Origin of the sequence: Ruegeria atlantica, from assembly GCF_013032005.1 — a bacterium.
GTDB lineage: Bacteria > Pseudomonadota > Alphaproteobacteria > Rhodobacterales > Rhodobacteraceae > Ruegeria > Ruegeria atlantica_A.
This window is the reverse complement of sequence record NZ_WQBE01000009.1, coordinates 53,288-157,729: the sequence shown is the minus strand read 5'-3', so window position 1 is coordinate 157,729 and position 104,442 is coordinate 53,288. Positions and strand designations below refer to the sequence as shown.

Genomic DNA, 104,442 nt, shown 5'->3' with positions numbered 1-104,442 from the left:
CGGCTTCTTGTTCGCCTCACGGGCGATTTCGATGTCGGATTTGTAGCTCATTGGGTGCTGGGCTCCGTGCAAAGTAGGTTTAACGAACTCAAACCCGTCCGCAACTGCGACCGGGGAGGAATCGAATACTTTCTTTACGGTAAATAATTTTTCCCTTGGGTCAACCTTGGAAATACGAGGACATGACCGAAAGGGCATTTGTTACCCACTGGGGTCACGGATCACGCGTAACGTTTGCGCACCGCGCTAAGCCCCAACAACCAATCCTCAACGATGCGTAATTCCGGGAATGCTTTTTGCGTTGGGCTTTTAAGAAGATAATATCCAGACTGTGTTCGCACCGAGACGTCCTGAATTGGTCTGACCAACGCGCCGCTTTCAAGCAGTGGGTCGACAAGATGGGCCCAACCCAATGCGACCCCCAATCCATCGACTGCAGCTTGTATAGAGAGAGGATAGGTGTTGAAGGCCACAGCGCGTTCCATCAATGAGGTCGAAATATCATTGCCGTTGAACCACGTGTGCCATGTCATCCATTCCGCGTGACTACTTGTCACCTCAATCAGATCCAACTCTGGCAAAGCAGTTAAATCTGTCACCGTCGGATTACTATTGAGATACTCCGGGCTGCAGACCGGGAAAACAGTTTCCCCAAATAACAGTTGAGCATCATATCCAGGCCATTCCCCATCCCCGCGTAATATCGTCAAATCCATCGAATCTGACAGGCACTCTGCATCACTGTCGGAAGACACCAACGAAATACGAATGCGATCATTAGATTTGTTGAATTTTCTTAGCTGTGGCATCAACCAGAGTGACGCAACCGAGTTGGTCGCAGAGATCGAGACTGTGTTGGCCTGATGTTTAGCCAGCATGTCACGGCTAACATCCCGCATCAGGTCCAGCGACTTTTCCACAGTTGCCAACAAAATCGCACCTTGCTGCGTCAGCGAGACCGAGCGATGACCTCTGACAAACAGCGGAACATCATAATGTTGTTCCAACAGTCGCACCTTGCGGCTGATTGCCGTTTCCGAAATGTTGAGCACCTTGCTGGCCTGCGCAAAACTCTGCGCCTTCGCAGCCGCTTCAAATGCCAAAAGGTAATCGAGCGGTGGAAGGACCTTCCCGGTAATTGGCGCTTTCTTTGGCATCTGAAGGCGGTTTCCCAATCTGAAGATGATCGCAATCAAAAACATTTGCCCGTTTCGACTGGAAACCGATCAGGCAACTGACTGTTAAAATAGTGAAAAGTCAGATTTGCCTCAAGAATTTATAGGCAATGCCTCTCAAATTTCTGTTCTGCGTCTCGTGAAAACTTAGGCAGAATGAGAAAATTCGGGGCCGGAAGAGTCCGCAGATAAGAAATGTACGTCACTCAGGGAGCAAACATGAAACTCACAAACCTATTTTCTGCTGCAACCTTGGCAGCGGTAGCGGGCACCGGAGCGTTCGCCGAAGACAGCAGCGATCCGATCGTCATTCCAATTCACAACTGGTCCAGTCAGATCGTGATGTCTTACGTTACAGGTCAACTACTAGAAGAGATCGGTGACAACGTCGAATACGTCACAACAGACAGTCAGGCGGTCTACGAGTCGGTACGCTTGGGCGATGTCACACTTGAGATGGAAGTCTGGGAAGGTGCATTTGGCGCATCCTTCCGCGCCGCGCTGGAAAAGGGTGGTCTGCATGATGCAGGCGATCATGATGCAGTCACGCGCGAGGATTGGTGGTATCCGATGTGGACTAAGGAATCCTGCCCTGGCCTGCCTGATTGGCAAGCTTTAAACGACTGCGCGCATCTTTTCGCAACAGCGGAAACCGGGGACAAAGGCCGGTATCTGGATGGACCCGTCGACTGGTTGAAGCACGGTAAGGAACGTGCCGAAGCGCTTGATTTGAATTTCACGGTTATCAATGCGGGTTCGGCTGCAGCCCTTTGGGCCGAGATCGGAGCCGCAGAGGCGGATAAGAAACCTGTTCTGGTCTTCAACTGGACACCCAACTTTGCCGAAGCTGTCTGGCCCGGTGAGTTTGTTGAATTTCCGGCCTGGGAAGATGGTTGCGACAAAGATCCATCCAAAGGTCCGAATCCCGATGCGTTGTATGATTGCGGAAACCCAGCCAGCGGTTACCTGAAAAAAGCCGCGTGGGATGGCATGAAAGACAAGTGGCCGGCTGCCTACTGCGTATTGACTGAAATTTCGTTCACCAACCCGCAAATCGCGGAAATGGCCAAGCTGGTCGATACAGACGAGCTGGAACCGGAAGACGCAGCAGCCGAATGGCTGGACGCTAACCGCGCTGTTGTTGACCCCTGGATCAGCGCCTGCAGTTGATAAACCGGTCATTCGCGACGAAACTGGCGCGGCCTTGCCGATCTCGGTGAAGCAAGGCCGCGCCTAACAAGAAAGTAGGCAGCCATGTCCGCCACAGCGCCCGTCATCTCAGCCAAAAACGTCTGGAAACTGTTTGGAGCCTCTCCTGAGACCTATCTGAAATCTATGCCCGCGGGTCGCAGTTTCGACGAGATACGTGCGGACGGTTACATCGCCGGGGTCAAAGACGTCTCGATTGAAGTTGGCCGGGGTGAAATGCTGGTCATCATGGGGCTGTCCGGATCAGGCAAGTCTACTCTGGTACGGTGCTTTTCACGTCTTCATGACATTACCGGTGGCACGATTGAGGTTGACGGTCAGAACATCATGAGCCTGAGCGAGCGCGACCTGATCGAGTTGCGACGCAACAAGATGGGCATGGTGTTCCAGTCCTTCGGTCTGCTGCCGCATCGTACGGTTCTGGATAACGTGGCCTTCCCGCTGGAAATGCGCGGTCAGGATCGCCATGACCGACGCGAACGCGCATTGGAAGTAATCAAGCTGGTGGGCCTTGAGGGTCGTGAAGAATATTTCCCGCGCGAACTCAGCGGCGGGCAACAGCAACGGGTCGGCATCGCCCGGTCCCTGGCGATTGAGCCGGATATTTGGTTCCTGGATGAACCGTTCTCCGCCCTTGACCCTTTGATCCGACGTGAAATGCAGGATGAATTCCTACGGCTTCAAGAGATGCTGGGTAAAACCATCGTCTTTATTACTCATGATTTTGACGAAGCGCTGCGTTTGGCAGATCGGATCGCGATCATGCGCAATGGCGCGGTTGAACAGTGTGACACACCCGATCAAATCGTCATGAATCCTGCCACTGAATATGTGGCGAAATTTACCGAGGACATCGACAAAGCCCGCGTGGTGCATGCGAAAGGGCTGGCGAAACCGGTCAACGGGCACGCCTTGGAAGGAGCTCCGATCAATGGTGGCGCAACGATCCACGAACTTGCGCGAGTTCTGGTCAATGACAACCGCATCCTTTTGCCGGTTGCAGATGACAAAGGCGTTATCACCGGTGTCCTGGAACGCGACACCGCTCTGAATGTTCTGCTCGGAGCCGAATAATGGCGACGCTGTCCACTGATCTGACGGAGACATCGGACAAGCCGTGGGGACGTACACGGGTACTTACCGCGCTGCTTGCAGTGGCGTTTGCACTGATCCTTGCCAAAGCCGCTGGTATTCTGCCTGAATGGCTGAACCGCATCCCCGAAGCGGCGATCCCACCCACCGCACAAGTTCTGGATGCGATCTTCAACTTCATCCAGAATGACCTGGGCCTGATATACGTCACCCGCTTCATCGCGGAAGGTCCGCTTGAATTCCTGCTGGATACATCGGCCAACCTTTTGGAAGGCAAGCGTCGCTGGCCCTATCTGGGACCGATCCCATGGTCTGCGATTGCCGCCGTTGCCGCGGTTGTGGGTTATGCTGTCGGTGGATGGAAGTTGGCCGCTTTGGGCGCGGGCACCTTTATCTGGACCGCAGCAATCGGCCAGTGGAAGATCGCCATGCAAACAATGTCGGTGATCGTGGTTGCAGCACCCCTGGCGTTCCTGCTGGGGCTGGCTTTGGGTATTGCCGCATGGAAATACGGTTGGTTCGAGCGGGTCCTGAAGCCCATCCTGTCCATATTGCAAACCCTGCCCTTCTTTACCTACCTGCTGCCTGCGGTGATTTTCTTCAAGGTGGGTCCAACCGCCGGGGCCGTTGCAACGATTACGTTCGCAATCCCGCCGATGATCCTGATGACAACGCTGGGGCTCAAGAAGGTTAGCCCCGAAGTGATCGAAGCGGGTCAGATGTCCGGCTGTACTCGCTGGCAGATGCTGCGCCATGTATACATTCCGGCAGCGCGCACCGAAATTCTGGTTGGCGTCAATCAGGTGATCATGCTGTGTCTGGCAATGGTCGTTCTGACCGCCTTTATCGGAATGCCGGGTCTTGGCGCTAAACTGTTGGCGATGATGGGAAGTTTCAAGCTCGGACGATCCTTCGAGATTGGCATCACTATCGTCCTTTTGGCCGTGACTTTGGACCGGATGTCCAAGGCCTGGGTGGTCAAGCAACCAGTTCACTTTGAACGCAACACGCCCTGGTGGAAGCGGCATCAAATCTCGCTGGTCGCACTGGGTCTGTTCATCGGGTTTATCCTGCTATCGCAGGTATTCCCGATCCTGGCTGAAGTTGGCCGCAAACAGCACCTGAGCCAAGGCAAGGAAATTGACGTGGTGATCAAGTCGTTCCTGGCGATCGACGCCATCAAGGGAACAACTGAATGGTTGCGCTGGTTCCTGAACGTCAAGGTTCTGATCCCGTTCCGGGACACGCTGCTGGCGATCCCGACCCCCGCCTTCATCCTAATAGTCGTTGCCTTTGCCTATTGGGTCGGCGGACGCCGCCCAGGTATCTATGCGGCAGTGTTTTTTACCATCGTCGCATTCTCGGGTTGGTGGGACCGGTCGGTGATCACTCTGTATACAGTTATCTCGGCTGTTGCGCTGGCCACACTGATCGGAATACCGCTGGGCGTAATCGCTGCCCGGTCCGAACGCTGGTCGAAAAGCATCCTTCTGGCCTGCGACACCGCGCAGACCTTCCCCAGCTTTATTTATCTTATCCCAGCGATCATGTTGTTCGGTGTCAATGACGTGGCGGTTGTGTTCTCGATCCTGATCTTCGCCGCCGTACCGCTGATCCGGTACACTATTATTGGCCTCAGCAGCGTCCCGCCGGAAATGACCGAAGCCGCCGACATGTCCGGCTCAACCCGTCGCCAAAAGCTGATGTCGGTACAGTTCCCACTGGCTCTGCCAACTATGGCGGTCGGGTTCAATCAGGCCATCATGTTCGCCTTTTTCATGGTCATCATCGCAGCCTTTATCGGCACGCAGGACCTTGGGCAAGAACTTCAGCGAACGCTGGCCGGAACCGAGTTGGGCAAAAACTTTGTCCTCGGCCTGAACGTGTCGCTGATGGCGCTGACCTTTGACATGGCGATCAGCAGCTGGGCGGAACAGCGTAAAAAGCGACTGGGGCTCGATTAAGATGGCACAACAGCAAAACATGCGTACTGTCGCCCGGTTCGACGATACCGGCTTTGTTAGAATGCACATGGACGGTCTGCTCGACGAACAGGTCTGGTGGAAGAATGTCAGCTTTGACGAAGTCACCGGGCAAGGGAGTTATCTGATGAAGATGGCCCCGGGAACGCGCTCGAATCCGCATATTCATCATGGTGCGGAAGAGTTCTTTGTCCTCGAAGGCGATCTGACTGATCACGACGGTTTCAGCTATCGCAGCGGTGACTTCGTCAGTTTGGCCGCCGGTTCCAGCCATTTTTCGCGCACCGAGGCGGGATGCCTTTTGGTGGTCACGCACCGCGGTGCAACCGAGTCCATTCAGGAAGGTGCATTATGAATGTGAAACCGGTTTTCGAAGTGCCTTACGAACGTAGCGGGGTTCTGGCCCCCGGTCTTCCGATTCTACCGCATGGAACGGAACGTCATCCCGTCCCTGGCGCAGGGTCGCGGGCGGTTTCGGTGTCCAAAGGCGACACGATCACATTGCTGGATCGCGATGGGATGCAACCCGCCGAGATGGTGTTCTTTGCCCCCGATCGAAGCTCGGACGCTGCCATGCTTGGCGCGCAGGGGCACGGTCGACCAGAGGGGCTGATTGCGACTCTGGCGAATGGCTCGGTTTCGGGCAAGAAAGTGCTACGCGCGTTAGAGGTTGCAGGTTTCGATATCGGACGCGGGGATGCGATCCGGGCTTTCTCGGATGGATCACGGCCCGGCGACATGGCGCATTTTGTGGCGGAATGCGACGGTCTTCTGATCGTCTCTGCTCCCGGCGAAGCGATGCGACCCGAAGACAACAACCCGCCGACCGACATTATCCTGTACATTCAACGTGCCGCTCCTGGCTTGGAAAAACCCAACGTGGGCCCGCCCGATCCTCTGGCCGACCCACTCAAGGATATCAACATTCAGCCTGGCAATGCCAAATCTTATGAGGTCAAAGCCGGGGAGTTCATCCAGATCGTGGATGTCAGGGGCCGCGAATGTTCAGACTTTCAGGCGTTCAGCCGACGTGCACTGGATCAGGGGATCGAACGCGAGATTGATCCCACCACGACACGTAGCCTGATGGGCAGTTTGTATCCGCAACCAGGCATATTCTCAAAGTACTGGTCGGTGGATCAAGAACCCCTGGTCGAGATCGTGCAGGATACGTGCGGCCGCCACGACACGTTCGGGCTGGCCTGCACAGCTCGGTATTATGAAGACTTGGGCTATCCTGGCCATGTCAATTGCTCGGAAAATATCAACAAAGATCTGGACCAGTATGGCATCCGGCCCCGCGCAGGTTGGCCTGCGATCAACTTCTTTTTCAACACGATGCTGGATGATGACAATGCCATCGGCATGGATGATCCGTGGTCGCGACCCGGAGATTTCGTGCTGCTGCGCGCGCTGACAGATCTTGTCTGCGTCAGTACCGGCTGCCCCTGCGACATTGACCCGGCCAATGGTTGGAATCCAACCGACATTCAGGTGCGAACTTACAGAGCGACCGAAGATTTCAAACGGTCCTACGGCTACAGAAAATCTGCGGAGGCGGATGTGGAAGAAACCAAGAAAACAGCATTTCACGACTGCTTTGCACGTCATACCCGTGATTTTGTCGAATACAACGGGTATTGGCTGCCCAATACGATGACCAATCATGGCGCGATCGCAGAATATTGGGCCTGTCGGGACAAAGTCGCCGTAATGGATCTGAGCCCACTTCGCAAATACGAGGTTGTTGGCCCGGATGCCGAAGAGCTGATGCAGCTTTGCGTGACCCGCAACATGAAGAAGCTGAGCGTCGGTCAAGTTGTCTATACGGCAATGTGCTATGAACATGGCGGCATGATCGACGATGGCACTGTCTATCGGCTGGGAGAGACCAACTTCCGATGGATCGGCGGCAACGACACCAGTGGTTTGTGGCTGCAGGAACAAGCGCGCAAGCGCAATATGAATGTCTGGGTGCGAAACTCTACAGATCAGTTGCACAATATCGCGGTACAGGGGCGGCACAGCCGCGACATCCTCTCGCAGATATTCTGGACGCCACCCCAGCAGCCAACAATTGAAGAATTGCCTTGGTTCCGGCTTACCGTAGCCCGGGTCGGGGATGTGCGCGGAACCTCGGTCGTGATTTCCCGAACCGGATATTCCGGCGAGTTGGGATATGAAATCTTCTGCCACCCCAATGATGCTGTCGAGATTTTCGACCGTGTATGGGAAGTTGGTCAGGATTATGGAATTGCCCCGCTTGGTCTTGCCGCCCTCGACATGTTGAGGATCGAAGGCGGCTTGATCTTTGCCGGGTCCGAATTTGACGACCAGACCGATCCGTTCGAGGCCGGGGTCGGTTTTACCGTCCCATTGAAGTCTAAGACCGATGATTTCATCGGGCGCAGCGCAATTGAGGAACGCAAGGCTCACCCTCACCGCAAGCTGGTCGGGTTTGATATAGAAGGTGGAACAGTGCCTTCTCCGGGCGATTGTGTACGTATCGGAAAAGCGCAGGTCGGCGAAATCACCAGCGCGATGAAGTCACCCATCTTAGGCAAGGTCATCGCCCTTGGGCGTGTTGCATCAACCCATGCGCTGGAGGGGCACGACATTGAGATCGGTCAACTGGATGGGCAGCAAAAGCGCCTTAAGGCAAAAATTGTTCCGTTCCCGCATTTTGATCCAACTAAAGAACGCGTGAAAGGTGTTTACCCCAGTAAAAATGTCCCGGATGCGGCCGAATGAAAACTTGACCGCCAAACAAACGGCCAATGTTGTGGCCGTTTGTTTTCTGGAGCTTGTCATCGCAACTTCACCAACAACTGGTTTCGCGGACAAATGTGACCGGGTTTCCGCGCTTGAAAACTATAATACCACGGGCGTCTCACCGAATGGAGCGATGTGCAAAACGTTTGTCGGCCTGGACAATGTCCAAGGCGTTTCATGCCGATGGGAGTTTCCATTCCGGGACTCTGATGCCATTCGCGCGTTTAACGACCTCTGGACTGAAGTAACACTTTGCAAAGAGGGAACTTGGACGCAAGACGACGGATCAGTCAACCACCCTGATAGTTACGTGCTGAGGGAGCTTTTCACTTCAGAAGGCTTTTTTCGCGTTGCCCAAAAAGATAAGGGCCAAATCAATCGTACATTGGTGTTTTTGAGTCTCGAACATCACAATTGATGCAGTCGGTGTACATCGCCCACCAGCCCCGGAAACCATCATCCCAATGGGTCAGAGGCCAACAATGCACTAACAATCAAACTGGACCAGTCAGATGAGGCTGCTCAGAAATCCACGCATTGAGCCACTCATTCTCTCAGCCGTCGCCGCTTAAGACTTGGTTGGGATAACCACCCGACCACCTAACCCTCCTAACGCGGCAGATTTTCCCAGGTCGAAGTGCGCACCGTATGCATTGAGAAGATCAACCGCGATTGCCAGCCCCAGCCCGCTGCCTCTTACCGAAGTGTCAAGCCGTCCACCAGAGCGTAGCGCTTCGCGTATTGCGTCCTCTGGGATACCTGGGCCGTCATCTTCGATACAGATCTCGACACAGTCTTCGTGACGTTTTGCGGTCAGTTTTACTTTGCCACGACACCATTTGACTGCGTTATCCAGTAAGTTCCCAAGAACCTCTTCTATATCCTGCGTATCCATGCGCACCCAAAGCTCAGGATCGCTTTTGACTTCCAGTATTTTACCCTCTCTCTCAGCGATCGTAGTAAACAACCGTGCGAGACGTTCGACTGAGTGTGAAACGTCCGTACGCGAATGGGTCAACTCAGCCGTGTTTAGAGCCCGGATTCGCGCGAGTGACCGACCGAGTTGAGAGTCGATCCGATCTAAAGCTTCGTCCGCGATACCTGTGTCAACACCGGCCTGTGACATAGCCTGTAGTTCATTTCTCAGAATAGTGGCTGGCGTTTTCAGAGCATGTGCCAGATCAGCGGCTTGCCTGCGTGAGCCGGATACAATGTCCCGATTGCGATGCAAAAGCTGATTCAGATCATCGACCAAAGGGGCCACTTCGTCAGGGTAGTCCGTGGGTGTCAGATTGTCATCCGTGTCCCAACGATGGGCGACATCCGCACGCAATTTACGAAGAGGGCCCAGGATTGCGGACATCAGCATCAATGAACTTGCAACTCCAATCAAGCCAACCAACCCAAACACCGGTAGAAGACTGCGCTGTGCCGCCCGTCTTTCATTGACCAACTGCGCCTGGCTTTCCGCGACACTAATTCCCCAGACAGTTCCATCTTCGAAAGAAATTTTTTGGTATGCGCTGCGCAACGCTTCCCCCTCGGGGCCGGAAGTGTTCCAAAGGGTTGCATCTTCAGAGATGTCAGGTGGTTCAGCGATTGTTTCGTCAAACAAAGACGCCGACGTGTAAACCTCGCCGTTGCCGGTGGTAACTTGCCAGTATCTGCCGGAATATGGCGCGCTGTATGCCGGATCAAACATGAGATCACGCAGGGCATCCGGGTCTTGTGTCGTAACGCTCAACCCAACGACAAGCTGGGTGTGGCGATCTCGAAGCGTAGCGTCGAACCTGTTTGAAATTCGGGCATCGATAAACGAAAAAACAGCCAGAGTGCCCACGCCAACGGACAATGCCCCAGATGCAATCCCTCCAAGCAGTGCCCGTTGACGCAGCGACAACATCAAACTGAATCGATCATATATCCGCGACCCCGGACCGTTGTTATCAGGTCAGGTCCCAATTTGTTGCGCAGCCGGTTTATGAAAACCGCAATGGTATTCGAATCTCGGTCACCGTTATATTCGTAGATATGTTCCGAAAGTTCGGATCTGGGGATCAGGCGACCGGCGTTGTGGGCCAGGTAAGTAAGAACGGCTATCTCCTGGGCTGTTAAGTCGATCGGAACGCCATCAACAGTCACCCGCCCATTGCGTGTATCAAGAACGACATTGCCCATCTCGATAACAGGATTCAGCTGCCCACTCTGACGGCGCAAGATGGCGCGGACACGCGCGGCCAGCTCGGGCAAATGGAATGGTTTGGTCATGTAATCATCTGCACCGGCATCCAACCCATCGACCCGTTCGCTCCAACCATCGCGTGCCGTCAGGATCAGAACCGGAGTTTTTATACCCGCGCTGCGCCAGTCGCGCAAAACCGAGATGCCATCTCGTTCCGGAAGCCCGAGATCGAGGATGATCATGTCATATGGTTCGGTAGTTCCCAGATGCTGAGCATCAACTCCGTTGTGGACAATATCGACCACGCGGCCTTCAGCATTCAGCAGCTTTTTTATCTGTTCGCAAAGGTGCGGTTCGTCTTCTGCGAGTAATACTCTCATACTTTGTTTCTATAGGCCTGCTAATAATTGTTTAACCACTATTTTCTGCCACCGCCATTACCGCCGGAGTTGCCATTACCGTTGCCGCCAGAGTTGCCGTTGCCGCCAGAGTTGCCATTACCGTTACCACCGGAGTTACCGTTGCCGCCTGAGTTGCCATTACCGTTGCCACCGGAGTTACCGTTGCCACCGGAGTTGCCGTTGCCGCCTGAGTTGCCGTTGCCGCCTGAGTTGCCGTTGCCGTTGCCACCTGAGTTGCCATTACCGTTGCCACCGGAGTTGCCGTTACCGTTGCCGCCGCTATTGTTGCTCTGATTGCCCTTACTGCTGGTCTGTCCTTGCGAGTTGGATTTGGCAGAATTGCCTGATGTGGACTTGGCTGCATTTGAAATCTGGCGTCCGATATTTGAACGATTGGGCACAACGACACCGGTTTGAGCATTCACAATAACACTTATGATCTTCCCATTGGGTTTCTTTACGAGGATCCGATAGTAGACCTTGTCAGTCTGGAACGCGCGCGCATCAACCGGCGTTCCACCAAAGACTTTTTCAACGCCTTTTAGAACCCTCTTTAACCTGATGGTGCTGCCCGTCGTTGTCACTTTGCGCAATTCGGATTGCTTTAGTTCGCGCACAGCAGCATGCCCTTCCCCAACCTGGAGAAAGGCGAACAGACAAGCGATGATAAAAAGCTTTCTCATACTCAGTACTCAATATCGCGTAACCGCGCCTCAATTCTACAGATATTAAGATGAACTGGCGATGAACGGTCGGTTCGTCGCAGGTTCAACGATAATAGGCTTAAATTTGTCAGTTAGTTCCCGATTCCGACACGCGCACTCGTGCTGTCATGTTTCCACGCATTTCATCGTGTGTGGAACTTCGCATTCAACAAACGAGGACCGTCATGAAGATCAATACGACCAGCCTAATGAAAGCCTCTGCAATCGCAATCGCCTTGCTGGGATCGACGGCAATTGTTGGCGCATTCACGTTCCCTGATGCCGCCTATGCCAAGCAAGGCAAAGGAAACGGCGGTGGCAACGGTAATGGTGGTGGCAATGGCGGCAATGGAAATGGGGGCGACAAGGGCAACAGCGGTGGTAAAGGCAATGGCAACAGTGCGAGTAGCGGCAAAGATAAAAACAATGGTAACGGGTCAGCCGCATCCACGAACGGAGCAAGCAAAGCGGCCGGAAAATCTGGTCACAAGTCAAAAGGCTCCGCAGGGGTCAATTCGAGGTCTTCTAAGAAGGGTCAATTCTCTCTGAAAGGCTTGCTTGGCGGTAATAAAAAGCAAACTGCCAAAAAAACGCAAAGGAAGGGAATTGGTGGCCTGTTCAAAGGTAGCAAGCCAGTAACCACCGCAAAACAAACAAAGACTACTTCGGTCAAGCGGTCCTTGCGCCCGCCAAGCAGAAAAGCAACGATTCTGGAAGATAGTACGCTTGCGCTTGAACCGCACAATCTCGGCAAGCTAAACGGCGCCATTAACTCCAGCCCCAAAGCAAAGCTCGCGCATGTTGCAAACGGTCAGTATAAGAAAGGTACCGGGCCGGTCAGCCTTGCAGCAGGCCTTGCCGTTGCGGACACCGAATTCAATCACATCATGGGTGAAGACAACACGTTAAGCCCCAAAGACGTGAAAGAAATCAACGAAGCGCTGGATTACTTGGACGAAGCCCCCCTGTCATTGGAGGAAGCTGAGGATATCCTTGCCAATGAGGAAGCCAACCCTGGGACAACTGACCCTGAAGCTTTGGAAGACGCGCAAGCCGTTAAAGATGCACACGACTTAACCACGGATGAAGATGGTAATCCGATTGATCGACCTACGGAAGATCAGTTGGCGGCCGCAGAAGCCGTGCATCAGGCAGAAGACAACCTTTTGGATCACCACAAGGGCGGGTTTTCAGAAGATGACGCCATCGCAACGCAACAGCAGGACAATGTTCTCGACGCTGTACGAGCCTCTAATCCTGACGAGGAAGCCGTCAAAACCGCGCTTGGCAGTTCGTATGACGAAGACAAGTATGATGACGACGATCACGATGAGGATGAAGCCAATACAGATCCGGTCGATGACGGTCAGGCGCCTGAGGGAGAACAAGAGGAAGAACTCGTCAGCAACGGCTAAGTAATCTGCCAACGAGACTCCGGGCGACGCTTTCGCCTTGCATTCGTCTAACATGAACCAGAAAAAGTACCTTAATTCTGAACCTTAGCTTAACACAGCAAAAAAGCCCGCTCGGATTGGAGCGGGCTTTTGCATTTGTGTTTTCCCGGGCAGGACGTTTCCCGCGAAAACTGAGGACGTCAAGATGTAGGGTCAGACGTCCTTCTTGCTCTTTCAAGCTGCTCATTCCTTGCGATAGCTTTCAGAGCAATTTCGACAGGCGGGAAACGCCCGCTTCTGGATTTCGTGCTGTTAGACAAGTGTTTGCGCGCGGTGGAACGTGGCGGTTTCAAGTGTACAGGAACCTGATCCATAGCGCTTTCAGTGGCAGACTTAATCATGCAGTTCCCCTTCCAGGGAGCCAAGTACCCATAACTGTCTCGGCTCGGTGGAAGGAGTATGCGCGATGCCTGTTGAACACCACGAGAACACATTGTTCACCTTTGGTTAAAGTTGTCGCCGGAGCGTAAACAATGTATTGAATTGCTCTTCGCCGCTTGTAACCCAGCTATAAATTTGGGTTGCTCTAAATTTTATTCGAACAACATCAGCCATGCTTGGCTTTGTATCATAGCTTAGCCGTCGATCAGACCAAAAGGGTGTCTTGCTCGGTTTTATGGCTAACGAGGCGCGTTGCAGAACTGGCATTCCATTGCTGTCAACCGAAGTTAGCTGTTTCAGCGTCTCTGGACCTGCGGCCTGCTTGAAATTTTCGATTTAACAAGTGCAACAGTTCGACTTGATTAGAAGCACCCGTCTTCGAAAATACCGAGCTTAGGTGCGAACGCACAGTCGTTGGGCAGACAGTCAGGGCTTCTGAAACCTTTTTAACTGTCATTCCTTCCTTCAGCATAGCGCAAACCCGAAACTCGCACCGGCTAAGCCCTGCTGGATTTTGAGGGCCCAGGATTGGAACATGCTCGGTATCCGAAACTTCTTTCAAATTATGATTGCGACCCTTCTCCAAATACGAGGAGATTGAACCAGGCGTTCGCTTGCACCAACCTGACGCCAGTGTCGGCGCCAACATGGCTAGTAGGTCCAGCTCATATTGGGCAGGTTCATGCCTGAAATGCAGCTCGATGTGATCCACATGCCCGCCGGTTGTATCAAGCGGAACCACGATCACCTCGCCCAGCGCCTTTAAATTGCCCTCAAATTGACGAAGTGTTGCTGTGTTGCCCGCAACCAACGCGTCTGACAACGTCCAAATTGAGCCCACCCGAGCCGTCAGAAAACTTTCACCCAGAACCCGTTCCACCAGAGTTTGAGGTTGAGAGGGCCAAACCTTTCCTTCCTCGCTGCAACACCGGGCAATATATTTTACTTTTCGTTCCACCTTAAGTGTACGTGCAATTAATGCGGCATCCGCATTAACCAACTTTATTAGCTTATATAAAACCTGCGGAATGGAGTTTTTGCTCGTTAAAGCATGCGTCCATTCCATAACAAAATTGAAACTATTTTGCGCCTGGGCGCTCTTGGAGAAAATGATACTCATTACCCTACTAACCAAAACAACAAACGTTGCGAGGCAGAACTTTCTGCCGCGGCCCCACCGCAATTACAAACTTGTTCGGGGTTCATGGGTCCAGCAACTGATTTTAAGGCCATACCTATAGGGCAAAAAAGAGCGAGCAGCTTTCAATACTTGCATAACTATCTGTAATTATGACGTAAAACCTAGATACCGAAAAACAAATTCCCGACACTTGGATGACTTAAAGGAAAGATATAGCGACGAGTATTATTGAGTCTTCCAGCCACAGTTGCACATCGAATCGCCGCATTGTTTCCAGATTGACTGATTCGATTGAAGATTAAAGCCTTGTTAATGCAATGTTTATTTTAATCTCTTTTAAGAAGTTTAAGTGATAAATAAATCATCTATTACATGTATTTTTCCTACTTTTCGCGGAAGGCGGAAGTTTTCATCACCGCTACCGTTATTTCAGAGCCAATGCGAAATGCCTGGCTTGCGCTGTGACAAATGCAGCGTGGATTTCAATTTAACCTTTCGGGGGAAACATGACCAAATTTATGAAGAAGTTTGTCAAAGAAGAAAGCGGCGCGGCAATTGTTGAATATGGCCTTGCCCTTTTGGTTGTCGCGTCAATTGCGGTTGGTGCGTTCTCGTATCTTGGAACCACCACTAACACGAACGTAACGGGTGCTTGCGCAGCTCTGGGTAGCGCGACCTGCTGAACCATTGGTTCCTCGCGATTTGCAAACCACAACAACATTCTGCGCCGTCCCATCCGTGTAGCGGCGCAGAATACACCGCCGGGATTTTCGAAACCTAACCACTGACATTTCGAAATTTTTGAGCGTAACTTTTGGAGACAGAGATGCGTATCAGACCAGTTATTACCACATTATTTGGAATTGCGATTGCTTCAGGCTCTGTGTTCCTGGCGAAGGATTACATCCAATTTAACACGACTGCACCCAGTGCCACGACGAACGCCGATCTCGTTGAGATCTACGTTGCGCGCTCAGAAATCGCATTTGGTCAAACAATAGAAAATCATCACGTCACAACTCATCTCTGGCCACGCGAAGCGCTACCTGCCGGGGTTTTCACCGAGTTAGGCGTACTTGTTCCGGATAATCGCCAACAGCTGCGTCGCGCTAAGGGGCGGTTCTATCCCGGTGAAGTCATGCTTATTTCGAAAGTTTCGAATTTTGGCGAAAAGGTCACGCTGGTTCAAAAGCTGGGTGAAAACACGCGCGCCATGGCGATCGAAGTGGACGCCGTGACCGCGGTCGGCGGATTTGTCACTCCGGGTGATTGGGTAGACATCGTTTTGACACAAGGTGCGAAAATGGATTTGCGCGCTGTGACCATTTTACAGAATATCCGCGTTATTGGTGTGGATCAGCAATCCGAAGAACTGAGTGATCAGCCCGAAATTGCCCGTACGATCACAGTAGAAGTGACCCCTCAGCAAGGTCAGCGCCTGGCTTTGGCCCAAAAGGCCGGCACCCTGAGCCTCACACTCAGAACGTTGGACGGCGTCGAGGATGAACCGATGGAAATGGTCCGCCTGCGCGATCTTCTGCAAGAGGAAGGTCCGGTTGAAAAAGTCGAAGCGCAACCGACAATCATTGTAAACCGCGGCACCGAAACCGAAGTTGAAGTTATACAGAGAAGGTCTCGTGGAGCCGACGACGCGACAGAAGTGGAAGCCGTTCCAAATGCAGAGTCCCGCGATCAAACGGACGCCCAGTCGACACCGGCAGCCATCAACTCTGGCACCAAGCCGAAAGCCCGCTCGCTCAAAGTCAGCCAGAACACTGCACAGTAAGGCTGCGTCATGCGTCGGACAACGAACATATCATCCTTTGCACAGGACGAGCGCGGCACGGTCGCTATTCTCTGGGGTACAGCATTTGTCGCATTTCTCGGGTTCTTTGCAATCACGATGGATGTAGGCCGAATGAACTCGACCCATGCAGAGCTTCAGTCCTTCGCGGACCACGTAGCCTTGGCAGCCGCTGGTGAGTTGGACGGACAACCCGACGCCATCACCCGCGCAACCAATGCAGCGGCCAACTTGATCAGTGACAGCCAGACATTTGCCAATGGGTCCGCCACGCTTTCGGGTTCATCGGATTATACGCTTTCGTTTCATTCCGCCCTGCCGGTTTCGGACCTCACGCCGTTGGGCGCAGACGTCACGACCAACCCAAGAGAAGCCAAGTTTGCTCAGGTCGTGCTAACGCCCAAATCTCTCAGCATGAACCTTGCTTCAGCTTTGGACCGGATGCTTGGCGGAAGCGGCATATCGGCCAGCGTTTCGGCCGAGGCCGTCGCCGGTTACTCCAAAGCGGCCTGCGATATCTCACCTTTAATGTTCTGCTTACCGCCGGATTGGGAAAATACCCTGACCGTCGGTGATCAAATCTTACTGCGCAGCGGTGGCAACGGAACCGCCTGGGGACCGGGCAATTTCGGGTTTATCGACCTAGCAACATTTGAAGATGCCTCCGGCGTATGTGCGGATGAAGGCGGGAACAAACTCGCCTGCCTCATCGCGGCGCAAAGCCAGATCACGCAATGCGTCCTCACCAATGGTTTGGATACTGAACCGGGTCAGAAGGTCGGAATCACCAATGCGGCATTCAATGTCCGCTTTGATATTTTCCGCTCGGTACTAAACGGTGAGAAAAACAATCCGGACTTTGCACCGGCTCCGAACGTCATCAAAGGGATACAGAAAAAGGGTGGTGGTTCCTGCATTCAGGGAAACGAAGAAGTCACGCCTGATACGATCGCACTTGGTCGCGACACTTGCATGGCTGCGGGAACCTGCGGCGGGAACAACCGGTTTGGGGACGGTGTCTGGGATCGCGAGGGGTATCTTAACCGGAACCATGACCTTGCAGATGGTATCGCAGACGGAATTGGCAGCGATGCTCACCTCCCGGCTCTTAGCGTAACGGATAGCGTGTTTGCTGGCACAAGATACGGAATGTACCTGCGGGAAATCGCGTACGGCAATAGCAGCCCACATTCACCACCGAACGCAAATTCGATCCTGGACCCATCGCTTGCTGAAACCGGTCGCCCGATGTGTTCGAACCAAATGTCGACTAACCCAGCGCGTCGCGTCGTGACCGCAGCAGGCATTGATTGCGCTCAAAACCCGGTTTCCGGCTCGACTACAGGCGTTCCGGTCACAAAATTTGTTGCCGTCTTCCTGACCGAACCGGTGGGGGATGACGGTAGTTCACCGCCGAGTTTTGACATCCATGGCGAAATTGTCGGCTTTCCTGACGTTTCAGGTGTCGGCAGCGGCGGCAATGGGTTCGGCGGTATCTTTCGCGACCTCGTACAGTTGTACCGTTGAGGGGGCGCAGGATCATGAAAACTCGCCTCGCAGGTTCCCTCAAACGCTTTGTAAGAAAAGATGATGGCGCGATCCTTGTGGAATTTGGCCTGGTCATGCCACTCATGCTGTTGCTGCTGGCGGTCACGTTGGAATCTGCACGTATGATGTGGTCATACCAATCGGTCATAGCAGGTGTTCGCGACGCCAGTCGCTATCTGTCCAGAGTCACTCCGGCAGATATCTGCACCTCTGGTGGCTCTGTTGCGGGACTCACTACTACTTTGAAGGGCATCGTCGAAGACGACAAAAATGCCAACAGCCTGTTCCCGCCCAGCATAACGGTCAATTCGGTGACACCCAGCCTGTCCTGTGTGTCTGGAACCTATAGGGTCAACCCAGCCCCAGTAGGCACGGTCAGCGCAAACATCACTATCCAGTTTCCGATGGGCAACATCCTGTCCCTCTTTGGCAGCGGACTATCGTCCGTGACGACGGATGTCTCTGACACTTCACGGATTTTTGGTCAATGAAAGGTCTGCTTCATATCCACACGCGCTTGCTTCGCCGAGGGCAGAAAGTTCTTCAGGATCAAAGCGGCGGCGTACTTGTCGAGTTCGCCATAGTCGTTTCCCTGTTTCTGTTCCTCTTCATGGCGTTATTGGATTTCGGCCGCATGTCCTTTAGCGTTGCGAATGCTCAAAAAGCCTCGCAACTGGCAACGCGCATTGCAATCGTACGACCGCCTGCATGCCCCGGAGTGCCCACGACGCATCAGCGAGGCACATCTACTTCGTCACCGAGATTTGGTACGTCCTGCAGTGCCTCGGCCGGGGTTTGTGCGGATCCTCAAACCCCTTCGTGTTCGGGTGTCGCAACCAATGCTACGGCCTCGGAAATCTGGACCCGGATTAGCCCGCTTTTGCCCCCGGATGCCACAATAGACAACTTACAGTTTCATTATGACTTCAATCCCAATCTGGGTTTCCTGGGTGGCCCGTATACACCCATGGTCTCAGTCGAATTGAACCTTAACGATTTTCAATTCGTGTCACCGTTGGCCGCGCTGGCAAATGCCGCGGGCGCAACTAACAGCACAATATCTTCGACAGTCGGTTACTCAAACTTCAGCGTCTCGCTGCCTGCTGAAGACCTTGCATTAGGAGAGTCAGGATGAGAGATCAGAATGTTTTCACACCGAAATCACAGGCAATTATGCTTGTTTCGGAAAACGAAGAGATCGCGCAGCTGGTTGCGGATGTCTTTCCCGTAAATGAGGAAAATAAAGTCACCAGGAACGGGGCATCGTTTCAGATGTTGAATGGAACTGCCCTCGATCTTGCGTTCAAGCACGATCTGGTGATCTTTGAAATCGACCCTGATGACACAGGAGAGCTCCGCGCTATCGAGGCTGTCCTGACGCACCGCGACGATAACACCTTGTTTGTTGCGCTCACTCAGAATGACCTGTCGATCTCCAAGGCGCGTGAATTGTACAAGATCGGTATTGATGAGGTTTTGCCGCTGTCAATTGATGGCGAAGGTTTGAAAGCCGCAGTCAGTGAAAAACTAAATGCGCGTGCGGTTTCGCAAACCACTATTTCAGACGGTTCTTCGGCGTTGGGCAAGGTGATACCAGTCGCAAAGGCGCGCGGTGGAATCGGGGCTTCAACAGTTGCTGTCAACCTCGCGTGCTCGCTTGTCGGCGGGCGGGGATCTTTCTTCAGGAAGTCCGCAAAAAACCGAGTAGCCCTTTTGGATTTTGACCTTCAGTTCGGAAACTCGAATGTCTTTCTGGACATCGAGGACAACGGCGGATTCCTTCAGCTAATTGAAAATTCTGAAATCCCTGATGATCACCTTTTGTCTTCGATCCTGCAAGAGCATGGGCTTGGCGTTGACGTTCTGTGCGCGCCTACCCCGATGGTGCCGCTGCAATCGATGCGGCCTGATCTGATCGAAGGGATGCTGGACCTTCTGCAACAGCGCTATGATTATATAATCATCGACCTTCCCTGCGCCGTTGTTGAATGGGTTGAACCTATTTTCAAACGGGCCACCAAATTGGCTTTGGTTACCGATACTACTGTCCCTTGCGTACGCCAGGCGCGGCGGTTGATTGATTTCTACCGCGAGGCAAACGTCGGCCTTCCGGTGGAGTTCGTGGTCAACAGAGAGCGGAACACTTTGATCAAGCCTTCGCATGTCCGCGAAGCCGAGAAGGTATTGAAAACAAGCCTGAAACACTGGCTACCCGACAATTCGAAAGTTGCCAGAAATTCCGTAGATCTTGGACGGCCGATTGTGGACATGAAGCCGCAATCGGACCTTGGAAAAGCCTTGGCAAAACTGGCCGCTGCGGTCTCGGCTGAAACTCAGCCCGTGGCAACGAAGAAAGCGTAAAAGGAGATCAACGTGTTCAACGAATTTAGATCACGCAAGGTTGCTTCCAAGTCGAATGTGCTGACACTGGATCGCCCCATTGACATGCCCACCAAATCCAAGGCGACTCCTGACACAGTGGACGTCGACCTGCAGGCGCATCTGGAACTCAAAAGCCGCTTGCATGGTGAGCTTCTGGACCGGCTCAATCTTTCGGTCATCGACAAGGTTGAACGATCGGAATTGAAACGCCAGATCGCATCTTTGGTAACCGGCCTGATCGAGGCTGAAAACCTGCACATGCGGTCTGAGGCTTTCACTGCGCTGGTTGATGAGCTTATCCACGAAGTCATGGGCCTGGGGCCATTGGAACCGTTGCTGGAAGACCCGACTATCAACGATATTCTCGTAAACTCTTTTGATCAGGTGTACGTCGAACGCTTTGGTCTTCTGGAGCTTTCTACTGTTCGCTTCCGCGATGAACGTCACTTGCTACGGATTATCGACAAGATCGTCAGCAAAGTTGGTCGGCGTATCGATGAGTCTCAGCCCTGGGTTGATGCGCGTTTGGAAGACGGCAGCCGCGTTAACGCAATTATTCGGCCGTGTTCCGTCGATGGACCAGCTTTGTCAATTCGCAAGTTCTCCCGCAACCCTTTGACAATAAAAAAGCTTGTTGATCAGAACAGCATGAATGATCAGGCAGCCAAACTCCTTGAGGCACTTGTCGAAGCAAGGTTGAATATCCTCATCTCAGGCGGCACCGGCACGGGTAAAACAACCATGCTGAACGCTGTGTCGTCGTTTATCGATGGCAAACAGCGTATCGTTACCATCGAAGACGCTGCCGAACTTCAGCTTCAGCAAAGCCATGTTGTACGTCTTGAAACCCGCCCTCCAAATGCTGAAGGGCAAGGTGTAATCACCCAACGTGATCTGGTTCGCAATGCCCTGAGGATGCGGCCTGACCGCATCATCGTTGGAGAAGTTCGTGGATCAGAATGTTTTGACATGCTTCAAGCCATGAATACGGGCCATGACGGGTCTATGACCACCGTTCACGCAAACTCGGCGCGTGATTCACTAAGCCGGGTCGAGCAGATGGTGACAATGCTTGGCGCTGACTTGCCGATCAGAACCATCCGGTCGCAGATAGCTTCGGCCATTCAGATCGTACTCCAACTCAGCCGCCTTAGCGACGGCACCCGCAGAGTCGTCAGCATTTCCGAGATTACCGGCATGGAAGATGACACGATCACGATGCAGGATATCTTTGTTTTCAAACGTCGCGGCAAGTCGGAGGACGGACAGGTACTGGGAGAGTTCTTGCCTACCGGCATTCGTCCAAAATGCTTCGATCAGTTGGTTGCCGCAGGGATCGACGTAGACACCAACATGTTTATTCGTGGGGCTATGTCGTCATGATTGACCTGCAACCGAACACCCTGAACATTCTGTTCTACATTTCGATTTTCCTTGGAATTCTTCTTGCTTACGAAGGATTACAGCAGCTTTTCCTGCGCAAGGAATCTCTCAGCGAGGCCAGAAATCGGCGCATGAAGCTGATCCAGGGGGGCGCCTCAACCGATCAGGTTCTGCAATTGCTACGTGACCCTGCGATGACGGCTCCTGGCGAAAAGCCCAGTTTGATCGCCCGTTTTCGTCGTCTGCTTGTCCAGGCCGGGCTGACGATCAGCCCGATCTGGGTGGTCCTTGCAGCCACCTGTCTGGCCATGGCGGCCTTCGTCGCAATATCCCGATTCCTTGCCCCGGAAATTGCCGCAGCTCTGAGCGTCCTTCTGGCTGGCGTTCTGCCGCTGCTGGCACTGATCGCCATGAAGGATACCCGGGCCAAAAAACTGACGAAACAGTTACCGGATGCATTGGACCTTATGGCCCGTGGCCTGAAAGTCGGGCACCCCGTGGCTGTAACTGTCGGGAACGTGGCGACAGATCTTCCGGACCCGATAGGTAGTGAGTTTGGCATAATTCAGGACCAGATTAACTATGGCGACGACGTTGCAACGGCGTTTCAGGATTTTGCAAAACGTGTCGGAACAGAGGATGCGAACTATCTTGCCGTCAGCATCGGTATTCAGCACGGCACCGGCGGCAACCTTGCCCGTGTCCTAAGCATTCTATCCCAGGTCATCCGTGACCGGCAAACCATGCAAAAAAAGATCAAGGCCATCTCTGCCGAAGGGCGTCTTAGCAGCCTAATTCTCACGGTCCTGCCAGTGTTCATCTACTTCTCAATCGAGATGTCCACACCTTCGTTCTACGGCGATGTTCGAAACGATCCGCTGTTCCCATATTTTGCGAGTGCGATAGTCGGCCTGACGATTGCCCAAGGACTTATCCTGAAGCGGCTCGTCAAATTCAAATTCTGAATGGGAGCGAAAAAATGGAATTTATTCAAAATGTTCTAAACGGCCAAGACCTTCCCCTTCAGTATCTTGTGCTAGGTGGGATTGCCGTAAGTGTTTTCTTTGTAATCCTCGGAATCTCTGGCATGACCGCAACCGATGACACGGCCGCGCGCCGGATGCGGGTCGGATCAATTTCTCGGGGGCACGGAACAGATTTTGACCTCATACAGGGGGATGACAGCGACCCGCACGGACTGCTTAAGGCATTTGTGCCTTCGTCGAAACGCGAACGTTCCCGAATTGGCAGAATGCTTAAGCAGGCTGGTATTCAGCGCAAACATGCCGTCCGATCATTTTATCTGTTCCGTTTGGTGATGGGTTTTGTGCTTCCAGCCGTTTTCGTAGTGGCTTTGTCGTTGCCGCTTGAAACTCAAGTTCAGCTTGGGATTGCTGGCCTATTGCAAAGCATCACCTGGGTGAACGCATTACAGATTGTCACCGCTTTGATGGTAACAGGTTTCTACGGTCCAGCACTCTGGCTGCGGCACCGTATAAGAAAGCGCCGCCAGGCCATCGAACACAGCCTTCCAAATGCGCTGGACCTGTTACAGGTGGCGATTGAGGCCGGGCTCGGATTTGACGCCGCAATGGTGCGAGTGGCGAATGAGATGGCGCATGCGGCACCGGAGATTTCGCAAGAGTTCACGATACTCCAACTGGAACTGCAAGCTGGCAAAGAGCGTCAGGCCGCCTTTATGGACATGGCCGAACGCGTCGGCATTGACGAGGTCAGCTCTTTCGCGAACGCCTTCCTTCAATCCAATCAATACGGCACCAGCATTTCAGCTTCACTGCGCAGATTTGCCACTGATATGCGTATCGATCGCGAACTGCGCGCTCAGGAAAAGGCCAACCGGCTACCAGTTCAAATGTCAGCCGTAATGGCCATGTGCATGATGCCCGTTCTACTGCTGATCTGCCTGTCGCCGATGGTGATCCGATGGATCAATATGTTTGGGTGATGGTTGGGTGTTGTCTGAGAATTGAAGGAACAAAGAATCTTCTTTGAGCTGCAATGGATGACACGCTTTAGTTATCTGCTTTTAGCCATATTCTAATCCTAATACCTTGCTAACGCTGCATTTTGCTGGAGTAAAGCACCAGGTATCGGTCGTACTCCAGGCGGCGTCCACTAAGCGCGAACGAACCCAGCCTCACAGGGGATCGTCTCGATTTTTCTTCGGTCCCTCGCCCGAGCCAGATGAATCGCGGCAAATTCAAACTGCTCTGCCATTTGACCCAGTGTTACATAACGAGCCACAAACGCTTGCAGGCTTTGGGCAGCTATATAGCAACGGTAGTGCTGCGTGTCCGGGTTTCGCACCGTGACCTGATTTAGAAAGCCGCCATTCCGCAACCGCCGGATCGATATCACATTTATTTTCAAGCGTGCAGCCGCATCCAAGAGCGGCAGGTCGCCAGAAAATGCACGCTCCTGTCTTTCTAAGCCTTCAGCTTGATCGATCAGAAAACCAGCCAAACCTTCGACTTCTGGATCACGCGACACGCCGGTCAATCGACCTGCCGCCCAATCGGTGACAACGCGTGCCAAAGGAAACCGGTCATTCTCTGAGTGGTACGCAGATGGCGGTGATACGTTGTAGGAGTAACAATGGCGTCGAAATGGTCCCATGTTAGACTAAGAACTTAGGTTTGGCGTTTGTGAGATTGCAGATGATAGTCAAAATTTGGGTCAACTGCCCATCCGAGAAAGTCGCTGACCAGATCGCGGACAAGCTTCTTGAAGAGCGTTTGGTTTCCTCATCGAACCGCTACACTGCGACTAGCAGTAAATATCTCTGGAAGGGAAAAATCGTAACCGCACGGGAGGTCCCACTTCTGCTGAAGACCCGAAAGGAACTTTTTGGCGCAGTCGTTGAAGCGATCCGCAGGATGCACCCTTATGAGACGCCCAGTATTCTGTCGATTAATGTTGACCAAGCCAACGGTGAATATCTTGAGTGGATGATTGAAAGCACGCGCGAGATCTAACCAAAGCTCAAACTAACGGCCTATAGCCGCTGTATCTTTGGGCTCACTAACGACTTTCTCTGCGGCGAGTTCGGACAAGCAGATGAGCCCTGACCGGGCGTTGATCGTGATTCGGTTACTTGTTCGCTCAGCAAGTCGCGAACCCATACATACCAGACCTTCAGTGCTAGTAGGTTAAGCAGTAGGGAGACGTTGTCCGCCAGTTGTTTTGTGGTCACTTGAGGGCCCGCAGCGAAAGCCGCACTCAGATTGGTCAAAGCGAGGAACGTGGCAAGAAGCGTTAAGAGTCTCATTGCGTTTTTCCTTTCGGTTCAGATGTAGACGACGCCAAAGCGCTCTTCGATCAAGGCGAAATCTATTTCGCCGATCTCGTTCTGGCGCGAGGTTTCGGCCATAAACTCCTCAGCCCAATCACCGGGGAAGATGTAGCTGATCATCTTGGCGGTCGTATCACCGACGTTCTTCATGTAGTGGGACACGCCGCGTGGGCATTGGATGCTGGCCCCAGGCCCGGCCTTAAAAACTTCATCGCCGATTTTAACTTCCAGGTCGCCCTCAAGGATGTGGAAGGTCTGGTCTTCCCATTTGTGATAATGATCAGGAATGAACCCGCCCGGTGCTATTTCACCTGAGCCAAAGACATACTCGGATTGCGTATCGTCTTTGCCTGCGACAACCGAGGTGTACTCCTGATCCGCCATGAAATATTTGCGGCCTTCATGCCAACCGCTGACAACGGTCTTTTTAGCGGTCGCTTCTGTTTTCTTAGACATGTTGAGGTCCAATTCTGATTTCATTTGTGGGGAACGACCGGGCTGCCCCGCAACCCAGTCAGAGGTTCAGTGGCCGTGCCAAATGGCGTAAGCCATCCGTTCAACATGGGCTGGAAAGTTTTCCTTGTAGAACAGCCAATCTTCGAAACCAGGCAGTTTGACCGTATCCTTAAGTTCGTCGACCGATTTGCCGTTTTGTAGACCCTCCCAAACGGCAACGTACAGGGCTTCGACAAAGGCCAATTCTTCAGCGAGAAGCTCAGGCGACGAATGCTCCAGGTGGCCTGAAACCACGGTATCGTAGTCAAGCTCTGCGCTGACACGGCGCAGGGTGTTCAGAGCGCCCACATAATCATGCGTGTTCAAACGGGCGTTCGAGACCAGAAAACGCGGAAGATGCCAATCCACGCCCATTAAAACCTTGTCGTCGGGCATGTGGATCACGCTCTGGCACTGGCCGTCGCTGGACCCGAAGTACTTTAAGTCGATGATCTTATCGCCCAGGTCGATGCGATGCTCATCTGCATAGGTCACGTCAGGCAGCACCACCCGGTTTTCCAGATCGCGACTCATCAACTCAACGCACCCTTCATGGGCGATGAACTCCGCACCTTCGTCCTTGAAAATCTGGCCGCCCCGCGAATGGTCAAAGTGATCGTGCGAGTAAACAACCTTGACCACGGGTTGATCGGTCAGCTTGGCAATTTCAGCGCGCATCGCCTCGGACCGGAATTCGTGATTGGGGTCTACAACCAGAACGCCTTCATCCGTGATCACCACCAGGCTGGAATAATGCGCCATGTAGAACTGATAGACGCCGTCCTTCAGCTTGGTCATGGCCGGTGTTGTTTCATCACCTGCTGCAATGGCCGCGCTTGTAAAGGTGGTAGCGGCGGCGATGACCGTCAGAATGCGCTTCATGGCATGTGTCTCCTTTTGCGTTGGAAACAACATACTCTTGACCTAACATGAGATAATTGATGTCATTGACAATTTAAAAGATACAAAAAGTATTGAATGGACAAGCTGAAGAAAATGACCGTGTTTGCTCGCGTGGTCGAGCTGGGAAGCTTTGCCGCAGCCGCGGAAGATTTGAATGTTAGTCCGGCCATTATTGGGCGACATGTGGCCGATCTGGAAGCGATGCTTGATCTGCGCCTCATCAGCCGCACAACTCGTTCGATGGAAGTGACCGAAGCCGGAACTCGCTACTATCACGGGTGCAAGGCCACCCTGGAACAAGTGGATGCACTTGAGCAGGACGTGGTTGCACGAGAAGGGGGGCTGTTATCTGGAGTAATTCGCGTAGCTGCTCCGGAAGGGATCGGTACGCCACTTTTGCTGGATGCGGTGCAGAGCTTTCAGACGCTTCATCCCGAGGTGTTGTTTGATCTGGTGTTTGAAAATGAGCAGACTGACTTCATCAGCTCCAGGGTGGATTTGGCCATTCGGTTAGCGATCAAGCTGGACGATAGCAGTCTGATCGTTAGCAAGCTGGCTCAGACATCCCTCGGTTTGTTCGCGTCCCCCTCTTATCTACGCGCATATGGAACACCCACAACGGTTGCCGATCTAGACCAACATTACTGCCTCGTCTTTGGTGCTTCACGGTTCGGTGACAGTTGGCCGCTCGTGACAAATAAAGGGATGCAAAAGCTGCGCCTGCCCTGGAAACTTGTCATGAACCAAACCAATACTTATCGCGAAGCACTGGTGCGTGGGTTGGGGATCGGATTGCTTCCCGAAATCATGGCGACAGATTTGGTGGAAGCGGACCGACTTGAGTCAATCAATTTAACAGGGCAGTTCCCGGATGTTGGGGTGTTTGCAGTCTACTCCGAAAAAGCCTTCCAACCTCGTCGAGTTAGTCTATTTCTGAACCACCTTCGACAACAGATCAAACAACATCTGGCCTGACCGAAAAGGTGCCCCCGTGCTGACTTCAATTGCACAAGGCCGAACTTGAGATGTTTGCAAGGAACGGCGGCTCCGTCCCGTGTTGCGGTCATCGGCGACAGGGGCTCGAACGGCAGGCTTTCACAGCCACTGGATGATTTGTAGTGCCGTAACGAACCATGAACGTCGCCGAAGGGGTGTTATGTGAAGCGATCTCTGGTTTAGTGGTCAGCTCCCCTGCGGATCAAACGAACCATTACTAAATCGCCGGATAGCAGTCATTGATTCTGCGCGCGGAGAACGTCTGTTTCGAGCCCAAGGCGGTCATTGTGGTTTTGTGCGGCGCGCATACAGCTGGAGGATCTCTGCTGGTTTCGGTTCCAAGCCTCATCGCAGCTAACCTCATTGAATTGCCCGGCGCTCTTTTTCCGGCCAGAATTCATCAACCACGACATATGCGATGATTACAAAAAAAGCGGCGCTGGCAACTTGCAATACGCGAGTGATGCTCTTGACGTCAGCCTCGTCTGAAAACGGTGCAACCGAACCGCCATATACAATCAGAGCTGTTGTAATAGCGGAACCGGCGGCGGCGGCGAGCGGTACTTTTGACTTTCCAAGTGCTCCGAGTGTTAGGCAAAAGAAGAAACACAGCAGAATGGGGGTTATAATAACCGGAGCTATTACGTTTATTTCGTAGCATATGATGGATACTGCCGCCCCAAGAAGGTTTGCCGTCAGCATAGCTTTTGCAACTGTTTTGCCTGCAGCGGGCATTGCCGCAAGCTGCTGGCTCAGCAGGGCGACAAAAAACAGAACCAGTAGTGCAGATGCGCCGGAAACAAAAAACGCCAAGGCAAACGGCACTGTTACAAGCGACATCCTGACGATTCGGCGATGTGGGTCGAAGTTCGGCGACGATGCGGCCTTCTTTTGAGCGGGCGTTTGAGGTTCAGCGGGTATCAACACGAACATCAGCGTCGATACAAAGCCCGCAAACAGCAGGTTCAACGGTATCCAATACACGAGCACCAAAGCCAGATCCTGTGATTGCAAAACCAAGTTCGGGATCATCAGTGCACCCATCAGGGCAATGACGCCCGGTAAAACTCCGGCTCCGGAAACCGACCACATGAAAGACAGGATTATTCCTATGGCCACCAGAATGAGAAAAACAAGAGGATATGGTGAGAAGATTGACGACACCAAGAATGAAATGAACATCAATCCAATCGAAAAGACAAACAGCTTAGCAAATGCTGCCAGAGGCAATGCAGCGGGCGCCTGCAAAAACAGTGCGGTGAACACCGCCCCAACGACGGCGAGTGGCCAGCCAAGAAATAAGCCCAAGGAAAAGACGCCGGTAACACCAACCGCAAGCCGGGCGACAGAGCGTTGGTCCTCAGTACGCATAAGACAGAATTGAGACCAAGCGGATGTAGGTGCGGCCTACGAAGTTCAGTAACGAGTTGTCGCTTAGGTACATAATCACATCGGCCTGTCCGTTCAGCTGAAAGCGAAGATCATCTTCGGTGCTTCCGGCTTCATAGCCCGGCAAAACGATCCTGACTGGGAACCTTTCAGGCTCCCGCAAAAAACCTTTGGTACTTGGCGGGCTCGCCAATTGCCCGGGCTCATCACCGCCACTTAGGGAAACGGCCGCGCTAAAGCTCTCGATGACGCCCGGAACAATCTTACCGGGATGCATGTCCAACACTACATCAACCGGAGACCCTATCGAAGCTCTTCCTAGGTTGTTCTCGGTAAAATACGCCTCGATCCAGACGTCCGTTGCATCAAGAAACGTCAACAGGTCCTGGCCGGATCGCGCATACGTTCCGGGGGCTATCAGCAAATTAGTGATGACACCTGTCGCCGGAGCACGCAGTTCCGTCCATTCAAGGTTCAGTTCTGCATCCGCCAAGGCCGCCAACGCGCGCTGGATTTTCGGGTTTTCAATCCCGTCGTCACCAAGCCTTTGTTTTGCTTTTTCCAGATCCGCTTTTGCGTTCTCAAAGTTTGCCTCAGACTCTGCCAATTGCCCTCGTGCATCATCGGCCTTTGAGACGGCAATCAACCCTTTCTTTTCGAGCGCAAACACACGTTCGGTCTGAATGCGCATCGTATCCAGATCACTCTGCGCCCTTGCGAGTTTGGCCTGTGCTGCACTTACCTCTGCCGAAGACGCGCCTACCTCTTGGGTCGCCGCTTCAAGATCAGCTTCCGCCTTTGAACGCTCGATTTCGTAGGGCCTGGAATCTATTCGAACCAGAACATCACCTGCCGAAACAACCTGTCCGTTTTCCACCAAAACTTCCGTTACCGTTCCGGTCACCTGAGGCACGATTTGTGTGGCCACAGCTTTTACTCTGGCGTTCCCGGTAAATGGCGTTTTTCGATCAGCGACCAAATACCAGACAAGAAAAATCAGAATGACAGCCAGGGTTGTCCATATCGTCTTCCTCATTTCGCGGCACCTTCTGCAGCGGCCTCGGCTTCGGGCGAAGTATCAATCCAAACCTTGAACAGCTCATAGAACACAGCAAAGAGTACCGGCCCCATAAAGACGCCGATCAAACCGTACGCCATCATACCTCCGAGAACACCGATGAGGATGACCAACATGGGAGTCTCAAGGCCTTTTGAGATGAACACGGGTCTTAGGAAACTGTCCATTATCATGACTGGAACGGCCAATATGGTGAAGATCAAAGCTGTTCCGCCGGACATGGAACTCCATGCATAGATAATAACCGGTATAAGAACCAATCCGGGCCCGATTTGGATAATCGAGAGTATCAGGCAGATAAATGCCAGCGTGGCGGCCGAAGAAATCCCAAACAATGCCAACAGTATCCAAACGAAAACCGCCTGAATGGCTGCTACGCCAATCACGCCTTTTGTAACGTTCCGGATCGTTGCGCCCGCGAGTGTCACGAATTCACCACCGCGCGGTGCAAAGACACGGTTGGCAAAGCGCTGAAGACCCTGGACCAAATTTGGCCCGGGGCTGAACAATGCCCCCATAATCAACACGGACAGAGCTAAGCCAAGCAGGCCGATTCCGATGCCCAGCACCTTTCCGAAGAGCGATTTGGTGATCTCGAGGATTTGCGCGCCGTATTTTGCAAGCGCGCCGTCAAGATTGCGCTCAAACATCCCCCAGACGTCGGCAATTTTGTCTCCAACCAAGGGCAATTCCTTGAGACCCTCAGGCGCCGGTGGGACTTTCAACTCACCCTTGTCTGCCTGTTCCGCGAACTCAGACCCAAGTTCTGCGGCACCAGACACCGCGGTAGCGACTGGCCCGAGGGTCAGAACAAGGCCCAACAAAACCAAGATCGTCGTGGCAAGTTTTTTCCGCCCTCCCAGCTTGGACTGCAGCCAATCAAATGCCGGGTATAGCGCCACACAGAGGATCGTTGCCCAGATAACCACGCTCGCAAGCGGGGCCACCATGACTAGGGCGCTGTAGAGGAATAGTCCGAGAAAGAGCAATCGTATTGCCAGATCGACAATCTTTGCGTCCTGTGTCTTTTCCATTCCATCCCTCCATGTGTTTTTCGAATGTTACACTCAAAAAACATAATATGTATATTTTTTTGAATTTTAGTGATCATCTATCAGCTTGAAGACTCGAATGAATCCGGGCTACGGCTTGAGGTGCCCAGTCAAACCAATGCCTGGGCGTGAACTCGATTTGGCCAAATTGGGATAATCTACTTGTCCGCTTTTGTGTCGTCTTGGGACAAGATTGTATCTGCCACTGTCGTCGCTGCGGTTACGAAGACACCGAGACCCACGATGATGTATACCATTGTGAAGATCTTCCCTGCCGCGGTTTCAGGTGAGAAGTCACCAAACCCCACGGTCGAAATTGTCACGACAGAAAAGTAGATTGAGTCGAGCCAACTCCAACCTTCGACAAAGTGATAAAAGACCGAAGCCCATAAAATCATTCCAACTGTGAAGGCAAGAATGCCTTTCACTCTACCGTCCTTGAAAGCGACGCCAATTCCTCGTGTTATTCTGGTCAGTGAATTCATTGCACCCTCATCTTCGAATAATTGCATTTGTACCAGAGTTGAGGATTTACGGAAGGAACAATGCTGATTTACTGAAAGCTGTCCGATAAGAACATTCAACCAGAGTCCCAGATTCATCGATGCTACTCTGCGAGCGATGGTCCGACAGGTACAGATAAGCGGATCCCTTCATTCGAGTGATTTGGAAGCATGAACAGCCGTGGAGGTTCTATTTTGCAAGCTAGCAATCGAGCTGTTCGCCTATGCGCCAAGTATCTTGCTGCTAGGTCTTACGTCTCTAACGCGAATAGAAGCCATCACGAAGTTCTTGCCTTAGGCGCAGACGCTCCGGGTACTCTTTCAGGAATAGTTCGGGTGGTTTGCCCTCCCAAACTTGCGCATAAACTCGCATCTTGTTACCGCCATAAATCTTCGCAAGGTCCTCATTGGAATAACCCTTCGCCCAAAGGTCATCGGTAATCGCCGCAAGGATTTTGGCAAGTTCACCGTTGCCTGTGGCCCCTTTGTTGAACGCATCGATCATGTAGCCACCGTCGTCGTACATGCTCGCGTTTGCAGTTGCGAACTGTACGACTAGTTCAGTCGAGAACATGTCGTCCGTTGCAATCCCAACATGGTCGACCCCCACAAGTTGGACATAGTAGTCGATCATATCAGCAGCTTGCTCGGGTGAGATGTCCTCAGGCCAAACACCGTCCATCATCCATTCGGTGAAGGTCGGAGAAATATAGCCGCCCGATTTGGCCGCACGCAGCGCCTCGTCGTCGGGAATGGCCCGATAACAACCGCGTGTCGTGGCATTGGGTTCGTTCGCATAAAGCCCTGCTGGGACAGAATGCGTATAGACATATGGCACGCCGGGATAGTTTTCATCCATGTAGTCCATGGCGTCGTTGGCCGTTTTTGAACCCGTGTGGCTTAGGTCGAGCAAGATACCGAACCGCACCATTTCATCGATGACCGACTTCCCCCAAGGTGTCAGACCAATGTCGCGTCCGTTATAGGCCGCCAACTGCCCCGATCCGGTTCGGAAAATGTCATTGTAAGCCAGGATCATACTTTTGATCCCCATATCCTTTAGCAATGCCATTTTCTTAAGATCGCCGTTCAGGATTGTGGCGGTTTGGCTGTTCCAGATGACGGCCGTCTTGCCTTGTATATGGGCGGCTTCGATATCTCGGGTTTCATTGACGATCAGGTAGTTTTCCGGTTGCTGCGCCATGGCTGAGCGAAAGTGATAGTGCTGCTCTAGCAGGGTTTCAAACGACATATCCGCAGCAGCCAGCGTCATCTCGTGTCCCGTAATGCCGTTGTCCCGAGCGCGCGCGAAGTAAGTATGAAGCTGATCGTAGTCGGTCCAACCAGTGCCGTAGGGGCTGGCCAACATGCCGAGGACGATGGTGTCTTGTACGAATTGCTTCGCCTCTTCTGATGCACCCCAAGTCTTGCTTTCCTCGCTCGCGTGTAGTGCGCAACCTAGAGTGATCGCGATAGCGCTTACGGCCAACATGGTCTTCATGACATTACCTCATTAACTGCTTTGTTTTTACCGCCGCATTCGAACCCCTCAGAAAACGATCCGGGTTCTTAGACCGAACAGCGTAATGCTATCCTGATTGGGGTTCAGCAGCGGGTCAGAAATGAACTGCAGCGATGGCGTGATCTGCAGTCCGGGCGAGATTGAAAACCGGTAGAATGCTTCGAGCGTGAACTGGTCACCGTCTATGCCTCTTGCCTCGGCCCAGTTCAGGCCCAGCCCGGCCAAATCGGTATTGCGACCATAGTAGCCCAGACCTGCAGAGACGGACCGGTCATAAAGCGCTGCGGTACCCTTTGAGGCCCCAGCCCGAAAGAACGGCATCCACTTATTGTCAACAAACCATGCGGCAGAGAACGCAGCGCCGTAATCTTCCGCTCGACTGCCATCGTCAGCCGCATCCGCATGCCAGAGGGTCAAATGGATGTTGTCGAAGTAGATGCGATCAAAGCCGGAGGTGTAACCAAATTCGAGTGATTTGAAGAGATTGCCATCGCTAAACACATCAAAGTTTGGATCAGACGGGTCGGCGTTTGCGTCTGAGACGCTGGCAACAGCGTAAAAGTTTTCGCTCAGCTTTACCCCACCGGCAATGCCAAGGCCTTGATTGGGTGTGTTAATAGTCGGATTGGTATTGAAAGACAGGTTTTGGAAACCACTGTAGGGGCTGACCAACCCATAGATATCCACAAAGTCCGTTACATCAATCTGGCCAACTTGCAGCGTCCACGAACCGTTCTCGGCCCTTTGAGTCCAGAACAGATTGGTCAGCAGCAGACCATTATCGTTGAAGGCTGTTCCCGTGATTGAAAGGGCTCCGCCATCCAGCCCCAAAAACTGTGGGGCAACATCGGTGTAGCTGTGCCGATCTTCGATCTTGAATGTCAGAGAGCCGCGTTCAGTTGCCTGCCAACTACCGTAGAAACGCGCAATTCCGCTGGCCGCTTCGCCGGTTCCCAGATCAGCATTTGTGGATTGGCCCAATGCCAAGTAATCAATGTTGAAGCGAAACCCACCCACAGCCAATCGGTCTTTCCATTGAAACCAACCCGGTGCGATATTTCGCGGAAAATCGGAACGATATTGTGGGTCGGTTAGCCCATCTCCGGGCTCTAGATCAGCTTCGACCGAAGATGGCCCGGATAGTCCCTGAGCCGACGCTGTGCCAGCGAAGGCAATGCTCAATGCGGCAACCAGAAGTCTTATCATTCAGACGCCTTTGCCCCGCCGGTCTTGCGATTGCCTGCCGCGCGGATGCGATCAGCGGCACGCTGCTTCCATTCCAGCCTATCTGCCTTGGTTTCCAGAGTTTCGACACTTTCTGCTTCCAACTGGAAAGTCGCGCTCATGGGCATCTGGCCATCCACAACCATCATATTCTGAACAGACGGATCGATCGTTAGCGTGCCTGTCAGCCGAACGGGTTCATGAAAATAGCTGGGTGCCCAGCCCCCGTTCAACCGCACACGGATCATCTGGTTGGGCGGAGGTGGAGGCATGTGACTGCACATCCCTCGTTCTGGCACCAAGTATGCGACAGGCCGACCGTCTGGATCATTCGGAGCAGGAATGGCAAAGCCCGCGAGTGTTACTATTTGACCGTCGAATTGCAGATTTCCGTTCGTCCCAGCCTTTCTTCGACGTTCCGTTACAACCTCTCGCTGATCGAGTAGCCAGTCGACATCAATTCCATCAGCCGCCAAGGCATCCTCAGTCTCGGTCAGAAACCCTTGCCATTTCTGCCTCTCTTCTTCACTGCCACTATCCTGCTGCAGCCTGCCGCGCAGTCGTACGACGTAGAGGACATCGTCGAATTGTTCGGGGCTGAGATCTCGATAGGGGTCTTCAAAGACCTGCGCGGACGGGTCAGGTAAGTCAGACCAGTCCAACGCGGTTCCTGGCGTCGCCATGACAGGATGACCACACCAAACCAACCCTGCAAATACTAAGGAGCGAAACCAATGGTGCATAAATACTCTCCGGCTGTTTAGACAGGTCAATCCAGTGTGTTTTTGTAGATGACGCCGTCCTTCATGATCAGGCGGATCGTATCTGGGCTTTCAGGCCTCGGATCGGCACCGAACCACTGATTACCCGTGCCAACAACCGAGAAGTCTTCAAGCGGGTTGCCGTCAATGAGCAGAATGTCTGCATAGGCCCCCTCCTCAATCACACCCAATTTGCCTTCGGGATAGGGGTTCATAAACGGCCCCGACAAAGCGGCGATTTCACCGCCGGTGGACGTCATTGCGACCAATGAAGCGTGGGAGCCAAAGAACTCATTATTGAGATGTTTTTCATACGCAATTTGAATATTGCAGGCCGCTACAGAACCTACGCAATCCGTGTGAAACCCTCTTTTGGCTGGGCACTCATTCATGTTTTTTATGTAGTCGCCAAAAGCCTGCGTAGCGGACTGTGCCTTTCGTAAGCTGGCTGGGACATCTCGAATGGCAGGAATATCAAAGAGATTTGGATCAAATGCTGTGAGATTGGTTGTGATGTAGGCTCCTTTCTCTTCCATCAGCGCTGATATTTCACAATCAAACATGAACCCGTGTTCAATTGATCGCACACCAGCATTCAGTGCCGCCATGATCGTTTCCTTGCGGTAGGAATGGGCCATGACGTAGCTTTCGTATTCGTTTGCAACCTGCACGGCCGCTTCTAATTCTGCCGTCGATCCAGCCAACAACTGCCACGGGTCAAACGCTGAAACTACACCGCCTGATTGCATGTACTTCAGTTGTGTTGCTCCCATCCGGAAGTTGTTGCGAGCAAACTTGTACATTTCGGAGACACTGTCGACTTCTTGGGCCATATTCAGACGGCTGAAGTTTGAAGACTGGCCAACAGGCGCCGTAAAATTGGCGAAATCAGCATGGCCACCACGTGTACTTAGAAAAGCAGCCGCAGGGTAGAAACGCGGCCCGGCAATGGTCCCGCTGTCGATTGCGCGACGAAGACCTCCATTAGCGCCACCTGCATCTCTTACAGTGGTAAAGCCTTGCATTAAGTACATCTCAGCCATTTGAGTGCCGTGAATCGCGAGGTCTTCCCAAGTGCTGTTGGCTTCCATTGCGGGCAACGTGGGTCCGGGCAGCATCAGGTGTGCATGATTTTCAATAAAGCCGGGGGTCAGTGTCCTCCCTTCTCCGTCAATAACCGTAGCATTAGGGGCGTCAATCGCTTCAGTTGATACAGTCGTAATCAGGTTGCCCTCGACCAATACGCTGGCATTCTCGATACGCTGTTCATTCACGCCATCGAAGATATGCACGTTAGTAAACAGCGTCTGGAGTTCTTCTTGATCCTGAGCCTGCGCGGACGCTGAAAAACAAAGTCCTGCAGCGACAATTGCCGTCGAGCAAAGCGACATTCGTAGACCGGACATAAGCACTCCCTTCATATTCATGTTTTGCCAACTGTAACCCGGAAACCTTTGCCTCGGTTGCCAGTTTCGCATTAGGATGTTCGAATGTGACTGCAAAAATGGCCACATTGTAAGACTAATCCAAACGAGGGTGACGAGCTTGCCTTTCAACTCCACCTCACAAGAGCATAGCGAGGGCTTTATTCGCCTCTCCTTAGCTGCTCCGTTCCTGCAATATCTCACCGAACGTAAGATCAATCCGCAACCAGCACTGGATCAGGTCGGCTTGAAAGCCGAACTGTTGTCTGACCCATCCGTGTTCGTTCACTCAGAGTTGGTCTACGGTTTGGTGAATGCCTTCTCAGACGTGTCCGGGGATCGATACCTTGGACTGAACGTAGGGGAGACGTTTGACCTGCAAGAGTGGCCTCCGTTCGCTCAAGCCCTGCAATCTACAAAAACGCTGTTCGAGTTTTTTACTCGCTTTATTGGGCTTGTCCCGCAGGAGTCCAACTCTGTGCGGCACAACCTTGTCATTGAAGCAGACAAAGCGACTTATCGTATCGATAGGCAACAGGAATCAACTGTCCCACCCATTCAGGTGACCGGTTTTGGTGCCGCAATCTATGTACGTCTATTGCAGACCGTCGTCGGAGATTCTTGGGATTCTTCCCGTGTGCGATGGGAAAGTCGATACATCAATGGTCTGCCTATCAACTACAAGGGGATCGAGGTTGGCCTTGGAGCCGATCCCGGAATGCAAATTAGTTTTCCTGTGGAATGGTTGTATTTGCACCATGTCTCTGAGGGCTCTGCAAAACCCGTTGCTTCGCATCGACAAGATGAAGAAGTAACAGTGGTAGCTGCTTTGCGATCTGTATTACGCGACAAACTGGATGAAACCGATTTGGGGCCGGAGGCGATGGCGGGGTTACTGGGAATACAGCCGGAACGGTTTTTGAAAGCGCTTCAGCGGCAAGGCACAACGCTCCCACGCGAAGTCAAACGGCTGCGTGTCGATGTCGCCAAGGAGCACCTCAAAGAAGGCCAGATGACAATTGCGGAGATTGGTTTGATGCTCGGTTATTCCGACAAGTCGCACTTCACTCGCTTTTTTCGAAGCCAGACCGGAATGACACCGACTGCTTTCCGGAAAAAGTAGCGGCTCTGATGTTCCGAAAGGGAAATCAGATCAAACCAAACTGTCTGCGGGAGTATGAAATGGAGGCGGCGTGTTAGTTGATAACGCAAAGGTCAAATTCAACTGATGTCCAATGTTGGGGGCGCCTTCTGATGTCGAACGTTCACCTAGTTTCTGGTCCAACTGTGACGGTTGGGTCAGGTTCGTGTGACGTTCAACAAGAGATGTGGAACGTCAGTGATATTTGACTCAATCGACAGTCAAAACCTCAAGAAATGCTCAAATCACGTCACTCAATTTTGCCTCAAACGTCAAGCATTTCTGGCTTAAAGCGGTTAATGGCATTTCATCGGTGCTGGAGTTGATGTCTCATTTTTTACCTGCCCCACCCAGCGACTGACAAACGGGGATTTGACTGTCATGGAATTGAGAAGGTTAATAAGATCAAGGAAATTACGTCGCGACAGAACGCGCGTTGGGTGTCTTACCCTGAGCCTCCAAGCCTTGCCGATGTATCCTCCTTGGCATTGCCTTCAGCCATTCGACTAAAGGCTTGTCGCCAACCCTCAGCAAGTTCTTCCATCTGAGACAAAACCTCGGCATCATCCGGCAGAATGCGACGAGTCAACCGTGCGCGTGTAACAGCCAATACAGACCAATTGGGATTTGGCCTTTCAGACAAGGTGATCCGATCACCGGCGCCAACTTCGCCAGGTTCGAGTACACGATAGTACCATCCGGTTCGGCCCGTCTTCTGAAACTGGTTCGGCATTTCCTTTCGCCCGGTATGTAGTCCAAGTTTCCAGCACGGCTGCCGCCCTTGGCTAATTTGAACTACCGCCGTCCCGAGTGACAGGATGTCCCCGATGCAGAGGTTTTCCTCGGTCAGCCCCGTTGTTGAAATGTTCTCACCAAACGCCGCTGGTATTGTGCCGGGTGCCATTAGGCCCTCTGCTTGCCAGGCTGAATAGTGATCAAGTGCATAATGATGGATGGCTTTGTCTTTACCACCGTGTACGGTCAAATCCGCCTGCGCATCGCCTGCAAAACCGAGCGAGGTAACAACCTGCCGGCCGTCCACCCGATCTTTCTGAATGGCCGAAGACGGTTTGCCTTCCCAGCGATCTCTGATGGCTCCAAGGAAAATGCCGTCGATGTTTGCCGACAGTTCAGGATGGTTCATCTGGCTTCCTCGTGCTCAATGCAGATCTTGTCTTTTTCGCCGGGCTCCAATGAAACACCCAACAATTTGCAAAAACCGTTTTCCGTCGTGACATCATGATGGGCGCAGGATTTGCATTGTCCGAAGGATCGGCCTCCATTTACGGCCAAAGCCAGACTGAGGCCTTGCATCAGACCCTGCTCAAGCATGGCTTGGTTTTCTAAGGGCATATCTCCAATTGCCTGAGCAACAGGATTTGGCTGACCTACGATCTCGGCCCCTTCTTTTGTGAGTTCGTAGGATATCGACCGCTGATCGTGTTCTTTGCGGTGCTCTTCTACATAGCCTTTGCGTGCCAAAGCCTTGAGCGTCTGTGACATCGTTCCACGGGTTGTACCGATGTACTCTGCGACATGCGACGGCGAGCGCGAGAACATGTTCGCCTCAGCGAGGTACTCGAGCGCCATCCTCTGAGTCGGGTTCAAATCTCCCGCCCATCCTTCGGAAGCATCAATTCGGGCCAGACGGTTGATCAGTGTGCGTATGCGATGATCTGTGTTCATAACACTTTTAGTAGCGACTCGAAATTATAGTTGCAATGTATTTCTCATTATAGTAGCGACTCGCTATCTTTTAATTGGAGGCACCCATGAAACTTTCAACGCTCACTTCTACTTTGGCTCTGCTCATCGGCAGCACAGCTCTTGCTGATGGGAACCATGCCATTCATCAGGATGGCGCGATCATATCTTCTGCTGACGCCAGTAAAGTCGCGGATTTTGACATTCTGGCCGCGCACGCGCACCGCAATGGAAACACGGTCACTTTTCACATGACCACGAATGGATCGGCTGGTGCCTCGGTTCCGGCGGCAACTGGAGAGGTCGGTGGTTCAGACGTCTGGTCATATGTCTGGCCTACGTCTTTGGACCCTTCGGCCGTTGGGTTCGAAGGCGGCACAGGCATCCTTGCAATGGCCGCAACCAGTCATCCAGATTTTGATGACACACCGCTTTTTGACGAGAACGGTGACGGAGATCCGGCCAACGACGGCATCGAATGGCACAGCCACTGGGTTGTGTTGACCCCGACCGAAGCGTGCGGACCCGACGCGCTTGCCGTACGTGACATCCCCGAAGGCTCCACACCCAAGCTACCTGCGACATGGCCTGGGTTTCCGATCTTTCTGGACAGCCCTGGGTTTACACCGCTGTTCGACGGGCCCGAAATCTCGGTGAACGCAGGCTTCGCCAGCGACGTTGAACTGGATGGTGTCGCTTATGACGGCGTTACATCCGCCTTGAGGGTTAACGCGAATATCCATGCGCCCTTGCTTTGCGTCACAGATGTTTTCGACGTCGCATCTGGCGATCTGAGCCTGCCGGGCAAGATTCACTAACATTCCACTGAGCAGCCGCCAAACCTACGGCGGCTGCCTACTGCTGAGGACAAAGAAAATGCAAGCACCAGAGTTAGACGTCTCGGAATGGTTCAACACAGACACGTCCCTAACCCTAGATAACCTAAAAGGACGGGTTGTCGTCATTGAGGCCTTTCAAATGCTATGCCCAGGATGTGTCCTGCACGGTATTCCCTTGGCGCAGTCGATTCAGAGGACGTTTCCTGAAGAGAAGGTAGCCGTAATTGGCCTGCACACCGTGTTCGAGCATCACAACGCTATGACACCGGTGTCTTTGCAAGCTTTCCTGCATGAATACCGCATCACGTTCCCTGTCGGCGTGGACAAACAGGGCGCAGGACCGTTGCCAAACACGATGTCTCGCTTTGACATGCGCGGCACACCAAGCCTTGTCCTTTTAGATCAGGCGGGGCAGATCGTTGCGCATCACCTTGGTCAGGTTTCGGAACTTCAATTGGGGTCCGAGATTGGCAGTCTTCTGACACAGGAGGTCGTGTCGACAAAAGGCGGCACCGTCACTGTTGATCAAAGCGAATGCAAACCAGGTAGCTGCAATGTGTGATCGGGCCAAGGTGCCCACATATGGAAATAGTTTTTTCCAGGCGCCATCGCCAAACCGTAGTTTTGTCTTGCACGGCGACGAAAAGCCCAAATACACCAAACGGTGCTCGCTACCCAACAACCCACAGCGTCAGGCAAGTCCCAACAGATCGGGGACTTGCCAATTGTTTTTATGCCAGGTCTACACACTCGATGCTCAAACCAAGCGCGCTTGCCACACCGGCACCATAACCAGGATCGGCCTTGAGACAGTTCGATATGTGACGGATCTGAATTTCCTTCCTTGCAGCGCCAATCGCGCGGGCAGTGTTTGCGAACAACACTTTTTGCTGCTCCGGCGTCATCAGGCGGAACAAATCACCGGGTTGCGAGAAATAGTCATCATCCTCGCGGTGGTTCCAATGATCTGCAGCACCTTCGATGGACAAAGGTGGTTCAGAGAAATCCGGTTGCTCCGACCATTCGGCATGCATATTGGGTTCATAGCCAATCCGAGATCCGGCATTGCCGTCGATCCTCATCGCTCCATCACGATGGTAGGAATGATACGGGCAACGCGGCGCATTCACCGGGATCTGGGAATGGTTGACACCCAACCGATACCGCTGAGTGTCGCCATAGGAAAACAGACGTCCCTGCAGCATTTTGTCCGGCGAAAAGCTGATACCAGGTACAATTGTAGAAGGCGCAAAGGCCGCCTGTTCCACTTCGGCAAAGTAGTTCTCGGGGTTGCGGTTCAATTCCAGCTCGCCAACCTCAATCAGCGGATAGTCCCCATGCGGCCAAACCTTGGTCAGATCAAATGGGTTGAGGTGGTATGTACCCGCATCCTTCTCTGGCATGACTTGGACGTAGAGCGTCCATTTGGGAAAATCACCGTCTTCGATAGCATCATAAAGATCACGCTGATGGCTTTCACGGTCACCAGAGATGATTTGCGCGGCTTCTTCGTCGGTAAGGTTTTTGATCCCCTGCTGGGTTTTGAAATAGAATTTGACCCAGAACCGTTCGCTGTCCGAATTGATAAAGCTGAATGTGTGGCTGCCAAAGCCGTGCATGTGCCGGTAGGTTGCGGGAATGCCGCGATCAGACATAACAATCGTCACCTGGAGCAAAGCTTCGGGAAGGCTGGTCCAGAAGTCCCAGTTGTTATCCGCACTGCGCATGTTGGTCCGCGGATCGCGTTTGACCGCGTGGTTAAGATCGGGAAACTTCAATGGGTCGCGAAGGAAAAACACTGGAGTGTTATTGCCCACCAGATCCCAGTTGCCTTCCTCGGTGTAAAACTTGACTGCAAAGCCGCGAATGTCCCGTTCCGCGTCCGCCGCACCGCGTTCTCCTGCAACGGTCGAAAAGCGCAGGAAGAGATCCGTCATCTTGCCAACATCAGAGAACAATTTGGCGCGTGTATAGCGTGTGATGTCGTGGGTCACTGTGAACGTACCGTAAGCGCCGGACCCTTTGGCATGCATCCGGCGTTCGGGGATCACTTCGCGATCAAAATGAGCCATCTTCTCGAGAAACCAGACATCCTGAAGCAGCGCAGGACCACGCGGCCCCGCCGTCAGAGTGTTTTGGTTGTCGGGCACTGGTGCGCCAAATGCGGTGGTCAGTTTCGGTTTGCTGGTCATGTCAATCTCCTGAGTTGGTATTGGCAGGACAAAACCGAAAACCGCCAAAATACTCCAACTTATATAAATTATCCGATCGATAATCAGAGGTGATGCATGGCAAGAAGAACCTCGGTTGCCGGTCTTTCACTCAGAGATCTTGAGTACATTCAAAGCATTGCCGAAGAAGGTCATTTTGGCCGAGCAGCTGATATCTGTGGGGTTTCACAACCGGCAATCAGCCAACAGGTATTGAAGCTAGAGGCCCGAATTGGATTTTCGATTTTCGAACGTCAGGGCAGGCGTGTCTCTTTGACGCAAAATGGCCGGATAGTCCTGCAAAAAGCAGAAATCCTTCTGACCGAGGCCCGTGAGCTGTTGGAATTGTCGCTGAGCCTGAGTGACAATCTGGAAGGTGATTTGAAGTTTGGTGTACTTCCAACCCTTGGTCCTTACTTATTGCCGCTCATCCTCAAGTCACTCAAAGCCGCTTATCCCAAGTTAAGGCTGTCACTATTCGAAGAACCCACGCATGTTCTTGAAGAGATGCTCACCAACCGGGCGCTGGACGCTGCGCTGATCGCAACTAACCCGAAACAGCCTGCACTAAGTGCGCTTGAGCTGTTTCATGAACCATTTGTTTTTGCCTGTCCCAAGGATCTGGATCTCAAACCCAATGAAAAGGTTCGTTGGTCCAAGGTTTTGTCCTCACAGCTCGTTCTACTTTCTCAAGAACACTGTCTACGGGATCAGACCGTTGCGTTTTGCGACCGGATTGACCGACCAGGACAAAGAGTGGCCAGCAGTCTTGAGATGCTCCGGCAAATGGTCGCGCTGGGAGAGGGTTGCGCGCTTTTTCCGGCATTGTCTGTGAGTGGCCCCGACCGTTTCGGCGGCCTAGCAACAACACATCCCATTGCGGATGGGGTGTTTGGCCGTTCTATCAGGCTGGCATGGCGCGACAGTGACCCACGCACGGGATCGCTTGAACATTTCGGGACTTTCATTCAGACCCTTATGGCTGCCCCGGAAATGGCGCGGTATTTGAACGGAAAAGCTTAGAGCCTGACCAACCACGGAAAAGGCAATTTAGCGTTTCTTTGAGGGCAAGCGTGCAAGTCATCATCAAAGAAACGCCGTTGGTCTGTCACTGCAGGGCTTCCAGATAGGCCAGCAGGTCCGAGATTTGCTCCGGTTTCTTTATTCCGGGAAAGGACATCTTCGTGCCCGGCAGGTACTTTTTGGGAGACGCTAGGAACCCGGATAAGTGTTCTTCATCCCAAATAAATCCGGCTTCCCCCATCGCTGTTGAGTATTTGTAACCATCAACAGCGCCAGCTTCTCGGCCCCAAACACCAAGCATCGTTGGGCCCACTTTTTTCTTACCTTCGTCAACTGCATGACATGCGGCACATTTTTTGAAAACTTTTTCGCCTGCCGCCGCGTCGCCTTCTGCGGCAACGCTTTGAGCACCCGCCAGCGCTATTGTTACAGCCACAAGAATACCTCGCATGTGATCATCCCTTCCTTTTGATTGCAGATAGTTGAGAATTCAGGTTTGGACCGAAACTGCAGTCGGTCTTGCTTTTCGGAACAGGCTTCTCATTTCCCGAATGCCAGCCCAAAAAAGAAACCCGATCTTCAGAAATTCAGACGCGACGTAGAGCAGATGCAATGAACTGTCCTCGACTGGTTGAACCGCGATGATCAAATGCGTCCGCGCGTTCAGCAAAGGAAGGAGCCAAAGCCTTTGAAATCCGAACACGCAGAGCGCGACAATTAATGACAACGACGGTTTCTGCCGGAACGACAGAAGAAGAAGTGCAATCAGTAGCGTGCAAAACGCCTCGAATACGCCAATCCACAGGAATTGCATCCGCCCAACGTCCAAGGCGACCGGCAATGTCAATGACGGGGCTTGGAACTTGGCCGGAGCCGCTATCAAGTTACCGCTAACTGCGGCGCCCATCCAAACAGAGATAGTCGCAATCAGTGCAATGCGGGCGGCCTCAAAAAGAGGCTCGGCATGGGACAGTCGGTTTTTTGAGACAGAGATTTTGACAGGTTGTGTCACGCTCATGATCGCGCCCTCACTAGACAGGGTGTTTGGTTGACGCGTGTGTTGCGGCGCCCCTAACCGTGGGTTTAGAAGCCGCTCGCCAGTAGCCGTAGCCCATGATCCCGGCACCGGCGAATGCGTTGCCCAAGGTGACATACGTCAAATTGTGGGCGGCTCCGGCCAGGGTGATGCTGTCGGGGTGATCTGAGATCAGCGCCAGTGAAAACACGGTCATGTTCGCAACGCTGTGTTCAAACCCCGCAGCAATAAATGCATAAAGACACCAGAAGATGACGATGCATTTGGTAACGTCGTCTTTTGCGCGCGCCGAACACCACAAGGCAAGACAAACCAGCCAATTGCACAGGATCGCTTTGGCGAACAGCTCCAACTCGGTGCCGTGCATCTTCTTGATGGCCACCTTATAAAGAAAAGCCTCTTCGCCTGCCCCTAAGATAAGTCCACCACCGCCTGCGACGAACAGCAACGCCAGCAATATGGCCCCGATCAGATTTCCTGCCCAACTGACCAACCAGCAGCGCAGCACATCCCACCAAGCAATACTTTTGGCCAGCAATCCGTGCGTCATGTACATGGTGTGACCAGTGAACAGCTCGGCCCCTGCAAAAACCACAAGGGTCAAGGCGATACCGAAGCTGGCCCCCATGACGATGGGACGGATGGATGGATCCGCGCCCTGCCCAACAGAAAGGATCAGCAAGATACCGGCACCAACAAACGCCCCGGCTTTTAAGGCGAGGATCAGAAAGGCAATTGGATCTGCACGCAGGTTGACGCCTTTCTCTTGCGCCAGTTCTGCGAACCCAATGACTGTGTCAGCATAGGTCATTTCGTATTACACTCCACAGCTTGCGCAGCCGGTCGCGTTCGACCTTTGGCCACTTGGATTTCCAAACAGGATCGGGATAGCCCAGAGACAGGCCAAGCATGCAGCGAGGTAGAGAAAGGCCATGCCCAGATCCTTCTGAGCCGAGACCAGGTAGGAGTTGCAAATCCTGACCGGCGCATGCGTATACAGAAAACCCAGCACACCCAGCATCGACAGCGCATTCGCCTTCAGGAATCCGCGAAGCACCGGGCCCAGCCAGGGCCAGGACAACCTCAGCAGTGCCCCCAACAGCAAAGGCAAGCTCAGATATTTAGTAAGTTCCCCTGTCGGCGTCAGCGCCCAATCAACGTTTCTTGGCAGCATCCAGAACAGAAATACGGTCAAGGCCACAAGTAGCAACGGAACAGCCCATTCACGCCGGACCTGCCTGTTCCAAGCCAACAACACCCCGGCCAGAACCAACAATGGCATCTGCACCAGGACATGCTGGATCGGACTTTCAACAACCGCATAGCGAAGTGCAACGGCCTCGGCAGAAGCCAGGAAGGCCAAGCCAAGCAACTTCATGAGCTGCGCTCCTCTAAATGGGTCAGAATAGCGTCGATCGCATCGGTGTCATACACCGCCGAAAAGCGGCCCTCGCTGTCAATCACATGGATTGCGGCATTGTGCTGAAACCCGCCCCATTCATCGGGAATGACAGTCACGTCAAAAAGCTTCAACAATGCCGGCAACTCTTCTGGCCTCGGCCGCGCAACGGTCCACATTTTGCCGTCCGCCTCATGGGCTTCCCCGTAAATCGTCATCTGATCGGGCGTGTCTCGCTTAGGATCAAAACTGACCGAGATCATCCGGACGGGCTCTCCACGCTGTTCCAATTGATCTCGGATCTTGGCAAAGTCTGCGCCTGCAATCTGGCAGATGTCGCCGCACACGGTGTAGATGAACTCGACCAAAACCACCTCCTCCCCTTGCGGCAACAGGGGCATCAACTGACCTGACATGTCTTCCAGTTGCAGGGCTGGAACTGGACGCGGTGCGCGCACCACGTCCAATCTCCGAGCGGCTTCGCTGGTGAAAGCCTGCCCTCCATCTGTGGCATGCCAGAGAGTTCCCAAGCCGATGCTCGCGACCAGAACCGAGGGAAGAGCGCGCGCAATCATCAGCTGTCACTCCGCCCAAGACGCAGCACAAAGCGCAGAACAAAGAGCAATGTTCCCAACACGACCAGCACGCCGAACAAGGTGCCAATGCGGTCGTGGGTCAGCCATTCTTCGTAGTGCACCGCCCAGCGACGCGGGATCGAAGCCGCACCAGAGAAGAGAAACACCGTCACAAACCCAGCGGCGCCTGCGAGGTAGGTCACAAAAGCGACCCGGTCCAACCCGCTCATCTGGGCGATGTTTTTGCCTCGGACCAGCCAGGCCATGAACCCAAAGGCCATCGCCACTTCGCCCAGCAGCAGGTAGGTGTGGAAATGCCCCGGGACCCACATTGTATTGTGCATCACTTTGTTCACACTGATCATCCCGTCGATTGACGCGGGGATTGAGCCGACCGACCAGCCTGCCACGGACAGAACCAGCAGTGAGGACGTCAGATCCCAGGTCATTTTCGAACCTCGCACATAGAGGAACGTAGAGAATGCTGTGACCGCGATGAGGGGAATGCCGCTTAAGTATGAGACCAGTTGCCCGACCACCAGCATCCAGGGTGGCATCACCACATCCTGAAGCAGATGGTGCCAGTAAACAGCCATCACGAAGATCAGAACTGCATTCCAGGCAATCGCAAACAGACGGTTCGATTTCCACGGTTTGCCGGTGTATTCCGGCAGGATTTCATACACCGCAGTGACGGCCATGTAGATTGAGGCATTGATGAAAACGTGGCCAAAGAAATAGATCAGGTTCTTGGCCAACAGCGCGTTTACTTCAAAACCCGGCACCAGCAGGTGGACAAGGCTCGCCACCAACACCGCGGCACCTAGGATTATCCCGATCGAATTGAAAATAGTCACGGCCGCCGCCGCGATGATTGTTGGCGGCGGAGGATTTTTGTCCTCTCGCCCTAGGATCAGGTTCCAGCCCAGGGCGCGCAAAAGGCTGCCATAACGGGCATGAATCTGACGACCGAGCTCCAGATAATACAGCAGAAAGCCAACGCCGATCGAAACATATCCAAGCATGAACGCAGCAGCCGCGCCCGCTTCCCACGCTCCGCCTGACATCGCGGGCAAGGGAAACAGGAATGTCCATGCGCCGCCATATCCGCCGATGAAGATCGAGCCGAAGATCAGGACGACGCCCAGCAGAAACAAAGCAAGGAAAGCCCAAAAGATTCCAGCTGTCAGAACGATATGACGCCCGCAAAAATACCACATGATTGCGGCGCCAGACAGTGCAGCTGTACCAACCATTCCGGCGCCATGGGCCGTCAGCAACTGATAAAACAAAGCCGGATCCACTTCGATCCATTGGCCCTGCGCAGCACGCATGATCAGACCAAAGACCATCATCAAGGCAAAGACCGCGCCTGAGAGGATCATGGTAAGCTTGACTGCCTCAGCCTGGGGTTCAGTGACGACTGATTTTTCCGCGACAAGTTCAGATACAGCGCTCATTTATTCCTCCACCGCGACGACTTCGAATTCGTTGACCATGTCCTGATGCGCCACCCCGCAGAACTCCATGCACAGGACTTGGTAAGTGCCGGGTTCATCGAACGTGTAAGAAACTTCGGTTGTGTAACCGGGGATCACTTGGACCTGCGTCAGAAGGCGGAGGTCTGAAGTGTAAATGCCCAATCCGTGGGTAACATCTTCGGTCGTGGCGCTAAAATTGATGGGCGTTCCCACAGGGATCTCAACTGTGTCGATATCCCACCACCACTGCCCGCTGGTGATGGAAACGGTGATGGCATCATCTGTACTGGCCAAAGCGTGCGGCCATGGTCGCAATGAACCGACTGCCACGATTACTCCAACAATCGTCATTGCCCAGATCAAGCCCGCACGCTTCGAGTTGGCATTGGGTCCTGCTTCCGCCCCGTTCGAGGCGCGCGCGGCCTTCCAGAAGACAAGTGACAGCGCTGCCATCAGGATCAGCGAGATCAAAAGTACAACAGGCTGCATGAGCCACCTCCTTTATTAAGCATTTTAAATACCTATTATAAAGATCAGAAAAAGATGTCAACAAAATAGGCATTTTCAAAGCCTATTTTTTATGAGAGATATAACTATGCAAATTACCAAGTTTTCCGACTATGCCTTGCGCATCCTGATCCATCTTGCCACCCACGAAGAGGGGTTGATGTCGACCCGCGAGATTGCGGCGATGCAAAACTTGCCCTTCAATCACCTGGCCAAGATCTCCCAGTGGCTCACACACGAGGGCTACGTAGAATCCGTTCGTGGACGCAACGGAGGAATGCGAATGGCCTTGCCTCCCAATGCGATCTCGATTGGCGGCCTGCTGCGAAAATCCGAACGCGGCACCCCTTTGGTTGAGTGTATGAAAGAAGACGGCGGCTGTTGTGTGATGACGCCTGCCTGTGGGTTGCTACCAATCCTGACTGAAGCTCAGGAGGCGTTTTTTACTGCCTTGGACAGCAAGACATTGCAGGATGTTTTGGAAGGAAATCGCGGAATGAAAAACCTGATCCGAGCGCTAGAAGTTAGTCATGCGCTGGCTTCAGATCATTAATACGCAAATTGAAATCGTATAAAACCACGATTTTCATTTAGCTGCACCAGGCACGGCACCCTCAATCGCCTGCCCTTCCCAGGCCTCGAATGCCATCGACAGGTGCCATGCCTTGAACCCGATGTAGCCGGCCAACAGGACCATTATCATCAGGTACATTGCCCTTCGGAATCGTGGATTCTCTTCAGCTTGGTACATCTTCTGCATTCCAGAGTAAGTACAGTGTCAGCATTCGGATCTGAGCGTCACTCAAACGTCCGTCCCACGCCGGCATCACCCCCCGTCGGCCAAAATGGATGCTGTGATAGATGGCGTCCCGGTCGCCCCCATAGATCCAACTTTCATCGCCCAAATCTGGCGCGCCGATCTCGTAGCCCCCGCGGCCGTCATCTCCGTGGCAGGCCGCGCAGTTTTCTTCAAAAACCAATTTACCGGCTTCGGCCGCCGTCGCATCATGCTGCTGTCCAGAGAGGAACAAGACAAATTCCGTGACTTCCTCAACCTGTTGATTTTCGATCATGCCATCCGCACCAAAGGCAAGCATCTGTGCGATCCGTGTATCGTCATGCTGCGCATTGATTCCATATCGAATGGTCGCCTCTATCTCTTCCGGCGTGCCTGACCATAGCCAATGACGGTCCACCAGGTTGGGAAAGCCAACCTGCCCTTTCAGATCATTCCGGTGACAAGCCGCACAGTTGTCGGCGTAAAGCTTGGAAATCGACGCGCTATACCGCGCCTCAAGCGTCGGATCGGCGGCCAGCTTGTCTATATCCCCGGACGCGAAAGGCGCGAATGTCATTTCTCGGCTCGCATCCGCCTGTTGAAGTGCCGTCGCAACTTCTGCACGCGAGGAATAGCCGAGCATCCCCTTCGCGTAGTCACGCACACTCGGGAAAGATGGGTAAAACACCCAATACAGCGCTGCTATGATGATACTGATCCAAAGCGCCCATCTGGCAGCCCAGGGAACAGGTGTATCCAATTCTTTGATACCGTCCCATTCGTGGCCAGTCAGATCGGTGCCGGAAACGGGATCCTTTTCCTTCATCGACATGGCTGATCCTCCTGACGATCGAGTGGGGATTGGGCGGCATCGTCGTAAACCTTCCGGCGCGAGGGCCAATAGGTCCAAACAGCTGCAGCTAAAAAGACGGCCATCAGGTAGATTGCGCCCCAAGTCTTGGAGAAAACGAGAACCGTATCATGTGTCATCGCTGAACCTCCTCAAGGTTTAACGAATCCAGATCGGCCAATGTGCCAAGAACCTGAAGATAGGCTACAAGGGCATCCATTTCCGTCAGCCTGCCCGGTTGCCCGTCATAATCCCGAACCTGAACGTTTTCACCGTAACTTGCCTGCAACTCTCCTTCAAAGTACTGCTCAGCATCCGCCTGCCATGCGGCGTCCTTTTCGGCGTTTTCGATCTGGGTGTCCGTATAGGGCACACCAGCCCGGCTGAGGGCTTTCAGCGAGGCAGGTAAATGTCCAGTCGCAAGACGCGTCTCGGACAAAAACGCATAACCCGGCATGATTGACCCCTCGACGAGGTCTCGCGGCGCTTCCAAATGCGCCACATGCCATGCGTCAGAGTATTTGCCACCAATGCGCGCCAAGTCCGGCCCTGTACGTTTCGAGCCCCATTGAAACGGATGGTCATACATGCTTTCGGCAGCCAGACTGTAATGTCCATAGCGTTCGATGTCCGACCGCAGGGTGCGGATCATCTGGCTGTGGCAGGCATAGCACCCCTCGCGGACATAGATGTCACGCCCGGCAAGTTCCAGCGGCGTGTAGGGCCGCATACCTTCGACCTTTTCCACTGTGTTTTCGATCGTGAACAACGGCGCGATTTCGACAATTCCACCGATCGATGCAACCATCAGGATTGCCATTGCAAACCCAAGTGAATGGCGTTCGAGTTTTTGGTGCTGAGTACTCATTGGGACTTACTCCGCTGGCAGCTGGACCAATGGTCCGGCTTCCCGGGTTTGGGCTTTTTTCGGCCCACTTACAGTCATGTAAATATTGTATGCACCGATGCAGGCTCCGATCAGATACAACAGCCCCCCAATCGCGCGGGCGACATAGTAGGGATGCATCGCGATCACACTGTCGAGGAAGGAATAGAGGAAAGCGCCGTCCGCATCATAGGTCTGCCACATCAGCGATTGCGTGATGCCGCTGTTCCACATCGCGCCAACGTAAATCAGCGTTCCGCTCAGGGCGAGCCAGAAGTGCCAGGCCTCCAGTCGCAAGGAATATACGCCGTCCCGCTTCCATATCCAGGGCACCAGTTTGTACAAGGCACCAAAGGTGATGAAGGCGACCCAACCCAAGGCGCCGGCATGAACGTGCCCAACCGTCCAGTCGGTATAGTGGCTTAGCGAGTTTACCGGGCGGATCGCCATGAACGAACCTTCAAATGTCGACAGCCCATAGAACAGAATTGCGACCATCATGAACCGCACCGCCGGGTCCGTCCGGACTTTATCCCAAGCCCCGTTGATCGTAAGGATGCCGTTGAACACAGAGGCCCAGCTGGGAACCAGCAAAATGATCGACATGGTCATACCAAGGTACTGAACCCAATCAGGCAGGGCTGTATAATGCAGGTGATGCGATCCGGCCCAAAGGTAGAGAAAAGTGATCCCCCAGAACCCTACAATCGACATGCGGTATGAATAGATCGGCCGGTTCACAGCTTTAGGCAGGAAGTAATAGAGCATCCCCAGGAACCCTGCCGTAAGCAGGAAACCAACCGCGTTATGCCCGTACCACCACTGCGTCATGGCATCCTGCGTTCCCGAAAAAAGCGAGTAGCTTTTGGGGTAAGCGATGGAGACGGGGACCGAGAGGTTGTTCACCGTGTGCAGCATCGCGATGACGACGATGAATGCCAGATAGTACCAGTTGGCCACATAGATATGCGGCTCTGCCCGACGCGAAAGGGTCTTTAGGTAAAGCGCGAGGTACCCTACCCATACAACCAGCAACAAAAGATCCGCATACCATTCCGGTTCCGCATATTCCTTGGATTGGGTAATCCCCAAGGGGTAGCCGGTCGCCGCAAGGACCATGAAAAGGTTATAGCCCCAAAAGACCATCCAAGGCAGCGATTCACTGGCCAGTCTTGCCCGCGAGGTGCGCTGCACCACGTAGAACGAAGTTGCGATAAGGGCATTGCCGCCAAATCCGAAGATTACCGCAGACGTATGTACCGGACGCAACCGGCCAAAGTTCGACCAGAAAATATCCCCGTTCAATGCCGGAAAGGCCAGTTGCCAAGCTAGAATGTCTCCGACGGTAAAACCAACCAAGGCCCAAAATAGCGCAGCTATGACACCGAAACGCGTGACCTTGTCATTATACTCAAGCGGGATGTCCCGGATTTCTTCACTCATTCGGGTGATCATCCAGATCAACCCCCAACCGGCGAAGATGGCGATCATCCAGCCATGCAGCACATAGGCGAGAGGTACACCCCAACCAAGAATGGCCACTCCGCCGATCAGAACAATGACAAGAGCACACAGGACCAAAACGTTTTCGACAGTATTGTTATTCAGCATCTGGCCGCTCCTGCCGGTGGAAACGCACTTCCAATGCGACCTCTCCCATGGGGTTCACAGAGTGAGTTTCCTGGGGCGCAAAGACCGCCGTATCACCCGCAGCCAACACCAAGTCATCTTTGTTGTCCCGACGCAGCAAAAGCTGGCCAGATTGCACCGCCAATTGGCCCCAGACACCGGCTTTCGTGCTGTGATCCTTGCGCAATTTTTCTGGCAGAGTGTCGTGCGTGAATTGCGAAGTCGCATAGTGCACCACGCCTTCTGGAAGGGCTTCTGTCATTGTGCGTCTCCATGGAAAAGCTCTGCATAGGCATGCCAGGTTGAATATCCCAGCAAAGGGAAAACTACGGCCAGCCCTAGCAGGCCCGTTAAAATCCCCAACAAAGTCAGCGCGGTAATCGCACTTCCCCAACACAGGCAAAGTCGAAAATTATGAGTGGTGGCATTAAAACTCAGCGCCATGGCTGAGAAGCCATCGATCTTGCGGTCTACAAGCATCGGAAGCGAGAAGGCTGAGACAGCGAACCCCAACGATGCAAACAGTCCGCCGATCAAAGATCCAGAGATTAATAAAGCCCAGCCCGACGGTGTGCTGATCATCCGCAGCAGAGTGTCAGCGAAGCCAGAGAACGGGCGCAGACCATATACAATGGCGAACATGACTGTAGCGGCACGTATCCAAGTCAGGGCAAACACCATGAGGATCGCGCCGACCAGAGCAATCTGCCCTTTCGCGACAGCTGGTCCATAGCCACCGCTCGCAACCGAATACAAACCAACGGTTGCAATGGGACCAACAAGCACTCCACCAGCCAAAAGTGGCAGCAGAACCCAACCTTGACCGCTGAGCAAAAGACCCGCGACACACGCCCATCCCAACAGAACAAGCGCAATGCCGTAACATAGCGAATACTCAAGGTTCGCTCTAAAATCGCGCCATCCCGCTCGCAACCAACGTTTCACGACTTGGATTGGCGGCTCGGTAATGACCTGCGCTTTTGAATATACCGATATGGTCATGACAACACCGGCGGGGCACCCACCTCGCGACGAAAGTTCTCGATCCCAAAGGTCAAACCTTTACCGATCCGGTTGGTCAAATGAGTAAAAGCTTGAGCGGTATCTGGCTGCAGAACCTGATGTGCCGTTTCGCCAAACAGATCGAGCCACAAGGGAAAATGCTCGGGAAGGATGTCTGAATTTGCAAGATGAGCCTGCATTGGATTTCCGGAATACCCGGGCTCCCTCAGGATCGCGCCGCGCCAAAACGATGCGATCTTTTCTTCGTGGGCTTTCCAATCCTGAATGGCCTCATTGAACACGGGACCCAATACAGGATGCACCCTTATCTGCGCGTAAAACCGGCAAACCAATAACTCAATTTCCTCAGCGGAAATTTCAAACATCTGTGGTTTGGCAAGCATCCCAGCTGTCATCAGAATCTACTCCATTTCGGGCACCCGGTTTCTGCCCCCTTTAATAGGTATTGTCAATACCTATTAAAGGGGGCACTGGTACCCCACAGATACTCAACCCGCCTCTCAGACGGATCGTCTTGCCGCAGATTCCGCGTAAGCTCCACTTCGCAGGGAAAAAACATCATCCAGGGGTGCCCTAACTCCTTCAGGCATCCGGGTTGGGTCGAACACCTTTTTGGTGCTTTCAGAACGATCATCAGGTAGCTCAACCTGAATTGTCCCAAGATCAACCATGGTATGTGTCCCACTCCAAGGCACAGTCGGATCAGACACATTGTCAGCGGCGTTCGCGATCACCAACTTCAACGACCAACGGGCGGGACCATCGCAGAGCTTTTCCAGGAACCTGTCATGAAGGAAGTCATCCGAGAGGGTTTCCATCTCTTCCTTGCTCAATGCCAAACGCCCACCCTCCGGCTCCAGCAGAATTCGGGCAGAGATTTCCCTTCCACTCCAATCAAACCGATAAGCATGACCAGAGTGGTATTGTTCAGACGAATAACAACGGCACGGCACAACAGACTTCAGATATTGTTGGTGTGGCACCGTGTTGGGGTTTGCCTCATTAAAGGCTTCTACCAACTTCGGATCCGGGGCACCGGTGTCCGGATCAGGAATACGAGCGGCAAGAAAAGCCCGGAATTGTGCAGCAGAGTTGGCAAAGAAAATCGGGTTCGAAATTAACGTCAGAACCCAAGATTCTGATCCTTTTCCGATCTCCAGCCCAATCCCGCGCACCGAAGGGCTTTTGTCACTGATGCCCGGTTTTCCACCCCCAACGGAGAAGCGCGCCGTAACCTTGCATTCATTGTTCAACATCGGGATTTGAACTCTCGGCTCCTCCGCAGCAGGACAGAAACGCCCCTGTGCTGTAAACCCCTTTGCGTGTGACGCGCGATAGCCATTGTGACGGCCAAACGTTCCATTCAATGCGTCGATCAGTTTTACTGCCTGTGACATGACGTCCTCCTTGATCAGTTATCGAGCAGGCCGGGAAACCCTTTTTGAGATGGCTTTATTGCCCATGCATTTTGCTCATTGAGAATTCGTATTTCCGGCAGCGCAGAGCATCACAGGAAATCGATTGATCCGCTGATTCAGTGGATTCGAAGTTATTCTTTTTCAGACAGCCGTTTTCCCACACCATGTGCGTAGATCAACGATCGTGCTTTCAACATGGGATCATTGGATGGTGCAAAGCCGTCGCTCAAGATCAGCGGGTCAAAGTTGATCTCGTCACACTGCCCATCAGTCTCAGTCATCGCAGCATTCGCTGTGAAGCGCGCAGCAACGATTTCTGTGTGATCGCCGGTCCACTGAACAGAGGGATCTTCGACATTGTCATCAGCGTTAGCCAGAACGATAACCATGTCCCAGGACACGCCCCCGTTGGCGATATTGGCCTGCATGTTTTCAATGAAGAAGTCGGGGTGAGTGTCAACAACGATATCCTCCTGCCCCGATGGGCGGAAATAGAATCGCATCGCAGTTTCTTGACCCGCGTCATTTACAAGGAGGAAAGAATTCACGCTGTAGTAGGTTGTACCCTCATGGGGTCGAAGCGATTTATCCAACGCGCCATGATACTCGCTGTAGGTCTTCAATGAAGGATTGGCGGCTGCAAACGCCTTGGTTGCTTCCGCTCCAGCGGCCTTGGCACGCAATAGTTCGATGAACGCTTTGCTCGTCGGCACCGGAAAGAAGTGTTCGGTGTTCATGGCAATCACGTGCAGGTCTTCCTCCGGCGTCGTGATCTCCATCGATAGCCCAAGTAGCCCGTATTTGTCGTCTGCTGGATTTGCCTTACCACCCTTGTGGGACACCCGAGCAATAACCGAAGATTCACTAGTGAACAAAGTGCTGTTGGAGTACGTTTCAATCGTCTCGTCTAAGGGTGTAAGCGTGCCCTCAACGCAAAATCCTTTGGTGTGATTGCGGCGTTTACCTTCAGTCACACCAAACAAGTCTTCGAAGGCAGCGAAACCCTTCTCAAAGTCAAAGTCACCTTCTGCGACGGCAGGTGTCGCCCCCACAGAAATGCCAATAGCTATAATGCTGCGTCTGATCATTACATCCTCCATTTGCATTTATTTGCTAGCTAATATTTAGCTTCCTAATTATTTGCAAGTAAAAACTTCAGATGCTAAAAAGTGCCCGAGATCAAAAATGAAAGTCGCCATCGTGCCCAAGACGAAAAAGCCTGAGACCGACGAAGATGTTCGGCTAGACAATCAGTTGTGTTTTGCGGTCTACGCGGCCTCGCACAAGATAGAGCAGCTTTACCAGATACTTCTGAAGGCCCAGGGACTAACTTACACCCAGTATTTGGTCTTGATGGCATTGTCCGAAGAGGATGGTGTCTCCATTTCCACTTTGGCAAAACGGCTTGACGTATCCGGAGCGACAATGACGCCGTTGTTGCGGCGCCTTGAGGAAAAAGATCTGTTACGGCGTGAGACGCGGGACGGGAACGAGCGCCAGAAGATTGTCACTCTAACTGAAACAGGACGCAGCATCTGGATAAAAAGCTGCGGGATATCATCTGAAGTCTTTTCCCAAATTGGCCTTACTCAACATGAGGCAGACGACATCATCCGAATTTGCAAGAAGATCGCCAGCAAGTAATCCGTTATCGAAGTGCGAAAGACATCACAGATTTTCTCTAATATTCTCCAGGTATTTATCCAGGACTTCCAAGCCAGCATTCGCTCTTTGCCATGTTCGCCACTAGACTGATCGCTAGATCTTTAAGCTCACAGAACGATTGCGGACCTGCGATGAGCCCTTACCAGACCTTGATCACACCTCGGTCTTTCGCTCATGCAGCCGGTCGCGAACGCGTACAAAGTTGCCGTTCATTTGTCTTGACGATGTCAACCGCAGCATAGCGTGTTAGTTGTCAGCAATGAACCAACTAACCTCAGCCAAGCGGAACGCCATACCCTATGCCCTTGCGGTCGTTGGTGTGCTTTTTGCATCCATCTGTTTTGGCCTTGTACCCTATTTTAGCCGTGGGCTCACCGATCAGGGTCTCGCTCCCTATGCGGTTGCCTTTTATCGGTACATCTTGGCAGCTGTTGTCCTTTTGCCCGCACTTGTAATGCATCACTCAAAGTGGCGAGAAATCGTCTGGGGTATGGTTGCGGGCGCAGTGATGGGTCTTGGCTGGGTCGGCTATGTTACTGCTCTTGAGACTGTTCCTGCATCGACGGTTGGCGTACTCTACATGACCTATCCGGTGTTTACGATTGCCATCGCATGGGCGCTTTTTGGTGATCAACCAACGCGGCGCAGCTTTGTTGCGGCTGGATTGATCGTCGCTGCTGCGATATTCGCAGGTTCTCCGGCATCTGTGCCACCGGACCAAATTCCAATCCTTCTCGTCTCATTAGCGGCACCTTTCGGTTTTGGCTTCGGCATATGTGTTCTCGTGCACCGCCTGTCACGTATTGCGCCTTTAGCCAGAATGGCGTCAGTCTCGCTTGGGTCGGTCATTGGCCTTGCCCCTCTCATTCTTTCATCCGACGTCGGCGAAATTCTACCAGAAAGTGGGGACGACTGGGTTCTAGTTGTCGGGTTGGGCCTTGTGACGGCGCTAATTCCGCAACTGATTTACACGATCTGTTCGCCTATTATTGGGGCAGCGCGCACTGCTGTAGTCGGAAGTATTGAACTACCCACGATGTTTGCTGTTGGCGTTCTTGCATTCGGTGAAGTAATCACGGGTACACAGGCGCTGGCCTGCGCGCTGGTTTTGGGTGCGATAGCTCTCACTCAAAGTCGCTCAACTCGAACTGTGACGACCGTGATCAGCAAGGAGCCTGAGAGGTAACTTTGGTCTCGTTGCCGACTTTCTCTATGGCGAGTTTGGACAAGCAGATTGAGCCCTTAGCCGCCGTTCCCGATCATTTAATAGCCGTAGCCGCACTCGGCCGGTTTGGTCGGGAAGTTGCCGGTTCCAAGGAATTGTCAGTGCAATCTGGCACGCACCAGGTAGGCTTCAATTGTGTCACCACCGAGGGCGCGAATGGCCTCTAATCGGTGCAGACCTTCGATCAACACGAACCTCTTGCTGTCGGCGCGCAATTGGATCGGGGTCTTCTGACCGTTCTTCAATATATCTTCGGCAAGCGTCAGAACTTTATTCTGATCAAGTGTTTTTGCACGTTTTACAGGTACGTAGATCAATTCCAGCGGGTATGGTCTTTTCTCTAGCATAAACTACTTGTGCAACCTTTCGAGCTTTTGGTCAGATTCGGAATCCCGTTCGACAGCGGGCGCTGGCACGTACATCAAAGTTCCGAACGAACAGCGCCGCGCAGTTCCTCATGCATGATCCAAGTTGCTGGTTCATCGCCATTTTCAATATGAGAAAACGCCAGTATCTGAGCAGCGCCATCATTCTCTTCCGATCCGGTTTCGGGAAGATCGAGATCAAGGTATTCAGCGATTAACAGCCCCACTTTTTTGAAGGACTTGAGGGATGCCCCGCGCGATTTGTGGCCTGCTGCCTGAGAGAGCTGGCCAACAGTCAGACCTTCCTTTCCTGCGATTGACAGCGCCCTGAGCATCGCAACCTGCGCCGGTGTAAACCGGACTTGGCGCAATGCTTCTGTGTATTCTCTTTCGCTGGGAACATGAGTCCCGGAGTTTCCTTTCAGACGGCGTTGACCGCTGCGTTTCCGGTCACGTTCTTCAAGAATTTCCTTTAACGCCTCGATAGCCATTGCCGGTGTTTCGCCAACTGCGTCAGCAATCATGGTTTGTGTTTTAGCCGGTGGCTTGGGGAACGCCCGTGCAACGCTGTTGCCGCTTAGAAGGCCGGCTTTTATCAGGTATTTTCCGAACTCTTCTTCAATAACTCCGGATACGTCTGCATTTCGCGACTCTCGAACACTGCGGTCCTGAAATTCTCGCTGCTCCATACCAAGAACTGACGTCCTTGCGCTCTGAAGACTGACTTGAGGGGTTCGATTGCGCATCAGAAAAACACTACAAAGACAACCGCCGCTACAAAAAAACTGACGCGATAAAAAATTTGATGCCGTAAGTTAAGAGGCGAACCCTTTCAGCTTTGAGCCTTTTGCCCAGATTTTCGTCAATCGAGTCTAGAGTCACAGTTTGATCCTTCCTACTCTGTCAGGGCGACGGTGAATTTCAACAGCCCATTGTCACGGCAAGTTTTCAGCACATGTATCGTTCTGACGTTTAAAGGGTTGATTGCATTCCCACCCATCACTTCTTCGATTCAAATGAGCATTTGATGGGACGATGATTGCAATACACGTGTTTCGACTTGCGCGGAAACCACGCTCGCATTTCCACCCAGAATAGGTGTCAGACGCAAGATATGCGTGATCCGGAATGGCTACAGGCTCGCAACGACTCTCTACTGATCTAAATCCTCTGAGGCACACCCAGCCATCCTTGCTGTTTTTTGTCGGTTAGGTGGCCGTTTCGGGGGACATCTATTGTAACACAATCCAGGCCATCTTTGCGAAATCCCCAGTTGCAATGTGTTTCCTGCACGCCAAATCGGGTTTCAACGAATCCGTTTTCCGGCGCAATCACTTCTTCACATTCCTCTCCGAAACGCCGGAACAGCCGATTGCATTTCCAGCGGTCTCCCGTAGAAACGAGGTAGGCATTTTCAGGAACTTCTGTTTCCTCACAAATGCCCCCGACACCCCGGAAACCATGGTTGCACTCCCAGCCTTGGCCATAGGAGTTGCCTGTCGAATATGCGTTTTCAGGTACGTTGTCTTTTAGGCACGATCCGCCCCTGTTTTCGTAACCTTCGTCACAAACCGATCCGCCAGAATTTCCTGCCAATTGAGAGGTTGCAGGCGCGACCTGAGCTGAAAGCTGCGTTCCCGAAATCAACACGAAAAATGTCAAAATCAAACACGAAACATCGCGCGTACGTTTGATTGAAGTCAGGTTAAAGCGGTGCCTGGGGTCGGGCCTATCGGGCATCAGACACGCAGTTTATGAGCCAAGTATTGTTCATGTTTTGCCTTCTTTCATGTGTCGTTCGTCGTCTGAAAAATATCAGGAAACAACTGCGAACGTTTGCGAGTAACGAGTTCGTTTCGAACACCCCAGCGGAACCCGTTCCTAAGCTGGGGTACATGCTACAGCTACTATGAAGGCCATTGGATCGTCGAAGTCGGCAGCATTGCGACGACGAGTGAATTTCACCAATGCACTCTTGTGGTTCTTACCCAGCATAGAGTCAAGGAAGTTCCCTGTGCCACAAAGCCCGCTGATGCGCACAAAGCGGACGCAGATTGATGTCTAGGCTGCAAACGCGGCGAATGGCAGCAAAGTGGCCACAATTACTTTATGAAGTTTGACAGAAGGTTTCGATCGCAAATAGCGGTAAGCCCTCTTTCCCATCACCTCCCTTTCGTGGGCCAGCGGGATTTGGACAAGCCAAACGCCCTTGGCCGTCAGGGTGAGGGCGCGGCCCTCCCCCTCGGGCAACGCTATTAGACAGGACCGTGTCCTCGGCTATGCCTGCGGGCCGCACCACCCCTATCGAATAACATTGCCTCGCCCCCTCCCGCGTTCGCCACGTGGCAGATCGGCCGAAACAGGCAGCTTCGCTGTCTGATCTGCAAATCAGCCCAGATTTTCCAAAAGGGAAGCCAGATCAAACGAAACCCTCTGCGGGAGAATTAAAATGGGAATTTGGGGTCAGTTTAAGACGCAGAGGCCAAAATCAATTGATGTCCAACATCGGGGGTGCCTTCCGAAGTCGAACGTTCACCCCGTTTCTGGTCCAACTGTGACGGTTGGGTCAGGTTCGTGTGACGTTCAACAGGAAATGTCAGGCGACACATAGTTTTGCCATTCGGCGACATCTAAATCTTTGATTTTTAATTTCCCTTAAAAAGCACGACGCACGAGTCTTGCCATTTGCGACTCAAAGGTTTTCCATCAATCTGAAGCCATCGCACAGCGGCAATTGCCCTTCTGTTTAACCGATACAGGCAAAAGCCGTATGCATAGGCGGATCGCACACTCTAAATTGCTTTAGGTTGCAACGTGCGAAACATCCCTGTCTGGCGAATAGATGTCGAGGATGTTCCAATGTCCGGTCGTTGGTGTCGGGTTGTTGATCATTGGCACATCGAGCACGGTTGGCTTGCCACTGGCGATTGCCGCTTCCAGTGCGGGCAACAGTTCGTCGGCAGCGCTGAGTCTGTGCCCTTCTGCACCGTAGGCTCGCGCTATGTCGGCATAGCCCGGTCCGTTTGCGGGTGCGGCGGCTGATCCGGGGAATGTGGTTCCATAGGTCAGACCGTAATGCGCTTTTTGAAGGCCAGCGATAGTTCCGAAAGCGTTGTTGTTCATCACCAGCCAGATGATGCCCAGATCAAGTTCAACGGCCGTTGCCAGCATTGACGGGTTCTGACCGAAACCACCATCGCCAACCAGGCTGATCACCACACGATCAGGTGCCGCCAGTTTCGCGCCGATCGCACCCGGAGGGCCAAAACCCATCGTGGCAAAACCACCCGGGGTCAGGATTGAGCCCGGAGTCAGGATATCAAACTGTTGTCCGACACCGTTTTTGTTCCACCCAACGTCCGTCGTGATGATGGCATCTTCAGGCAGCGCTTTTCGGGTATCCGCAAGAATGCGCTCGGGCATCATCGGAAACGCAGTTGAAGTTGCCATTTCCACATTGCGCGTTTTGAAGTTTGTTCGGAAGTCAGCGATCTTTTTTTCCAACGCGGGGCGTCTGAAACCCTCTGGATACATCTCGCGGGCCACCCGAATAAGCACACGAAGCGCGGCCTTGGCGTCCGCGATTACGCCGATCTCGGTCGGATAGTTCCGCCCGATCTCCTGCGGTTCGATGTCGATATGAATAACCTTGGAGCCGGGAATGTTGAACGTGTAGCCGGGATACCAACTGGAGCAATCAGCTTCCTTGAAACGGGTCCCAACGGCAAAAATGTAGTCGGCATTCAGGCAGGTCTGATTAACCAGCTCGGTGCCCCAAAAACCAGTCATGCCCAGCACAAGCGGATGGTCGTCCCGCAACGCACCTTTACCCATCAGGGAATGCGCGACTGGCAGGCCCATATGTTCAACGAATTCGCGCAACTCTTCGCTGGCTTGCGCCAGCAGGATACCACCGCCGACATAGGCGACCGGGTTTTCGGCCTGTACCAGTGTCTCAATGATTTCACGCGCCGTTTCATCGTCTATCGACGGTTTCCTGAGCGCCCGCGTGTTGTCGCGGATACGGTCGAAACTGTCCGACGGGATCACCTTGGAGAAGATATCCATGGGTACGTTGACCAACACGGGGCCAGGCTGACCGCTTTCAGCCAGATGGAACGCCTTTTCAAGAATCTCGGCCATTAAATCTGCGCGGTCGACCCGCCAGGCGCGTTTTACGAAGGGTCGATAGATCTCCCACTGAGCGGCATCTGCATGCAGGTTCACTTCCTGATGCGGATGCTTGCCGTAGTAATGCGTGGGAATGTCGCCTGCGATCACAACCATCGGGATACAGTCCAGTGCGGCGTTGGCGACCCCGGTGGCGCAATTGGTCAGCCCCGGGGAGAGATGGGACAACACCACCGAGGCCTTCCCCGTCACGCGGGCATATGCGTCCGCCGCGTGGCTGGCGATTTGTTCATGACGCACCGTTACAAAATCAATTGGGCTTTCCGCCAATGCAGCTAAAACCGCGATATTGGTATGGCCGCATAGGCCGAACACATGCTTCACCTCACGGCGTTCGAGGAAGTCGACAATGTGTTCAGCTACGGTTTTTCCGTCCAGTTTCGCTCCGTCCATCACGCGACCTCCTGCCCGAAGAACTCACCGAACAGGTCCGGCTCCGAGGGGCGATCCTCGGGGATAGGACGGCTGACCCAGGTGTAGTTCATCATGTGTTTCATGGTGACGTTTTCATTGGTGATGTTGCCGCCCCAGATGCCGCAACCCAGGCTGCTGGTCATGGGCATCCCGTTGGTCCAGGCACCTGCGTTGGCCTTGGATTGTGGCTGTCGCACCATCATGCGGCTGACCGGAGCCAGACGCGCCAACCGGTCAATGTGATCGTCATTGTGGCTGTAAATGCCGCAGGAATGGCCCTTGCCCCCGGTGTTGTAAATCTGGCTGACCGTTTCCAGCGCGTCATCAAATGTGTCGAAGTGATATAGCGCCATCAGCGTGGTCAGTTTTTCCCTGGAGAATTTGTGCTGCGGCCCGATTTGCCCCTGATTTTCGACCATCAGGAATTTGCGATCTTCGGCGATCGAGAAACCGGCGACCTTGGCCGTTTGCTGAGGCGGACAGGCGATAGTCGGGAAGGTACGGTTGCCCTTCTCATCCCACATGGCCGCTTCGAGCATTGCCTTCTCTTCGTCCGAACACAGGTAACCGCCTTCGGCTTGAAGTGCCTTGACCATATCGTCGTAAACCGAGCGTTGGATGATGATGTTGCCGTCCGCCGAACAGCCTGACCCAAAGTCGGAGGTCTTGGAAATACGAGTGTTTTGAGCGGCGACATCCAGATCGGCTGTCTCATCGATGACGATGGAAGAATTGCCCGCGCCGACGCCATAAGCCGGACGTCCCGAGCTGTAGGCTGCTTTGACCATGGGCTTGCCACCCGTCGCCAGCGTCAGGTCACAAATCTCCATCAAATGTTGCGTTAATGGGATCGACGGTTTGCGAATGGATTGAAACAAGTCCTCGGGGGCACCGGCAGCACGACAAGCTGCGCGCATGACCTCGACCATTTCAAAGGTGGTATGGGCGGTTCGCGGATGTGGACTGAAGACGACCGCATTCCGGGCGTTGGCGGCGGAAACGCCGGTCACCGGTGGTGTCATCGCTGGGTTAGTCATGGGGATCAGTGACGCGATCACACCGGCAGGTTTGGCATATTTCACCAGCCCCTTTTCTTCGTCGACTTCGACGATCCCCGTCGAAGGCGTACGCAAGACATCACGTAGTACCATGTGAATCTTGAATCGCTTCGCAGGACGCCCTTCGCGATCTCCGATACCGCTTTCGTCCACACCTTGCTGGGCCAGACGCGTGAAAGTTTTCTCGTTCCCCGCATACCACGCGATGGCCTGAGACAGGCGGTTCAGCCTGTCCTGATCCCAATCCTCGATTTCGGCCATGGCAGCGCGGGCGCGCGCCAGCATATCGGCCGCCATGTTGCGGTCGTTCTCAGTGAGCTCTTTGCCCATGATGATCCTCTTGGTGTTTTAGAATTGCTGCATCGGTCATGCGACGCTGTGATCGCGCCTCGCCGAATGTTCGCTTGGCGTGGCTGAGACAGCGACGCGCGTGTTCTTCATATCCCAACTCGGCGACGCGGCTTTGGTTGGGCAGTTCGATGGAATAGTCGACGGGTGGCATCCGTTCGATGATGCCGGTGAAATCGATCCAGCCTTCGCCGGGGTACAACCTTGCGTCACGGGCCAGTTGGATCATGCCCTCACGCGTATCAGCGATGCCTGGCAGGCAATCTGAGATATGCAGGAAGTGAAACAGGTCCGAGGGGACGTGCAAGAGCTCCCCCAAATCCACGCGGCTGAGGTGCAGATAGAGTGTATCGACCAGAATACCACCATTCGGCTGATCTGCGGCACGGACGATATCCAGAGTCTCATCCAGAGTGCGCAAGCGAGAGAAGCTTGGGAACTCCAGATCCACCGTCAGCCCATAGGGCACGGCCAGTTCGCAGGTCTCTGAATAGACGTCGATCAGAAAATCACGATCATCACGGGTATTGGTCCACGCGCTCATGATCATGCGCTTGGCACCTAGTTCTCCGCCGATCTCCAGAGAAGGCTCAAAGCTGCGCGGGTCGACATCTTCAGTGATGCGCGCAAGCTCGACATCAAGGACCTTCAAGCCGGTGGTAGAGAGAGCAGTTTTGGTGGCCTGGACCTGTGTCTTGTCGATTGGAGATTGAGTGAATTCACCGGGCACATGCATCGGAATGAACCGAGGACTGACAGCATCGTAACCGGCCCGCGCGGCGATATAGACCAACTCGGGCGGCGTGCAGCCGATCAGCGTCAGATGCGCCAAGGAATAGAGAGAGGGGCTTGCGCCAGCCTCTTCGGGTTTCACCATGAACGACAGCTCCAAGCGTCTGCGAATCTCATTTTCATCACACGTAATAAAAAATATCTGATATTTTTTAAAATATCAACTTTTAATACTGAGCAGGAAATGAAAACGCCCGGGCAATGGCCCGGGCGTGTTTAACCTTCGTTTTGGCAAAGCTTTAGATAGTGACCCAGTCGCCTCCGGACTGGTGAGAGCGTACAGAGGCATCAATGAATCGGACACCGCCTGCGCCTTGTACGACACTGGGATAAGCAAGCCAATCGGCCGGAACTGTAACGCCATCCCGACGCGCAGCTACGGCCATGGCAAATTCCGTGTAGAGGTTGGCCCAAGCTTCGATAATCCCTTCAGGGAAGCCGCGCGCGGTACGGACCAGACGTTCCGCGCCGGGGCCAATGCCGTGCCCGTGACCTCGGCTGATGATACGATCCGGCTCACCGAACCGATTGAACTTCAGCTGTTCCGAATTCTCCAAGCCCCACTCAAGACCGCCTTCGCTCCCGAATATCCGCAACCGCAACCCACCCCGATTTCCGGGGGCAAGGCGTGTTGCCATCAAGGTTCCGGGGACTTCATTTTGGTAACGCGTGAACATGAAAACTGTGTCTTCCAAAGGCTTTGGCGCACCGCAGACATGAAACTCGGCCCTCACGTCGGTCATCGGCACGCCCGAGACAAAACTGGCAAGATGCGCGGCATGAGTACCGATATCGCCAACACAACTGGTCGGGCCAGAAATCTTTGGGTCCAGCCGCCACTTTACATGAGGCGCATCAGCCACATCTTCGGGCGTCATCCAGTCTTGCATGAACTCAACATGGATTTGGTTGATTTTGCCGATGCCGCCTTCGGCCACGATTTGTTTGGCCTGCCGGATCACTGGAAAACACGACATCGCATAACCGACGGCAAAGACCTGCCCCGTTCGTGCGGTCATCTTCTCAAGCCCCTCGGCCTCGGCGACTTCATTGGTCAAAGGCTTGTCGCACAGCACGTCAATGCCCGCCTCCAGAAACGCTTTGGCCGCTTCGAAATGAACGTGGTTCGGGGTAGTGATCATGACGGCATCTACGCCATCCGGGCGCGCCGCCTCGGCCTGTGCCATCTCCTCGAACGAAGCGTAGCACCGATCGGTCGGCAAGAACCACTCGACCCCGCGCGCCTTGCTGCGAGCGGCATCTGAACTGAGCGCGCCTGCGACGACCTCCCACCGGTCAGTCATCCGCGCGGCCGTTGCCTGCGTGACAGAGATACGTCCACCGCCGACGACGCCCAGCCTCAAACGGCGAGAAAAGCGGGGGAAAGGGCCATCAAAGTTCAGGTCTTCGGGTAATAGTCTCTCAGCCATTCTGAACCTCCATTTCCGGGGCCCGTACGCCTTCTGGCAGCATTTCCACCGCCATGAAGATGCTGGGCGTAATGGTCTCGTATTGATGCCAGGGATAGTTGCCTTCAGCGTCATACATCGGCTTGTGCGTCGTGCCGGGGGCCATGAATTCTTCGAGGTAAAGGGTTTCAACGTCCTGTTCGCGGCATTGCTGCATTTTGCCAAGGCCTACGATTTGCGTATGCACTTCGCGAAACCCCGGTACCGGGCAGAACGGATGATCCTTGTGCAATCCAACATTCAGCGGCACCGAGCCTGAGTGGTACATGGTCAGTCCAACGTTACCCACGAAGACCTTTGGCGACATGTAGTGGCTGACACCACGCAGACGCTCCTCTTGGCGAACAACAAAAGCAGATGGCCATGTATCTTTCACCCATGCAAACAACTCGTTGTCATCGGCATGGGCGTCGAAACCGTGGACGATTACCGCGCGTTCCACGTTTTGGATGGTGCTGTTCTGTACGATCACAGACGAAAGTGGCGCAACGATCTGATCCTCGACCGAGAAGTCCCTCCCCCCAAGGTTCAGAACAATGGCGCGGCCCTCGATAGATATTCTGTCTTCATCGGTGATGTGCTGGACGCAAAAGAATGGCTGGGCAAAGTCGAGTGTTTCAATCGGCATGGGCCAACTCCTTCCTCTCATCGTTCAGGAAATCGACCGGCAGAGGCGCAGGTGCCGCGCAACGGCTTTCTATCGTCTGGTAGGCGCCAAATTTTGGTGCTCGTTCAATCGCGTTCATGACCTCGAAAACATGGTAGGCAAGCGCTCCACTTGCACGGGGTTGGCGTCCTTCTCGTGCCGCCAGGGCCAGATCCAAAAGGCCGAGCCCGCGGCTGTCTTCATTGAACGCATGTTTGTTTTCGACCACCTGCCAGTCTTCGCGACCAGTTGGACGAGGCTGATGAGACCAGCGCGAGGTGTCCCGCGTTTTCAGCCAGACATCCCCCTGAAAAATGTTGGCTCCGTGAACCGGGTCAGGGTCAGGGATGCTGATGGTTCCGTTTTCACCATAGATTTCGAACCGTGGGGTTTCGCTGTCCCAAATGTCGAAGCTCATGGTCATCGACCCTATAGCTCCGGATGAGAACTGCATCAGGCTCAGGGAGTGCGTGTCGACCTCGACATCCATCCATTCGCCGTTGCGCGGGCCGTTTTCGATCATACGCTGCTCAAAGGTCCGCCGTGCCATTCCAGCGACCCGGTCAATTGGTCCAAGACAGCAGATCATCGCGGTCAGGTAGTATGGGCCAAGGTCCAGCAAGGGCCCGCCACCGGCCTGGTAGTAGAAATCCGGGTTGGGATGGTGGCGCTCCGTCCCGTGGGTCCCGACATGGGCAAAAACCCCTGTCGGTTTGCCAATAGCACCCTCGCCGATCAAGCGCCGAACGGTCTGCCAGCGACCGCCCAGAAACGTGTCGGGTGCGCAGCCGACCAGTAACCCCTTTTCAGAGGCCATGTGCAGGATCGCCTTACCATCCGTTCGATTCATAACCAGTGGCTTCTCGGAATAGACGTGTTTGCCCGCCTCCAACGCGCGTAAACTGATATCCGCATGCGCCGCCGGAATTGTCAGATTCAGAACGCAGTCGATCGTCGGATCGTCAAACACTTTATCTGGCGTGCAGGCCTTGGCGACACCGTATTGATCCGCTTTGGCGCTACTTTCCAAAGGATCAAGGCTTGCACAAGCTACGACCTCGACGCTCGAATATTTGGATAGTGTTTTTAGATAGATATCGCTGATACGACCACAGCCGATAAGGCCGACCCGGAAGGATTTCGATGTCTCACGTGTCATCATTCCTGTCTTCGTAGAGGGGTAAGTAATTCGGGGGCATCGGTCCTTTGTTCCGACCGCCCTGCCCCATCTGCTCCCAAGCGTGGGCGAGTATTCCGACCGAGCGGGACAGGCAGAACAGCCCTCGCGACAAGGGCGCAGGAAAGCCAAGCTCACAGAAGATCACAGCTGTCGCGCCATCAATATTCATGGCAATCGGTCGACCTCCGCGTTGACGGGCAAGTTCGGCCTGAACCTCTTCGCCAATGTCGGCAAACCGGCCTGAAACTGTGCCTTCCTTTGCCGCATTTCGAACTAGTTGCATAAGCCGGGGTGCACGTGGGTCGGTGGGCTTGTGGAACCTGTGACCAAAGCCCGAAACGATCTTGCCGTAGGTCTCGCGCCAACTGTCCAAGCCATCCCGAACAGCGTCATTCAGTGAAGCTCCCGCATCCATGCGGGCCGCGATATCATAGTACAGCTCTGCGCACTGCTCTCCTGCCCCACCATGCACGTCGCCCAGCATGTTCACCGCAGTCGCCATCGCATTATTGAGACCCACCCCGCAGGTGGCGGCCATACGCGCAGCCGCGATCGAGGGAGCCTGTGGACCGTGATCCACGCCTGCGACCAAAGCGGCCTCGAACAGGCGCGCTTGCGCGTCGCCGGGCAAACCGCCCCGTACCATCAGCCAGATCATTTGCGGGAAAGATACGTTCCCGATCAGGTCCTCTATGGCATTGCCACGAAAAGCGATCTTTCCGGGTTTCATGTCGACGATGGATGTGCGCCACCATTGGCGAACGGCGCGCTCATCCATTGTCATGTTTTCATCCAGCACGGTCATTGAGTTTGCACCTCTTTCGCGGTCTGGATTTTGCTTTGCGCGGCGAGGCGAATGGGTGCGTTACGTGCGCCATAACCGGCATAGCCCATGCGGCGTTCAACAATTTCGAAGAAGAAGCCGTTAAAGATGGGGCGGCTGTATATCTGAAAATACTCGGCACCTGCTGCCCGATCGTAGAGAATGTTGCCTCGGCGCAGTTGGGCGATCAAATCGTCATCCAATCCGAAAGTCGCTTGCAGATCAGCGTAGTAGTTTTCTGGGATGGACAGGCTGGGAAAGCCGGAGTTGAGCAATTGGTCTGAAGTTTCAAATATATCGTCAGACTGGAAGGCGATGTGCTGAACACCGGCCCCAAAGCCATCTTCAAGGAACGAAGCCGCCAGAGTTCGGCGACCAACTGCCCCGTTCAGGTTCAGGCGCACTTCGCCTTCGGGGCTTTCGATGGCCTGGCTTCGCACGACGCCGGACGGGTCGGCCACATTCACGATAGGCGACTTCTCCATCTCAAAAGTCGAGATGTAATACAGTAGCCAGCTTTGCATTTCATCGTGGCTCATCGTCTGTGCCAGATGGTCGATACGGCGCAAACCGGCGGGCTGGGTCGCTTTGGTTTTCGCTACCGGCTCAAATTCGATATCCCAAACCCGATGCAGATCGGATTTCTCATCAATGAAATGGACGACATTGCCGCCGACACCACGGATGGCCGGAATATCCAGCTCTCCTGTTCCCACCGGCTGCGAGAAATTCGGAGCGCCCAACGCGGTCGCACGCTGGACCGTCTGATCCGCATCTTTGACACGCAACCCCATGTCACAAACCGAGGGGCCGTGGCCCAGGAACGCCGACTGGGCAAAACCGTCCTTTTCGGTATTTACTACGATGTTGATAGCCCCCTGCCGCCACAGCTCGACGGACTTGCTGACGTGCTTTCGCTCCATTCGAAAACACATTGCTGACAGCATGTCTGCCAATTGGGTCCCACTCGTTTCGTCGGCTGTAAACTCAACGAATTCGAAGCCTGAGGCGTAAACGCGTTCAGGCAACTTCGGGATACCAAAGTTCGTTCCGGGCTCGGTCCGCGACACCTCGTCCAAGAGGTTCACCAGCGACCTATAGCTGTCTCGGGCCAGTGTTCGGCCACCGGGTTGAGGAGCTGCTTCGTTGACGCGCGCAATGGACCAAGGCCCCTTGTACCCGGCGCGGGACAACACCCGCACGAAACCTGCAAGGTTCAGCGATCCGAGCCCCGGCAGAAGCCCAAAGTGCCGTTTGAGCCGACGTATATCCATCTCAAGCCGGGGTGCATCTGACAGTTGCACATGGAACAGCCGCTCTCCGGGAATGTCCCGAAGGCGGGCGGGTTTGGACCCGTCGGCAAGCGAGAAGAATGAGTTCAAGGCCAACCCCAAATGAGGGCTGTCGATGGCTTCAACGACGCCTAACGCCTGCTCATCCGAGTGAACAAGATTCGACCATGGCAAGCCCATATAGGCCAGACACAACCCCATCTCTTTCGCGATCTTGGCCGCCTCGCCAAGGTCCGCGATTACCTGTTCTTCGGTTGCAGCGGCATCGACCTCGTAAGCAGACCCGATTAGCAGTAATTCTGTTCCCAACTCGCTCATCAGGTCGAGTTTGCGCTTTAGCCGATCAAAAGCGCGCTGCCGACCGCTGCCGGATTGACCTTCGAGGTTATGGAAGGGTTGTAGCAGGCAAATCTTCAGGCCGAGGTCTGATGCAATATTCCGGATTTGAGATGGCGGCCCATCAAAAGCGGTCAAATCCGGTTCGTGTAGTTCGACACCCCCGAATCCCGCGTCAGCGATAGCACTCAGCTTTTCAGCCAGATCACCGGGGATCGACGTTGTCGAAACCGAAAGGCACATTATCCCTGATATCCAAACATACGCGGCAACCACAGGACCAGATCAGGCATCAGCATCATGATCACCAAGGCGAAGATGAGAACCGCGAGGAAGGCCCAGATTTCCGAGATGATTTCGCGCAGAGGAATGTCTGTCACGGCGTTGATCACAAACAGTAGAATGCCATAGGGCGGCGTGATCAGACCGATCATCGAGTTCACGACGACCAGCACTCCGAAATGCACCAGATCAATCCCAAGCGCTTCGCAGGTTGGAATGAACAGGGGCACGATCACAAGAATGATCGTTGTCGCGTCCAACACGCAACCCAGCGCGAGGATAAGCAGGTTAACTAGGATCAGGAAAACAATCGGACTAACATCTGAACCCTCCAGCAGTGCCGAGATCGACTGTGGAATCTGTTCCTGAATGACGATGAAGTTCAGAATGAACGCGCCACCAATGACCACCCCGACGGCGGCGGAAGAGCGTGCGCTGTCGACGAACACTTGATAAAGGCCACGGAAGGTCAGTGCGCGGTAGAACAACGCTGCCAGAAGCAGGGCGTAGAATGCAGCAACTGCGGCGGCCTCTGTCGGAGTAGTGACGCCGCCATATATGCCGTACAGCAGAATTGCAGGCATCAGCAGTGCCGGGAACGCGTTGGCGGTTTTAGCCGGCAACTCGCGCAGCGGAACAGGTTCTTCCAACGCAAAATTCCGCTTTCCGGCCAGATAGTAGTTCATCGCCATCAGGACTATGCCCATAATCAGGCCCGGCAGAATGCCCGCAAGGAACAGCGACCCGATAGACGCCTTTGAGACCAGCGCATACAGAACCATTGGGATCGAAGGCGGAATGATCGGGCCGATTGTTGCCGATGCCGCAGTAATTGCAGCAGCATAGCCTCGGCTGTAGCGGCCATCCTTGGTCATCATTTCAATGATTATCTTGCCGATCCCTGCAGCATCCGCGACGGCTGAGCCGGACATGCCGGAAAAGATCAGAGACGCCACAACGTTGACATGCCCGAGGCCGCCCTTGAAACGCCCGACCGCCGCGACGCAAAAGTTAAGCAGGCGATCGGTGATCGACCCAGCATTCATGATATTCGCGGCGACGATGAACAAAGGCACGGCAAGCAGGATCGTACTTTTATAGAAGCCTTGCAGAATTTTCTCACCCGCCAGTGCGACGTCCAGACCAGCAACACCCAGATACATCAGTGACGCCAAAAGGATGGAGTAGCCAATAGGGGTCCCGATGCCTGCCAGAACAAAGAGTGTGAGCAGGCAGGAAAGAAGTTCGAAACTCATTTGCTTGCGTCCTCGTCGTCTTCCACATCAACACGGGGATGTTCGTCGACCACGTTGTATCCCACGACCATTTCAAGTTCGGTTTTTGGTGGGCCGTTGCGCATGATGTCAAAAAACAGCCATGCATACCGCGCGGCTACGACCAGCATGAACACGGCATAGATCGAGAACACGGTGCGCAGCGGTATCTTCTCACCCGAAAAGGGATTACGTACCGTCGCGGTTTTGCGGATTTTCATCCAGTCGATGTAGTCCCAAGTCGGTAGGAAACTATAGAGCATCCCGACCACGATTGCCGCGGCCGCCAGCATCGCAAATACCTGGCGCACCCGCATCGGTACCGAAAGGTAGATGATGTCGAACTTTACGTGATCCCGCTCGCGCACGATGAAAGCGCAGCTGAAAAAGATCACCCAGACCCAGAGGATGCCGATCAGTTCTAGCGTCCATCCGGCAGGGGTGAAGAAATAGCGCAATAGAATTTGCAGAAGGAAGATCAGGAAGATTGCCGCCAGCATCCCGCCGGCAATCGCTTCGGTCAATCGGGAGAACCCCTTTATGAAGCCTTTCATTGTGGTTCTCCCTCCCTTGTGTAGATGAACTTAGTTGCCCAGAGCGTTGATCTGCTCCAGAACACCGTCCGGCCATGATCCGGCGAACTCGCTTTCCAGATACATGGTCTGTACCTGATCGCGGAACGCCGCGAGGTCGGGTTCATAGACCTCCATGCCCTGCTCTTTCAGGAAGCTGACAAGGTCCTCTTCTTTCTGAAGCTGCTTCTGGCGACCAGCTTCAGCCGCTGCGTCTGCAGCCTCCTGAACCTTTGCTTGCTGTTCCGGTGTCAGCCCGTCCCAAACCTCTTTGCCGATGGCGATATAATTCAGGTCGACCAGATGCGATGTCAGGACGATCTGATTGGTCACTTCGTAGAACTTGGCATCAACCACAGTCGGCAATGGGTTGTCCTGACCATCAACGGCACCGGTCGACAGCGCGGTATAAACCTCGGAGAAGGCCATTGGTGTCGGTGCGGCACCCAGCGCTTTGCCAAGGAACTGCCACGCATCGGTGCCCGGCATCCGCAGGTTCACGCCGTCCAGATCGGCCGGAGTTGTGACCGTCAACTCATCCTTGGGTTGACGCAGGTTCACCTGACGACGGCCCAGATACATGACCGACAGCAGTTTAACGCCCAGTTCTTCTTCGGCCTTCTGCTTGAAGGCATCCATCAAGGGATCGTTGAAGACAGCCACCTGATGCGCGGCGTCCTGGTGGACATAGCCTGCGGTAAAGATCGAAAACTCGGGGAAGAACTGGGCCAGTTCCTGCGCCGAAGTGATCGACATTTCCAGGTTACCGCGACTGATAGCATCCAACTCAGTGCCCTGAGCGAAGATGGTACCATTATAGCTGGGCTCATAACTTGCGAAATCGGCGACCATTGGCGCGAAAACTTCTGCCATAGCGACCGAGCGTTGGTCGGTCTCCGATCCTGATGTTGCGAGGCGAAGTTGCACTTTGTCTTCCGCCAGCGCACCACTTGTTGCGCTAAACAGAACACCGGTTGCAACCAGGGCTGACACAGCAGCCCGGCGGGTAAGTTTGGTAATCACTTTGCTCCTCCCTGAGACATCATGATGCATTTTTCCGATTCTGAGTTTTGACCTATTTTGGACTTTTTGCAAGATTTTTTGCAAAATATCAGATATTTTTCATTACCTGCAATTTCTGTTGTTGCATTTCCTGAAGGTTTCTTATCCTGACAGTCTCGCCAGTCCTGCAAGAATTCTGAATAGCTTCAATAACTTGAAGCGTCCTGAAACCTTCCCAACCAGACACAATCGGCTCTGCTTCGTGCCGAGCTACTCCAACAAAGTGCCTAAGCTGATTGACCAGAGGGTCAGACGCACCCTTCTTCAGCGCGGTGGATGAGATTGGCGTCCACCAATCCCTTTCCTCACCCTGGTAGGTCCACAGTCTTAGATCGGGGACAGACAACGACCCATGAGAGCCACCGATCATGTAGCTACTCTCAGTGGTCGACGGATAGATTGGATATTCCTGAGACGTCATCTCCCAGCTCCACGGAGCAACAATGCTGTCGGATACGCTAATGGTCCCAATCGCTCCGCTTTCAAACGTCAATAGCGCTCCGGCGACATCTTCGTTGTCATAGCCGCGTTGCGAGGTAGCCGACTGCGCCTGTACGGTCACGACCTCTCCGGCCAGGTACCGCAGAAGATCGACATCATGGACAAGATTGACCGAGATGGGCCCCGCACCGGGTTCCTTACGCCAGGGTGCGGCGTCAAAATATTCATCGGGCTTGTAAAACCAGCAATTCGCATGGACAGCGCGCACATTTCCAATCTTCCCGTCGACAATGGCTTCCTTCGCTGACTTGATCAGAGGATTGTGCCGACGATGATGTCCGACCATCAGTGGCACATTAGTCTTCTCCGCTTCTTGGACAAGCTCCAGTGCAGCGGAGGCTTCCACGGCGATCGGTTTTTCGACGAGTACGGGACAACCATGCCGAACACATGTGAGCCCTTGTTCGACATGAAGCGTCGTGGGCGTCGCGAGCACAGCTCCGTCCGGCGTCTGATTTGCAAACATATCCTCGAGGGTCTCGTAACACGCAACGCCATGCTCCGCAGCGTAGGTGCGCCCTTCGTCACTGGGATCAACAACCGCAACAAGATCGACATGACGCAACGCGCGGATCGCGTCTGCGTGGCGGCGTCCAACAAGGCCAATGCCGACAATGGCAATGCGAAAGTTCATTGACACTTTGCTTCCTTCCAGAGGGTTCGGAAACTCCGAAACCAATGTTTATGACTGAGCTGCTTTGCCCAACTTGAACTCGACCGTATTGGGGTTTTTGCGATTCCACAATAATGTATGATATTTTTATTTCTACCATACATCACATTGGATTGCTGATAACTCTGTAAAGTGGTATTTGAAGGAGGAATCTAAAAATATCGGGTGAAACGCATGGCGAAACAGCCGTCTACGATAGGTGCAAGCACCTATCAGCGCATAAAGCGGGATATTATCTTTGGAGAGTTGCAGCCTGGCTCCAAACTGAAACTGGACGCCTTAAAAGACCGGTATTCGGCAAGCCTTTCGACACTTCGTGAAACCCTGAACAGACTTGCCAGCGACGGGTTTGTCGAAGCCCCGGAACAACGGGGGTTCCTGGTTACGCCGGTCTCTCGCGAAGACCTGACCGAGATATCAGAGTTGCGTGTCCTGCTGGAATGCCACGCGTTGGAGTTGTCCATTGCGAATGGCGACACGGACTGGGAAGGCAACCTCGTTGCCGCGCACCACAAACTGCACCTGATGGAACAGCAGCTTCTCAAGGGCGACGAGTCCGAGAAAGAAACCTGGAAACGATATGATTGGGAGTTTCACCAAGCGATGATCGCGGCCTGCAACTCCAAGAACCTTCTGTCTCTGCACTCGATCATCTACGACAAGTATTTGCGGTATCAGATGCTCGTGCTGACCTATCGCGGCGAAGAGGCCGTCAAGGAGCATAAGGGCATGTTCGATGCCGCATTGGCCAGAGACGCGGGCACCGCTAAGAAGCTGTTGGTAGATCACATCCGAAACGGTCTTTCACATACGCTGGAGGCTATGTAGCTCGCTGTTGTTGCCGCCTATCTCCATCACCTGAATCAGCGGCACGGGACCTGAAAGGCAAGTTTAATTACTGTGCTTACCAGACGAATTCCGTAAGTTTATGATTCAACATCCGAACCCGCTTCATCAGGCAGCCGTTTAAACAAGGATGAGAACGCTAAGCTTCCGCAACCAAGGGTTGCTTTGCACCACCATAACAAACCGCGAACATCCTTGAAGCGGTTTTATGTGAAGCGATCTCTGATTGAGTAGTGGCCATTCAATGGAACGAGTACCAAAGGCTGCTTCGCGGACAAAGTGTAAATTCGCTGCAACTGCGCCAATATCCACCCTCAGAAGTAACATGAAAACGGTTGTTTCTGTCGAAGACAAAGAAAAAATGACCAACCAAGATACGCAGTGACACGAAACTAGGTTGCGGGCCGCACCACTATTGTCGAATAGCATTGCCTCGCCCCCATCCGCATTCGCCACGTGGCAGATCAGCAGGAACAGGCGCCTTCGGCGTCTGATCTGCAAATCAGCCCTGATTTTCCCAAAAAGGGAAATCAGGATCATTGAAATCGGTCTAGGTGCTGGATGAAGGAAGTGAGGCGAAAATGGCAAGGTTCTGTCGCTGGTGGCAGAACTATGTGTCGCCTTACAAGGAATGTCGGGCGACACATAGTTTTGCCATTCGGCGACATCTAAGTAATTGATTTTATGAAAACTTGGTTTTCTGAAGCGCCCAAACTTTGCCATTTGCGACTCAAAGGCTTTCCATCAAATCAGAATGGTCATAATGCTGCCACTAGTCTTCAGTGCTACTTCTGTAACTGAGCCTCCTATGTTTGATTGACACCAACCAAATCGGAATAAGAACGCTCACCGCGAGTGATTTGACGTTTGAGGGTGTTCGTTGCTGCTTTTACTTTACCCTCGTCCAATAGCGATGTGATCGCTTGATGTTCCTTGTAAGATTTCTTCGTTCGATTGGAACGCTTGGACAAATGTGTCCGCATAGTTTGGACGATATCACTGACTTTTTGATATCCATCCCGCAGGTAACTGTTTCCGCAGGACCTGAAAAACGCGTCGTGAAACTCGGCGTCAAGTTCCAAGTACTGCTCGAATTCATCCGCTTCCTGCGCTTCTGACATCTTAGAAACAATTGTAGCCAGCTCATTGATCAGAACCGACGGGTTCTTTTCAAGCGCCTGCTCCAAAGCTGCAGATTCTAGGATGAGCCGATACTGGCAAAGCTGCACCACGTCCTCTTGAGAAAGAGAGAATACAAACGCTCCTCGATGAGGAAAGATCTGAACGAGCCCCTGAAGATTCAATGCCGATAGCGCTTCGCGAATCGGAGTTTTACTGATGCCCATGGCATTTGACAGCTTCACTTCCGGCAACGATTCACCCAATTGAAACGTGCCATTGATAATGCTTTTTCGTATATGCTCTTCAGCAGTTTTACTCAACGAATCCGGGCGCTTAATCTGCAAAATCTCAGTCATTTTCACTTCGTCCTATTTCGTCTCTCCAACACAATAGCACATGTAAGCTTGATTTCTATATTATATCTGATATCTCAGATAATAGATCGAAAATAACTAAATCCGTGGGAGGATACCTTGTTCAAGAAATCAACATTGGCGTTTGGCGTCGTCATGTCAGCCGGACTTGCTTTTGCAGCATCCGCTGAAACAGTCATTAAGGTTGGGCATGGCGCAGCAGAAGCGTTTCATATGCATCGCGCGCTACTGAAATTTGAAGAACTGGTCGAAACTGGCTCGAATGGTGAGATCGACGTACAGATATTCCCTTCGTCGCAGATGGGCCCTGATCGCGAGATGATCGAAGGTGTTCAAACCGGCGTTCTGGAAATGGCCATTCCTCCTTCCTCTTTCTTCGCGGGCTGGGATCCGGCTTTTGCAGTAATTGAACTGCCCTACATGTATTCCTCCAAGGACATCGCCTTTGATGTTCTTGATGGTGATGCTGGTGATGGGATGCTTGCACGGGTCGAAAACCAGGGATTGGTCGGTCTCGGCTGGCTTGAATTGGGTGTACGCAATGTGACCAACAATGTCCGTCCGGTTGCAACCCCCGCAGATCTCGAGGGTGTCAAGCTACGTACCATGAAGGTTCCGGCGCATGTGGCGACATTCGAAACGCTCGGGGCCAACCCGACGCCAATGAACTTTGGTGAGGTCTATTCTGCTCTCCAGCAAGGCGTGATCGACGGCCAGGAAAACCCACTGGCGATCATTACCTCACAGCGTTTCTACGAGGTGCAGAAATACCTTTCGACTACGGGCCATGTCTTTGCGGTCTATATGCCCGTCATCTCCAAACCGTTCTTTGACTCACTGTCCGCAGAGCATCAGCAACTGGTGCGGGACTCGATGGCCGCCGCACGTGACTATCAGGCGGAACTGGTCGCAAGCGAAGATGCGGAACAGCTGGAACAAATTCGTGCTGCTGGTGTCGAGGTTCTGGAACTGACTGCAGAGCAGCGGCAGGCCTTTGCCGACAAAACCGAAAGCGTCCGTCTGCAGTATCGCGACGAGGTTGGCGCTGAAGCCTATGACGACTGGGTAGCAGCGGTTTCCGCAGCGAGCGGAAGCTGACCCTCGGACTACTCAGCCAATACGGGCACCCGTGCCATGAAGGTTCGGGTGCCCCTTTCGTTCAGGGGAGGTGAACGGTGTCGGTTATCAAATGGATCGATCTGAATGCCGAAAAGGTCTTAGCCAGTGCACTTTTGGCCGCGATTGTCTTGTTGATCTTTGGCAATGTGTTCATGCGCTACATTCTGAATGCCTCTCTTTCATGGGGCGAAGAGCTAACGCTTTGGTTGTTTGTATGGTTCGTCTGGCTTGGTGTCAGCTATGCGTTCCACACAGGCGATCATGTGCGTATCACGGTCCTGCGTGATGTCCTGAGCGAGCGCGCAAGGCTTTACGCGGATGTTGTGATCGCGCTTCTTGTCCTTGGATTTCTGATCGTTCTGACAATTGAATGCATCAAGCTTATCCGACAGCCTTTTGTCGCCAGCCAGACTTCGGTCGTTTTGGGACTACCGATTCCGATCCTTTATGCTTCGGCGCCGATTGGCGCGGGCCTGTCTGCGATCCGCGTCACTCAACATCTGATCCGAACCCTGCGTCTGATCGCAGGAACCAAAGCGTGAGGAACCTGGCATGCTTGCAACAACGCTTTTCTTGACGCTCTTTGCCCTGTTGCTCTTCAGCGTGCCTATTGGCATCTGTCTGGGCTTGGCCACTATGATCGTGATGGTCTTTGTGGATGGCACGCCACCCATAGTTCTTCTGGCACGGTCGGTGGTAACAGGCGCGGACTCGTTTCCTCTAATTGCCGTCCCTCTGTTCATATTGGCAGGCGACCTGATGCAGCACGGCGGAATGTCTCGTCGACTGGTTGGGTTCGCTAACGCACTGATCGGGCATATCCGGGGTGGGCTTGCTTATGTGAACGTACTCGCCTGCGTGTTCTTTGCCGCCATATCCGGTTCGTCTCCTGCGACCGTAGCCGCCATCGGGTCGAACATGATCCCTGAGATGGAGAAGGTCGGCTATACGCGCAAATTCAGCGGCGCATTGACGGCATCCTCAGGAATGATCGGCGTTATGATACCGCCAAGTATTCCATTCATCATATATGGGGTAACTGCCGAGGTTTCGATCGGCAAACTGTTTCTTGCAGGTGTTGTTCCTGGCATCCTCTTTGCCCTCATGTTCATGTTGGTGGCTCGCGTTCTGCTGAGAAAGGACGAGGTTGTTCAGCAATCGACAACCACGTTCTCAGGCCCTGGCGTCTGGCAGAGTTTCCGGTCTTCCATCTGGGCGCTTCTCGTGCCCGTGATTATTCTTGGGGGTATCTATAGCGGCATCTTTACCCCAACCGAAGCCGGTGCCGTGGCCGTAGTCTATGCCGCTTTCATCGGCATCTTCGTGTATGGCGACATCACCCTCAAGGACCTGCCAGAGGTTTTTGCGGGCAGTGCAAAGACCAGCGGGACCATTCTGATATTAGTGATCATGGCGACCGCCTTTGGCAGGTTGATCACGCTTGCAAGAATCCCGACAGAACTCGCAACAACAATCACCAGCCTATCCGACAATCCGATCATCATTCTGTTGCTGATCAATCTGCTATTGCTGGTGATCGGCATGTTCATGGAGACGATTTCTTCGATCATCATCATGACGCCGATCCTGCTGCCGGTTGCAACCGCACTGGGGGTCGATCCGATCGTTTTTGGTGTCATCTTGACGGTCAATCTGGCCATTGGGTTCTGCACACCGCCATTGGGTGTAAACCTGTTCGTGGCCAGCAGCATTTCGAAGGTTTCCATCGAAAGCCTCAGCCGGGCGATCCTGCCATTCTTTGTCGGCATGCTGATCTTGTTGATGTTCATCACCTATGTGCCCGCAGTTTCCTTGGCCTTGCCATCCCTTTGGTGACTGGCTGAGGAGCTTCAACCGTTAGACAACGAACAGAGGACCCGGATGGATCTGGACCTATCCCACCCGTCGATAGAAGACCTTCGGCGAACCGCACAGAAGCGCATCCCGAAGTTTGCTTTCGAATACCTCGACAGCGCCACCGGCCGGGAGCTGGGGTTGAAGGTCAACCGGGACGCACTTGATGCCATCGGATTCATGCCGCGTGTGCTATGCGGCCGAACAAAGGCCGACCTGCAGACTACATTGATGGGCCAAAAATACGACCTGCCTTTCGGGATAGCACCGGTAGGCATGTCCGGCCTGATGTGGGCGGGAGCTGAGCGGATGCTTGCCAAGGCAGCGGTTGCTCACAACATTCCGTTCTCGTTGTCCAGCGTGGCGGTTGCTTCACCGGAAGATGTGGCACCTTACATTGGCAAAAACGGATGGTTTCAGCATTACCCGGTGAACTCCAGCGATTTGCGCCGCGCGATGCTGCCGAGGATAAAGGCAGCGGGATTTCATACACTAATCATCACGGTGGACGTACCAGAAGAGAGCCGGCGCGAACGACAACGCCGCGCCAACCTGACCGTGCCTCCAAAAGCTGACCTGCGCACGCTGAAAGAAATGGCGTCACGACCCGCCTGGTGCCTTGCGCATCTGCGCGAGGGCATCATGCCACGTATGCGGTTCTTTGACGATTACGTTCCCACACGCGGGCGAGAAAGCTTTACCCATGCAGGCGCTCTGATACGTGGGATTCCGGATTGGGACTACCTGCGCGAACTACGGCAGGAATGGGAGGGTCACCTGATCGTCAAGGGTGTCCTGCGGCCGGAGGATGCACAAAAAATGGTGGCCGAGGGTGTGGATTGCATCTGGGTCTCAAACCACTCCGGGCGTCAATTCGAAGCCGGGCCCGCCGTGATTGACCAACTCCCGAACATCCGCGAGGCGGTCGGAACAGATGTGCCACTGATCTATGACTCTGGCGTTGCCTGGGGATTGGACATCATGCGTGCCCTGGCGAAAGGTGCAGATTTCGTCATGGTCGGACGCGCCTTTCAATATGCCGTTGCAGCGTTCGGAGCACGAGGGATCGACCATCTCGTTCACATCCTGAAAGCTGACATTGAGGCCAACATGAGCCAACTTGGCAGCGAAAAACTCGGCAGTCTGGCAGAGCACCTTCTGAGAACTGGCTGATCGGCGCTTGCGGCGCGCGGCGTATCACGCAGGCGCGTTGTCATCCTCGTCAATCAGCCCCTTGACGATCAGATCCGCGGTTGAGCGCGAACATGCCATTGGCAGGTCATATACCGTTGCGAGACGGGTCAGAGCCTTAACGTCGACGTCATGTGGCATGGGTGAGAGAGGGTCGACAAAGAAAATCAATGCATCCAGTTTCTCTTCGCAGATCATGGCGCCAATCTGTTGGTCGCCTCCGAGTGGTCCGCTTTTCAGGCAGGTCACATCCAGTTGTGGATAGGCTTGCTTAATGCGACTGCCGGTGGTCCCTGTCGAAAAGATTTGTACTCTGGACAGGCGGGCCAATTGCAGACCCACCCATTCGACGATTTCGTCCTTTCGCGCATCATGCGCTACAAGCGCGAAACGCGGCGCATCACCGGATGAATTGTTCAACGTAATCTTCTCCAAGACCGACTTCCGCGAAATGTTTCCGGCACAGATCAATCTTGGTAAAGACATCTTCGTAGCCAGTGACCTTGCCCCACGGATCAACATAGCACATCACGCCATTGACCTGGAAATAGGTAACCATCTCTTCGACATCGTCGGGAACGACCAAGGTATGAGTCTCACCCGGCGGCTCAAAGACATATCCCCCTTCTTCTGCAACCCAGTCATGTTCCAGATAATGCCAGCGCCCTTTCAGGACGAAGCCGTGGACGGGCTGGGGATGGCGGTGCCGCGAAAGAACACCAGCTTTGCGCACTTTGAGAAGGTTCATCCAATAACCTTGCGAGCGGTTCAGGCAGAGCGGTCGGAACCAGACGTTCTCTGCCTGCGGAACCCACAGTCTATCGTCCTCGCTCATGGCATTCGGGATCACGATCTCGTCTTGCGCATCCTTGGGGAATGGCAACTGATAGGGCATTCGGGCGGTGTCATGGTCATTCATTGATTTTCCTCACATAGCGAGATAGCCGCCATCGACTGGATAGATCGATCCGGTCACAAAACTGGCGTTTTCACTCAAAAGCCATTGCACAAGCGCACCGACTTCTTCGGGTTTCCCCCAGCGCTTCATAGGCGTACGCGCCATGATCCCCGCTGTTCGTTCAGGGTCTTCCCGAAGGCCCTGGGTCATCTCTGTCTCAATCCAACCCGGCGCGATGGCATTGACCCGGATACCGTCTTCGGCCCAGCGACCTGCGAGCGCCTTGGTCAACTGTGCCACGCCGCCCTTAGAAGCGGAATACGCCGGAACCAAAGGCCCACCAAAGGTACTGAGCATAGAGGCGGTGTTGACGATGGCCCCACTCGCTTCAGCCAACAATGGATGCGCGGCAAGACAGCAGCGCATGGTGCCTGTCAGATTCACATCGAGCACCTTGGCGAAGACGTCGATGTCGTATTCTTCGCCACGCAAAAGAATACCTGCGCAGTTCACCAAGGCATCGAGACCCGTGAGTTCGCCGAATACATCATTGATGGACGTTTGGTCGGTGACATCCAAGAGCTGCACCTTTAACCCGTCCTGAGGCTCGAATGCATCCAATTCGGATTGGGAGGCGGATGCGGCAATGACGGACCAACCTGCGTCTGTCAACGACCGTGCAACACCCGCACCAATCCCTCGTGTACCGCCCGTTACAAGGGCCTGTTTCATCCAAGTTCCTCCAATACACTGGTGAAGGCGCGCGCGCGCCTTCCGATATCATCCAATGTATAGCTCGGTTTGAACAGCGCGGACCCCAGCCCATATCCATCTACACCCGCGGCACGATACGACGCCATCGTATCCGGCGTGATGCCCCCTACCGCAGCGACGACTGCGTCTGCTGGCAATACGGCGCGCATGGCAGCAATGGCAGCTGGCGGCATCATTTCCGCCGGAAAGAATTTGAGGACCGATGCTCCGATATCCAACGCCGTAAAGGCCTCGGAGGGGGTCATGACTCCTGGACACCAATAAAGATCCCGAGCGACAGCCGCGCGCCCGACGTCCGGGTTCATATTGGGCGACACGATGATCCGCCCGCCTGCATCTGCAACCGCCGCGACCTGGTCCGTAGTCAACACAGTGCCAGCGCCGACGATGGCTTGAGCACCATGTTTCGCAACGATCTGCGTAATCGATTCCAGCGGGTCCGGTGAGTTGAGCGGCACTTCGATGATCCGAAACCCGGTATCGAAGAGTACATCAGACACCGGGCGCGCATTTTCTGGTGCCAGCCCCCGCAAAATCGCGATCAGCGGGTTCTCAGCAAGAGCTGCGGTGAGGTCAATCATCCGACCAACCCCGCAGCGCGAGCAATCAGAAAATGCCCTTTCGCAACGATATCATCTGGCGCGCGACGGCTGTCTAAACCAGCAGTTCGAAGCGCTATTTCGTATCGGTCAGACAAATCGCTACGTCCAACAACAGTGATCCTGCCGACGTCTTTTACTTCGCCGGTCGCGGCGGCAACCTCGGTCCCGATCAACAAGCCCGACAAGTAGTCGGCCGTAGCAACCTTCGGGATTTTGCCCATGAGAGGAAGCGTCCGAACATGAAACAGGCTGTGCAGCAGGTTCGACTCACCACTGAGGCCCGCCTTGACGCCCATCACGAATGCGTCTTCGCTGAAGGCGTCCTCCTTCATCAAGGTGCCAAGGATCGTGTGTTCTTTCAGCGCCGAAAAGATCTCACCTGTCATGTAGGTCGAGAAATCCACGATCTTCCCGTCGGCAACCTGAACCCATTTGCTGTGCGTTCCCGGCATCACGAACATACCTTCGCTCAAACCTAACGAAGATGCCCCGATGATCTGGGTCTCCTCGCCGCGCATTACGTCCGGTCCTCCGGCATGTTCCGTCGAAGCACCTGTCACAAAATGAATACGCGCTCCGTTGGCCGCTTCGTGGGGGACCAACGCTCGCGCAAGACCGCCAGCACCCAGCGGCATTTCAGCATATTGCGTTTCTACCCAACCATTGCGGCTGGTGATCATGCCAGATGCCAGGATCGGCAGGTTAGCCTTGGCGACCCAAGGGCCGATTAGACGATCAAGGACCGCCTCAAAGGTTTGTCCCGCAACCTGCATGATACCTTCAGGCGACGAGACCCCATCGATCACGTCGCCCTCCGCACCAATTAGAAATGCACGAAACGATGAAGTGCCCCAATCTACGCCGATCAGCGCTGGTTCAGATGCGACCGAATTCATTTAGCAGATCCTCAACGGTTTTGCCTTGGGACACCCATTTACGGGTTTCCTCCTCACGGTCAGCTTGCTCTTGAGCAAGGCGCACGGTTTCTTCGGCAATTTCCTGTGGAACCACGACGACGCCCATAAGATCAGCTACAATGAAATCTCCGGGGTTTACCACGACGCCCCCACAGGCGATTGGCACATTGATCGAAAGTTCTTCTTTACGTTCCGAGAACATCGTGTGCGTTCCGCGCGGCGTGATCGCGCGCGTCCAGATTGGCCAGTTAATGTCTTCCAACTCATCTGTGTCACGCCCAGTGCCATCTACGATCATCCCCCGAATGCCACGGTTCTTGGCCAGGCCACCCATTAAACCGCCGCAGACTGACGTTTGACGATCACCACCCGCGTCCACAACGATCACGTCCCCGGGTTGTCCCATTTCAAGCGCTCGCAATGGGTCGACCAGATCACCTTTTGAAAGCTGGACCGTCACGGCCTGGCCTGTCACCTTGGCGCGGAAAGCGGGCTTGATGGCGCTGTCCATCACGCCTGTTCGGTACTGCACATCCGCAAAAATGGCAGCAGCAGAGTACGCCTCCAACACCTTGTCAAATTTTTTGAGAAGTTCCGGGTTTCTTTCAAAATCATTGAAAACCCTAAGGTCCGTGCTGACGTCTGGCATTCTTGTCTCCTGTTATGCGGTAGATACGGCCAATGCGTCGGCATTGACTGTGTAGTCGGGGTTTTGTCCTGTCAGGACCTTGGCCACTTGCGTAGCCGCGGTAACCCGCGCTGCGTGTATCGATTCCTCGGAATAGTAGGCGGCATGTGGTGTTACGAGGACGTTGGGCAGTGTGAACAACGGGTTGTCATCAGGCGTCCAGTTGGCGCGCTTTGCCGGCTCTTCTTCGGGGTCGTCGAGCCCTGCAGCGGCCAAATGGCCTTCGGTCAGCGCCCGGAACAGGGCTTTGTTGTCGACCGTTGGTCCGCGTCCAGTGTTCACGAGTATCGCACCGGGTTTCATGACCGAGAATTCGGCATCCGACAAAAAGTGATGCGTGTTCGGCGTCATCGGCGCCTGCATCAGGATATAGTCGGACCTTGCTAGCAATTCGGGCTTGCTCACCAGCTCGACCCCAATCTTCGCGGCGACTTCTCTTGGCAAATACGGGTCGTAAGCGATGACCGTAACTCCGAAAGATTGCGCCCGCGCAACGATGGCTTGCCCGATTTTACCCAGCGAAACGACACCCATCGTCCGCCCGCGCAACCGGTAGACCGGCTGCCCGCTTTGCCATTGCCAGACCCCTGCGTGAGTGGCCCGATCATAGTCAGGCAACTTGCGCGCCAGGGTCAGCCAAAGGGCAATCGCGTGATCGGCGACTTCCTCGGTGCAATAGTTTTGCACGTTGGTAACGAGGATGCCTTTTTCCGTTGCCGTGCCGACATCCACGATATCTACGCCTACGCCATAGCGCGCGATGACTTCGCAGTTCCGCATCCGCGTAATCGTTTCTTTCCCGATCCGGGCATATTGGTTCATCATCGCTGCGCAATGCGGCGCGACATCAAACAGGTCTTCCTGGCGCTTGGCCTGAAGCGCAATCACCTCGGCTCCTGCGGCTTCCAGGATTTCCGTCTCAACGGCAACATTACCAAAGTCGTAATCGGTTATCACGACCTTGGGTTTGTCCGTTCTGGGGGGAAAGTCGGCGCGATCAGTCATAAGCACCCGCCGAATAGGTCAATTCGTACGAGTGGCTGTAGAGCTCGAAGATGTTGCCAAACGGGTCTTCCATATAGACCATGCGATAGGGCTTTTCACCTGGGTAATACTTGCGCACTTGGCTCATGCGCTGGCGCCCGCCCAGGTCTTCGATAATCTTGATGCGGCCTTCCAGATCCTCGTCCTGTACGCAGAAATGAAACAAGCCACGCCGCCAATATTCAAACGGGCGTTCTTCTTCGACGGTCTTTGGGAACTCAAACAATTCGATGCCAACACCGTCGCCCATTGACAAGTGCGCGATACGGAAGCTTCCCCAACCTTCCCCAAACACATCGTCGCACATCTGACCGATGGCGCTTTCGTCATGCAGGATTTCAGTTGGTTCCATCAGCACGTAAAGGCCGAATGCCTTGGAATAGAACTCCACGGCTTTTTCCAGGTCGGGAACTGTGATGCCGATGTGAGAGAAAGTGAGAGCGGCCATGTAGGGCTCCTCCAGTTAGAAGTTAAAGAATGTTGCGAACGATGCCGCCTTCGATCCGGTGCGCAGAACCATTGGAGGCTGTGCTTGCTGAGATCGTGACGATCATGCGGGCGACTTCGTCTGGTTGGACAAAGCGCTGTATGAGCGATGTGGGCTCATCTGATTTAAAATAATTGTCGACGATGGTGTCGAGCGGCTCACCCTTTTGATCGGCGAGGCCGTCAAAATAGGCTTCGACACCTTCTGTCCAGGTCGGACCAGGCAGGATCGAGTTAACCCGGACTTTTGTACCCTTTGTCAATTCTGCCATGCCACGTGTCAGACCTAACATGGCAGTTTTAGTGACAGAATAATGCACCATCTGAGGTAGTGGTTTCACTGCCGCTTCGCTGGCCATGTTGATGATAGATCCCTTATCCCGGCCAAGCATGTCTGGCAGGAAAATTCGGCTCATCCGAACGGCAGACAGGACATTGATGTTGAAATAGTGCATCCAGTCGTCATCCGTGAGATCCTCGAACGGCTTAACCGAAAAGATGCCGACATTATTCACAAGAACATCCACCGCACCGCGTGCGCGGGCAAACTCCGCCAGAGTTTCCGCATCAGACGTCTTGGTTAGGTCGGCCGCAATGCCTTCGACGTCGCCCAGAGATGACAGGTCGTCGACGCAGTCGGACACTTCCGCTGCGGTCAGACCATGCACGATGACCCGCGCGCCCTCTTCCAGGTAGATCCGGGCAGTGGCTTTGCCGATGCCGGAACCTGAACCAGTCACCAGGACCAGTTTATTTTTGAGCCCCAGATCCATCTCAGGCCTCCTTCTTAACGTTAGATGACTGCTGCGATGAAGGGCGGCCGAACATTCGACCCATCAAGGCCGAAATCTCCGAGCGCCACATGTCTATGCCGACGGCCAACAGAATGATCAGGCCCAGCACGATATTCTGAACCGAAGATGGCGCAGCGTTTAGGTTCAAACCATTCTGGACGATAACGATTGTCATCGCCCCCATCAGCGTGGCGAGGATGTTGCCGCGGCCACCTGCAAGGCTGGCTCCGCCGACAACAGCGGCGGCAATGGCCTGAAGTTCCAGCGTCTGGCCATAGTTGGGCGAACCAGAGTTGAGGCGCGCTGACATCAGGATCGCACCAACCGCAGTCATGAAACCAGCGATGACAAATGTTGTCGTCTGAACTTTACGTACGTTGATACCCGTCAGAACGGCAGCGGCTGGGTTACCACCCACGGCATAGATCTCACGCCCAAGTTTCGTGAAGTTCATGGTGAACGCAGCAAGGACGTAGAAGAATACGAGGTAGAAGAAAGGCATCGGAACGCCGAACAGCTTGCCGTAGAAGATTGGCTCTAACGCCGGATCCAGCGAGAAGATCGGAGACCCATTGTTGAAGGTCAGGGCAAGGCCCCTGAAGGCAATCAACGCCGCCAATGTAGTGATAAACGACGGAATACGCCCGTAGGCTGTTATCAGCCCAATGAACAGACCAAGCAATCCGCCCATGAAGAGTATGAGGGGCAGCGCCAGAACCAGTGGAATGCCGACAAATTTCAACATTTGCGCAAGGATCATGGTCAGCAAAGCCACCATAGACCCGGAACTCAGATCGATGCCCGCAGCGAAGATCACGATAGTAGACCCGATTGCGATCAAGGCCACGATGCTTACCTGTAGCGAAAGGTTAGAAAGGTTGCCCGGGTTCAGGAAGCGTTCGGTCGTAAGGGCCACGATCAGTGCGACAATCACCATTGCTGCGAATGGCCCGATCAACTGGGTGTCAAAGATCCGCTTCATGCGAAAGCCTCCTTAGGCTTGGATTGGGGGGTGTCGGCGGACGCGCGAACAAGATCGTCATGCGTAAGGTCGGATGCATCGACCGTGCGCACTATCGTTCCGTGCTGCACGACGGCAATCCGGTCGCTCATCGCAAGCAACTCATCATGGTCTGAACTGATTAGAATGATCGATTTTCCCGCCCGCGTGAGCCTGTTAATCAACTTATAAACAGCGATCTTGGCGCCGATATCGATCCCTTGCGTCGGTTCATCAAGGATCAGGATGTCAGAGGCTGAGAACAGCCAACGTGCAATCACGATCTTCTGCTGATTACCACCAGACAAGAAGTTGACCGTCTTTTCCTCGGCCTGGGTCGAGATTTCCAGATCGCGGATCAGGTCATGGGTGGCTTGCTCTTCCGCCTTAAGATTCAACACGCCGAACCGGCTTAGCCCGCCAAGGGACGCTGCGGTGACGTTCCCGCTTGCGCGGAAATTGAAGAACAACCCGTCAAACTTACGGTTCTCCGGAACAAGGGCCAATCCAGCACGGATCGCATCAATTTCCCGACGAAAGCGAACCGGTTTGCCGTTCAGTGATATCTGCCCGGCGGTTAGCTCATCTGTCCCGAATAGGGCGCGGGCAATCTCTGTGCGGCCACTGCCCAATACACCACCCAAGCCCAGAACTTCGCCCCGATGCAACGAAAACGATACATCTCTCACGCCCGAATTGGTGGCCAGACCCGCCGCCTCTAGCACAATATCCTTGGTCGCGTTCTGCTCCTTTGGATAATGCTCACCAATGTCCTCACCGACCATTGCGCTGACAATCTCAGAGACGTTGATCTTGGTCTCGCCACTTGCACGCACAACACAGCCGTTACGCAAGATCGTCACTTCATCAACGATCCGTTCAACCTCATCCAGCCTGTGCGACACATAGAGAATAGCGGTGCCGCGCTCGCGCATATTGCGCAGTAGCTCGTGCAGGCGCTCGATTTCATCTTCACCCAATGCCGCCGTCGGCTCATCCAGGATGATCATGCGGGCGTCCATCGCGACAGCTTTCGCGATCTCGACCAGTTGTTGCTCGCCTACCGATAGCGAGCCGGTTATGGTCTCGGGTGAAACATCGACATCCATTTCCGCCAAAACGCGAGCAGCTTCGTTGTGGACCTTGGCCCAATCGATCACGCCAAAGCGGGACCGAGGCATATTGCCAAGGAAGATGTTTTCGCCAACCGACAAGGTGGGCACGATCGAGAATTCCTGAAAAACTGTTGCGACGCCCAATTCACGTGCCGCCTGCGGGTCGCTGATCGTGACCGGCTTGCCATTGTGCAGGATTTGACCGCTATCGGGTTGCTGCACGCCGGACAGAGTCTTGATCATAGTCGACTTGCCACAGCCATTTTCACCCAGCAGCCCATGAATGGAACCGGGCATAAGCCGGATGCAAACCTTGTCATTCGCCAAAACCCCAGGATAGGCCTTGGTGATATCGACAAACTCCCAAAGTGGCGTTGCGGGTGTCATTGCGATTGCCTCGACAAAAGTGAAACTCGGTTGAGTTGCGACCCGGCAGCACGCGCACGCGCCACCGGGAAGCGGGGAGAAAGCTCAGTACTCTTTGGACGGCTGCGGGAAGAGCTTTTCTGGCTCTTGCAGCACGCTGATCGCACCATCTTTGTCTTCAATTGATGTGGGCGTTTCGATCCAGCCGCCGGGATAGGACCCGTTGAGCGCATCAATGGTTGCGTGCATGGCCGCTTTACCCATTAAGAATGGCGAGGTGTTGACGGTTGCCGTGATGTTGCCAGCCGCGATTTCTTCAAGGCCAGAAGTGTCACCATCATTGCCCAAAAGGACGATATCATTGCGGCCAAGTGCTTTTGCAGCAAATGATGCCCCAATGATCATGTAGTCGTTCGCCGCAAAGATCATGTCGAGATCGGGGTTCGACTGCAGGATATCCATACCAGCAGTGTTGCCGCCTTCAACGTTCCATTTACCATCAATGGATACCACAACGTCGAAGTTATCATTGCCCTCGATACCGTCGAGGAAGCCGCCCACACGTTCGGTCGAGTGATAGCCAGGCTGCCCTTCGATAATGCCGACCTTCAGCGGTTGATCACCATAAGTTTCAATGGCCCAATCAGCGATAGCATGCGTGCCGTTACGCTGAGAGTACCCGACAACGCCATGAATTGGTGTCGGGAAGTTCGGGATGTCTGAGTTGATCATCAAAACTGCCATGCCCTTGTCGACGGCCTGCTTCAGCAGTGGTGCGGCAGCAAATTCATCGTGGGTACCAAAGATGATTGCATCCACATCCTGCGTCAGCACATCCTGGATCATTCCCATTTGGCCGTTGATGTCCGCACCGGACTGGGGCGCAAGCATGAAGACTTCGACCCCGGCCTCAGCAGCAACCGCTTTGATGCCTTCACCGATGGCGATGTAATAGTTGAACTCGGTCGCCGGCGGCATATACGCGATCCGGAACGTATCGTTCTTAGGTTCTATCGCATCGATTGGCGCTTGTGCCCCGTCCTCAAGTGGAACCGGTGTTGGATAATTTTCCGCCAGAGCGACCGTTGCCAGCGTGGCGAACCCCGCGACAAGCGTAGTGGTCATAAGCGTTTTCAACATAGTTTTCTCCTCCAGAAATTCGTCGGTTATCCTTTGAATGGCGCGTCGATCACGCCACGAACGCCGGGTTTCGCAGCAAAGAGGCCGCCGGATTCCGGTTCTTTTGTTAGAGCTGCTTCATCACTCATCAGCCTTGAGGTCGTGATGAACAGCGTGTCGAGATCAGGGCCACCGAAAGCGCAACAGGTGGGCTTCCAGACCGGCACCTCAATCACGCGATCTATCGTGCCGTCAGGTGCGACGCGAACAACGCGATGACCTTCCCATTCGGCGTTCCAGACGCCCCCTTCGGCATCGACACAGGACCCATCAGGCAAGCCAGGCTCATCATTGAAAGAAGCGTGCTGCCGACGGTTCGAAACGGTTCCACTGCGGGTGTCGTAATCAAATGCGACGATTTCCCGATCCGGGGTATCCGCGAAGAACATCGTCTCACCATCGGACGTAAAGCAAGTCGAATTGGCGCAAGACACTCCTTCGATAATCGTCCGTACACTAAAATCCTTATCAACGCGGACGACCGACGAATCGGCCTTACCAGAAACTTCGTTCATGCCTCCAACAATCAATCGCCCCTGGCGATCGGTTCGCCCATCGTTAAGCCGTGTCTCCGGATTGTTCGGCTCGAATCGCGTCACGAGGGTTTCCTCGCTATTGGGCGAATCGAACAAGACAACTCGATCAGCATAAGCAACTATCAGACCGCCAGACGCGCGCGGCGCGAAGCAACACACGCGCTCCGGCATCTCATGAGAAGCGGATTCTGACGTTGCAGGATCAAATGACCAAAGCGCGCAGCCCTCAATGTCGGTCCACCAGATAAGGCCATCGGCGGGATTCCAGAAAATCCCTTCCCCGTGCTGGTTCTTACAATCGACGACCAACTCTGCGCGCACTTTTTTTCTCCTAAGTACATTCTGATATCTGATATACCAGCTTGCCTAATCTGGTGTATCAGATATCTTGCATCTGGCAACACCTTTTTTTGGAGATATCCTCAGATGGCGCTTGAGAGACCCAAGTCTTTGCGTGAACTCGCACTGGAACATTTGCGGAATAGTATTATCGATGGCTCCCTGAAAATGGGTCAGGTTTTGTCGGAGCGAAAAATCTCCGAAGAGCTGGGCGTATCGAAATCGCCAGTCCGCGAAGCACTCGCTCAACTACGTGACGAAGGGTTGGTCAGTATCGAGCCTCAAAAAGGCGCACGCGTTTTTTCGCTGTCTGAGCCGGAAGTGACTCAGATCTGCGATTTCAGACAGGCTATCGAAACTGCCGCCTTTGAACTTGCGTTGTTGCGGAACCCGGAAGGTCTTGCCGACGACATGCAGCGTGTCGTGAAGGACATGGAGAAGGAACGCAGGCGAGGTAATGAAAAGGGCTACCTTTCACTGGATACCACATTTCATCAGTTGATTTTTGAACATGCCGGTAACGATTATCTGACGGCCAGCTATACACGCTACATCGGTAAGATTGCCGCATTGCGAACCCATTTGGCGAAGCTGCCACAGCATACTGAGCTCTCCTTCGACGAGCATTCTAAAATCGCTATTGCCGTTCGCGAAGGTGACATGGCCAAAATCAAATCTCTTCTCACAGCGCATATTGACCGCACCAGACAAGCCTACAAAAGCGCCGCCATCGTCCTCGAAGGAGCGACCGCATCCTAGCAAAAACGTAGCTTCGTTGTGACGGGGGCGGGCCAGAACGGCGCCGCCCCTTTCTTTTGGGCACCTCACTGTCTTTTCTTTTTCCGTTGACATCTGAGATATCAGATGCCAATCAGAAAGCGGGAGGAAGCTTATATGACGCCAGCAATGAAACCTGACTCACCGGGGCTACAGCCACTGATCCAACTGGATCGGGTTGGCAAAAGCTTCGGCACGAACATTGTTTTGGATGGCGTCGACTTTGAACTGAGACCCGGCGAAGTTCACGCGCTATGCGGGGAAAACGGCGCCGGAAAATCCACCTGTCTCGGCCTGTTTTACGGACTTCACCAACCTTCTGCTGGGCGTATCCTGTGCGACGGCAAGGAACAGCGGGTCGAAAGCCCGTCGCATGCGCAATCCCTGGGCGTCGGCTGTGTTTTCCAAGAGCTCAGCCTCGCTGGCGCGCTCTCTGTTGCGGAAAACATCTACGCGGGCCGAGTACCCACCCGGTTTGGCGTAGTTGACTGGCCTGAACTGCGCCGCCGTGCGGAGGCGTTGCTGGCGGAATTCGGTCTGGATATCGACGTCTCAACACCCGTGGAAAACTTGCCGATCAGCTCCCGCCAGATTGTTGAAATCGCAAAGGCTCTGTCGTTGAATTCCCGCGTCCTTTTGCTGGATGAACCGACATCGGCATTGGCACCCGACGAAGTAGACGCACTATTTGAAGTCCTAAAGTCCCTGACAAAGAAAGGGATTGGCATCGTCTATGTCAGCCACCATATGGCCGAGATTTTCCAGATCTCGGATCGCATTACCGTTTTGCGAGATGGGCGCCACATCAGCACTTTACCGGTTTCGGAAACTTCTCAGGAACAAGTCGTCGCCGAGATGATCGGCGGCGCTCACCCCGGTGATGTCACGCGGTCAGGTAAGGTTAACGGCGAAGAGGTTTTGCAGGTCCAAGACCTAACCCATCCAGGTGAATTCGAAGACATTTCTTTCTCCATTAAAGCCGGAGAGATTGTAGGGATGGCAGGGTTGATGGGCGCTCGCCGCAGCGAGATTGTTCGATCGATTGTCGGGCTGATGCATGGCGCGACCGGGGAGATCAGACTTCACGGCAAGCCTGTTAACTTTGCATCCTTGCGGCAGGCGATGCGTGCTGGAGTCGGGTTTGTTCCCGAGGAACGCAAGACTGAAGGCCTCTTTCTGGAGCAATCACTCAGCGACAACCTGATCGCGGCCAGTCTTTCCGATCATGCGTCTGCTGGGCTCATGCGTTCGGGCTCGATCAAAGCAGCCAGCCAAGCAGCCATTGACGCCTTCAGTGTCAAAACCAGCGGGATTAACGAACTTGTTGGTGATCTCTCAGGGGGCAATCAGCAAAAGATTATGTTGGCCAAGTGGCTCAAACGCGCGCCAGCTCTTCTGATCATTGAGGAGCCCACAAAAGGGGTCGATGTTGGAGCCAAATTCCAAATCCACTCGGAACTTTTGCGTCGAGCAGCCGAGGGAATGGCCATCCTCGTCGTGTCATCCGATTTTCCCGAACTTGTCTCTCTCTCGACCCGCATCCTTGTCGTCCACGACGGTCGCCTCATGGGAGACATCGCAGCCGCTGAGGCAACCGAAACCAAGCTTCTTCAAATGGCCGCTGGAAATTCCGTTCCAATTGTGGACGCACCCCAAACCAATCAATCAGGAGTCGCGACGTGACCATGACCGCTCAAGCCAACTTGCCCATGAAGCGTCCGCTGCTGCGCCGTGTTTTACAAGCTTTTGTCGATATTCGTGAACTGACGCTGATCGTTCTGATCGCCGCCATCATCATCGTGATGTCCAACTTTAATCCCTATTTCCTCAGCTTCTCAAACTTTCGAGCCGTGGCCGTGGGCATGGCCCCCACCGCGATCATCGTGATCGGTATGGCGATCCTACTTGCATCCGGCGGGTTCGATCTTTCCGTTGGGTCGGTAATGGCCTTGTCTTCGACTGTCGTCGCCATGCTGCTTTTGACTGGCATGCCAATTCCGCTCGCGGTGGTATGCGGATTAGTGTTGGGTGGAATTGTCGGGGTAGTGAACGGTTTGCTTGTGACCGGCCTCGGGATCAATCCGCTTATCGCGACCCTCGGGACGATGTCAATCGCGCGAGGCATCGCTCTTGTCCTGACCGAAGGTTTTTCTGTCTCAAGCCTGCCAGCATCATTTGCCTGGATCGGCAAAGCCGACATAGGCGGCTTTCCTGTAATCGTCTTGTTCACCATTCTGCTCGTCGTCCTGTTTGACCTGGCCGTCCGCCATACACGCTTTTTCCGTCAGGTCTATTTCATCGGCGCCAATGAAAAGGCCGCGATGTTGTCAGGCATCCATGTCACACGCGTGCGTATCATTCTGTACGCACTGACCGGTATTCTGGCTGCTTTGGCGGGTGTATTGCTCGCCTCCCGCCTGATGAGCGGCACGCCCACGGCAGGAAACGGTATCGAACTTCAGGTTCTGGCAGCGGCTGTCATCGGTGGCGCATCTCTACGCGGCGGCGAAGGTACTATTCTTGGTGCTTTCCTCGGCGTCGTTTTCGTTGCGTTGATCAACAACACTATGACGATGCTGGCTGTATCGATCTACTGGCAGATGATCGTCATCGGCGGTGTACTCGTTACAGCGGTCGCCTTGGACATGCTGATCCGAAGCAAACGGGGCTAATCCCGACGCTTTCCAAAACTCAACAACAACCAAAGATCCAAAACAGGGAGACTACGATGACTGAATTGAATGTGAATCGGCGCAGGCTGCTGACAGCGGGCACCACCGCTGGACTGGCCGCAGCGTTCGGACTGCCCATGCTGTCCAAAGAAGCCATGGCGCAAGCGGCCGGCAAGGAGTATGTTTTCCTGTCCATTGTCACGCAGGTACCGTTCTGGGTGGATTATCGCAATGCGATGGAAGACCTTGAAGAATTGATGGGCATCAAGGCCACATTCACCGGCCCGTTGGATTTCGACACGGCCGCACAAGCACGCCAATTGGATGAACTGATCGCAAGACGTCCCGCAGGCATCCTTATCTTCCCCGGTGATCCAGCCACTCTGGCCCCCGGCGTCGAACGTGCGGTGGAGGCTGGCATTCCAGTCACATGTTGTATTGGCGACATTCCCGACAGTCCCCGGTCCACATTCCTTGGTATCAACGGCGTTCAAGCAGGACGTGTCGGCGGCGAAATGCTGGCGCAAGCGATTGGCGGTAAGGGCAAAGTTATCCTCGGCACTTTCCCTGCCCCTTCCACATTAGAGCGTGTCGAAGGGTACAAACAGATCTTTGCCGAGAAATACCCGGATATCGAAGTGGTCGACGTAGTCAATGACAAGGCCGACCCGTCCTATGCGCCGACAGCCTACCTTCAGGCCATTCAGGCGAACCCGGATATTGTTGGCATTGGCGGCACGGACGGCGACAGCGGCAAAGGCGCTGCAATTGCAGTCAATGAGGCGGGACGCAAGGACATCAAGATCGTCGCGATGGACCGAAATGATGATATGCTTCCCTATATCGAAGACGGCACAATTCACGGCGCTGTGGCTCAGAAATCCTATCTTGAGATCTTTCTCGCCTTCCACATGATGCATTGGCAGAACACTGACGCGCTGAAGGTCTTGCCCGATTGGAAGGCGGCTGGCATCAATCCTCTACCCGAGCGCGTTGAAACCGGGGTTATGCCGATTACTGCCGAGAACGTCGTCCAATTCAAGCACACCTAAGGGATTGTCCCGGCGCATTCGATCGCGCCGGGAAACCGATAGGAGGGGGTACATGTCGGACAGATGGAGCGTTCTACACCTGCAGCAAAACGATCTGCAGCTGACACTCCTGCCCGGCATCGGGGGCCGCCTATGGGATATAAACTTCCAAGGTCGCTCCCTCCTATTTCAGAACGCAGATCTCGACGGTTTGGATGTCGATGACACACGGCTTACTGATCTGCCCACACGCTCTCCACAATTTGGTTTTCCGCTCTGGGGCGGAGAGAAGACGTGGATCGCCCCAGATGCATCCTGGGTAAACGGCGCTCCGTTTCCCGTGTTGGACAGCGGCTCTTACCAGATCACTTCAAGAAGCAGCACTCGTATCGACATGACCAGCGCAGTATGCCCGACCTCGCACTTGTCAGTGTCGCGCCGCATCACGCTGACCTCGGCGGAAAGCTGGGAAATAGAACACATCGTGGTCAACCAAGGGACCTCCTCGCGCCTGACCGGCATTTGGTCAGTCATGATGCTTAACACCCCCACCAAGATCGGTGTCGAATTGGAAGACCCTGCGTTCTACCCTGTTTTTGGCTCTGCCGAAGGGATGATAGCGACGCACGGCAACGGCATTGTCGTGGATTGCAACAGACAGCAGGAATTCAAGGTCGGGCTACCGAACCCCAACGGTCGTACATTGATACGGTGCGGCGCTGATACCCCGTTGCTAATGTGCTCGGTACCAGAACCTCAAAAGGGCGATCAATTTGCACACGACTATCCGTTTGAGGTCTTTAATTCAGCCGATTACGCCTATTGCGAAGCGGAGTGGCACTCTCCGGCACGCAACCTCGCACCGAATGAAACGCTGAGTTTTCGGCAGACGTTCCGCGTCTCTGCAGATGAAGATGCAACCCAATTGCCATTGGGGCTCACAAACAACAAGGAGTTCCTGTCATGCATGTCTTGATTACAGGCGCAGGCGGGCATCTCGGCCGCAAACTCTTCAACGCGCTAGAAAGCGACTCCGATTACACCGTCTCTGGCATCGACATCCGTCCCGTTGATCATCCCGACATTCACACAGCAGACCTGTCCGACGACAGCAGTTGGGTCAGTTTGCTAAAGGGAGTGGACGTTATCGTGCATCTTGCCGGAGACCGAGAGCCCTCCGCCACTTGGGCCTCCGCGATTAAACACAATATGGATGCAACGCTTTCTCTCTATCACCATGCGGCAGCCATGGGCGTCAGCCGCGTGGTTCTTGCCAGCTCCAACTGGGTTCACGGCGACAAAAGGTTCACGCAAGAGGTGCTCAACAGCACGACACCACCAGGGCCAGTAAACGCCTACGGAATGTCAAAGCTGTTCTGTGAACGAACAGGGGCCTATTTCGCCGAGCATCACGGACTGTCGGTCATCTGCTTGCGCATCGGCTGGACGCAATGGACTCACGGCAACCAACCCGGCACACACATGGCGATGGGCCGGTGGGGTCAGGAAATGTGGTTGAGTGATCGGGATTTTCTAAGCGGAATGCGCGCCGCAATAGATGCCAAGGATATTTCCTTCGCAGCCCTAAACCTAATGTCAGATAACCCGGGGATGCGCTGGGATATCACCGAAACACGACAAGCGATTGGCTATTCTCCAAAGGATGGAAGCCCCGCGAAAATAACATTGGGCATTTCCTTGAGATCCATGCTGCAGCGGCTGTTTACAGTCCGGCTCCCTAGTTATTTCACGACACGTTTTCCAGATTGGTAGAGTATAAGGCCCGGACATTGTTGCGTCTCGCATTCAGTTTCCGAAACCTCGCACCGAAGTAAGCGCTGAAAAGGTCATCTTTGTCCGCTTCGCGGTAGACGGAGAGCGACATAACGAGCGCCAGATTTGGCAACCATTGATGTTTGATACTTCGATAACAAACTGCAAACGTCGCTGAACGGGTGTTATCTGAAGCGATCTGTGGTTGAGTGCGAGCCTTATCTGCGGACCGAACGAACCATCATTTCAACCCCTCAGATATCATCCTTCCCACCACTTTCCTTTCGTGGCCAGCGGGATTTGGACAAGCCAAACGTCACTGGCCGTCAGGGTGAGGGCGCGGCCCTCCCCCTCGGGCAACCCTATTAGACAGGGCCGTGTCCTCGGCTGCGCCTCCGGTCCGCACCACCCCTGTCGAATAGCATTGCCTCGCCCCCTCCCGCGTTCGCCACGTGGCAGATCAGCAGGAACAGGCAGCTTCGCTGTCTGATCTGCAAATCAGCCCTGATTTTCTAAAAGGGAAGTCAAATCAAATGAAACTGTCTGCGGGAGTCTGAAATAGCAGCGGCGTGTTAGCTGATGACCCAAAGATCAAATTCAACTGATGTCCAACGTTGGGGGCGCCTTCTGATGTCGAACGTTCACTGCTTTTCTGGTCCAACTGTGACGGTTGGGTCAGGTTCGTGTGACGTTCAACAGGAAACCAGTGGCGGACCGAGGAGGATTCGAACCCCCGACCCCTTGATTCGTAGTCAAGTACTCTATCCAGCTGAGCTATCGGTCCGCGTTGGTGAGGCGGTATGTAGACCCACGTCAGAGGACGTGCAAGCCGATTCTTCAAAAAACTTTTAAAAAGTCACGTCGCCCTGCGGCAGCCTGATTTCAAAGGTGGTTCCCTCCGGTCCGGTCTGGGTCAGAACCAAGTCGCCACCATGTCCACGCACCAATTCTTGCGAGATGGCAAGCCCAAGGCCCGAGCCTCCTTTGCGCACCCCGCCTTGAAACGGAGTGAACAGGTTTTCGCGCGCTCGCGGGGGCAAACCAGGGCCGTTATCCCTGATCTCAACACACCAGTCATTGTCGTGTACGCAGCCGGCAATCGTGATTCGGCCCGGCTTTCCGGACGCCACCAGCGCCTGACGCGCGTTGCGCACCAGGTTCATCATCACGCGGAAAATCTGTTCGGGATCTGCGCGCGCCACGAGGTCTTTCGGAACCTCGTTCACAATCTCGACACAGGCATCAGCAATGGCGAGCTTTTCACTTGCCACAACATCCTCGGCCACGTCGCGCAAAGGCACCATTGTCAAGGTCGGTGCCGGCTCTTCCGCCCGACCAAACGCCAGCGTGTTTTCACACAGGGACACAGCCCGCGTGATCGAGTTGACCAGCTTCGGCGCCATGCGCCGCACCAGCGGATCATCGCTGGCCTCGATCCGATCAGTGAACAGCTGCGCCGACGTCAGGATGTTGCGCAGGTCATGACTGACCTTGGCCACAGCACCACCCAGCTGCGCCAATCGTTCGCGCTGTTTCAAAGCTTGCGTCAGTTCGGTCTGTAACTGCTGCAGCGCCTCTTCAGCTTCGCGCAACTCGGTCACTTTGGAATTGGGCGAGATGATCCCGCGGGCATCTTCGGGGGCGCTTGCATAGCGCTGCATGTACCCCACGACGCCCTTGATCGGCTTCACCAGAACAACGCGCACGGCAAGGAACAGGAAAAACGCGGTGATAATTGAAATGACAAAGGACAGGCCCAGAATACGCAGGCCATAATCGGTCATCGCCATCCGCAGCGGCTTGCTGTCTGTCGTGACCTCGATCAGAAGACCTGCATCTTTAACCGGCTCACCAATCACGCGAATGACTTCGTTTTCAGGTGTGAACAGGCGCGACATGGCGTCCCGGATTAAAATCCACGGACCGGCATCGCGCAGATCATAGGTATTGGCGATCTGTTCGGGAATGGGCGAGGACAACATCAGCTGTCGAATTTCATCGCGCCGCAGCACCACATTATACACGCCCGCGTTGACCAGCAATTCGGCCTCAAGGTCTTCGGCCAGCATATCATCGGCCAGCAAGGCCAGCGAGGCAATTTGCGCACGCTCTAGACGGTTCAGCAGGAAATCTTCGCGAAACCGGGCAATCGAGGGGACAAAAATCAAAATCTCGGCCAACATTACGAAGACCGTCGTCAGGATCAGAAATCGGCCCGACAGCGAGTTCACTATACGCTCCTTTTCCGGTTAGGGCATCCAGCGTTGGACGAACCCGACCACTCGTTTAACCATTTGATTCTCAAACAGCCTTGGCGTGAAATAGGCACCTGCCACGCGTTTGTTAAGCTCTCCGATCGTCGGATAGGGCGAAATCATCGCAGCGATCTGCCCCATCTTCAGATTATTGGCGAGCGCCAGCGACCACAAGTTGATCAATTCGCCCGCCTGATGACCCACGATTGTGGCGCCCAAGGGACGGCCTTTTACGACCATGACCTTAATGAAGCCTTTCGTCTTGCGTTCGGTTATGGCGCGGTCGTTATGGTGATAGTCAAAGCGCGCGATCTCGACCCTGTCGCCATGCTGGTCGCGGGCTTGCGCCTCGGTCAGGCCGACCTGCGCCAGCTCCGGGTCCGTATAGGTGGCCCAGGGGATATGTGTCGATTTTGCCTTGGATGACAGGCCAAACAAGGCCGAGCGGATGATGATCCCGGCATGATACCCGGCCACATGGGTGAATTGCAGCCCGCCCGCCACGTCGCCGATGGCATAGACCTTGCGGTTCGTGGTGCGCAGCGAGGCGTCCACCTTAATCCCGGTACGGGTTGGTTCGATCCCGGCGGCTTCCAGATTAAGGCGGTCGGTATTGGCCTTGCGCCCGGCGGCGATCAGCAGATGCGAGCCGGTGTAGATATCGCCATTCTCGGTCACGACATCGACCAGCCCGTTATTGTCCCTGATTTGGGCAACCATCGCCTGTTCATGCAGGGCTACACCTTCGGCGCGCAAAGTGTCCAACACAACAGCCGCCGCGTCAGGGTCATCCTTGCCCAGCGCCTGCATGCCTTCGATCACGGTCACCTCGCAACCAAGACGGATATGGGCCTGTGCCATCTCAAGCCCGATAGGGCCACCACCAATGATCAGCAGATGCTCGGGTTTTTCGCGCAGCTCGAATATGGTTTCGTTGGTGTAATATGGCACCTGATCCAAACCCGGGATCGGCGGCACCAAAGGGGACGAGCCGGTGGCAATCACCACCCGTCGCGCAGTGATCAAGTGATCGCCCGCCTGCACCTGCGTGGGGGAAACAAAGCTGCCGAATTCGCGTATCACTTTGACTCCGAAGCCTTCAAAGCGTTCCTGGCTGTCCATCGGTTCGATCTGGGATATCACGTCACGGACGTGATCCTTGGCAGCCGCATAATCCACTTGCGGCATCACGTCTGCCACACCCATGGCTGCGGCATGGGCCTGCCCATAAGCTGTCTTGCCGCTGGCGATCAGCGCCTTGGAAGGTACACAGCCAAAATTCAGGCAGTCACCACCCATCTTGTGACCTTCCAGCAAGATGACGTCGGCTCCCATCTGACTAGCCCCGGCAGCAACGGACAAGCCACCCGACCCGGCCCCGATCACCAGGATATCCGTCTTCAGTTCTTGCATGAGTTCAGGTGTCCTTTTTGCCGCGCAGGGCTTTGATAACTATCGGCAACGCGGCCAGCACGCACAAGCCCAGGATGGGGCCGATAACGAAGGGTTCCCACAGCAACGAGACATCCGGCGTCTCACCGCGGTCGAAAACACCACCCAAACCAACACCGATCCAAGTGTACACGATGCCGCCCGGAATGATGCCCAGCGCTGTGGTGATCAAGAAGTTGCGGAATTTCACCCCCACCAGTGCCGGCACCAGATTGGCGACAAAAAACGGCACAACCGGCACAAGACGCAGCAGGAACAGCACCGAGATTTCGTTCTCGCGCAGGCCGTCCTTGAGCTTTTTCACGGTGCCTTCCGAAGCCTCCAGCCGTGCGGTCAGGGATTCACCCAGCCCCCAACGCGCGGCCAGAAAGATCGCCGATGCACCGATGGTAGCTGCAAAGACGTTAAAAACGGTTCCGGCAAAAAGGCCGAACAGAAACCCTCCGGTCATGGACGCCACAGCCGCGCCGGGCAGCGAAAAGGCGACGATGACGATGTAGATCGCCACAAAAGCACCCGCCATGGACCAATAATTCGCATCCCGCCACGCCAAAAGGGCTTCGCGGTTGTCACGCAACGTCTCGAACGTCAGATAATCGCCCAACGTAAAGAACCCCACCGCAGCCACGGCGAGAATCACCAGCAAAGGTACGTGTCGCGCAAGCCCTCTGCGCGGGGTCTGGGTGGTTTCGCTCATCAAGCCGTCCGGTTTGGTGCGTTTCATTCTGCCCCCAACATGCGCCGCGCGGGACCCATGCAACAGGGACCTCACGCGGCGTTGATGCAAATGACGGGTAATGTGAGGGTTTGAGGCCATAAAACCGCTATTTTGAAACCTTTTGCGTGACGCCGTACCAGAATTGTTGCAAAAGGCGTCAAAACCCCCACCTAGGGGTTTGACTTACCCACCGCTACCCAGTAGAGGACGGGCTTCGAACACTAGGGCCAGGCGAATCCGCGCCGCACCCCACCGCATAGATTGGAGACGGAGCGATGAAACGCACCTATCAGCCTTCGAACCTGGTTCGCAAACGCCGCCACGGTTTCCGCGCGCGCATGGCCACCAAGGCCGGCCGCAAGATCCTGAACGCACGTCGCGCACGCGGCCGCAAATCGCTGAGCGCATAAACCGCTCACCGATCAGGTTATGAACATGACGCCGCCGGAGGCCCCTGAGGATGGTAAGAACCAGCCGAGGGTCAAGCCCCCGGCGGCGTCCGTTTGCGTGCCTGAGACATTGACTGTTCTCAAGAAACGATCCGATTTCCTGAAAGCCGCCCGCGCGCGCAGGCAGGGCACCTCGTCCATGATGGTGCAGGCGCGCAAACGTGCTGCGGATGAAGCTACGGGGATTCGCGTCGGCTTCACCTGTTCCAAGAAGGTTGGGAATGCGGTGGCGCGCAACAGCGCCAAGCGGCGCCTGCGCGAAGCTGCCCGCGCGGTGCTGCCCGCACAGGGTCAGAATGGTTGGGACTACGTGCTGATCGGCCGCGCCGAGGTCACTGCCGCGCGCCCGTATGAAGCTTTGCTGGATGATCTGCGCTATGCCCTGCGCAAAATTCACAGCGCGCGGAAATGACTCTGCTGTCTCATATCCTTGCCCTGCCCATTCGGGCTTATCGGCTGGTGTTCAGCCCCTGGGTTGGTTTCAATTGCCGCTATCAACCCACTTGTTCGGCCTATGCGCTAGAAGCATTGGAAAAGCACGGCGCCATCAAAGGCGCGTGGTTGACCGCCCGGCGGATCGGGCGCTGCCATCCTTGGGGTGGTGACGGGTATGACCCGGTTCCAGAGCAGAAACCAAAAGACTAGAGCAGACGTGTTTCAAAGAATAGCGGTCTCAACTCGGCCTTAAAGCAAGGTTGCCCTGCGTCGTGTGTGTACGGGTCGGGATTTCCTCGCGGTCCAACTTGCCAGAAATGGTGTGGAACACGTCTTCAAGAAATACCGGGTCATCAAAATAAAACGTGTGTCCGGAATTGATACCGCCGTCAAAACCGCCTTGTTTAAAGCGCGCCGCGCAATACACATTGGCGGCCTTGCTATGCAGCGGCCTGTTCATACCATTCCGCCCAACCCTTGGTGCAACCCCGATCCGTTTGACCGCAGATATCGACAGTACGTCATCCATTGTATTGTAGTAATTCGTCAGTCGTACGCAGTGACGATAAAGCGATGAAGACTTGGAGCTCTCCGGATCAAGCGATTTGACAGACAGATCTCCAGCCACCAGCATGACCTGGCTGACTGACCAGCTTTTGCTGGCAATTCGGGCTCGGTCATCGGCATCATCAAATGCCT

The 104,442-nt window shown here is 54.1% G+C and carries 108 protein-coding genes and 1 tRNA gene (1 of these 109 running past the window's edge); 39 read left to right on the top strand and 70 right to left on the bottom strand.

The genetic code is table 11. The features are described 5' to 3' along the window. Positions 1-221: 221 nt before the first annotated feature. Positions 222-1,157: a LysR substrate-binding domain-containing protein gene (locus tag GOX21_RS16480; RefSeq protein ID WP_170351689.1), complete on the bottom strand. Its 936-nt coding sequence runs from the start codon at positions 1,155-1,157 to the stop codon at positions 222-224. 237 nt (positions 1,158-1,394) lie between these two features. Between GOX21_RS16480 and GOX21_RS16475 the strand changes: the two genes are divergently transcribed. The 6 genes from GOX21_RS16475 to GOX21_RS16450 all read left to right on the top strand — a co-directional run bounded on the left by GOX21_RS16475 (position 1,395) and on the right by GOX21_RS16450 (position 8,648). After that, positions 1,395-2,345 (top strand): ABC transporter substrate-binding protein, encoded by a 951-nt coding sequence (locus GOX21_RS16475; RefSeq protein WP_170378602.1) that lies wholly within the window; start codon positions 1,395-1,397, stop codon positions 2,343-2,345. A gap of 84 nt (positions 2,346-2,429) precedes the next feature. Beyond that, complete coding sequence (locus tag GOX21_RS16470) at positions 2,430-3,458, top strand: quaternary amine ABC transporter ATP-binding protein (protein WP_170351499.1); 1,029 nt, start codon at positions 2,430-2,432, stop codon at positions 3,456-3,458. After that, on the top strand, positions 3,458-5,440 hold the full coding sequence (locus GOX21_RS16465; RefSeq protein WP_170351501.1) for an ABC transporter permease: 1,983 nt from the start codon (positions 3,458-3,460) through the stop codon (positions 5,438-5,440). The genes GOX21_RS16470 and GOX21_RS16465 overlap by 1 nt, the downstream gene beginning before the upstream one ends. Positions 5,441-5,459: 19 nt before the next feature. Further along, on the top strand, positions 5,460-5,813 hold the full coding sequence (locus GOX21_RS16460) for a cupin domain-containing protein (RefSeq protein ID WP_170351502.1): 354 nt from the start codon (positions 5,460-5,462) through the stop codon (positions 5,811-5,813). Next, positions 5,810-8,209, top strand: coding sequence for a DUF1989 domain-containing protein (locus tag GOX21_RS16455; RefSeq protein WP_170378600.1), 2,400 nt, complete (start codon positions 5,810-5,812; stop codon positions 8,207-8,209). The genes GOX21_RS16460 and GOX21_RS16455 overlap by 4 nt, the downstream gene beginning before the upstream one ends. Before the next feature lie 4 nt (positions 8,210-8,213). Beyond that, the gene (locus GOX21_RS16450; RefSeq protein WP_170378598.1) at positions 8,214-8,648 is read left to right on the top strand and encodes a hypothetical protein; all 435 of its coding nucleotides are present in this window, start codon (positions 8,214-8,216) and stop codon (positions 8,646-8,648) included. 150 nt (positions 8,649-8,798) lie between these two features. On the opposite strand, the gene GOX21_RS16445 is transcribed toward GOX21_RS16450, so the two are convergent. The 3 genes from GOX21_RS16445 to GOX21_RS21445 are packed head-to-tail and all read right to left on the bottom strand — an operon-like array spanning position 8,799 to position 11,496. Then, the gene (locus GOX21_RS16445) at positions 8,799-10,133 is read right to left on the bottom strand and encodes an ATP-binding protein (protein WP_170378596.1); all 1,335 of its coding nucleotides are present in this window, start codon (positions 10,131-10,133) and stop codon (positions 8,799-8,801) included. Next, positions 10,133-10,792, bottom strand: coding sequence for a response regulator (locus GOX21_RS16440; RefSeq protein ID WP_170351510.1), 660 nt, complete (start codon positions 10,790-10,792; stop codon positions 10,133-10,135). Before GOX21_RS16440 ends, GOX21_RS16445 begins: the two co-directional genes overlap by 1 nt. A gap of 38 nt (positions 10,793-10,830) precedes the next feature. Then, on the bottom strand, positions 10,831-11,496 hold the full coding sequence (locus tag GOX21_RS21445; protein WP_217353046.1) for a PepSY domain-containing protein: 666 nt from the start codon (positions 11,494-11,496) through the stop codon (positions 10,831-10,833). Between the two features lie 206 nt (positions 11,497-11,702). Here GOX21_RS21445 and GOX21_RS16430 point away from each other — a divergent pair, with 206 nt between their 5' ends. Continuing rightward, on the top strand, positions 11,703-12,932 hold the full coding sequence (locus GOX21_RS16430; protein ID WP_170378402.1) for a hypothetical protein: 1,230 nt from the start codon (positions 11,703-11,705) through the stop codon (positions 12,930-12,932). Positions 12,933-13,629: 697 nt separating this feature from the next. Here the strand turns inward: GOX21_RS16430 and GOX21_RS16425 are convergent. Beyond that, entirely contained in the window at positions 13,630-14,472 is an 843-nt protein-coding gene (locus GOX21_RS16425) for a helix-turn-helix transcriptional regulator (RefSeq protein ID WP_170378593.1), read from the bottom strand. A 527-nt stretch (positions 14,473-14,999) separates the two neighbouring features. Between GOX21_RS16425 and GOX21_RS16420 the strand changes: the two genes are divergently transcribed. The 9 genes from GOX21_RS16420 to GOX21_RS16380 all read left to right on the top strand — a co-directional run bounded on the left by GOX21_RS16420 (position 15,000) and on the right by GOX21_RS16380 (position 23,576). Then, the gene (locus tag GOX21_RS16420) at positions 15,000-15,176 is read left to right on the top strand and encodes a Flp family type IVb pilin (protein ID WP_145975006.1); all 177 of its coding nucleotides are present in this window, start codon (positions 15,000-15,002) and stop codon (positions 15,174-15,176) included. A gap of 143 nt (positions 15,177-15,319) precedes the next feature. Next, positions 15,320-16,279: a Flp pilus assembly protein CpaB gene (gene cpaB / locus GOX21_RS16415; RefSeq protein WP_170378590.1), complete on the top strand. Its 960-nt coding sequence runs from the start codon at positions 15,320-15,322 to the stop codon at positions 16,277-16,279. Positions 16,280-16,288: 9 nt separating this feature from the next. Continuing rightward, a complete protein-coding gene (locus tag GOX21_RS16410) occupies positions 16,289-17,824 on the top strand; it encodes a TadE/TadG family type IV pilus assembly protein (RefSeq protein WP_170378588.1) in 1,536 nt (511 codons plus the stop codon). Between the two features lie 14 nt (positions 17,825-17,838). Next, positions 17,839-18,336 (top strand): TadE/TadG family type IV pilus assembly protein, encoded by a 498-nt coding sequence (locus GOX21_RS16405; protein ID WP_170378586.1) that lies wholly within the window; start codon positions 17,839-17,841, stop codon positions 18,334-18,336. Then, a complete protein-coding gene (locus GOX21_RS16400; RefSeq protein WP_170378583.1) occupies positions 18,333-18,980 on the top strand; it encodes a TadE/TadG family type IV pilus assembly protein in 648 nt (215 codons plus the stop codon). The genes GOX21_RS16405 and GOX21_RS16400 overlap by 4 nt, the downstream gene beginning before the upstream one ends. Beyond that, positions 18,977-20,206, top strand: a complete 1,230-nt coding sequence (locus GOX21_RS16395) for an AAA family ATPase (protein ID WP_170378581.1) — start codon at positions 18,977-18,979, stop codon at positions 20,204-20,206. Before GOX21_RS16400 ends, GOX21_RS16395 begins: the two co-directional genes overlap by 4 nt. A 12-nt stretch (positions 20,207-20,218) precedes the next feature. Continuing rightward, on the top strand, positions 20,219-21,610 hold the full coding sequence (locus GOX21_RS16390; protein ID WP_368040030.1) for a CpaF family protein: 1,392 nt from the start codon (positions 20,219-20,221) through the stop codon (positions 21,608-21,610). Next, a complete protein-coding gene (locus tag GOX21_RS16385; protein WP_170362157.1) occupies positions 21,607-22,575 on the top strand; it encodes a type II secretion system F family protein in 969 nt (322 codons plus the stop codon). Before GOX21_RS16390 ends, GOX21_RS16385 begins: the two co-directional genes overlap by 4 nt. A 14-nt stretch (positions 22,576-22,589) precedes the next feature. Further along, positions 22,590-23,576 carry a type II secretion system F family protein gene (locus tag GOX21_RS16380; RefSeq protein WP_170351524.1) on the top strand — a complete coding sequence of 329 codons (987 nt, stop codon included), beginning with the start codon at positions 22,590-22,592 and terminating at the stop codon, positions 23,574-23,576. 170 nt (positions 23,577-23,746) lie between these two features. Here GOX21_RS16380 and GOX21_RS16375 read toward each other — a convergent pair whose 3' ends face one another. Next, positions 23,747-24,166, bottom strand: a complete 420-nt coding sequence (locus GOX21_RS16375) for a hypothetical protein (RefSeq protein WP_170378579.1) — start codon at positions 24,164-24,166, stop codon at positions 23,747-23,749. 122 nt (positions 24,167-24,288) lie between these two features. On the opposite strand from GOX21_RS16375, the gene cutA reads away from it, so the two are divergent. Further along, the gene (gene cutA / locus GOX21_RS16370) at positions 24,289-24,606 is read left to right on the top strand and encodes a divalent-cation tolerance protein CutA (protein WP_170362160.1); all 318 of its coding nucleotides are present in this window, start codon (positions 24,289-24,291) and stop codon (positions 24,604-24,606) included. 311 nt (positions 24,607-24,917) lie between these two features. On the opposite strand, the gene GOX21_RS16365 is transcribed toward cutA, so the two are convergent. Both GOX21_RS16365 and GOX21_RS16360 read right to left on the bottom strand, forming a co-directional pair. Then, on the bottom strand, positions 24,918-25,379 hold the full coding sequence (locus GOX21_RS16365) for a cupin domain-containing protein (RefSeq protein WP_170351527.1): 462 nt from the start codon (positions 25,377-25,379) through the stop codon (positions 24,918-24,920). A gap of 66 nt (positions 25,380-25,445) precedes the next feature. Beyond that, positions 25,446-26,300 (bottom strand): MBL fold metallo-hydrolase, encoded by an 855-nt coding sequence (locus GOX21_RS16360; RefSeq protein ID WP_170378577.1) that lies wholly within the window; start codon positions 26,298-26,300, stop codon positions 25,446-25,448. Positions 26,301-26,396: 96 nt separating this feature from the next. Here GOX21_RS16360 and GOX21_RS16355 point away from each other — a divergent pair, with 96 nt between their 5' ends. Further along, entirely contained in the window at positions 26,397-27,296 is a 900-nt protein-coding gene (locus tag GOX21_RS16355; RefSeq protein WP_170378575.1) for a LysR family transcriptional regulator, read from the top strand. Positions 27,297-27,677: 381 nt separating this feature from the next. Here the strand turns inward: GOX21_RS16355 and GOX21_RS16350 are convergent, their stop codons facing one another. From GOX21_RS16350 to GOX21_RS16315, 8 genes are all read right to left on the bottom strand, one after another. Continuing rightward, the gene (locus GOX21_RS16350) at positions 27,678-28,688 is read right to left on the bottom strand and encodes a DUF2955 domain-containing protein (protein WP_170378573.1); all 1,011 of its coding nucleotides are present in this window, start codon (positions 28,686-28,688) and stop codon (positions 27,678-27,680) included. After that, the gene (locus GOX21_RS16345) at positions 28,678-29,742 is read right to left on the bottom strand and encodes an HlyD family secretion protein (protein ID WP_170362165.1); all 1,065 of its coding nucleotides are present in this window, start codon (positions 29,740-29,742) and stop codon (positions 28,678-28,680) included. Before GOX21_RS16345 ends, GOX21_RS16350 begins: the two co-directional genes overlap by 11 nt. Beyond that, positions 29,739-30,818: an AI-2E family transporter gene (locus GOX21_RS16340; RefSeq protein ID WP_170378571.1), complete on the bottom strand. Its 1,080-nt coding sequence runs from the start codon at positions 30,816-30,818 to the stop codon at positions 29,739-29,741. The genes GOX21_RS16345 and GOX21_RS16340 overlap by 4 nt, the downstream gene beginning before the upstream one ends. Before the next feature lie 176 nt (positions 30,819-30,994). Then, on the bottom strand, positions 30,995-31,438 hold the full coding sequence (locus GOX21_RS16335; RefSeq protein WP_254428578.1) for a potassium channel family protein: 444 nt from the start codon (positions 31,436-31,438) through the stop codon (positions 30,995-30,997). Between the two features lie 160 nt (positions 31,439-31,598). Continuing rightward, on the bottom strand, positions 31,599-32,840 hold the full coding sequence (locus tag GOX21_RS16330) for a membrane dipeptidase (RefSeq protein WP_170378563.1): 1,242 nt from the start codon (positions 32,838-32,840) through the stop codon (positions 31,599-31,601). Between the two features lie 48 nt (positions 32,841-32,888). Further along, on the bottom strand, positions 32,889-34,067 hold the full coding sequence (locus tag GOX21_RS16325) for a carbohydrate porin (RefSeq protein ID WP_170378561.1): 1,179 nt from the start codon (positions 34,065-34,067) through the stop codon (positions 32,889-32,891). Next, positions 34,064-34,768: a DUF3299 domain-containing protein gene (locus GOX21_RS16320; protein ID WP_254428577.1), complete on the bottom strand. Its 705-nt coding sequence runs from the start codon at positions 34,766-34,768 to the stop codon at positions 34,064-34,066. The genes GOX21_RS16325 and GOX21_RS16320 overlap by 4 nt, the downstream gene beginning before the upstream one ends. 86 nt (positions 34,769-34,854) lie before the next feature. After that, on the bottom strand, positions 34,855-36,252 hold the full coding sequence (locus tag GOX21_RS16315; RefSeq protein ID WP_170378556.1) for a metal-dependent hydrolase family protein: 1,398 nt from the start codon (positions 36,250-36,252) through the stop codon (positions 34,855-34,857). Positions 36,253-36,391: 139 nt separating this feature from the next. Between GOX21_RS16315 and GOX21_RS16310 the strand changes: the two genes are divergently transcribed. Further along, on the top strand, positions 36,392-37,393 hold the full coding sequence (locus GOX21_RS16310; protein ID WP_170378554.1) for an AraC family transcriptional regulator: 1,002 nt from the start codon (positions 36,392-36,394) through the stop codon (positions 37,391-37,393). A 463-nt stretch (positions 37,394-37,856) separates the two neighbouring features. Here the strand turns inward: GOX21_RS16310 and GOX21_RS16305 are convergent, their stop codons facing one another. Then, positions 37,857-38,555 (bottom strand): MOSC domain-containing protein, encoded by a 699-nt coding sequence (locus GOX21_RS16305; protein ID WP_170378552.1) that lies wholly within the window; start codon positions 38,553-38,555, stop codon positions 37,857-37,859. Next, positions 38,552-38,971 (bottom strand): MarR family winged helix-turn-helix transcriptional regulator, encoded by a 420-nt coding sequence (locus GOX21_RS16300; protein ID WP_254428581.1) that lies wholly within the window; start codon positions 38,969-38,971, stop codon positions 38,552-38,554. The genes GOX21_RS16305 and GOX21_RS16300 overlap by 4 nt, the downstream gene beginning before the upstream one ends. A 212-nt stretch (positions 38,972-39,183) precedes the next feature. Here GOX21_RS16300 and GOX21_RS16295 point away from each other — a divergent pair, with 212 nt between their 5' ends. Beyond that, positions 39,184-39,933: a hypothetical protein gene (locus GOX21_RS16295; RefSeq protein WP_170378548.1), complete on the top strand. Its 750-nt coding sequence runs from the start codon at positions 39,184-39,186 to the stop codon at positions 39,931-39,933. Positions 39,934-39,991: 58 nt separating this feature from the next. Further along, complete coding sequence (locus GOX21_RS16290) at positions 39,992-40,516, top strand: redoxin domain-containing protein (protein WP_170378546.1); 525 nt, start codon at positions 39,992-39,994, stop codon at positions 40,514-40,516. Positions 40,517-40,685: 169 nt separating this feature from the next. Here the strand turns inward: GOX21_RS16290 and GOX21_RS16285 are convergent, their stop codons facing one another. Then, positions 40,686-42,146, bottom strand: a complete 1,461-nt coding sequence (locus GOX21_RS16285) for a catalase (protein WP_170378544.1) — start codon at positions 42,144-42,146, stop codon at positions 40,686-40,688. A 96-nt stretch (positions 42,147-42,242) separates the two neighbouring features. Here GOX21_RS16285 and GOX21_RS16280 point away from each other — a divergent pair, with 96 nt between their 5' ends. After that, positions 42,243-43,187: a hydrogen peroxide-inducible genes activator gene (locus GOX21_RS16280; RefSeq protein WP_170378542.1), complete on the top strand. Its 945-nt coding sequence runs from the start codon at positions 42,243-42,245 to the stop codon at positions 43,185-43,187. 85 nt (positions 43,188-43,272) lie between these two features. Here GOX21_RS16280 and GOX21_RS16275 read toward each other — a convergent pair whose 3' ends face one another. From GOX21_RS16275 to GOX21_RS16245, 7 genes are read right to left on the bottom strand one after another with little or no spacing between them, the layout of a single operon-like run. Then, positions 43,273-43,638, bottom strand: a complete 366-nt coding sequence (locus tag GOX21_RS16275) for a c-type cytochrome (RefSeq protein WP_170378540.1) — start codon at positions 43,636-43,638, stop codon at positions 43,273-43,275. A 39-nt stretch (positions 43,639-43,677) separates the two neighbouring features. Next, positions 43,678-44,205: a hypothetical protein gene (locus GOX21_RS16270; RefSeq protein ID WP_170378538.1), complete on the bottom strand. Its 528-nt coding sequence runs from the start codon at positions 44,203-44,205 to the stop codon at positions 43,678-43,680. Between the two features lie 13 nt (positions 44,206-44,218). Then, positions 44,219-45,034, bottom strand: coding sequence for a formate/nitrite transporter family protein (locus GOX21_RS16265; RefSeq protein ID WP_170378536.1), 816 nt, complete (start codon positions 45,032-45,034; stop codon positions 44,219-44,221). 6 nt (positions 45,035-45,040) lie between these two features. Next, a complete protein-coding gene (locus GOX21_RS16260; RefSeq protein ID WP_170378534.1) occupies positions 45,041-45,601 on the bottom strand; it encodes a hypothetical protein in 561 nt (186 codons plus the stop codon). After that, a complete protein-coding gene (locus GOX21_RS16255; RefSeq protein WP_170378532.1) occupies positions 45,598-46,197 on the bottom strand; it encodes an SCO family protein in 600 nt (199 codons plus the stop codon). The genes GOX21_RS16260 and GOX21_RS16255 overlap by 4 nt, the downstream gene beginning before the upstream one ends. Then, a complete protein-coding gene (locus GOX21_RS16250) occupies positions 46,197-47,657 on the bottom strand; it encodes a cbb3-type cytochrome c oxidase subunit I (protein WP_170378530.1) in 1,461 nt (486 codons plus the stop codon). Before GOX21_RS16250 ends, GOX21_RS16255 begins: the two co-directional genes overlap by 1 nt. Further along, complete coding sequence (locus tag GOX21_RS16245) at positions 47,658-48,167, bottom strand: cytochrome C oxidase subunit I (protein ID WP_170378527.1); 510 nt, start codon at positions 48,165-48,167, stop codon at positions 47,658-47,660. Between the two features lie 106 nt (positions 48,168-48,273). On the opposite strand from GOX21_RS16245, the gene GOX21_RS16240 reads away from it, so the two are divergent. Further along, positions 48,274-48,738, top strand: a complete 465-nt coding sequence (locus GOX21_RS16240; RefSeq protein WP_170347428.1) for an RrF2 family transcriptional regulator — start codon at positions 48,274-48,276, stop codon at positions 48,736-48,738. Positions 48,739-48,771: 33 nt separating this feature from the next. On the opposite strand, the gene GOX21_RS21675 is transcribed toward GOX21_RS16240, so the two are convergent. From GOX21_RS21675 to GOX21_RS16195, 10 genes are all read right to left on the bottom strand, one after another. Continuing rightward, on the bottom strand, positions 48,772-48,897 hold the full coding sequence (locus GOX21_RS21675; protein WP_264187355.1) for a hypothetical protein: 126 nt from the start codon (positions 48,895-48,897) through the stop codon (positions 48,772-48,774). Positions 48,898-48,922: 25 nt separating this feature from the next. Further along, complete coding sequence (gene ccoP, locus GOX21_RS16235) at positions 48,923-49,795, bottom strand: cytochrome-c oxidase, cbb3-type subunit III (RefSeq protein WP_170378525.1); 873 nt, start codon at positions 49,793-49,795, stop codon at positions 48,923-48,925. Next, positions 49,786-49,899, bottom strand: coding sequence for a cbb3-type cytochrome oxidase subunit 3 (locus GOX21_RS16230; protein ID WP_254428580.1), 114 nt, complete (start codon positions 49,897-49,899; stop codon positions 49,786-49,788). The genes ccoP and GOX21_RS16230 overlap by 10 nt, the downstream gene beginning before the upstream one ends. Before the next feature lie 50 nt (positions 49,900-49,949). Then, positions 49,950-50,681 carry a cytochrome-c oxidase, cbb3-type subunit II gene (gene ccoO / locus GOX21_RS16225; protein WP_170378521.1) on the bottom strand — a complete coding sequence of 244 codons (732 nt, stop codon included), beginning with the start codon at positions 50,679-50,681 and terminating at the stop codon, positions 49,950-49,952. A 6-nt stretch (positions 50,682-50,687) separates the two neighbouring features. Beyond that, positions 50,688-52,310, bottom strand: coding sequence for a cytochrome-c oxidase, cbb3-type subunit I (gene ccoN, locus GOX21_RS16220; RefSeq protein WP_170378519.1), 1,623 nt, complete (start codon positions 52,308-52,310; stop codon positions 50,688-50,690). Continuing rightward, complete coding sequence (locus GOX21_RS16215) at positions 52,300-52,590, bottom strand: DUF1971 domain-containing protein (protein ID WP_170351582.1); 291 nt, start codon at positions 52,588-52,590, stop codon at positions 52,300-52,302. The genes ccoN and GOX21_RS16215 overlap by 11 nt, the downstream gene beginning before the upstream one ends. Then, complete coding sequence (locus tag GOX21_RS16210) at positions 52,587-53,330, bottom strand: DUF2189 domain-containing protein (protein WP_170378517.1); 744 nt, start codon at positions 53,328-53,330, stop codon at positions 52,587-52,589. The genes GOX21_RS16215 and GOX21_RS16210 overlap by 4 nt, the downstream gene beginning before the upstream one ends. After that, the gene (locus tag GOX21_RS16205; protein ID WP_254428576.1) at positions 53,327-53,746 is read right to left on the bottom strand and encodes a group III truncated hemoglobin; all 420 of its coding nucleotides are present in this window, start codon (positions 53,744-53,746) and stop codon (positions 53,327-53,329) included. Before GOX21_RS16205 ends, GOX21_RS16210 begins: the two co-directional genes overlap by 4 nt. A gap of 105 nt (positions 53,747-53,851) precedes the next feature. Then, entirely contained in the window at positions 53,852-54,748 is an 897-nt protein-coding gene (locus GOX21_RS16200) for a catalase (RefSeq protein WP_170378515.1), read from the bottom strand. A gap of 152 nt (positions 54,749-54,900) precedes the next feature. Next, positions 54,901-55,857 (bottom strand): catalase, encoded by a 957-nt coding sequence (locus tag GOX21_RS16195; protein ID WP_174818925.1) that lies wholly within the window; start codon positions 55,855-55,857, stop codon positions 54,901-54,903. Between the two features lie 97 nt (positions 55,858-55,954). On the opposite strand from GOX21_RS16195, the gene GOX21_RS16190 reads away from it, so the two are divergent. Then, positions 55,955-56,413 carry a MarR family winged helix-turn-helix transcriptional regulator gene (locus tag GOX21_RS16190; RefSeq protein ID WP_170351589.1) on the top strand — a complete coding sequence of 153 codons (459 nt, stop codon included), beginning with the start codon at positions 55,955-55,957 and terminating at the stop codon, positions 56,411-56,413. A gap of 280 nt (positions 56,414-56,693) precedes the next feature. Then, positions 56,694-57,620, top strand: coding sequence for a DMT family transporter (locus GOX21_RS16185; protein ID WP_170378513.1), 927 nt, complete (start codon positions 56,694-56,696; stop codon positions 57,618-57,620). Between the two features lie 137 nt (positions 57,621-57,757). On the opposite strand, the gene GOX21_RS16180 is transcribed toward GOX21_RS16185, so the two are convergent. The 14 genes from GOX21_RS16180 to GOX21_RS16115 all read right to left on the bottom strand — a co-directional run bounded on the left by GOX21_RS16180 (position 57,758) and on the right by GOX21_RS16115 (position 74,898). Continuing rightward, positions 57,758-58,006 (bottom strand): ParB N-terminal domain-containing protein, encoded by a 249-nt coding sequence (locus tag GOX21_RS16180; protein ID WP_170378511.1) that lies wholly within the window; start codon positions 58,004-58,006, stop codon positions 57,758-57,760. Between the two features lie 74 nt (positions 58,007-58,080). Further along, a complete protein-coding gene (locus GOX21_RS16175) occupies positions 58,081-58,713 on the bottom strand; it encodes a hypothetical protein (RefSeq protein WP_170378510.1) in 633 nt (210 codons plus the stop codon). Between the two features lie 2,113 nt (positions 58,714-60,826). Next, complete coding sequence (locus tag GOX21_RS16170) at positions 60,827-62,608, bottom strand: thiamine pyrophosphate-binding protein (RefSeq protein ID WP_170378508.1); 1,782 nt, start codon at positions 62,606-62,608, stop codon at positions 60,827-60,829. Continuing rightward, positions 62,608-64,017: an aldehyde dehydrogenase family protein gene (locus tag GOX21_RS16165; RefSeq protein ID WP_170378507.1), complete on the bottom strand. Its 1,410-nt coding sequence runs from the start codon at positions 64,015-64,017 to the stop codon at positions 62,608-62,610. Before GOX21_RS16165 ends, GOX21_RS16170 begins: the two co-directional genes overlap by 1 nt. Continuing rightward, the gene (locus GOX21_RS16160) at positions 63,998-64,912 is read right to left on the bottom strand and encodes a sugar phosphate isomerase/epimerase family protein (RefSeq protein WP_170378505.1); all 915 of its coding nucleotides are present in this window, start codon (positions 64,910-64,912) and stop codon (positions 63,998-64,000) included. Before GOX21_RS16160 ends, GOX21_RS16165 begins: the two co-directional genes overlap by 20 nt. 154 nt (positions 64,913-65,066) lie before the next feature. Beyond that, positions 65,067-66,257 (bottom strand): Gfo/Idh/MocA family protein, encoded by a 1,191-nt coding sequence (locus tag GOX21_RS16155; RefSeq protein WP_170378503.1) that lies wholly within the window; start codon positions 66,255-66,257, stop codon positions 65,067-65,069. Next, positions 66,250-66,924, bottom strand: coding sequence for a hypothetical protein (locus tag GOX21_RS16150; RefSeq protein ID WP_170378501.1), 675 nt, complete (start codon positions 66,922-66,924; stop codon positions 66,250-66,252). Before GOX21_RS16150 ends, GOX21_RS16155 begins: the two co-directional genes overlap by 8 nt. Continuing rightward, complete coding sequence (locus GOX21_RS16145; RefSeq protein ID WP_254428575.1) at positions 66,914-68,101, bottom strand: Gfo/Idh/MocA family protein; 1,188 nt, start codon at positions 68,099-68,101, stop codon at positions 66,914-66,916. Before GOX21_RS16145 ends, GOX21_RS16150 begins: the two co-directional genes overlap by 11 nt. Further along, positions 68,091-68,927 (bottom strand): citryl-CoA lyase, encoded by an 837-nt coding sequence (locus GOX21_RS16140; protein ID WP_254428574.1) that lies wholly within the window; start codon positions 68,925-68,927, stop codon positions 68,091-68,093. Before GOX21_RS16140 ends, GOX21_RS16145 begins: the two co-directional genes overlap by 11 nt. Next, the gene (locus tag GOX21_RS16135) at positions 68,924-70,816 is read right to left on the bottom strand and encodes a bifunctional sugar phosphate isomerase/epimerase/4-hydroxyphenylpyruvate dioxygenase family protein (protein ID WP_170378497.1); all 1,893 of its coding nucleotides are present in this window, start codon (positions 70,814-70,816) and stop codon (positions 68,924-68,926) included. Before GOX21_RS16135 ends, GOX21_RS16140 begins: the two co-directional genes overlap by 4 nt. Continuing rightward, on the bottom strand, positions 70,816-72,111 hold the full coding sequence (locus tag GOX21_RS16130; protein ID WP_058282995.1) for a TRAP transporter large permease: 1,296 nt from the start codon (positions 72,109-72,111) through the stop codon (positions 70,816-70,818). Before GOX21_RS16130 ends, GOX21_RS16135 begins: the two co-directional genes overlap by 1 nt. Further along, positions 72,108-72,683, bottom strand: coding sequence for a TRAP transporter small permease (locus GOX21_RS16125; protein WP_170351611.1), 576 nt, complete (start codon positions 72,681-72,683; stop codon positions 72,108-72,110). Before GOX21_RS16125 ends, GOX21_RS16130 begins: the two co-directional genes overlap by 4 nt. 30 nt (positions 72,684-72,713) lie before the next feature. Further along, complete coding sequence (gene dctP / locus GOX21_RS16120; RefSeq protein ID WP_170378495.1) at positions 72,714-73,724, bottom strand: TRAP transporter substrate-binding protein DctP; 1,011 nt, start codon at positions 73,722-73,724, stop codon at positions 72,714-72,716. A gap of 88 nt (positions 73,725-73,812) precedes the next feature. Beyond that, complete coding sequence (locus tag GOX21_RS16115) at positions 73,813-74,898, bottom strand: Gfo/Idh/MocA family protein (RefSeq protein WP_174818923.1); 1,086 nt, start codon at positions 74,896-74,898, stop codon at positions 73,813-73,815. 213 nt (positions 74,899-75,111) lie between these two features. Here GOX21_RS16115 and GOX21_RS16110 point away from each other — a divergent pair, with 213 nt between their 5' ends. Continuing rightward, positions 75,112-75,765 carry a GntR family transcriptional regulator gene (locus tag GOX21_RS16110; RefSeq protein ID WP_170378491.1) on the top strand — a complete coding sequence of 218 codons (654 nt, stop codon included), beginning with the start codon at positions 75,112-75,114 and terminating at the stop codon, positions 75,763-75,765. A gap of 138 nt (positions 75,766-75,903) precedes the next feature. Here GOX21_RS16110 and GOX21_RS16105 read toward each other — a convergent pair whose 3' ends face one another. Further along, entirely contained in the window at positions 75,904-76,506 is a 603-nt protein-coding gene (locus GOX21_RS16105) for a hypothetical protein (RefSeq protein ID WP_170378489.1), read from the bottom strand. Positions 76,507-76,589: 83 nt separating this feature from the next. After that, a complete protein-coding gene (locus tag GOX21_RS16100; protein WP_170378487.1) occupies positions 76,590-77,261 on the bottom strand; it encodes a GntR family transcriptional regulator in 672 nt (223 codons plus the stop codon). Positions 77,262-77,378: 117 nt separating this feature from the next. On the opposite strand from GOX21_RS16100, the gene GOX21_RS16095 reads away from it, so the two are divergent. From GOX21_RS16095 to GOX21_RS16080, 4 genes are all read left to right on the top strand, one after another. Beyond that, positions 77,379-78,377, top strand: coding sequence for a TRAP transporter substrate-binding protein (locus GOX21_RS16095; protein ID WP_170378485.1), 999 nt, complete (start codon positions 77,379-77,381; stop codon positions 78,375-78,377). 77 nt (positions 78,378-78,454) lie between these two features. Beyond that, a complete protein-coding gene (locus GOX21_RS16090) occupies positions 78,455-78,940 on the top strand; it encodes a TRAP transporter small permease (RefSeq protein WP_170378483.1) in 486 nt (161 codons plus the stop codon). A gap of 10 nt (positions 78,941-78,950) precedes the next feature. Beyond that, complete coding sequence (locus tag GOX21_RS16085) at positions 78,951-80,234, top strand: TRAP transporter large permease (protein ID WP_170378481.1); 1,284 nt, start codon at positions 78,951-78,953, stop codon at positions 80,232-80,234. A gap of 45 nt (positions 80,235-80,279) precedes the next feature. Next, positions 80,280-81,425, top strand: coding sequence for an alpha-hydroxy acid oxidase (locus GOX21_RS16080; RefSeq protein WP_170378479.1), 1,146 nt, complete (start codon positions 80,280-80,282; stop codon positions 81,423-81,425). 24 nt (positions 81,426-81,449) lie between these two features. On the opposite strand, the gene GOX21_RS16075 is transcribed toward GOX21_RS16080, so the two are convergent. The 13 genes from GOX21_RS16075 to GOX21_RS16015 form a co-directional block, all read right to left on the bottom strand. Beyond that, positions 81,450-81,863, bottom strand: a complete 414-nt coding sequence (locus tag GOX21_RS16075) for a methylglyoxal synthase (protein ID WP_170378477.1) — start codon at positions 81,861-81,863, stop codon at positions 81,450-81,452. Next, complete coding sequence (locus tag GOX21_RS16070; RefSeq protein ID WP_170357704.1) at positions 81,844-82,362, bottom strand: 2,4'-dihydroxyacetophenone dioxygenase family protein; 519 nt, start codon at positions 82,360-82,362, stop codon at positions 81,844-81,846. The genes GOX21_RS16075 and GOX21_RS16070 overlap by 20 nt, the downstream gene beginning before the upstream one ends. Before the next feature lie 9 nt (positions 82,363-82,371). Continuing rightward, on the bottom strand, positions 82,372-83,073 hold the full coding sequence (locus GOX21_RS16065; protein ID WP_170378475.1) for an SDR family NAD(P)-dependent oxidoreductase: 702 nt from the start codon (positions 83,071-83,073) through the stop codon (positions 82,372-82,374). Beyond that, the gene (locus GOX21_RS16060) at positions 83,070-83,696 is read right to left on the bottom strand and encodes a 2-dehydro-3-deoxy-6-phosphogalactonate aldolase (protein ID WP_170378473.1); all 627 of its coding nucleotides are present in this window, start codon (positions 83,694-83,696) and stop codon (positions 83,070-83,072) included. Before GOX21_RS16060 ends, GOX21_RS16065 begins: the two co-directional genes overlap by 4 nt. Next, entirely contained in the window at positions 83,693-84,613 is a 921-nt protein-coding gene (locus GOX21_RS16055; RefSeq protein ID WP_170378471.1) for a 2-dehydro-3-deoxygalactonokinase, read from the bottom strand. Before GOX21_RS16055 ends, GOX21_RS16060 begins: the two co-directional genes overlap by 4 nt. Next, complete coding sequence (locus GOX21_RS16050) at positions 84,594-85,283, bottom strand: RraA family protein (RefSeq protein ID WP_170378469.1); 690 nt, start codon at positions 85,281-85,283, stop codon at positions 84,594-84,596. The genes GOX21_RS16055 and GOX21_RS16050 overlap by 20 nt, the downstream gene beginning before the upstream one ends. 12 nt (positions 85,284-85,295) lie before the next feature. Continuing rightward, a complete protein-coding gene (locus GOX21_RS16045; protein ID WP_170378467.1) occupies positions 85,296-86,327 on the bottom strand; it encodes a C-terminal binding protein in 1,032 nt (343 codons plus the stop codon). Then, complete coding sequence (locus GOX21_RS16040; protein ID WP_170378465.1) at positions 86,320-86,814, bottom strand: lactoylglutathione lyase family protein; 495 nt, start codon at positions 86,812-86,814, stop codon at positions 86,320-86,322. Before GOX21_RS16040 ends, GOX21_RS16045 begins: the two co-directional genes overlap by 8 nt. A 22-nt stretch (positions 86,815-86,836) precedes the next feature. Then, a complete protein-coding gene (locus GOX21_RS16035) occupies positions 86,837-87,625 on the bottom strand; it encodes an SDR family NAD(P)-dependent oxidoreductase (protein WP_170378463.1) in 789 nt (262 codons plus the stop codon). A gap of 1 nt (position 87,626) precedes the next feature. Beyond that, positions 87,627-88,628: an ABC transporter permease gene (locus tag GOX21_RS16030; RefSeq protein WP_170378460.1), complete on the bottom strand. Its 1,002-nt coding sequence runs from the start codon at positions 88,626-88,628 to the stop codon at positions 87,627-87,629. Next, the gene (locus GOX21_RS16025) at positions 88,625-90,148 is read right to left on the bottom strand and encodes a sugar ABC transporter ATP-binding protein (RefSeq protein WP_170378458.1); all 1,524 of its coding nucleotides are present in this window, start codon (positions 90,146-90,148) and stop codon (positions 88,625-88,627) included. The genes GOX21_RS16030 and GOX21_RS16025 overlap by 4 nt, the downstream gene beginning before the upstream one ends. A gap of 84 nt (positions 90,149-90,232) precedes the next feature. Next, on the bottom strand, positions 90,233-91,267 hold the full coding sequence (locus tag GOX21_RS16020; protein ID WP_170351639.1) for a sugar ABC transporter substrate-binding protein: 1,035 nt from the start codon (positions 91,265-91,267) through the stop codon (positions 90,233-90,235). Between the two features lie 26 nt (positions 91,268-91,293). After that, positions 91,294-92,163: an SMP-30/gluconolactonase/LRE family protein gene (locus tag GOX21_RS16015; RefSeq protein WP_170378456.1), complete on the bottom strand. Its 870-nt coding sequence runs from the start codon at positions 92,161-92,163 to the stop codon at positions 91,294-91,296. A gap of 105 nt (positions 92,164-92,268) precedes the next feature. On the opposite strand from GOX21_RS16015, the gene GOX21_RS16010 reads away from it, so the two are divergent. From GOX21_RS16010 to GOX21_RS15985, 6 genes are all read left to right on the top strand, one after another. Continuing rightward, on the top strand, positions 92,269-92,940 hold the full coding sequence (locus GOX21_RS16010) for a GntR family transcriptional regulator (RefSeq protein WP_010437239.1): 672 nt from the start codon (positions 92,269-92,271) through the stop codon (positions 92,938-92,940). A gap of 135 nt (positions 92,941-93,075) precedes the next feature. Beyond that, positions 93,076-94,641: a sugar ABC transporter ATP-binding protein gene (locus GOX21_RS16005; protein ID WP_170378454.1), complete on the top strand. Its 1,566-nt coding sequence runs from the start codon at positions 93,076-93,078 to the stop codon at positions 94,639-94,641. A 2-nt stretch (positions 94,642-94,643) separates the two neighbouring features. Then, entirely contained in the window at positions 94,644-95,630 is a 987-nt protein-coding gene (locus GOX21_RS16000; RefSeq protein WP_174818928.1) for an ABC transporter permease, read from the top strand. 56 nt (positions 95,631-95,686) lie between these two features. Next, positions 95,687-96,682: a substrate-binding domain-containing protein gene (locus GOX21_RS15995; RefSeq protein ID WP_010437236.1), complete on the top strand. Its 996-nt coding sequence runs from the start codon at positions 95,687-95,689 to the stop codon at positions 96,680-96,682. A gap of 52 nt (positions 96,683-96,734) precedes the next feature. Next, the gene (locus GOX21_RS15990) at positions 96,735-97,637 is read left to right on the top strand and encodes a hypothetical protein (protein WP_170378450.1); all 903 of its coding nucleotides are present in this window, start codon (positions 96,735-96,737) and stop codon (positions 97,635-97,637) included. Beyond that, positions 97,625-98,434, top strand: coding sequence for an NAD-dependent epimerase/dehydratase family protein (locus GOX21_RS15985; RefSeq protein WP_170378448.1), 810 nt, complete (start codon positions 97,625-97,627; stop codon positions 98,432-98,434). The genes GOX21_RS15990 and GOX21_RS15985 overlap by 13 nt, the downstream gene beginning before the upstream one ends. A 707-nt stretch (positions 98,435-99,141) precedes the next feature. On the opposite strand, the gene GOX21_RS15980 is transcribed toward GOX21_RS15985, so the two are convergent. From GOX21_RS15980 to GOX21_RS15965, 4 genes are all read right to left on the bottom strand, one after another. Next, positions 99,142-99,218 (bottom strand) — tRNA-Arg (locus GOX21_RS15980). 64 nt (positions 99,219-99,282) lie between these two features. Continuing rightward, positions 99,283-100,668, bottom strand: coding sequence for a sensor histidine kinase (locus GOX21_RS15975; protein WP_170378612.1), 1,386 nt, complete (start codon positions 100,666-100,668; stop codon positions 99,283-99,285). Between the two features lie 15 nt (positions 100,669-100,683). Further along, positions 100,684-102,102, bottom strand: a complete 1,419-nt coding sequence (locus GOX21_RS15970) for a dihydrolipoyl dehydrogenase family protein (protein WP_170378446.1) — start codon at positions 102,100-102,102, stop codon at positions 100,684-100,686. A gap of 4 nt (positions 102,103-102,106) precedes the next feature. Beyond that, a complete protein-coding gene (locus GOX21_RS15965) occupies positions 102,107-102,838 on the bottom strand; it encodes a TVP38/TMEM64 family protein (RefSeq protein ID WP_170378610.1) in 732 nt (243 codons plus the stop codon). Positions 102,839-103,134: 296 nt separating this feature from the next. On the opposite strand from GOX21_RS15965, the gene rpmH reads away from it, so the two are divergent. Genes rpmH through yidD form a run of 3 tightly spaced genes read left to right on the top strand, consistent with a single transcriptional unit; the run spans position 103,135 to position 103,953 of the window. Beyond that, positions 103,135-103,269 (top strand): 50S ribosomal protein L34, encoded by a 135-nt coding sequence (rpmH, locus tag GOX21_RS15960; protein ID WP_005980833.1) that lies wholly within the window; start codon positions 103,135-103,137, stop codon positions 103,267-103,269. Positions 103,270-103,294: 25 nt separating this feature from the next. Continuing rightward, positions 103,295-103,720 (top strand): ribonuclease P protein component, encoded by a 426-nt coding sequence (gene rnpA, locus GOX21_RS15955; protein WP_170378444.1) that lies wholly within the window; start codon positions 103,295-103,297, stop codon positions 103,718-103,720. Next, on the top strand, positions 103,717-103,953 hold the full coding sequence (gene yidD, locus GOX21_RS15950) for a membrane protein insertion efficiency factor YidD (RefSeq protein WP_170378442.1): 237 nt from the start codon (positions 103,717-103,719) through the stop codon (positions 103,951-103,953). Before rnpA ends, yidD begins: the two co-directional genes overlap by 4 nt. Before the next feature lie 28 nt (positions 103,954-103,981). On the opposite strand, the gene GOX21_RS15945 is transcribed toward yidD, so the two are convergent. Beyond that, positions 103,982-104,442 carry the final stretch of an alpha/beta hydrolase gene (locus GOX21_RS15945; protein WP_170351647.1) on the bottom strand. It continues 484 nt past the right edge of the window, so only the last 461 of its 945 coding nucleotides appear in the window; its start codon lies beyond the right edge, outside the window — the gene reads right to left on this strand; the stop codon is at positions 103,982-103,984.

Excerpts from the sequence above, each read along its gene's own strand:
- GOX21_RS16480 (WP_170351689.1), bottom strand. The coding sequence starts at position 1,157 with ATGCCAAAGAAAGCGCCAATTACCGGGAAGGTCCTTCCACCGCTCGAT.
- GOX21_RS16475 (WP_170378602.1), top strand. The coding sequence starts at position 1,395 with ATGAAACTCACAAACCTATTTTCTGCTGCAACCTTGGCAGCGGTAGCG.
- GOX21_RS16470 (WP_170351499.1), top strand. The coding sequence starts at position 2,430 with ATGTCCGCCACAGCGCCCGTCATCTCAGCCAAAAACGTCTGGAAACTG.
- GOX21_RS16465 (WP_170351501.1), top strand. The coding sequence starts at position 3,458 with ATGGCGACGCTGTCCACTGATCTGACGGAGACATCGGACAAGCCGTGG.
- GOX21_RS16460 (WP_170351502.1), top strand. The coding sequence starts at position 5,460 with ATGCGTACTGTCGCCCGGTTCGACGATACCGGCTTTGTTAGAATGCAC.
- GOX21_RS16455 (WP_170378600.1), top strand. The coding sequence starts at position 5,810 with ATGAATGTGAAACCGGTTTTCGAAGTGCCTTACGAACGTAGCGGGGTT.
- GOX21_RS16445 (WP_170378596.1), bottom strand. The coding sequence starts at position 10,133 with ATGTTGTCGCTGCGTCAACGGGCACTGCTTGGAGGGATTGCATCTGGG.
- GOX21_RS16440 (WP_170351510.1), bottom strand. The coding sequence starts at position 10,792 with ATGAGAGTATTACTCGCAGAAGACGAACCGCACCTTTGCGAACAGATA.
- GOX21_RS21445 (WP_217353046.1), bottom strand. The coding sequence starts at position 11,496 with ATGAGAAAGCTTTTTATCATCGCTTGTCTGTTCGCCTTTCTCCAGGTT.
- GOX21_RS16430 (WP_170378402.1), top strand. The coding sequence starts at position 11,703 with ATGAAGATCAATACGACCAGCCTAATGAAAGCCTCTGCAATCGCAATC.
- GOX21_RS16425 (WP_170378593.1), bottom strand. The coding sequence starts at position 14,472 with ATGAGTATCATTTTCTCCAAGAGCGCCCAGGCGCAAAATAGTTTCAAT.
- GOX21_RS16420 (WP_145975006.1), top strand. The coding sequence starts at position 15,000 with ATGACCAAATTTATGAAGAAGTTTGTCAAAGAAGAAAGCGGCGCGGCA.
- cpaB (WP_170378590.1), top strand. The coding sequence starts at position 15,320 with ATGCGTATCAGACCAGTTATTACCACATTATTTGGAATTGCGATTGCT.
- GOX21_RS16410 (WP_170378588.1), top strand. The coding sequence starts at position 16,289 with ATGCGTCGGACAACGAACATATCATCCTTTGCACAGGACGAGCGCGGC.
- GOX21_RS16405 (WP_170378586.1), top strand. The coding sequence starts at position 17,839 with ATGAAAACTCGCCTCGCAGGTTCCCTCAAACGCTTTGTAAGAAAAGAT.
- GOX21_RS16400 (WP_170378583.1), top strand. The coding sequence starts at position 18,333 with ATGAAAGGTCTGCTTCATATCCACACGCGCTTGCTTCGCCGAGGGCAG.
- GOX21_RS16395 (WP_170378581.1), top strand. The coding sequence starts at position 18,977 with ATGAGAGATCAGAATGTTTTCACACCGAAATCACAGGCAATTATGCTT.
- GOX21_RS16385 (WP_170362157.1), top strand. The coding sequence starts at position 21,607 with ATGATTGACCTGCAACCGAACACCCTGAACATTCTGTTCTACATTTCG.
- GOX21_RS16380 (WP_170351524.1), top strand. The coding sequence starts at position 22,590 with ATGGAATTTATTCAAAATGTTCTAAACGGCCAAGACCTTCCCCTTCAG.
- cutA (WP_170362160.1), top strand. The coding sequence starts at position 24,289 with ATGATAGTCAAAATTTGGGTCAACTGCCCATCCGAGAAAGTCGCTGAC.
- GOX21_RS16365 (WP_170351527.1), bottom strand. The coding sequence starts at position 25,379 with ATGTCTAAGAAAACAGAAGCGACCGCTAAAAAGACCGTTGTCAGCGGT.
- GOX21_RS16360 (WP_170378577.1), bottom strand. The coding sequence starts at position 26,300 with ATGAAGCGCATTCTGACGGTCATCGCCGCCGCTACCACCTTTACAAGC.
- GOX21_RS16355 (WP_170378575.1), top strand. The coding sequence starts at position 26,397 with ATGGACAAGCTGAAGAAAATGACCGTGTTTGCTCGCGTGGTCGAGCTG.
- GOX21_RS16350 (WP_170378573.1), bottom strand. The coding sequence starts at position 28,688 with ATGCGTACTGAGGACCAACGCTCTGTCGCCCGGCTTGCGGTTGGTGTT.
- GOX21_RS16345 (WP_170362165.1), bottom strand. The coding sequence starts at position 29,742 with ATGAGGAAGACGATATGGACAACCCTGGCTGTCATTCTGATTTTTCTT.
- GOX21_RS16340 (WP_170378571.1), bottom strand. The coding sequence starts at position 30,818 with ATGGAAAAGACACAGGACGCAAAGATTGTCGATCTGGCAATACGATTG.
- GOX21_RS16335 (WP_254428578.1), bottom strand. The coding sequence starts at position 31,438 with ATGAATCTGGGACTCTGGTTGAATGTTCTTATCGGACAGCTTTCAGTA.
- GOX21_RS16330 (WP_170378563.1), bottom strand. The coding sequence starts at position 32,840 with ATGAAGACCATGTTGGCCGTAAGCGCTATCGCGATCACTCTAGGTTGC.
- GOX21_RS16325 (WP_170378561.1), bottom strand. The coding sequence starts at position 34,067 with ATGATAAGACTTCTGGTTGCCGCATTGAGCATTGCCTTCGCTGGCACA.
- GOX21_RS16320 (WP_254428577.1), bottom strand. The coding sequence starts at position 34,768 with ATGGCGACGCCAGGAACCGCGTTGGACTGGTCTGACTTACCTGACCCG.
- GOX21_RS16315 (WP_170378556.1), bottom strand. The coding sequence starts at position 36,252 with ATGTCCGGTCTACGAATGTCGCTTTGCTCGACGGCAATTGTCGCTGCA.
- GOX21_RS16305 (WP_170378552.1), bottom strand. The coding sequence starts at position 38,555 with ATGAACCATCCTGAACTGTCGGCAAACATCGACGGCATTTTCCTTGGA.
- GOX21_RS16300 (WP_254428581.1), bottom strand. The coding sequence starts at position 38,971 with ATGTTCTCGCGCTCGCCGTCGCATGTCGCAGAGTACATCGGTACAACC.
- GOX21_RS16295 (WP_170378548.1), top strand. The coding sequence starts at position 39,184 with ATGAAACTTTCAACGCTCACTTCTACTTTGGCTCTGCTCATCGGCAGC.
- GOX21_RS16290 (WP_170378546.1), top strand. The coding sequence starts at position 39,992 with ATGCAAGCACCAGAGTTAGACGTCTCGGAATGGTTCAACACAGACACG.
- GOX21_RS16285 (WP_170378544.1), bottom strand. The coding sequence starts at position 42,146 with ATGACCAGCAAACCGAAACTGACCACCGCATTTGGCGCACCAGTGCCC.
- GOX21_RS16280 (WP_170378542.1), top strand. The coding sequence starts at position 42,243 with ATGGCAAGAAGAACCTCGGTTGCCGGTCTTTCACTCAGAGATCTTGAG.
- GOX21_RS16275 (WP_170378540.1), bottom strand. The coding sequence starts at position 43,638 with ATGCGAGGTATTCTTGTGGCTGTAACAATAGCGCTGGCGGGTGCTCAA.
- GOX21_RS16270 (WP_170378538.1), bottom strand. The coding sequence starts at position 44,205 with ATGAGCGTGACACAACCTGTCAAAATCTCTGTCTCAAAAAACCGACTG.
- GOX21_RS16265 (WP_170378536.1), bottom strand. The coding sequence starts at position 45,034 with ATGACCTATGCTGACACAGTCATTGGGTTCGCAGAACTGGCGCAAGAG.
- GOX21_RS16260 (WP_170378534.1), bottom strand. The coding sequence starts at position 45,601 with ATGAAGTTGCTTGGCTTGGCCTTCCTGGCTTCTGCCGAGGCCGTTGCA.
- GOX21_RS16255 (WP_170378532.1), bottom strand. The coding sequence starts at position 46,197 with ATGATTGCGCGCGCTCTTCCCTCGGTTCTGGTCGCGAGCATCGGCTTG.
- GOX21_RS16250 (WP_170378530.1), bottom strand. The coding sequence starts at position 47,657 with ATGAGCGCTGTATCTGAACTTGTCGCGGAAAAATCAGTCGTCACTGAA.
- GOX21_RS16245 (WP_170378527.1), bottom strand. The coding sequence starts at position 48,167 with ATGCAGCCTGTTGTACTTTTGATCTCGCTGATCCTGATGGCAGCGCTG.
- GOX21_RS16240 (WP_170347428.1), top strand. The coding sequence starts at position 48,274 with ATGCAAATTACCAAGTTTTCCGACTATGCCTTGCGCATCCTGATCCAT.
- GOX21_RS21675 (WP_264187355.1), bottom strand. The coding sequence starts at position 48,897 with ATGTACCTGATGATAATGGTCCTGTTGGCCGGCTACATCGGGTTCAAG.
- ccoP (WP_170378525.1), bottom strand. The coding sequence starts at position 49,795 with ATGTCGATGAAGGAAAAGGATCCCGTTTCCGGCACCGATCTGACTGGC.
- GOX21_RS16230 (WP_254428580.1), bottom strand. The coding sequence starts at position 49,899 with ATGGCCGTCTTTTTAGCTGCAGCTGTTTGGACCTATTGGCCCTCGCGC.
- ccoO (WP_170378521.1), bottom strand. The coding sequence starts at position 50,681 with ATGAGTACTCAGCACCAAAAACTCGAACGCCATTCACTTGGGTTTGCA.
- ccoN (WP_170378519.1), bottom strand. The coding sequence starts at position 52,310 with ATGCTGAATAACAATACTGTCGAAAACGTTTTGGTCCTGTGTGCTCTT.
- GOX21_RS16215 (WP_170351582.1), bottom strand. The coding sequence starts at position 52,590 with ATGACAGAAGCCCTTCCAGAAGGCGTGGTGCACTATGCGACTTCGCAA.
- GOX21_RS16210 (WP_170378517.1), bottom strand. The coding sequence starts at position 53,330 with ATGACCATATCGGTATATTCAAAAGCGCAGGTCATTACCGAGCCGCCA.
- GOX21_RS16205 (WP_254428576.1), bottom strand. The coding sequence starts at position 53,746 with ATGACAGCTGGGATGCTTGCCAAACCACAGATGTTTGAAATTTCCGCT.
- GOX21_RS16200 (WP_170378515.1), bottom strand. The coding sequence starts at position 54,748 with ATGTCACAGGCAGTAAAACTGATCGACGCATTGAATGGAACGTTTGGC.
- GOX21_RS16195 (WP_174818925.1), bottom strand. The coding sequence starts at position 55,857 with ATGATCAGACGCAGCATTATAGCTATTGGCATTTCTGTGGGGGCGACA.
- GOX21_RS16190 (WP_170351589.1), top strand. The coding sequence starts at position 55,955 with ATGAAAGTCGCCATCGTGCCCAAGACGAAAAAGCCTGAGACCGACGAA.
- GOX21_RS16185 (WP_170378513.1), top strand. The coding sequence starts at position 56,694 with ATGAACCAACTAACCTCAGCCAAGCGGAACGCCATACCCTATGCCCTT.
- GOX21_RS16180 (WP_170378511.1), bottom strand. The coding sequence starts at position 58,006 with ATGCTAGAGAAAAGACCATACCCGCTGGAATTGATCTACGTACCTGTA.
- GOX21_RS16175 (WP_170378510.1), bottom strand. The coding sequence starts at position 58,713 with ATGGAGCAGCGAGAATTTCAGGACCGCAGTGTTCGAGAGTCGCGAAAT.
- GOX21_RS16170 (WP_170378508.1), bottom strand. The coding sequence starts at position 62,608 with ATGGACGGAGCGAAACTGGACGGAAAAACCGTAGCTGAACACATTGTC.
- GOX21_RS16165 (WP_170378507.1), bottom strand. The coding sequence starts at position 64,017 with ATGGGCAAAGAGCTCACTGAGAACGACCGCAACATGGCGGCCGATATG.
- GOX21_RS16160 (WP_170378505.1), bottom strand. The coding sequence starts at position 64,912 with ATGGTGAAACCCGAAGAGGCTGGCGCAAGCCCCTCTCTCTATTCCTTG.
- GOX21_RS16155 (WP_170378503.1), bottom strand. The coding sequence starts at position 66,257 with ATGGCTGAGAGACTATTACCCGAAGACCTGAACTTTGATGGCCCTTTC.
- GOX21_RS16150 (WP_170378501.1), bottom strand. The coding sequence starts at position 66,924 with ATGCCGATTGAAACACTCGACTTTGCCCAGCCATTCTTTTGCGTCCAG.
- GOX21_RS16145 (WP_254428575.1), bottom strand. The coding sequence starts at position 68,101 with ATGACACGTGAGACATCGAAATCCTTCCGGGTCGGCCTTATCGGCTGT.
- GOX21_RS16140 (WP_254428574.1), bottom strand. The coding sequence starts at position 68,927 with ATGACCGTGCTGGATGAAAACATGACAATGGATGAGCGCGCCGTTCGC.
- GOX21_RS16135 (WP_170378497.1), bottom strand. The coding sequence starts at position 70,816 with ATGTGCCTTTCGGTTTCGACAACGTCGATCCCCGGTGATCTGGCTGAA.
- GOX21_RS16130 (WP_058282995.1), bottom strand. The coding sequence starts at position 72,111 with ATGAGTTTCGAACTTCTTTCCTGCCTGCTCACACTCTTTGTTCTGGCA.
- GOX21_RS16125 (WP_170351611.1), bottom strand. The coding sequence starts at position 72,683 with ATGAAAGGCTTCATAAAGGGGTTCTCCCGATTGACCGAAGCGATTGCC.
- GOX21_RS16115 (WP_174818923.1), bottom strand. The coding sequence starts at position 74,898 with ATGAACTTTCGCATTGCCATTGTCGGCATTGGCCTTGTTGGACGCCGC.
- GOX21_RS16110 (WP_170378491.1), top strand. The coding sequence starts at position 75,112 with ATGGCGAAACAGCCGTCTACGATAGGTGCAAGCACCTATCAGCGCATA.
- GOX21_RS16105 (WP_170378489.1), bottom strand. The coding sequence starts at position 76,506 with ATGGCAAAGTTTGGGCGCTTCAGAAAACCAAGTTTTCATAAAATCAAT.
- GOX21_RS16100 (WP_170378487.1), bottom strand. The coding sequence starts at position 77,261 with ATGACTGAGATTTTGCAGATTAAGCGCCCGGATTCGTTGAGTAAAACT.
- GOX21_RS16085 (WP_170378481.1), top strand. The coding sequence starts at position 78,951 with ATGCTTGCAACAACGCTTTTCTTGACGCTCTTTGCCCTGTTGCTCTTC.
- GOX21_RS16080 (WP_170378479.1), top strand. The coding sequence starts at position 80,280 with ATGGATCTGGACCTATCCCACCCGTCGATAGAAGACCTTCGGCGAACC.
- GOX21_RS16070 (WP_170357704.1), bottom strand. The coding sequence starts at position 82,362 with ATGAATGACCATGACACCGCCCGAATGCCCTATCAGTTGCCATTCCCC.
- GOX21_RS16065 (WP_170378475.1), bottom strand. The coding sequence starts at position 83,073 with ATGAAACAGGCCCTTGTAACGGGCGGTACACGAGGGATTGGTGCGGGT.
- GOX21_RS16060 (WP_170378473.1), bottom strand. The coding sequence starts at position 83,696 with ATGATTGACCTCACCGCAGCTCTTGCTGAGAACCCGCTGATCGCGATT.
- GOX21_RS16055 (WP_170378471.1), bottom strand. The coding sequence starts at position 84,613 with ATGAATTCGGTCGCATCTGAACCAGCGCTGATCGGCGTAGATTGGGGC.
- GOX21_RS16050 (WP_170378469.1), bottom strand. The coding sequence starts at position 85,283 with ATGCCAGACGTCAGCACGGACCTTAGGGTTTTCAATGATTTTGAAAGA.
- GOX21_RS16045 (WP_170378467.1), bottom strand. The coding sequence starts at position 86,327 with ATGACTGATCGCGCCGACTTTCCCCCCAGAACGGACAAACCCAAGGTC.
- GOX21_RS16040 (WP_170378465.1), bottom strand. The coding sequence starts at position 86,814 with ATGGCCGCTCTCACTTTCTCTCACATCGGCATCACAGTTCCCGACCTG.
- GOX21_RS16035 (WP_170378463.1), bottom strand. The coding sequence starts at position 87,625 with ATGGATCTGGGGCTCAAAAATAAACTGGTCCTGGTGACTGGTTCAGGT.
- GOX21_RS16030 (WP_170378460.1), bottom strand. The coding sequence starts at position 88,628 with ATGAAGCGGATCTTTGACACCCAGTTGATCGGGCCATTCGCAGCAATG.
- GOX21_RS16025 (WP_170378458.1), bottom strand. The coding sequence starts at position 90,148 with ATGACACCCGCAACGCCACTTTGGGAGTTTGTCGATATCACCAAGGCC.
- GOX21_RS16020 (WP_170351639.1), bottom strand. The coding sequence starts at position 91,267 with ATGTTGAAAACGCTTATGACCACTACGCTTGTCGCGGGGTTCGCCACG.
- GOX21_RS16010 (WP_010437239.1), top strand. The coding sequence starts at position 92,269 with ATGGCGCTTGAGAGACCCAAGTCTTTGCGTGAACTCGCACTGGAACAT.
- GOX21_RS16005 (WP_170378454.1), top strand. The coding sequence starts at position 93,076 with ATGACGCCAGCAATGAAACCTGACTCACCGGGGCTACAGCCACTGATC.
- GOX21_RS16000 (WP_174818928.1), top strand. The coding sequence starts at position 94,644 with ATGACCGCTCAAGCCAACTTGCCCATGAAGCGTCCGCTGCTGCGCCGT.
- GOX21_RS15995 (WP_010437236.1), top strand. The coding sequence starts at position 95,687 with ATGACTGAATTGAATGTGAATCGGCGCAGGCTGCTGACAGCGGGCACC.
- GOX21_RS15990 (WP_170378450.1), top strand. The coding sequence starts at position 96,735 with ATGTCGGACAGATGGAGCGTTCTACACCTGCAGCAAAACGATCTGCAG.
- GOX21_RS15985 (WP_170378448.1), top strand. The coding sequence starts at position 97,625 with ATGCATGTCTTGATTACAGGCGCAGGCGGGCATCTCGGCCGCAAACTC.
- GOX21_RS15970 (WP_170378446.1), bottom strand. The coding sequence starts at position 102,102 with ATGCAAGAACTGAAGACGGATATCCTGGTGATCGGGGCCGGGTCGGGT.
- GOX21_RS15965 (WP_170378610.1), bottom strand. The coding sequence starts at position 102,838 with ATGAGCGAAACCACCCAGACCCCGCGCAGAGGGCTTGCGCGACACGTA.
- rpmH (WP_005980833.1), top strand. The coding sequence starts at position 103,135 with ATGAAACGCACCTATCAGCCTTCGAACCTGGTTCGCAAACGCCGCCAC.
- rnpA (WP_170378444.1), top strand. The coding sequence starts at position 103,295 with ATGACGCCGCCGGAGGCCCCTGAGGATGGTAAGAACCAGCCGAGGGTC.
- yidD (WP_170378442.1), top strand. The coding sequence starts at position 103,717 with ATGACTCTGCTGTCTCATATCCTTGCCCTGCCCATTCGGGCTTATCGG.